We start from the raw sequence: 115,343 nt of genomic DNA on the forward strand, positions 1-115,343 counted from the left end.
GTCGCAAGGGCAACTTGCTCAATTAGTGTGCACGTAGTTCCCTTGCCGTTGGTTCCAGCTACAGTGATGACGGTGGTACTTTCCCAATTAAGGGATAGCCGCTGATAGACTTCTCGGGTGCGATCAAGCCCTAACTCAATTTCAGAAGGGTGACTTGCTTCGATATAAACAAGCCACTGCTCAAGGTTCCAATCAGCTTTCGGGTTCATTCTCTGTTGCTAGCACAGGGGCTGTAAAGCCTTGATGATGAAGTTTGGACAAAACACTGAATAACTTATCACGCATTTGAGCTCGATGAACAATCATATCAATCGCACCTTTCTCTAACAAAAACTCACTACGCTGAAAACCTTCTGGTAATGTTTCACGCACAGTTTGCTCAATAACTCGAGGCCCTGCAAAACCGATAAGCGCTTTAGGCTCAGCCACATTAACATCTCCTAGCATGGCTAATGAAGCGGATACTCCCCCCATAGTTGGATCTGTTAAAACAGATATATAAGGCAAACCACGTTGGCTCATTTTAGCCAATGCAGCACTGGTTTTCGCCATTTGCATCAAAGACAACAAGGCTTCTTGCATACGAGCGCCGCCCGACGCCGAGAAACAAATCAAAGGACAGTTATTGTCTAGACATGCGTTCACTGCAGCTACGAAACGCGCACCAACCACCGATGCCATCGAACCGCCTAGGAAAGAAAATTCAAAGCTGGCAGCAACCACTGGCATACCTTTCAAAGTGCCTTGTATGACCACTAATGCGTCTTTTTCGTTGGTGGCTTTTTGTGCAGCACTTAATCGATCTTTGTATTTTTTAGAATCTTTAAACTTTAATAAATCTTGAGGCTCTAAATCGACGCCGATTTCTTGACGACCTTCAACATCCAAAAAGTGATGTAAACGTGAACGAGCACTGATGCGCATATGGTGGTCACACTTTGGACACACTTCTTGCAATCGCTCAATTTCACTGCGGTATAACACCGCATCACAATTACTACACTTGGTCCAAATGCCCTCTGGGACGTTAGACTTTTCTGATGATTGGGTTCTTGGGAGGATTTTTTCTATCCAACTCATGGGTCAATATTCCTAAAAACTGACTAGGTAAAATTATTACCAGTAACATATTTGGTGTATTAAAACATATTCTAACGTGTTTCAGCAAAGTTACTGGTCTAAGAAGTTTTGTCTTAATACAATTATTTTTTAATTACCTATTATTCGGGTTCACGCGGTAAAAAAAGCGGGCCGATTGGACTCATTGGTATGTCAAATTCACTTGGGTAGCTCACATCAATAAAATACAGACCGTACGCTTTTGCGGTTGCTGCAGCTTGCCTCCGATCCTTTACTGCCAAAAGCTCAGCAAGCCATTCTATTGGTTGTTCTGAGGAGCCAATAAGCAACAGCGAACCGACAATATTGCGCACCATATGATGCAAAAAAGCATTTGCCTGAATATCCACTACCACATACTGCTCACAACGAAATACTTTGCAAAAATGTACGTTGCGATATGGAGTATTAGACTGACAAAGACTGGCTCGAAACGAGCTAAAATCCTGCTCACCCAATAAGCTTTGAGCGGCCTCATGCATACGTTTTTCGCACAAAGGCTTATGCCAATGAGTTATGCCGTGATGCAATATGGCCGGGCGAGTTTTGGCATTGTAGATGACATAGCGGTAGCGACGAGCAGTTGCACTGAAACGCGCATGAAACTCTTCGGGTACAGCTTTGACCCATTTAACACTGATTGCATCAGGTAAGTGGGCATTTGAGCCCATAAACCAGGCCTTATCAGGGCGAATTGCGTGAGTACGAAAGTTAACAACTTGATGCACTGCATGGACACCGGCGTCTGTACGACCTGCACAATTCACTGTGATTGGCTCGTCAGCAACCTTGCTCAGGGCTTCTTCAAGGTGTTGTTGAATTGTCGGGACGTTTTCTTGTCGTTGCCAACCATAAAAACGACTGCCATCATATTCAATTCCAAGAGCAATATTGCGGCTCATTGATTAGATCTCATTGAGTTGTTGCAGAAGCTGTTTAGCTTCAGCTGACTCAGTTTTTGTACCCAGCTTAATTACTTCATTGAGCAAAGCCTTGGCATCAGAAAACTCATCGATTTCAATATACGCTCTGGCCAGATCTAACTTCCCCATTGCATCGGATTCTTGTACTTCAACATCAGCTTGTGCTGGTAATTTGTCTGCGATGTTTTGCAAAATATCTAACTCAGGTTCATTTTGCAAAGGCTCATCATCTAACTCATCAAGCAGAGCGTTAACATCAATAAAATCGGGCGTATCTACCTTAAATTTAAGGTCATCGAATTCAGTTGTATCCTGCTCTTCTTGTTTGCCATCGGCAACTGTGTCGCGCAGAGTGGTTTCTTTTGTTTGTAATGCGTTCAGGTCGGAAGAGTCTTTGTCATTGTCAGACTCGAGGCTGGATAAAATATCATCGAAATCTGAATTCTCAAGCTCATTAAGTATCTCTGCGTCGCTATCTGCATTGAGCCAGCCATCCAAATCAGGTAATTCCATAAGATCATCGAGTTCATCTTTTGCTAATTCATCCGTTGCGACCATATCTGTTACTTCTTGCTCTGTAGGCGTATCAAATATCTCGTCTAGTTCTGAAAGAGACTCATCATCGACCTCACCTAATGTTTCAAGAGCTTCGCTTTCTTTTGGTGTATTGCGTTTAAACAACCACAAGCCCAAACCAACCAATGTTAGCAAAACTAACAAAGAAATTAAGGCAATTAATACAAATGGTTTGGCAACAAACTCGGCAACTTGCTCTAGTGCGCTCGGTCCTTGTTTTGCGTTTTCTTTTTGCAAGGTCCCGTACATTTCTGCCTGTAGAGCCCCTAACGCATCAATTTGCGCTTGCACATCACCATTTACCTGCCCAGAAAGCGCGTCTACGCGTTCAGCCACATTTTGTAATTGGTCTGCAAGTCGCTCATTTTCGTTGAGTAATACTTGAATTGTTTCAAGAGAAATAGCGTATTGTGATGTTAACTCATTCAACACCTGTAACTGTTGAGTCGTTAGTTGAGATGTGGGTACGTTTGGTAAGGTGACTATTTCGGTTGGTTTATCATCTAGTATTGAAACAGGCTCTGTACGGGTTTCACTAGGCAAGTGCTGCTCTTGAACCTCTTCATTGGAGGAACCACTTGCTATAGTGACTGCGTTTTTGAGAGCTTGCAACTCTGCCCATAAAGTTTCATCACCTTCGATCTTGGTTTCTGCTTCTAAAGGATCAATCGTAGCCAGGAAAGCCGCTGTCGGCATCTCAAGCATAGTATCGTTGAGTAAATGATTGACGTTATTATCGTTGAACGCTTGAGGATTAAGCAAATAAATCCCATACATAACAGGATAAAGTGAATCGGGGCGCTGACCTACAAAAGCAGACGAATTGCGATAATCCTTTGCGATCTTCCATAGCGTATCTTTCTGCTCGACAGGGCCAAACACGATACCGCTATGAACATCGGTTTTATCTCCCCGCAGTTGCAGATCCTGAAATTCACCAGCAACGCTCACCACCGAAGTTAGATGAATTAATATCCCAAATAATAATATTAGGCCAGAGGCTCTCATGCGTGATTATCCAAGTGATAGTGCATTGATTTTAAACGAAGATTCACTTTATTTCTTGGGTTGCAAAGATACCATAAAAAAACGGTGCTAAAAAGCACCGTTTCTATCAAGGTAAATCAAATTATAGATAATCTTTAATCAATACTTCGGCAATTTGCACACTGTTAGTTGCAGCGCCTTTACGGATGTTATCGGATACTACCCATAAGTTAATCCCGTTGGGATGTGAAATGTCGTTACGGATACGTCCAACATGCGTCAGATCATTGCCACTAGCTGAGCATACTTGGGTCGGAAACTCATCACGCTCAGTATATAGTTTGACGCCAGGCGCTTGCGCGAGTAATTGTTTTACGTCTTCCGCATCAATCGGTTGGCGAGTCTCAATATGAATGGCTTCAGCATGACCATAAAACACTGGTACACGTACGGCTGTAGGATTGACCAAAATACTGTCATCACCAAAAATCTTACGTGTTTCCCAGACCATTTTCATTTCTTCTTTGGTGTAATCATTATCCATGAATACATCAATTTGTGGGATCACGTTAAATGCGATTTGACGTGAAAAACCTTCGGTGTTCACTTCTTTTGCATTGAGTAGCGCCGCAGTTTGACCCGCGAGGCCTTCCATTGCTTCTTTACCAGCACCAGAGACAGACTGATACGTGCAAACATTGATGCGCTCAATGCCTACCGCATCATGAATGGGTTTTAGCGCGACTAACATCTGAATGGTTGAGCAATTTGGATTTGCAATGATATTGCGATTGCGGAAATTTGCTAACGCATCAGCATTAACTTCTGGCACCACCAATGGGATATCCGCTTCGTAACGGAAATGCGAAGTATTGTCGATGACCACACAACCGGCTTCCGCAGCAATGGGTGCAAATTTTTCAGAAACACTACCACCCGCAGAGAAAAAGCCCAGTTGAACTTGAGTCCAATCAAATTCATCTGCATTCAATACGGTAATCTCTTCACCTTTAAAATTAACCGTACCGCCAGCAGAACGAGCTGAAGCAAGGGGAAATAGTTGGTTAATCGGAAAATTGCGCTCGGCAAGAATATCCATCATGGTCTGGCCAACAAGGCCTGTCGCGCCTAATACTGCGACATTATAAGATTGTGACATAACGATTAAAAATCCTGTAATTTATAACACGAGTGTTGCTTGAAAACCTAAGTTGCTCAATAGGGTTTGCGTGTTGGTATGGCTACATGAAATCTTCAACGTAGCAAATTCACGTCTTGTTATGGTATTTGGATTGTATTGTGCATTGCGATATTGTTTTCGCAACTGTGCAAACCGGTTAGATTGTGCCATGTTCTGGACAAATTCGCTATGATCAATTGTTATATCATAGATGCTCTCTACCAAGGTCTTAACCGTCCCCACAGAAAGCGTTTCATCGTGACAAGATACCTGTTTGTCATCGTTAGGCAAATAATTATTCATATTCACTGAACACGTCGCACCAACTTGCTCACACAGCCATTCAAATAACATAAAGGTCCCGCGCGCCTTGCCTTCAAGACTGTGGCCAGCAATATGAGGGGTGGCAATTTCACAATATGGAATGAGTTCTGACAAGATATCTGGCTCGTTTTCCCACACATCCAATACCAACATTGGACCATCACCTTGCCGTTTTAAAGTTAATAATGCTTGGTTATTAATAATTTCACCGCGCCCAGCGTTGATTAATAGTTGTTCATTTTGTAATGCAGCTAAGACTTGTTCATTCAAAATATGAAAACTGGGAAACTCGCCATCCTTGACCAAAGGGGCGTGACAACATATCACATCGCATTGCAAAACCTGCTCAAGTTGATCCAACTTCCAATTGCCTTCAGCTTTTGCACGAGGCGGATCCGATAACACCACCTCACACCCCAAACTAGCGAATTTATGAGCGACTCTTCGTCCAACTTGCCCAACGCCAATAACGCCGACAGAGATGGTTTCGAATACATCAATGGGATCGTTTACAGCGATTTTTTGCTGTTTACACAAACCGTGCAATGCTGCTGCCAGCGCATATTCGGCGACGGACTCAGCGTTGCATCCGGCGGCACTGGTATGGTTAATATTCCGTGCGTTGAGCGCTGCAAAGTTCATGTGGTTGGTACCGGCTGTTGCCGTTGCGACAAATCGACAGTGTGGGCTAAGGTTCAAAAGCGCGTCATCTACTTTTGTCGTTGAGCGGATCATCAATGCCTCCACACTTGCAAAATCTGCAGCATGAATATTTTGATGGTTAAACGAGCGTGCCTCTCCTAAGAGCGGGAACAACTCTGCTGCATAGGGCATGTTGTCATCGTACAAAATACGCATATTTAGAACTTATAAACGCCAAATTTCTTTTAATGCTGAGTATACCGCGTTTGCGTCTTCAAGTTGAGGATAATGACCGACATTGAGCGATTTTGTGTCAGCTTCTGGGCAACACGCTGCGAATGCTTCAAGCATGTGTTTCCCAGAAATGGGGTCGTGCACTCCGTTGATGAACGCCAGTTTTTGTTGCTGTAATAGCATCGTTTCACGCCATTTTGTCGCATACAGCGCTCTTTCATCAAGGTATTGCAAAAGTGCGGGGATCACTTTAGTACCACCATTCACCTTTAATAATTACCATAGGACGTCGATGAGCTGTGCTGAGGGTGGTGTATGGGGACCAAAAATTTTGGTGAAACTCTGATGCAAAGAACGCTTTGACAGCAATGGGACAATCATAGGTCCCAGTATTGATTTCAACAAACGCTGCATGAGTAACGGGCGATGTTGATCGGCAAATAAACCACCATTCAAAAACGCACATTGCTGTATATTAAAATCATACTGATCATGACGGCACAACAATTCTTGCGCAACAGAGACACCATAATCATGTGCCAAAAGCCAGCATTGTGTAATACCTTCTAAACGAAGATACTCTTGGGCAATATCGGCTTGTTCAACTAGGGTGTAGCGATGACCATAGGGCTTTTGCGACAATCCAAAACCCAAAAAATCAAATGCATGACAACGAAAATGTTGCGCTAAATCTGGCCATAACAAATGCCAATCATAGCTAGCACTAGGAAAACCGTGTAACAGCAGCAGATGTGTTTTTTTTTTTGCCTTTTCACTGGGCTCATCCCGCCAGTAGGCAATCTTTAGCCCCTTGATAGTCCGATAATGAGCCGTGTCTCGATACTGCGTGAGTGTGCTAAACACTTAGCTGCGAAACCCTGGATAGTTACGGTCGAGTTTTCGCAAAATCCCCGGCCATGCTAAGGCGCCCCCCATTGCATTTGTGACTTGCTCAACTTGCGCTTTGATCCCTGCTAAAATCGGTTCAGGAATACTGACTAAGGGCTTGCCAGTCGCTTGCGCCATGAGTTGTACTTCACACGCTCGTTGCATCGCGTACATGCCCAAAAATGCATTGGGTATAGTATTGCCTACCGTGAGTAAACCGTGATTGCGCAATATCATAAAATTGGTGTTTCCCAAATCCTCCACTAAACGCACTTTTTCATCAGGATTCAGCGCAATCCCTTCATAGTCGTGATAGCTTAAATTACTCAACGGAAACAAAGCGGTTTGCGAGTATGGTTGTAACCCTTCTTCAAGCACCGATACCGCCACTCCAGCATTGGTATGCAAATGCAATACACATTGTGCATCCTCGCGTGCCTCATGAACTGCTGAGTGAATGGTAAATCCCGCTGGATTTACATCAAACTCACTGTCCATCACTTTTTTGCCATGCAAGTCTACTTTGACTAAAGAGGAAGCGGTGATCTCTTCAAACATCATGCCGTAAGGATTCACTAAAAAATGATGTTCAGGTCCAGGCACACGTGCTGAGATATGTGTAAAAATCAAATCGTCCCACCCATAATGAGCAACAATACGATAACATGCGGCCAAATCGACTCGGGTTTGCCATTCGGCTTCTGATACGCGTTGTTGAACTGTCTGTGTCATAGGGGTAATCCTTTTTTGTACTTTTTAAAACAAATTAGCACATGTAATCAAAATGTAAATACACTTTTTTTTAAATGAATCTCTCTGACACAAAAAAGCCCGCAATCTTGGCGGGCTCTTGACTGAATGGTAGCGATATTACGCTTCGTAACGCTTAAACACCAAGGTGGCATTAGTGCCACCGAAACCGAAACTATTCGACATCACGGTGTTGAGGCGTTGCTCACGCGTTTGCAACACAATATCCAAACCCTTTGCTGCTTCATCAAGATTTTCTACATTGATAGAAGGAGCGATAAATTCGTGCTCTAACATCAACAAACTGTATATCGCTTCGTGCACACCGGCTGCTCCTAAACTGTGTCCTGTCATCGCTTTCGTTGCACTGATCGCAGGAGAGTTATCGCCAAAGACTTCTTGAATGGCTTTGAGCTCTTGCACGTCACCCACAGGCGTAGACGTACCATGGGTATTCAAATATTCAACTGGGCTATCTAAATTTTGCATCGCCATTTGCATACAACGAATGGCGCCTTCACCCGATGGCGCTACCATGTCATAGCCATCCGATGTCGCACCGTAGCCAACGATCTCAGCGTAAATATGTGCTCCTCGAGCCAATGCGTGCTCTAATTCTTCGACGACGACCATACCGCCGCCACCAGAGCTAACAAAACCATCGCGGTCAGCATCGTATGTACGAGAGGCCTTCTCTGGCGAATCGTTGTAAGAAGAGGATAACGCCCCCATTGCATCAAACTGACCGGATAGCGCCCAATGCAATTCTTCACCACCACCCGCAAAGACCACGTCTTGCTTATTCAACTGGATCATTTCTAAGGCATTGCCTATACAGTGAGCCGAGGTCGCACACGCTGAAGAAATGGAATAGTTTACGCCTTTGATCTTGAACGGCGTTGCTAAGCACGCTGAAACCGTAGATCCCATACAACGGGTTACCATGTAAGGACCAACACGACGGACACCGCGTTCACGTAACACGTCTGCTGAATCTACTTGGTTTTGTGAAGAAGCGCCACCTGAGCCCGCAATGATACCTGTGCGCAAGTTGGATACTTGCTCTTCACTCAGACCTGAATCTTTGACCGCTTGCTCCATTGCAAGATAAGCATAAGCGGCAGCATCACCCATAAAGCGCATTTGTTTGCGATCAATGTGATCTTTTAATTCGAGGTCAACTTTGCCCCAGACCTGACTGCGCAAACCTTTCTCTGCGAATTGTTCAGAAAAAGAAATACCTGACTTGCCAGCTTTCAACGATGCAAGAACTTCGTCTGCATTATTACCAATACTGGAGACGATCCCCAATCCAGTGATAACTGCTCTTCTCATGACTTACCTTATCAATTATAAATATAAATTACCGTGCACAGTGTACGTGAAAAAAATGTAAAACTGGTCTGCTTTTTTGGTTCACAAAAAAAGCAAAGCCACTGACATCATAGCAAATTCATCTTACAATGCCATATATCAGCAAATCCAACTCCTCTAATCAACTATGCCCATTGAACATGCCAAAGTCAGTTTTAAACCAAACGGTACGCCTGTTGCAGATGCTTTTGATGATGTCTACTTCAACGACGGTGACGGCTTAAGGGAAACAGATTATGTGTTCATTGAGCACAATCAACTCCCGCAAAGATGGCAAGAACACACGCAATTTCTTTTTGTGATTGCTGAAACAGGTTTTGGTTCTGGTTTAAATTGCTTAAGGGCTATGCAACATTTTGCTGAGTTTAGAAACAATCATCCAGATTCGCCATGCCGTCATCTGCATCTGATCAGTACTGAAAAATACCCTCTTCAACTCGCTGATTTGCAAACAGCATTAACTCAGTATCCAAGTTTAGAGAGTGTGGCTCAGCAATTGATCGCACAATATCCAGCAGCGATTGAAGGATGTCATCGCTTAGAATTTATTCTGGATGCTGCACGCATTAGTTTGGATCTGTGGTTCGGTGATATTTTGACCACCCTACCTTCTATGCCTATGGAAACCGATGGCCTTGTGGATGCATGGTTTTTGGATGGGTTTGCCCCCAGTAAAAATCCCGACATGTGGCAACCAACGCTGTTTCAAGCTATGGCTCGATTGTCTAGATGCAATGCGACGGTGGCGACATTTACCGCGTCAGGCATTGTCAAACGCGGCTTGATGGATGCCGGATTTACTATCAAAAAAGTCAAAGGCTTCGGCCGCAAACGCGACATGCTGACCGCGACATTAGATAAGAAACCGGAGCAAACAACCACCAACCGAGCCCCCTATTATGCGCGTCAACCGGTTCCAACTAAGCCACACATAATTCGCATCATTGGTGGCGGAATCGCCTCTGGCACTTTAGCGTTACAAGCCGTTAGAATGGGCTTATCTGTCGAAGTATATTGTCGTGATGATGAGCTCGCACAAGGTGCCTCGGGGAATCATAGTGGAGGACTGTACCCTCAGTTGACCAGTGATATTTCCATCGCCAGCCTGATTCAGGCGCATTGTTTTGGCTATGCCATGCGCTTTTACAATACTTTACATACAACACAAGATTTTGGTTATGAGCAGTGTGGGGTACTTTTATTGGCTCATTCTGACGCGGTGAAACAGAGACAATTACAACTTCAACAAAAAGGGCTTTGGCCATCTGAACTGGTCAAGGGGGTTGATGCAACGTTGGCATCAGAACTCGCTGGAGTGACCATTAACCATGATGGCTTGTTTATCCCACAAGGCGGTTGGGTAGACCCGCCAAGCCTAGTCCATGCGCTTATTGAGCAAGCCAAACGAGAAGGTGAGTGCGCGGTTCAAACGCAAACCCATATCGATAATGACACACTTAAGGCTTGGCAAGCAGAAGAAATACCTCTGGTTCTTGCAATGGGACATCACAGTCCTCAACTACAGGAATTAGCCCCCCTTCCCTATCGTTTGGTAAAAGGCCAAATCGAACATGTACCGGCCAACGATTCCTCTCAGGCGCTAGGCACTGTTATCTGTCATAAAGGGTATTTTACCCCAGCTTATAAAGGGTACCATGCGCTGGGTTCGACCTATGACAAAACCAATATTGATTTAGAATACCATAAAGAAGATTCCCAAAAAAATTGGCAGACGCATGATAAAGCCATGGCTGGACACACTTGGTATGATACGTTGAGCCGAGACTCACATGGTCGAGCTGCAGTTCGCTGTAGTACCCCCGACCATCAGCCATTACTCGGGGCATTGCCTGACATACATAAGCAAAAAGATTTATATCAAGATTTGTATAAAGCGTTGCCCTTACCGCATTACGGGATTGCAGCGAACTATAATAATCTTTACCTGTTTACTGGGTTGGGCTCGAGGGGACTGACGACTGCGCCTCTATTAAGTGCAGTGTTACTGGCACACATTATTGGTGGGCCATTACCTATGTCGCAAACGCTGCTCGATGCCTTGCAACCGAATCGTTTCTTGATGCGCTCGCTGATCAGACAAGCGCAATACGATATTTAAAACATTCAATCTTCGAATTTTTCAATCTCGTGTTATGTTTTTATCAAATTTTGCCACAGTGCTAACACACTTTCCTGTTCTTCCTGTTCGAGCTCACCATTGGCAAATGCTTTTGCCAAGCTTTGCTGCATGATCCGATCCATCATAGAGACACTGGGTTCGGGTTGTGCCAAAGTGTGCACGATGACCAAATCAAAATGCCCGTGCAAATAACTAGCAAAAAACAACTCTTCATCGCTCACTAAATTCACTGCATCAAGCAATTGGGCTTCAATATTTTCTATTTTTTGTTCAACCGTATCAATTGCGTTAACTGGCATAATCAACTCCTAAGCGATAAAACACCTTGTCACGGTAACCTGTAGTGATTTCAATCACACCGGATAACGCCTCATCCAAGGTAGGGTCACTCGTATCACAAACCAAAGGACGTTGTTTGAGAGCGTGAAGTTTTTGTTTGGTGGCAACAATGATGATGTTCTCACGACCGATTGTACGAATAACTTGTGGACTTAACTGTTGGTTCCCGCGCCCAAAAACATGTCCTTGACCACCTATCAAAGTAATCACAAGCTTGGCTGGTGAGTCTTTCACTAACTCAAATAACTCTAATGCCGTCACATCTTGAGCGATGGTGTTGAAGTCTTTGACCACATCAACACCTAGTAACGTATTGACAAAACCCAATTCATTCGCAATAAAGTCAACCGTAGAACCCGATCCCATCACAAACAAGTGGTCAGGATAATCCTGCATGACCTCGTCTACTTGTGCTGCTAAATCAGCAAGTACCAACTCGTCGGATTCTTTGCCGCCCATTTTGACCGCTTGCACATATTGAAGCGCTTCAGGGATCAGCATTTCACCATAGAGTTTGGCAATGACACGACCTGAGCGAAACTGTTGCTCATCAATGTCTTTCACCTCGCCATATATGGCAGACACTACCTCACCATTGAGCATTAACTGAATGACTTGCCCCGCTGCTTTTGCCGAGATAGCAAAGACGCCGCTGTGAATTTTGCAACCGGTTGGAATACCGAGTACTGGACAACGATTATCAAATACACTGCATACATTCCGGGCAGTACCGTCACCGCCTGCAAACACTAATAAATCCACACCGGCTTCCAGTATCGCCTGTACTGCTTGAATCGTATCTTCAGCTTCAGTTTGCGGTTGTTGCCCTTGGTATACGACCGTCACATCGTCAAGCAAAGTGCGAGCGACATTCTCCCCCAAATCCCCTGCAGCGGTTACAATGGATAAGGCATCCAAGTTGTCCGTTATCTGGTCTAAGGCGGTTTGAGTTTTGGGCATAGCCAGTTGGGGGGCTCCAGCGGCAAGCGCTTTCTCACGGATCTCAGCACCATCGCTTCCCTTGAAGGCGAGAGCGCCACCGATACCAGAATAAGGATTGACAATTAAGCCTAGACGAAACTTGCGCTGTAACATTAAGAACGTTCCAACGGCAAGGAGTAACGCTGGGTCATTTCATTGATTTGACGCTGTGCGCGAGTTAAGGGGCGCACAATGGCGTCAGGGAAATAATTGGCGCGTAATACATCTATAAATTGTTGAGCTCGCTTAGGAAAACCATAGTTCAGCATTTGTGAAAGCTCGTTTGCCACGGCAGATTGAAACCCCAAAATATCCGCAGGCGCGCCATTTAAGTTATCTAATGAGAAGTTAAACTTAAAATCACACGCAATTGAAAAAGCCCACTCAATGGCCTGAGGCTTAACTTCCACTTGCTCAAACGCTTTTTGTTGTTCTTCATCTCGGCCATCTGGAGTGTACCAATAGCCGTAATCCACTTGGTTCCTGCGAGTTTCTCCTGCAATACACCAATGTGCGATTTCGTGTAACGCACTTGCAAAAAAACCATGGGCATAAACCACCCGATGATATGGACAACTTTGATCAGCAGGCAAATACACTGGCTCATCATCGCCTCGTACGAGTCGCGTATTGTATTCGCTGTAAAAAGTATCATCAAATAAGCGTATCAGGACTTCAGAATGGTGACGATTAGCGTAATTCACAAGAGTTCACTCACTGACTATATGCTGATATGCTACGTCATAATGTCGTTGTTTACCATATATACCTTACGAGATGCCAGTCAAAATACATTTACATTACCCTTATACGTGTCTGTGGCAGCCTGCAGAAAACGACATCGATCACTACGGTCATGTCAATAATACTTCGTATGTAAAACAACTAGAAGTCACCGCTTGGGCACATTCTAATCACTTGGGGTTAGACATCGCTCAATACCGTGAACTCGATGCTGGTATGGTGATCGCTCACCACAACATTGATTATCTTCTTCCTGTGCATTATGGCGAGACAATAGAATGTCGGACGGCTATTATTGCTTGCGACAACAAATTGCGTTTATCCCGAGGCTTTGAATTTTATAATCAGTCCCAGCAACGCGTATTAACTGCAAGAACTGATTTTGTGTGCATTACACTGAGCACCGGAAAACCAAGGCGGATGCCAGCGCGATTTGCGGAGTGTTACGGCCGTGCCTATGCGTTAGAGGTGGGTGCGTAATGATACGAGTGTTGCTTGTTCTATCTCTGTTGGCCAATGCCTATTTATGGTATCGATTGCATACGATTGAGCACGCTGCCTCCCTCTCCACTTCAAGTTACAATCCGATCGCAACACAAGAATTGGAGTCATCGCATCACACCGACACATCTAGGTTAAGCCAAAGACTATCCCTACCCACTAAGCAAAACAGTTTAAAAGAACAGATCCTCACCTTATATGAGCAACAACAATGGCTGTCTCTTGGCCCACTCATAACAGAGTATCTGGCTAAGCACCCCCGAGACTGGCAGGTATTATTTATTGAAGGGCAATATTTGATCCATACTCAAACCAGCGCGGTTGGCATAGCCTATCTGTATCAACTTTTAAACCAAGTCGATGATCCTGCCATTTCGACCAACATCTCTGACTATATTGATGATCACGTGCAGAATTTGATTCGAGCATTAATGTTTAATCAAGACTGGTATGCTTTGTCTTTACTGCTGGAGCCGTTGATTCAAGTTGATCCACTGCATCGCGGTTTTATCGAAACCCTAGCGACTAGCTATGCCGAACAAAACTTACCCAATGCGATGTTCAATACTTTGGGAGCCGTGACACCGGAAGATGTGATATACCGGCGTGTGGTGGAACGATGGCGCCAACGATATGGCGATACGACTAATAACTCCAACAGTTCAGACGCATTGTCTAGCCAAAATAAGCAATACGCTTCAAGCATTGCACTCATGCCATACGGCAACCAATGGCTGACCGAGATCAGGTTAGGCGGGCAAACAATGACGCTATTACTCGATACAGGAGCTTCCACAACCGCGATCAGTCAAAATGCGTTTGCAACTATTCCTGCCTCTAACAAACAATTTCTTGGACGCATCGTGGTGAATACGGCCAATGGACAAAGTCAAGGCGAGTTATACCGGTTAAATGGCGCTCGATTTGGCCAATGGACCTTTGCAGAGATGGATATCGTCGTGCTCAATCAAGCCGAATTAGCGAATGATTTTGATGGGTTATTAGGCATGAATGTATTGCATCGTTTTGCATGGCAATTCGATGCAACAAACGGCAAGCTATTACTTACCTCACGAAATTAAGTTCAATCAATCAAAGAATGAGGCCAATGTCATGTTTGCTTACAATTCGGCACACAACTCGGTACCTTGTTTGATTGCACGCTTAGCGTCTAATTCTGTTGCGATATCAGCGCCACCAATCAAATGATAAGACTTTTCAAGTCCCTCAACCAAGGCTCGATGCGGCTCTTGCCCTGCACAAATGATGACATTATCAACCTCTAATACTTGTACTTCGCCATTGACCAAAATGTGTAAGCCTTCATCATCGATTTTTTGATAACTCACTCCGGCAAGCATTTTGACACCTTTCATCAGAAGATTTGCCCGATGCGCCCACCCTGTTGTTTTGCCAAGACCGGCCCCAACTTTACTGGATTTACGTTGCAACAAATAAATCTGACGCGGGGACGGTTCCGGTAAGGGTTGCACATCTTCAATCCCACCTCGTGCTTGCAAGGACATATCAATTCCCCATTCGCGCATAAAGGCCGGAATATCGGTACTTGGAGAGCTTTTACCGTGAGACAAATACTCGGCGGTATCAAAACCAATTCCACCCGCACCGATTATCGCAACGCGACGCCCCACTTCAACTTTGTGTTGCAACACGTCGATGTAACTCAATACACTAGGATGGTCTACCCCTTCAATGTCTGGTGTGCGCGGCGTGATACCTGTCGCAAGGATAACCTCATCACAATTCATTTCATTCAGTTCATGTGCGGTAACCCGAGTATTGAGTCGCACATCTACGCCGTATTTATCGAGAAGTACCCCAAAATACCGCAAGGTTTCGTAAAACTCTTCTTTACCTGGAATCTGCTTAGCGATGTTGAACTGCCCACCAATTTCATCCGCTGCATCGATGAGCGTAACTGTATGACCTCGCTCAGCTGCAGTGGTTGCCGCAGCGAGACCTGCAGGACCAGCACCCACCACTACGATGTGTTTGGGTTGTGTAGTGGGTCGAATATGTAGCTCTGTCTCACGACACGCTCGAGGATTCACCAAACAAGACGCATGTTGCATAGCAAACACATGGTCTAAGCAGGCTTGGTTACAGCCAATACAGGTATTGATTTCATTAGCACGGTTTTCAAAGGCTTTTTGCACAAAATACGCATCAGCCAAAAATGGACGTGCCATGGACACCATATCCGCATCGCCACGCGCTAATATTTGTTCAGCAACCTCAGGCGTGTTAATGCGATTTGAAGTAATAACCGGCACCGATAAAGCCGCTCTAAACTTAGCCGTTACCCAGGTAAATGCCGCTCTGGGTACCCGCGTAGCGATGGTTGGAATACGCGCTTCATGCCAGCCGATCCCAGTATTGATGATGGTCGCGCCAGCTTGTTCAATTGCTTGACCAAGGGTAACAATTTCATCGGCACTTGAGCCCCCCTCGACCAAATCAAGCATGGATAAACGGTAAATAATGATGAACTCTCTACCTACTGCCTCGCGAACTCGGCGCACGACTTCTACTGGTAAACGCATGCGATTAGCATATTCTCCACCCCATTCATCTTCGCGATGGTTAGTGCGCTTGGCAATAAATTGGTTTAAAAAATACCCTTCTGAACCCATGATTTCAACGCCATCATACCCGGCTTTTTTAGCCAGTTGCGCAGTTTTTACAAAGTCTTGAATTTGTATTTCTATTTCCTCACTGCTCAACTCTCTGGGCTGATACATATTAATTGGCGCTTGAATAGGAGACGGTGCTACAAGATTGTTGTTAAATGCATAACGCCCTGTGTGCAATATTTGCATACATATCTTACCATCGTTTTCATGCACTGCTTGGGTCACATATTGATGCTCGGCAAATACATCCGGATCATCCAAACGCCTTGATACTGCGTGCGTCGCGCCTTCTGCGTTAGGGCCAATGCCCCCAGTAACCATTAAACCGACCCCACCTCGTGCTCGTTCAGAAAAATATTCAGCCAATTTATGATGCGCGCCGGGCTCTTCTTCAAGACCGGTATGCATCGAGCCCATCAGTACTCTATTTTTGAGTGTAGTGAAGCCCAAATCCAATGGCTGGAATAAATGCGGATAAGGATGCGCATTGGCATTAGCGACTTGAGGTGAGTTCATGTTGGGTATCCTTGAGATGTGTTGTTATTATCATTTGTGCAGCGTGTTCAGCAATCATCATCGTGGGAGCGTTGGTATTACCGCCAATGATCGTTGGCATAATAGAGGCATCCACTACACGTAAGTTGCCAAGACCAATCACTTGAAGCTGAGGGTTGACCACCGCATCAGGATCATTGATTCGTCCCATTTTGCAGGTGCCCACAGGATGATAGATAGTCTCAGCATGATTCTTTATAAAATCGATTTGAGCTGATCCGTCTAATTCACTGATTGGCTCCATTAAAGCTGGTTGCCAAGGAGCTAGAGCAGGTTGTAGGAGTGTTTTTTGTGCGACGCGCAGGGCATCTTGCATAATTTCGATATCTCGAATATCGCTGAGGTAATTCGCTTTAATGATGGGCGATTCGTGTGAGGGTTGTTCACTCAGCTGAATCTCACCACGTGAAAAAGGATATAAGTTACATGCATGCACGCCAAAGCCATACTGCAAACTCGTTTGCCGACCATGATCGAGCAGCACAGCAGGAATAAAGTGCAGCTGAATGTCAGGGCGCTGTACACTGCCATAGCGACTGGCCACAAATCCACCCGCCTCAGCAATATTGGAAGTAAACAGCCCTTGTTTTTTGCTGGCGTAATCAAAGAAACCTTTAATGTACTGCCCCCATTGCATCGGTCTTATCGCATAGCCACATGAGCGAGTAGCTTTTGCTTGCACAATGACATCAAGATGATCTTGTAAATTTTTGCCCACGCCAAAGCAATCATGAACCACATCAATGCCATGACGGGATAGCTGTTCTCCATCCCCTACTCCAGATTGCATCAAGATATGCGGAGAGTGAACCGCGCCAGCACTCAATAAGATTTCTTTACTCGCCTCAACACGCAATGATTTGCCCTGGTGTTTCATTGCTACAGCTACCGCTTGTTTGTCATCAAACAAAATCTTAGAGACCGTAGCTTCAGTAAAAAGTGTAAACCTTGGATTATTGAGAATGGGAGTCAAAAACGCGCGTGCACTGGAAGAACGCTTACCTTGTCCTGTGGTCGTTTGGTATAAGCCAGCACCATAACGTAACGCAGCATTAAAATCTGGATTGTGCGCAATACCTGCTTCTTCACAAGCAGTGATCCAAGCATGGGACAAGTCATCTACATGGTTAGGATCAGAAACTGACAATTCACCGCCAATACCGTGATAGGCGTCGGGGCCTCGAGCGTTATTTTCTAGTTGTTTGAAGATTGGAAGAAGGTTTTCAAAGCGCCATTGTGGGGCATCACATTTCTCTGCCCAAGCATCATAGTCCACTTTATCGCCTCGGATATAAACCATGGCATTGACCGAAGATGAGCCCCCCAGTGTTTTACCTCGTGGCCAAAACATCTTACGCTTAGCACAATGAGGCTCCGGAGACGTTGTTAAGCCCCAATTGAATCCTTTGAATCTCGAAAGTACCGAGAGTCCAAATGGAATTTGAATTGCAGGATGGTTATCAGAAGGACCAGCTTCGATTAACGCCACATTGAAAGGAGTATTCTTTACCAAACGATTGGCTAAGACACAACCTGCAGAGCCAGCACCAATAATGACAAAATCAAATCGTTTAGCTTGAGACACAATTTCCCCTTTCTTACTCATCGTACCAGTGTAACAAAGAAAAAGGAAAACTGTGAAGTGAAAAGTTAAATTATTTTAAGTAATGTAAGCGAAGTGTTACTGGTAAAACTTAATCAACTAAATCAGAAGGCATATCTTCGCGAATTTCCGCCCAGATCTTACCTGATTCAATACCATATTGACGAATTCTTGCCGGTACTGAGCGACTATCGTTGTTTTGCGCAAGAACAATTAAATCAGTATAGAGCGCTCGGGCTAACTCTCGCGCCTTAGGATCTGAAAAATAATATGAGCCTATACGACTGTACATAGCTTTAAACCCATTCATCAACAACACATAGACATTGTTGTTCGAAGCAAACGCCAAATCGTGATTCATTTGGTAATCAAAAACCGCAAAGGCCGCGCCGTCTTCCGGAACATTGGCATGGCGTGAAATGATTTCAATGGTTTTTTCTGGGTTTTGCTTAATGGCACCGCGAATGAATACAGCGGACACATTCGTTCGAGCCGCTAGCAAGTTATCAATCAAATCTTGCGTGTTGGCTGGATCCAAACGCGCCAAGGCTTCAAGGATATTAAGCGAACAAGTTTCCCAGTAATTATTCACCTTGGTCGGCTTGCCGTGTTGAATGGTTAACCAACCATCACGAGCTAAACGCTGTAAGACCTCGCGCAAAGTCGTTCGAGTCACGCCAATCAGTTCTGAGAGTTCACGCTCTGCAGGCAAAATCGTCCCTGGTGGAAAGCGGCCACTCCAAATTGACTCGACAATGTACTCTTCAGCAAAACTAGCTGGACTTTGTGCTTTGTAGATCATATTGCTTAATTCAAACTTAACGATAACTCATTGTACCAGATAAAATGCAAATCAGAAATTTTGTTTTGCATCATCCTTTAGTAAGATATATAAAACGTCAAAAACAAGAATTTATTTGTATGCAATGGCTCAGCCAATGGTCCACCCACAAATCCTCATGGGCTTTATTAAGTTTTAGCGCATTCGGTTTACTCATCACGGCTCTCGTGATGCAACATGTGTACGATTTACAACCTTGTGTCATGTGTATTTATCAGCGCACAGCGGTGTTGGGGATTGGCATTGCTGCTTTACTCCCTATTATGTATAACCACGCTTTATTGCGACTCATCGGCTATATTGGCTGGATAGTTGGTGCCGTTTGGGGCTTTATGCTGGCACAAGAACATGTCGAAATCATCGCCAATAGCAATCCGTTTTTTGGCTTTTGTGAAATTGTGCCCAATTTTGCTCTGCCATTACATGAATGGATCCCTGGCTTTTTTGCCGCGACGGGCATGTGTGATGATGATTCTTGGCAGTTTTTATCGATGGGCTTTGCCGAGTGGATGCGAGTTGTTTTTGGGATTTACGCTGTATTGTGGCTCATGGTCATTGGCAACCGACTAGTCGCGCAAAGAGCATTTTAACTGGCACTTTGTAACGGATGATCGTTTAATCAGCGATCTCCAACGGCCAAATCACGATGTGTTCGGGTAAATCTTCTTCAAACACATCGTTTTCACTGATGGTCTTGCCACGTACTGACATATCGAGTTGGTGCATTTTGCTCTTTTTGCCTTTGTTCAGCAAAGGATGCCACGAAGGTAATGGTTTATTCTCGTGCAGTCGTCGATACGCACAACTGGGCGGCATATAAAATACCGCATCCAAATTATCTTGAGTGAGTTTAACGCAGTGCGGGACTTTTTGGGTGCGCGTTGCATAAACCGTACAGCCGCATTGTTTGTCATGCAAATACTGACATGCCACTTGCGTAAAATACACCGTTTCTCCGGATTCACCTTCGCTCGTATAATGAGGCGTTTCAACCGTCTCATCGTCCATCACCTTATGCAAGCAACACTTAGCACAGCCATCGCAAAGGGCTTCCCATTGCTCGGTATTCATATCTTGTAAAGCGGTGTCTTCCCAGTACTTGGAGTCCAACAAAGCTTGGTAATTGGGTGTAAGCGTTTTGGCCATGGCGTCTACATTACAAAGGTTAAATAGCGTTATTTGATATCATGTGGCTTTGGATCAAGCCCCAAACTCTTGCGATGCGCTTCGAGCAAACTTTCTTGTGCCGGCGGTAACTGCAAATAAAAGCCTTGCTCGTCCAATGCCGCCATGAGTTTGGTTTCTTCCACGCCTTTTAGGGGCTTGGGACAAGGCAGAGGTAATGGCATCACGAACTTCGGTGTACCAAAATGTTTCATCAACGCTTCTGGTACCTCAGAGAAATCGTCTTTTTTGCAAATATATAAATACGTATCTGCTTTACGGGATGACTTATAGACAGCCGCAAGCAGTTTCATATTTGGAAATTGGTCAGTAATCGCGTTCATATATCAAGACTTTGGTAATAATGGTAATAGTTTATCAGCAAGCGCTTCGCCCCGCCAATAGGTCAGTAATTCTGGTTGTAGCCCTTGTGCTCGCGTTTCGTCCATCGCTGTCCAGTGATAACTGATCAACTGCGAGATTTGACGTTTTGATGCGACAAACGCGATGTCTAAGCCAAGTTGTTCCGCCAAAGGGAGGCACTGGGCTTTGATCTCTGCACTGAGCTTTTTAAATCCATTGCGATCCGTCAGACGTGGTAAGGCGTCAGGTAACGCATCCTCGCTCAATGTCAGTGCTTTGTGTACGATATCCAAAAATACCGCATGATGCTTACGTGCTTCTTGCGGAGCAAGCAAGTCCATTTGAAATAATGCGCCTTTGTGCTTGGGTAAATCCCGCGCAATTTCAAACAAGCCCAATTCACGCGTCACAAAGTTAACGGTCACATCATGCTCTCTGGCATAGCGCAAACGCCATGCAGCCAGTTCTTTTAGGACATATAAGTTTCTAGGCGCTAACTTCCACGTATTTTTGAAACTAAGATATGCGAATTCTGGTGGCATGACGGCAGATTTGCGATCCACTAATAGAGCCATTTCATCACGAACTATTTGTGCTTGATGAGGAGTAAGTCGCTCAGTGATCTGCTCGTAACACGGCAATAAATAGATTACGTCATCGGCAGCATAGCTCAGCTGCTCAGGTGACAGTGGGCGTCGCAGCCAATCGGTGCGTGATTCACCTTTTTCTAGTGATACCTCCAAGAGCGCCTCCACCATTCGTCCATAGCCCATGGTATTGCCAATACCGAGTAATTGTGCCGCGGTTTGTGTATCAAACATTGGATTGGGATATATACCAAACGCGTGGTGAAAGGCTTCGAGATCTTCAGACGGTGCGTGCAGGACTTTGACCACATTGGGGTTAGTTAACAATGCTACGAGACTGGAACAGTCGTCTATCGCAATCACGTCGACCAAAGCCGCTTGTTCACCATTAAATAATTGTACTAAACCAAGCTGGGGATAAAATGTACGCGTGCGAACGAATTCGGTATCCACTGCGACCGCGCGCTTAGTTGCGGCATGTTCACAGTATTCGCGCAGAGCGCTCGGCGTATCTATGTATAGGTATTGCACGTGAACCAATAAAATCGTTAAGAATGGACACTAGTATACGCTATTTCTGAACGGAGCGCTTAGATAATGACGTATAGATCGAACCCGCAATGACCATCACCGCACCGACGTAAGCGACTTCATCTAACGGGGTAAGGACAAAGACATCCGGCATCCATACTTCGGCAAAGCCCATACTGACATACGTGAATATCGGGGCCGTAGCAATCACGGCACTGACTTTTCCGGCACTCCAGACGTGCATGGCTTCAGTAAACGCACCGTAAGCGATGATGGTGTTGACGCAACAGAACGCCAATGCCCAAAATTGCAAAGAGTTAAGTTGCCATATCGCGCCAAAGTCTGTCAGAGGGATTAATATAATAAATCCCCCCGCATACATGAATAACGTTAATTGCTGAGCCGAGAAGGTGTTGAGCAATGGCTTTTGCGCTAGTGCATAAATTGCCCATGCGGTCGCAGCAAACATGATGATCAACATGCCAATCGGCGATTCTGTGGTTGAGACCGATAAACTTTGCCAACGCTGATGAAAAAACAGCGCCATACCAAGCACTAGGCAGAGTGCACCAAGTTGTTGTTTGCGCGTAAATGACTCTTTTAAGATGACCACCCCGCCAAGCATCAACAAAAATGGTGCAAGTTGCATGATGACCTGCACAGTCTCTGGGTTAAGGTACTCCAGACCGATGACATTGGTGACGTAATTCAACACCAACATGACACAAGCAAATATAACCCAAGCAAGAGTATTGCCTTGAAATTGTGCTTTGCGTGGGAGTTTGCGACGAAGCAGAAGCACACCAAACACAAACAACGCCGCCACCAAAAAGCGCAACGAAGTAATGGTGCTGGCATCCATTGCTTGCAAACAAATTTTTAAAAACAGCGGCAACACACCCCATAACACGGCAGTGGTGACCGCTAAGCCTAAACCGTATAGCGGCCGCGTCGCGATTGTCATCTAACTTTATTAACCCTGTTGCAAATCTTCAAGTAGTTCCATGTATTCGTCAATTTCATCGACTAATTGATTGATTTGCCTTGCTTCAAGGGTCGGCACCATAGCGGAAAACAGGTCTAGATACAACTGCCGATTGTGCTCTCTTGCCGCGTTGTATTCGTCACTGCGCAGCACTTCTGGTTGCATTAACAGTTGATACAATTGCTCTTGCGCATCAGGCACAAAATCTTTGCTGATCAGGATTCGTCGAGCTTCTTGTTGCGTTAACGCTTGATAGTCTTGCCACAGCTGATAGGTAGGTTTGAGCTCAGGTGCCATGGCTCTGATCAAATTAGCTTGAACATCGGTGACATAGCCCATTGTCTCAGCAAATGATTCAATCATACGCTCTGCTCTATCTGGTTGTTCACGCTGACGCTTAGCAAAATCGGCTTGCTCTTCCTCGCGCTCGTTTGTCAGATTAACAAACAAAGTCGACATTTGTTCGATGTCCAAACTCATCGCAATAGCGCTGATGTCAGGCGCAAGATATTCTCTTACTCTGACCCAGTGTTGAAAGGCTCGGTCTTGATGCGCAGTCATTTGGGCTTGAGTCAAGGAGCGTTCACTTATTTGTGTTCTGAGTTCACGCAACTGTGCAAGGTAACGCGGGAGCTCATTCGCTCGATGCCATTGTAATGCTTTATCTAGCAATGCCTTGACTTGTGGTGCTTGCTCATCGTTCAGCTCAATATATTGACTAATATACCAACGCAACAAAACGTCTGCGTTGTTGTAGGCGATTTTGCCCGAACACCCTGAAATCGTTATCAATAGTAATAATGAGATACTCAGCTTGCGCCAATTCATTAGCTCATTCCTATGGCTTAATATTTAAACGTTTAAAAAAGTGATTCCACCACCACGCCGGCCCTACAAGTAAAAACCGAAGGTCTTCAAAAAACGACGGTTTTTTGCCTTCGATTTTGTGTCCGACAAATTGCAACACCCACATGACAACAAATAATACTAGCGAAAACTGCCACACCGAAATCTCGAGATACTCCAATAGCCGAATCCCACCAAATACCGCAATTGTGACCAGTGTCATGGCTGCGCCAATGGGACCGGATAGCTTAAAATAGTACATCAACATTGGAATGGCGAGGATATGAGCAAACGTCACTTGATACTGTGCAATCATCTCTGGAACGGGGATGGCGTAAATCAAACCAATCGTAACAAAAAAGATACTGGGTACAGCAATGCCGTGGATCAGGATATTAGTCTGGTTCTGATGAGATTCACCATACTGATTTAATAATTTTTCTATCTGTCGCATGAGTTGTCCTGCTTGTTATTATTCTGTAATACGCACTTGAGCTTGTGACGGATTTGTCACTATACTTATGACCTTTTGATTGGATAAGGGTTCCCATGCAATTTACGGTCGATTTTAGTGTTATCGCGCAGCAACGTATTCGAGTTTCTTTGGTTATACCAGCATCCAATCAGAAACAATTTCTCCGTCTGCCAAACTGGATCCCTGGCAGCTATATGTTGCGCCATTTCGCCCAGCATGTCCATTCACTCAAAGCAACAAATGCAGAGATATCGCCACTGAGTCAGCATGAGTGGGAATTAGAGGCGCACGAAGGCACGACGATTGAGTACGAAGTTTTTGCCAATGATTTGTCGGTGCGCAGTAGTTTTGCCAACGACGCATTTTGCTTTTTTAATGGCACCTCTGTGTTTGTGCAAGTCTGTGACTCACTTGAAGAAGGGATTCAGGATAATCGACAATATCACGTGAACTTAACGAATGTTCCTGAAGGATGGCACATTGATACCAGCATGCCGCAAGATAATGACGGGTATGTTTGTTATTCCTATGCCGATTTGATTGAACATCCAATGTTAATTGGGCAATTAGATATCACCGAGTTTACTGTACGAAACACATTGTTTACTCTGGCGTTTAGCGAGGCTCCTTTGTGCGATAAAGACAAGTTAGTGACTGATCTTACCGCCATCATCGAGCACCATTTTGCGCTGTATGAAGGGCCTATTCCGTTTACCCATTACCATTTTCAAACCATGCTCAGTCAGTCTGGCTATGGCGGACTAGAACACACAGAATCAACCGCCCTGCTCTACCCTCGCAATGATCTGTGCCCGTCCAATCGCGAAGGATATGAAACCTTTTTGAGCTTGTGCGCGCATGAGCTTTTGCATGCCTGGCATGTTAAACGGATCCAGCCTAAAGTCTTAAAAAATCCAAGTTTGGGCAGTATCGTGAACACCGAGCAACTCTGGATTTATGAGGGCTTTACGAGTCTTTACGATGATTTATCCATTGCGCGAGCAAAAACCATAACGGGTGAAAGCTACGCCAAGATTTTAGCAAAAAACATCACCCGTCTTTTGCGTAATCCAGGCGTCGACAAACAATCGATTGCCCAAAGCAGTTGGTTTGCATGGACTAAGTTTTATTTGCAAACTCCCACCTCAACGAATTTCATCACCTCCTACTACAACAAAGGCGGCTTGGTGGCGTTGTGTCTAGATATTTTGTTGCGCAAAGAATCCAAAGATACAGTGAGTTTAGATAACGTCATGCAGATTTTATGGCGTGATTATGGGCAAACTAACCTGGGTACTCCTGATACGGTTATTGCTGATATCTGTCGAGATAAGCTCAATATCAACGTCGATAACTTTATCCAACAATACGTCTATGGTACGGCACCACTGCCGCTTTTACAGTTACTCCCCTTTATTGGCTTGGCTCTCAAAATTCGTCCAAGTTCTGGGCCAAATGACAAAGGTGGTAACTCTGCCACAACGATGCTCAAATACGATTGGGGTGGACTGTGCGAGCAACACGCGATGGGAATCAAGGTTCTCAGTACGCTAGAAGGAGGCGCTCTAGCTAAAGCGTGTGTTCTGCCTAATGATGTCATCGTTGCCATCAATAACCAACAGTGCACCTTTACACAGCTCACTGGTCAACTCAATCGACTCAGTGGTCAGCAGTGTGAATTAGCGCTATTTCGCGATGGCCGATTACTTCAATTGAAGATGTCACTGTTGCCCGCAGTACCTGATACTGCGGTGGTAGATATTATTGATAAAGCGCGGTTTGAAGCTTGGCTAGGTATTGATGAAAGTTAAGGTTATGAGTGGCAGTTGCTCGTGCGAAACGATCACTGATCAGCCATTAAATAGTCCCAATGACTATGATTCAATAAGCTTTTCCAAAATCTTAACCAGTGCTTCAGGCTGTTGCATATGCACATAGTGATTGCCTGGCAATGACACCGAGTCAAAATGCGATAACCAAGACTTTCGCGAGGTGGCTTGAGTCGCAACGCGTTCAAAACCGTCTTGTCCCATAATTAACGTGACGGGACAGCTGATACTTTGCATGATTTTGCGCGCTTGCTCATGCGTAAAACGCAAGGTCGATTGAGTGCGCAACCTAGGGTCGGTTTTCCAAGTGATCCCCGTGTGCGACAAATTGACATTTCGCTCCATAATAATGGCAGCATGGGATTCATTTAACCCACCTGCGTGTTGCTTGGCTTTTATTAACGCTTCCCAATCACTGGGTTGCTTTATCGTTTTTTGATACACGCTCATTCTGGAACTAAAAGCGTTTTGCATTTGTTCGACCGTGGTTTTTTCTGTGCCTGATAATGGCCCCATGGCCTCTATGCAAATTAACTGTTGAATATTTTGAGATAAAACTGACGCTAAAGACGATGAAACGATGCCCCCCATGGAATGCCCCAAGAGGATAACAGATTGCCATTGCTGAGATTGAATCAAAGCATACAAATCGAACACATAATCGGTATGATGATAATGCGCATCAGCTGAGCGATGAGTACTGTCGCCGTGACCTGCAAAATCAATTGCTAACCAGTTATAGTTTGATGTCCATGCACATTGTTCGAGTTCCAAAAACAAAGGCAGCCAAGTATTGGCATTATCTAACCAGCCATGTGTACACAACACGACTGGCTTGTTGTCTTGCCATGGAGCTAGACTGAACCCAGCGAGTGTCAGTCCAGTGGGTAGTTCATACTGTTGCGCAATCACCTACCGCGCTCTCGCGGATTATTGTTACTGGTGGGTTGGCGCTGTGGCTTTGGTGGTGGCACTGTTGGCTCGATGACCTGACCGCGATTATCAGTTGGTGCGGTGGGCTGATTGCGAGGCACATCATGGCTCGATTGAGTGTTATTAGAGCGAATGCGCACAGTAGAATGGTTGACCTTGACCATTGGCGTCAGATGCCGAATTCTACGATATGGCACACCGATGTAATGAAAACCATAGCCATGCCCAAAACGATAGAAGTGATCATGATGAATGGTTGTGATATCCACATCTTGCACATCTTCCCACAAATGATAACCACTCACTTGTAGGCTAGGATAAGTGTATGCCTGCTCTCCAACCATGCCTTGCATTGGCTCAGCAAGAGAACCGAGTACACTGACGACGCGGTCTTTTTTGAAGACCATTGGGTCGATAAAGCCATCCACTACCGCCTTAAAACGTCCGATACTCGCTTGGCGTAAGTTGGGTCGACCATTGGCTTTGAGTGGGTAATGCACGATTTCCATGATCGATTGTTCAGGCGTATTCTCTACATTTGCAATTACACCTCCCCACCTTGCTACAGTGCCTGTTGGGGCATTATCCATAACGGCGTTTTCATAACTCACCATATTGGTCGCAGGCGATTGCAAAGACTCTGGTATTGAAACACACGCCGTTACCCCTAATGCGAGTAACAACACCGATAATGGTTTGAGTGTTTTATTGAGCATAATAGATGACTCCTACTTTCACTCTTATAGTGTATGAAAGTACGGATTAATCGCAACTGAATTCTGTCGGCTGGGGGAATTTGGGTGCTAACTTGCGTCAATATTTCGTACAAGTGTGCACAAAATAGTGCTAAAGCAAAATTAATACACTTTAAATGTAGTTAAGACCTAGGCACTCAAAAAAGCAAGTTTTATTCTAATAAGGATACTGTTATCTTCCAGGAAGCTTTTTCCAAGTCACGGTATCGCGCACATATTGAGGCGCTATGTCTTCCACAGCTTGACCTTGTCCATCAGCAAAGGCTTTCACCGCAAGAGCAAGCATATTACGAGCGTCAGGTAGAGCATATGTCACTTGAATACCATCGCCTAACTCAGGATAAGCCTGCCAGCCTGTACCTACTGCAACAAAATCGTCTTGTGGCAGTTGTGCCCGAGCATCTAACGGCGCCAATACACTCTCGGCACCGTTTAACACAACCAACCCGTCCACCACGTGATACTGTGCAAAATACACCTCGCCCATGCGGGCATCTATCGCACTGATAACGGTTTTGGGAAGGTCTGTGCCGTTGGGTTGTTCCACGGCATTTTGCGCTAAGGTGGCTAACGTGGATATCCCCACAACCGGAATATCTAACCCTAAAGCCAAACCTTGACAATGAGCGGTCGCGATCCGTACACCAGTAAAACTGCCAGGGCCTTGCCCAAAAGCGATGCCATCGATTGCAGACTTGTCTAATTCGGCGTCTTTAAGAACCTCATCAATCATGCCTAAGAGTTTTTGGGCGTGTTGTTGTGGACACTCTTCCCAACGCGAAAAAACGCCTTGCTTTGTTTGTAGCGCAACGGAACATGCTTCTGTCGCAGTATCGATAGCCAGTATATTCTTCATTATGTGTATTTAATCTAATTCTTGTAAAAACCGACACGCTGTCGCCAAATCTCGCGTGCGACGCATATCGGGCAAACTTGATAAGAAGATCTTACCATAGTTTTTTGTGACCAAGCGAGTATCACAAATCACCAATACCCCTGAATCATTGACATCTCGAATCAATCGCCCTGCCCCTTGTTTGAGTGTGATGACCGCTTGCGGGACTTGAATGTCCATAAAGGCATTGCCTCCGCGTTTTTTGCAGTTTTCAATTTTGGCTTGCAACAAAGGATCATCAGGCGCCGCAAAAGGCAGTTTGTCGATCAAGACACAAATCAAATCATCGCCGCGCACATCCACGCCTTCCCAAAACGCGCCAGTGGCTAATAACACCGCGCCGGGCTCTGACACATAAGTATCGAGCAAAGCTTGTTTTGAAGTGCTGCCTTGTACCAGTAAAGGATTTGCGATGCGTTCCGCTAACGCATCCGCGACGCGATTGAGCATATAATGCGACGTAAACAACAAAAAACATCGTCCACCCGCGGCTTCGATCAACTCTTGTGCCACCTCTACCACACGGTCTAACATGCGCGGATCCGAGGGTTCAGGTAAATCTCTCGGCACACACAACATGGACTGAGTTTGATAGGCGAACGGCGAATCCAGCACTAATGTCTTGGCTGTGCCTAAGCCCAACATATCCTGATAATGCGAAAAATGTCCGTTGACCATCAAGGTCGCTGACGTAAAAATCCAACTGCGCAATGGCGCCTGCGTCAATTCAGCAAATTTGTCTGCTATATTGAGTGGGGTTTGATGCATAACGACCTGCTTAGGAGTCGTTTCATACCAGAGACTGACATCCGGCGCACTCAAATCTGACACCGCCGCAAAATCCGTTTTGCCTTGCACCAAACGCTCATAAATATTATCCAGTGCTTTGTCGCGACCGATGTGGTGTTTGAGCATGGCAACGGTTTCGTGCAATGCCTCTTGCAAGCGCGAGTGTTGCTCGGCAATAGCTTGATTGCGCAATGCTTCTTCCCATTTGCCTTTGCTGTTCTGCTCACCGAACAAAATTCGCAATTCACTTGCATGCAGAGCCATCTTTGCCGCCATGCGCTCTACTTGCTCGATGTCTTTTAGGCTACTGCGATAGACTTGTGTGATATCACGCGCCGCATCATGTAATAAGCGCGTGGAGAAATTCACCCCAAAATATTCACTCGCAATATCCGGAATTTGGTGCGCCTCATCAAAGATGATGGTTTGAGCCTCTGGAATAAGTTCACCAAAACCCGTATCTTTGAGCGCTAAATCGGCAAAAAATAAATGATGGTTAACCACGACAATATCAGCATCCATCGCTTCGGTGCGCGCTTTTACTACATAGCATCCTTCGTAATCAGGACAATCTCGACCTAAGCAGTTCTCTGCGTTAGAGGTAATTAATGGAATGATCGCCGCATCTTCAGCCAGAGCTTGCAACTCGCCAATATCGCCTGAACTGGTCGCTTCAGCCCAATCGCGAACGGGTTTCAGTTCGGATAACGTATTTTTGTCACTGAATAACGCCGATGAACCGGTGTTTTTTTTCATTCGGTACGTACACAAGTAGTTGGAACGACCTTTGAGCAAGGCAACTTGTAAAGGCGATGCAAGCGCTTCTTTGACCACAGGTAAATCTCGATGGAACAGCTGCTCTTGAAGATTCTTAGTACCAGTAGAAATAATTGTTTTTTGCCCTGACAAAAACGCCGGTGCTAAATACGCGAATGTCTTTCCGGTGCCCGTGCCCGCTTCGATAATGCTTTTTTGTTTAAGTTTAATGGCTTCTTCTACGGCACATGCCATGTCAATTTGCGCCTGTCGAGGCTGATAGCCGGGAATGGCTTGACTGAGCAAACCATCTTCGGTGAACACCTTTTTAGATTGAAAGCGCATGGACAATAGTGATTCCGTGATGTGACCTAAAACGAGATTGAAATTATGCCTGTAGATCCACTAGTATGCTACTGTACGAAAGATAAAAAGGACGTCAAAACATGCGCAAACTCATCTCAATAGTGGTTTTTACTGCAGTCACTCTTTTAAGTGGATGTTCCTCACAAGCGATCTACAATGATTTGCAGCGCAATTTTCAAGCACAGTGTTATGAAAAGTACATCGGCAGTGCACTACAAGAATGCATAGAGCGATATAACACCAGCTATCATACGTTTAAACAACGCAGTGAAGAAGTATTGGGTAAGGATAGTGATCCGAGCTTGACTGAGTTTGAAAAACGCAGAGCTGAAGAAGCAAAAGATGAGGCGGCAGGTCAAAAACAAGGTACAATTTGAAGTTAAATTAACTGCCCCCAAGGCAAACTTGCTAATCCCATAAACATGACCCAACAAGCAAAAAACAGTTTGACTTGAATTGGATTAAACAGCAGCACTAGATGCTTGGCAATGGTGCCACCAATGATAGCGCCAAGCCCAGCAAAGGCTGCGATTGGATACACAATGGTCGCAAATCCCTCTGGCGTCACTGCATTATTTAATACAAAATAACCAATGCCTGCCCACACCGAGAATGCGGTTAAAATTACCGCACAAGCAATCGAAAGCGTCACTGATGCATTACGCAAAATCAAATACACCGCAACGAGTTCACCTACACCAACCGATAACCAAGCAGTAACCATTCCACCAGCGTACGCCACTATGGGTAGTGCGATGTTGTCAAACAGATTAGGTGTAAAAATCTGATCGCTTTGTTTCATTTTTGGGATAGTGACAAATAAGGCCAACGCCAGCAAAATGGAAAAGCTGCCAAAAACCCAATGTAATACGTCATCTGATTGGGTGATCAAGACCATTAAACCTGAATACTGAACGGTCCAAATCCCCAAAAAGGAAAAGGGAATAGTCAGCAAGAGTAGCTGTGGTAATACTCGCCAAATCGAGCGCAAAAAACTATCTCGCTTCGATAAAACATATTGATCCCGCCAACTGATCGCGCCAGCGACCATGCCACAACATTGGATCGCAAAACTGGTCGCCACGATATTCATCGCCGTTAACTCAAATTGATTGAACAGCGGCACAAACACAACACCACCACCCGCGCCTGTAGCATTCGCAAAAATCGCCCCAATGACGCCTACCAAACTGAACCCAGCATAATTTTGCACAACAGACACAGGATCGGATTGCATAAAGAGCAAACCAAATAAAGAAAATAGCAGTAACAAGAAAAGGTAAAATCGTTTTTTGCGCAGCGGCGAAGTTTTCATTATTATTTTTGCAACGAGCAGCGAAATTTGACGTCCACTGTACACAAACCATTTAAATAAAGATAGTTACAGCAGAAAAAGCATGGTTGAAATCCAAAAACTCCCAGATACGACAATCATCAAACTGACCCCCAATCGCTCAGCAACTTGGCGTGAAACCAAGATTGCTATTGGTATTATGGTGGTTTTGGTCATGACTATTGCTTTTGGCTGGGCGGCGGTAGGCGCTTGGGTGATTTTGCCTTTTGCTGGATTAGAGGTAGGGTTATTTGCGTATTTTATGTACCGGATTTGTAGGCAGGGGTTTAATCAACAAATCGTCACCATTACCAAAGAGTTTGTATTGATTGAATCAGGTATTATGCGCCGTGAAGTCGCGCGTACTTATGACCGCAATCAGCTGAGTTTTGAAGTGGCGGAAACCGAACGCGATTGGCACTTACCGGACATCGTTATGTGTTTGGGCATGTATCGCTTGAGCATTGGCGAGTTCCTCAACAAAGACGATCGCATAAAACTCAAAGATGCCCTCAAAAACAATGGTCTTCCGCTATCACGCACACATTGGTGGAAAGATTAAAACTGACACCAGAGTATTTTTTGGGGGTTCACTTCCCCAGCTAAGAAACGCTGATACTCAATCGTAAAATCATCTCGTTCGTTCACAACTTGAAGTTCCAAAATCGAGTTAAGCTGTGTCGCCACCCCCTGCCAAGCGTCATAGTATTTGGCCAAAAACAATTCTCGCCCCCAAATATGTGTCATTTGCTTAACGTGTTCTGGGGCAAAAAACACACTCCCTTTGAGTTTGCCATGAGGTTTATTGGTTTGCGCTTTAACATCTGTGACACCAATAAACGCGGTATGCTGGTGATGGGAGTCCAAAATTTCTTGTAGGTTTTGTAACAGCGTTTTATTCCCTGCAAAATCCAAGATCCAAACTGGGTGTGTGTAGCGCAGATTATGAATGGCGTCGTACTCAACAATTTCGTCATAACACCCGAGTGCTTGCACAAAATCAACGTTCGCCGGGCTCGTTAAACCAACGACTTCTACATTCGGTAGTTTTTGCAATAAATAGGCACAACCATAGGCAGTTTTACATGATGCGCTGGTTAGCAAAATCGTCGTCTTTTGATGTTTCGTTTGCGCGGCAACAAATTCCGATAAGACAAAGGAGGTCAAAAACAGCGGACGAAAATTGGCTTGCCAGGCTTCTCTGTTGCCATCGTACACAGCATCTGCATCGCAGAACAAATAACTATCATAGACAGGTGCGTTACTTTTGCGCATCGGATGAATATCAATATACCCGTGTCGAGTGACTTTATCTGGCGTCATGACCCAATGCGTACTGGAAGGAAAATACCCAAATACGCGTTTTCCTACCTCAACATCTGCATGTGTGGATGCGATGACATCAGCAAAACCCCACATCGGCATGATGCCTCTGTTTTCATCGTCTACATTAGGAAAGAATCCCCAGTAGCCAAAATTATCCCCTGTTACTGCGTACGTAACGTTATTGCTCGACAAGCCAACTTTGTCAACACGCAATAGGATTTGCTCTGATTCGAGTGTCGGAATGTCGTGCTCTATCCAACGTGCATCGGACAAATTCTCTTTGGCGATGGTAAACGTGGCAGCGTGTTCTGACGTATGCATAATTATTACTTCTATTTATTGGTCAAAGTATTAATACTTGTGCTCTAATCTTAGGTAAGTATCCAATAAATCACAACAATAAGCATACACGGAACTGAGGTTTTTCATACTATGTCCAATTCATTCGATATCGTTTTATATGGTGCGACAAGCTTTGTCGGACAAATCACTGCCAAATATTTAGCTCAACATACCTCAGAAACTTTTTCTTGGGCGATTGCGGGGCGTAATCAGACTAAGCTTGAATCGTTAAAATCCGAACTCGGCCTCGTGGATTTACCCATTTTAGTAGCGGATAGCCATGATGAGGAAGCACTTCGAGGTATTGCCGAACAAACCAACGTCATTATTACAACTGTGGGTCCGTATGCTTTGTATGGCGAAACGCTTGTCAAAATCTGCGCCGAAACGGGCACCGATTACTGTGATTTGACGGGAGAGCCACAGTGGATCAAGCAAATGCTTGCTCAATATGAAGCCCAAGCCAAAGAAAGCGGCGCTCGGATCATTCACTGTGCCGGTTTTGATTCTATTCCATCAGATTTAGGGGTATGGGCGCTGCAAGAACACGCCATTGCGACAACCGGTCAGCCTATCTCGCACATCAAAATGCGCGTTAACAAGATACGCGGTGCAGCATCCGGCGGTACCGTCGCCAGTATGCTGAACGTCATGGCCGATGTGGGAAAAGACAAATCTTTGCGCAAAGTATTGGTGAATCCCTATGTACTGTGTCCAGATCAACATGGTTTTCATGTTCGTCAAACCAACCACCAAAAAGCACAATTTGAAGACGATACCCAAATGTGGGTAATGCCTTTTGTCATGGCCGCAATAAACGAGCGCATAGTGCATCGCACTAATGCCTTATTAGACAGCCGTTATGGTACTGATTTTCGTTATGACGAGGCGATGCGCGCCAAATCAGCCGGACAAGCATGGGGGATGACGCTAGGGCTAGGGGCTTTTATGCTCGGGGCGGCGACTGGATTGGGGCGTAAGGTTATGGCTAAGACCTTTTTGCCCAAGCCTGGTGAAGGACCAAGCGAGCAAGCGCAGCTCAAAGGGATGTTTGATATGCGTTTTTATGGCACGGCTTCGGATGGTACAAAACTGGAGTACAAAGTCGAGGGGGACCGCGACCCAGGCTATGGCTCAACTGCCAAAATGCTTGCCCAAGTGGGTTTATGCCTCGCCAAAGATGTGAAAGAGCTTGAAGGCGGTTGTTGGACGCCGGCATCAGGCTTAGGTCAAAAACTCATTGATCGCCTATCTCAACACGCAGGTGTAAGGGTCGAGCAAGTGGTGCGCTAATTACTTTTTGGATTTTTTAGCCAAAATCACCTCAGCTTGGGTGCGCAATTTGGTTTTATTGCGAATATTCGCAAAGGGATCAGATGCATCACGATTGGCGTTGTGACTCTGATTTTCCGCTTCGACTTGCGCTTTTGCTGAGGCGACTGCCTCTTTATCCGTTTTGGCTTGAGAAAACGTTGCCTTGGTTGTGCTGGTGACTTTTTCTTTTGCTTTGAGGATCTTATCCAAAACCGCGTTGCCCTTGCCTTTTTGCGCGGCTTCTTCAGCTTCTAAGCGTTTATTGGCGTAGTGGTTAATGATAAAAAAGCCAACCAACAAGGCAACATACGCACAGTATTTGTAAATAAAACTCATGCCCGTTGCCACAACCGGCTCTTGCATCTGCGCCCACTTCAAATAATCGGAATGCGCCATATTGATAATGACGATGGTAAAAATCAGCAACAACGTCGTCACAATGAGCACTTTGTAATTGCGCCAAAGCAAAAACGTTAAGGCGTATTTGATTAAACGACTCATCACCCAAAGAATCCTATGCCTAACGCTGCCAGTACGGCGAGAAAGCCTTTCTCTTTGAATGAGTTGTAGATTTTTTGTTCTTCTTCGGCAACGATGATTTCGAGCTCTTCTTCAGAAAAATCCTCCAAAGCACGTTCACACAAAATGATCCGTACCTTGGCTCGCTCAATCGCTTTATCGCGGATGGCTTGTGTGATCTTGTCTTTTTGATCGATGAAAAACTGCACTGAATATCCTCATGTTAACGCTTACAGTCTACACGAAAATATCAAAATGCTCCTGTCCTTCATCGTCAATATATGTATTTTTTTGTTGCTAGTTGTGTTTTTGTTGCATGACATCATGGGTTGGATGGTGGTTTTCTTCGGTGAGATCCTTTTCATCTTCTGCGGTTTTGCGAATTTATAAATGGCGTTCGACCTTTTGTCCTTTGCGCTCGAACGGCGTGAACTGGGGTATCTTTAATTTAAGACCATCCGCGCATAACTTATTACAAGATTCGACAAGCTTAGCATTGAATCAATCCTCACAATTGGGTATCATTCTCACCATCAAAGATACGAGATTTTTATGATTTTTAACAACGCAAACAACCACCATCATCATTTAGCATAACCTTTCTGGTTTGTGCTGGAAGGGTTATTGTCCTTCCAGTGGCGTTGAAATCGATTCAAGACCCCCGGAAGGCACTTCTGGGGGTTTTTTGTTAGCGTTTGCACTAACATTTTTTAAGGAATACACATGAGTGACAGCAACCGATTACGCATCGCCATCCAAAAATCTGGGCGATTATCAGACGACTCCATCGCATTGTTAAAAGCGATCGGTGTCAAACTACAGATCCGAGACCGGTTACTAATCGCTCACTCGACCAATATGCCGATTGATTTGTTGCGCGTTCGTGATGATGATATCCCAGGATTGGTCATGGACGGTGTCGTCGATTTAGGTTTTATTGGTGAGAACGAACTGGAAGAAAAAATGCTTGAACGTCAAGCTGCTGGAAAACCCAGCGAGTTCAAAACGCTCCGTCGTCTTGACTACGGCGGTTGTCGCTTGTCTATCGCCGTCCCCAATGAATTAGCTTACGAAGGTGTACAGTCTTTAGAAGGCAAAAAAGTTGCGACAACCTATCCTTATCTACTCGAGCGCTTCTTCGCCGAAAAAGGCGTAAACGCCCAAGCGGTTATGCTGACAGGTTCCGTTGAAGTAGCGCCACGTGCCGGTGTGGCCGATGCCATTTGTGACTTGGTGTCAACTGGGGCTACTTTGGAAGCCAACGGTTTGCATGAAGAAGACGTCATTTTCAAATCTAAGGCGGTCTTAATTCAGCGCACTGGTGAGTTAGAAAATACTAAGCAAGATATGATCAATCGTTTCTTACCTCGTATCGACGGTGTGATTCAGGCCAAAGAATCAAAATACATCATGCTCCACGCGCCGAAAGCGTATTTAGAGCAAGTGAAGTCGTTATTACCAGGGGCAGAAAACCCTACGGTGTTACCGCTTGCGCAATCAGATGATACCGTCGCCATTCACGTCGTATCTTCTGAAGATTTGTTCTGGACGACGATGGAAAAACTCAAAGCGTTAGGCTGCAGTTCCATCTTGGTTATGCCAATTGAAAAAATGATGGGTTAACTCGTATATGCTGATCCAATGGTCACAACTATCAGATGAAGCTCGTGTTGACGCACTAGCTCGACCTGCACAAAGTGTCAACCCGCAGTTGACTGAGCAAGTACAAGCAATCATTGAAACGATTCGTACCGATGGTGATACGGGCTTGTTAAATTACACTGCAAGATTTGATGAAGTAGAGCTTGACTCCTTGGCGCTCACTGATGAGCGCAAAGCTGCCGCGTTGGCCTCAATCGACCCAGCGGTAAAAGCGTCAATTGATGTTGCCTATCGCAATATCAAAGCGTTCCACCAAGCGCAAATGCCACAAGATGTTGAGCTAGAAACTCAGCCTGGCGTAGTGTGCGAACTCAAACACGTCGCCTTAGATGCAGTCGGCTTATATGTTCCTGGTGGTTCAGCCCCATTGCCGTCGACGGTATTAATGCTCGGTACGACTGCGCAAGTTGCTGGGTGTCCACGCAAAGTATTAGTCAGTCCGCCAAGTCCGGAACAGTCTTTATCCCCTGAAATCATTTATGCCGCACAGCTATGTGAAATTGATGAGATTTATTTGGTGGGCGGAGCACATGCCATTGCTGCGCTAGCGCTGGGCACTGAGAGCATTGCCAAGGTGGATAAAATCTTTGGCCCGGGTAATAGTTATGTCACCGAAGCCAAGCAACAAGTCACTATGCTTGCCGGCGGTCCAGCCATTGATATGCCAGCGGGTCCATCCGAAGTTTTAGTACTGGCTGATGCTCAAGCGGATGCCGATTTTGTGGCTTCAGATCTGTTGTCACAGGCCGAGCACGGCAAAGATTCACAAGCGATTTTGGTGACGGAATCACTCGATTTTGCCAACGCCGTAAAAGCAGCAGTTGCCGAACAACTCGCTCAACTCAGTCGTTGTGACATCGCAACCCATGCCATGCAATACGCGCGCTATATCGTCTGCGCGGATATTGATGAAGCTATTGCGGTATCGAATCAATATGCACCAGAGCATTTGATTGTGCAAATACAAGATACCGATGCTGCTTTAGCCAAATTGAAATATGCTGGGTCGATTTTTGTTGGGCCATATTCTCCTGAATCTGCTGGCGATTATGCCTCTGGTACGAACCATGTGTTGCCAACCTACGGTTACTCACGCAACTACTCTAGCCTTGGTTTGATGGATTTTATGCGTCGCTATACCGTGCAAACCTTATCCGCTAAAGGGATACAAGATCTGGGCCCCGATATAATGCGCATTGCTGATGCCGAAGGGCTGGATGCGCATCGCAATGCGGTGGCGATTCGTTTGGCTAAACTTGGAGACAAAGCATGAGTATTCTCTCTCTTGTCGCCAAACATGTCGTAAATTTAGTCCCTTATGCATCGGCTCGTCGTCTATTCAAAGCGTCGGAACAAGGTGCTGCAAAACCAGTTTGGCTCAACGCCAACGAAGCGCCAACGGGCAAACAATATAGCTTAGATACGACTTTGTATAATCGCTATCCAGATTGTCAGCCCGATGCCGTGATTGCTGGGTACGCAAACTACACCGGATTAAACAAAGAGCAAGTATTGGTATCGCGTGGCGCCGATGAAGGCATTGAACTATTGATCCGAGGGTTTTGTGATGCTGGTAAAGACAGCATTATGATCTGCCCACCGACATATGGCATGTACGCCATCAGCGCCCGTACTTGTGATATCGGTGTGGTGGAAGTGCCGCTTATCCATGATTTTCAATTGGATGTAAAAAACATCATCGCGCAGCTAGACCACGTCAAAATTGTCTTTATTTGCGCCCCAAATAACCCAACCGGTACCCTCCCCGCTCGTGCTGACATCGAAGCTATCATTGACGCTGCACAAGGTAAGGCATTGGTGGTCATTGATGAAGCGTACGTGGAATTTGCACAAGAAACGGCGTTGGGATGGCTTGTGTATGAGCATGTTGTGGTGTTACGCACATTATCCAAAGCGTTTGGTCTAGCCGGCTTGCGCTGTGGCTTTACGCTCGCACACCCATCAGTCATTGAGACCTTGCTCAAAGTGATTGCACCGTATCCATTGTCTGCGCCGGTAGCCGATATTGCGGCACAAGCGCTCAGTCATGACGGATTAGGTACCATGCGAGCGCAGGTCAATCAGATTTTGGCTAATCAAAAATCGATATTGACGCAATTATCCACGCTTGGCGATATTGAATTAGTGGGCGCTCAGCACGGAAACTTTATTCTATTTCGCACAGCATACAAAGACGCCCTTATGGCGCACTTGGTCAAGCACAAAGTCTTTATTCGCGACCAATCCAAACAACCTCAGCTTGAAAATTGTCTACGGATCAGTACCGGTACTCAGGAAGAAAACACCCAATTATTGAGCTTAATTGAACAATTTTACACTACACAGGGATCCACCCGCGCATGAGTCAGGCAATTTTATTCATCGACCGCGACGGCACACTTGTTGAAGAGCCGCCCATTGACAAACAACTCGACCGTTTAGATAAGCTGGTGTTTGAACCCAACGTCATTCCTGTGTTGTTGCGATTGCAAGCCGCGGGATATCGTTTGGTTATGGTCTCTAACCAAGATGGTTTGGGAACGGATTCGTTTCCACAAGCGGATTTTGATGCCCCACATGACATGATGATGAGCATATTGAGCTCGCAAGGGATCAAGTTTGATGATGTATTGATTTGCCCGCACTTCCCGGAAGATAACTGTGCGTGTCGCAAACCCCATTTAGGCTTAGTCAAAGAGTATTTGGCGTCTGGCAAGGTCGATTTTGCGCGTTCCAAAGTCATTGGCGATCGCATAACCGATGTACAGCTCGCCGAAAATATGGGCATTGAAGGCATTCAATATCACCCTGAAACGTGTAATTGGGATCACATCGAAACGCAGTTGTTGCACAATGAGCGCGTTGCAACCGTTGCGCGCAATACCAATGAAACGCAGATCTTGGTAGAAACCAACCTTGACCAACAACGCCCAAGTGAGATCAGTACCGGCATTGGCTTTTTTGACCATATGCTGGATCAAATCGCGACCCACGGCGGGATCTTTTTGAAAGTCCAAGTCACTGGCGACCTACACATTGATGACCATCACACCGTCGAAGATACTGCATTAGCGTTAGGCGAATGTTTGAAAAAAGCGTTAGGCAACAAGCGTGGCATTGGCCGGTATGGCTTTGCTTTGCCGATGGACGAATGCCGTGCTGAGTGTTTGATGGATATCTCCAATCGTCCGTTACTCAAATTTGAGGCAGATTTTACCGAGAGCCATGTGGGTGAGTTGTCGACACAAATGGTCGAGCACTTTTTCTACTCATTGGCTCAATCGATGGGCTTGTCTTTGCATTTATCCATCACCAAAGGCAATGCACATCATCAAGTGGAAGGCTTGTTCAAAGCGTTTTCTCGCGCTTTACGCATTGCCATCAGCAAGCAAGGCAACAGTGATGCCCTGCCAAGCTCAAAAGGAGCTCTGTAATGGCCGCGCAAAAAATCGTTATCATTGATACTGGGTGTGCCAATATCAGCTCGGTAAAGTTCGCGGTGGAACGCCTTGGCGTCACAGTGAATGTGTCTGATGATGCATCCGTTATCCAAGGCGCAAACAAGGTCTTTTTACCCGGCGTAGGCTCAGCACAAAACGCGATGCAGTCGATTGCGAATAAAGGCTTAATTCCAGTGGTTCAGTCATTACAGCAACCGGTTTTAGGCATTTGTTTGGGCATGCAGTTAATGACCACTGATAGCGCTGAAAGCGGCCTGCATTCGACCGTGCATGTGGCAGGATTAAACGTTATTCCAGGTAAAGTACGACGGATGCAAGTAGGCGAGTTACGCCTTCCACACATGGGCTGGAATGCGATCACCACACAAGATGAAACCTTGTTCAAAGGGATTGGTAACGGAACATATTTTTATTTTGTGCATTCTTATGCGGTTGCACAATACGAAAACACACTGGCTTCTTGTGAATATGGGATGGCGTTCAGCGCAGCGATCCATAAAGATAATTTTTATGGTGTGCAGTTTCACCCCGAGCGCAGTGGTGACGCTGGGGCTACTTTATTGGAAAACTTTATTGGTTTGTAAGCTTACCCGTTTTGCTTAATCGTGTTCACCACACCACTGACCGAAGCTGACACTTGCGATATCACATTGCGGGTACGAACGAAGAGTTCATCGGCTTCGCCAGTACTACCTTTGGCACTTTCGATGCTGCCGGCTACAGTTTGACTGAGCTTTAAGATTTTCTATGATTTTGGCAATAAACGGATGCTCTTGAAATTCGGCGTTAGTTAAAGTGACTGAATCATTTGGTGTTGTATTCTTTTACTGATCAACGACGCTTTTTTGAACTAAAACGATTCAGGGCGCCATTGATAGTGTTTCATTGCTATGCGCATATGAGTTATGACAACTCCTTCCTGTACTAAACGAGCTTGTTGCAATTGCCCATGCTCAGTATCAGCACCAAAGGCAATGCGTCCATCGGCACGAATAATTCGCCACCACGGGACTTCTTGACGATTAAACGATGCACCAAGGGCTTTGCCTACCATTCTTGCACGGCCAGGTAGACCGACCATATCCGCAATCTGGCTATATGACGCAACACAACCTTTGGGTACACGACACACCATGCCATGAATGGCTTGATATTTTTGCAATGGTGTAGCATTTTCAATGTGGTACATGTGGTTTACTCCATAGATATTTGTTATCCATGCATCGCCAGTAAAATATTGGCATGCTCATCGTCTTCTAACAAACATTTGCAATGTGTAAAACCAGCTTGCGCCGCCATCGATTCAAGCAAGCTTCTCGTGGCAGGAAAATCACTGCTGCGCACATGCTGATTGAGCAGTTCTGTTTGAGCATGATCTAATGCGTGCCAATGTGACCAAGTGGGAGTCAAATATCGATCAAGATAATCGTCTCTCGACTCGCCTTCGCGTCGGCATACATCAATGTAAAGCAAGACGCCATTGGGGCTTAGTAGTTGACGCAGGTTGTTGAACATTAAGGCCTTGTCATCATCTTGTAAGTGATGCAAAGCAAAGCCTGTGAAGATCACATTAAACTGCCTACCCGCTGAAATGAAATCCGCCACACCTTGCACAAAATCGCACTGCAATAGTTCCAACTCACATTCTAATGTTGCTAAGTTTTGTGCGGCAAAAACTAATGCATCAGCGGACAAATCGATGGCTGTGTAAGCCTTAATGTGAATACTCTGAACATGTTGAGAAATGACCTGAGCGTCACCCGAACCAATATCCAAAAAGGTTAATGACGATTCAGAAGCAGCCCCGACATACTCAGTTAAATAGTTTTGTAAGACACCGTAAATAGATTGATGCCCCATGTAATCCTCTCGTAAGATAGTTTGATACAACTGCCAATGGGCATCAAAAATATGATTGTAAGGACGTTCCGACATGTTGAATTCTGTTATGTTAGATAAAGTTATTTTCCAGCAGTGTCACATGTTTAATGAAAAAACGCCAGAATGGACGTAACGAAACATAGCGATATCCGGCTAAAGTATTTTGTCGTGAGTGCCTCATATGTAATATAATCTGACCATTCGCAATACACATACATAACTTCTATGATCATACCTGCTATTGACCTAATTGACGGTCACGTCGTACGCCTATATCAAGGCGACTACAACCAAAAAACCCAATACCAACTCGATCCTATTGATGTTGTTCATCAATATGCAGATGCAGGAGCACAATGGCTGCACATCGTCGACCTTACAGGGGCAAAAGACGTAGAAAAGCGTCAGCTTACTCTTATCAAATCCATGGTGGACACAGGTCGCATGTCTTTTCAATCCGGTGGCGGTATTCGTTCTGAGGCAGATGTCTCTGGCTTATTAGATATTGGCGTCAAACGCGTAGTCATTGGTTCACTCGCGGTTAAACAACCCGAATTGGTCAAATCTTGGATCACAACTTATGGTCCTGAAGCCATTGTGTTAGCGCTGGATGTGAACATTAATGCCCAAGGGCAAAAGTGCATCGCCACGCATGGTTGGCAAGAAGATTCTGGTGTTGAGATTGAAGGGCTGCTCGAAGATATGCTCTCAGTCGGCGCAAAACATGTATTATGTACTGATATCAGTCGTGATGGCACCTTGCAAGGTGCGAATGCAGAGCTCTATGCTGAAATGAAAGCACAATTCCCAACAGTAGTCTGGCAAGCCTCCGGTGGCATTGGTTCATTAGACGACATCGGACGGTTAAAGCCAACTTCAGTCGACGGTGTCATTTTGGGCAGAGCCTTACTCGAAGGTAAGTTCACCCTTGAGCAAGCTATCCAAATCTGGAAGTAAGTTACTTATCGGTTCAGGGAAGACGGCTGTCTTCCTCTATATCCACGGAAGCATTGGGCGGAAGTTGCTTACGTGCAAGCTTTACTAACTCAGCGTTACGTGTTTTTGGCATCATCTTGACTTGATGGTGCATCGCCACCTTCGCCAAAATATGCGCAACAACCGGCGCAGTGATCACCAAAAATAATGTGATCAGTAATTCATTAACACTGATATATCCTTCAGTGGCGTAGGTATAAATCATTGACGCAAGTAACACACTGCCAAGACCTACGGTTGTTGCTTTTGTTGGCGCATGTAACCTCGCATAGAAGTCTTTTAGTCGAGCTAAACCGAGAGAACCAATAAAGATAAAAACCCCGCCAATAATCAGCAAAAGCCCAATGAGGATTTCAAATTCGTCATTCATAGTCAGCTCCTTATTCTATGATGTCGCCACGCAGTAAGTATTTGGCGAACGCCACACTGCTTACAAAGCCTAGCATTGCAATCAATAAGGCCGCCTCGAAATACAAGGTAGTTGAGGAGTGCATACCATAGACTAAAATCAAGGCGATACTATTAATGTACATAGTATCTAATGCTAGAAGCCTATCTGAAGCATTTGGTCCTACAAAGAGTCGATACAAATTCAGCACAAGTGAAATCGCTAAAACAATCCCGACAAAAATCACTGCGATATCTAACATTCGAAGATCTCCTTTATCTTGGCTTCATAACGCGACTTAATAAAATTGACGACTTCTTCTTCATCTTCTGGCATGTTTAATACATGCACATACATAAAGCGTCTATCACTAGACAGCTCTGCGCTGACGGTACCTGGTGTCATGGTAACCGTACTGGCAAGCATTGTAATGGGTAAGGCTTCGGATAAATCTAAAGGTACCGCAACAAACCCTGGCTTAATTCGACTCGAGGGTCCTAATACCAATAATGCCACTTCGATATTTGCCGTCACGACGTCTTTCAACACCATTAAGGTGTAAGAAAACAGCTTATATGGTTTTTTGAACTTGGGTTGTGGGATCCGCAAAGGTTGGCATAACCAAGGGATCGCGATACCTAAGACAGTGCCTAATAATATATGCCCTGGACTAATACTGTTGTTAAGCATTAACCACACCGCCAACAAAAAAACGGTATGAAACGGCATGGGTAAAATTTTACTCATGGTTCACCTCGCTCAAGACCCATAATATCGATAATACTTTGCACATCGTGTAACGATGATGCAGCCTGCTCTGTCAAGTTCAATACCGATGCACCTGCTACTGATAATAAAGGTATTGCTGCAAGTAAAAACATCGTACCCGCTATTTGCCATTGTGATACTGCTGGCGTATCCGACACATCTTTGGTCGGAGCATGACGCATAAATATGGTTGTACCCGCTCGTGAAAAAGCCACAATCGTCACTAAACTTGAAATCAATAGACTTAAATAAACTATGGCTTTTTCGTCGTTTGTAACCGCCGCTTGAAGCACTACGAGTTTTCCCAAGAACCCAGAAAACGGAGGCAATCCAGCTACCGCCATTGCCGTGATAAAGAAACAAACACCCAAAAACACCTGATTGCGTAATTTACGTGTGACGACAAAACGGTCTACCGCTTTACCTCGTTGCAAACCAATCATATCTGCAACAAGAAATAAGACTGCGGTTGCTAGCGTACTGTGTAATAAGTAATAAAATGCCGCCGCCGTCGCTTCTGGCGTACGCAATGCAAAGGCTAATAGCAGGGTTCCAATGGATACGATCACTAGATTACCTGCCATACCTCGAAGACTTGGGTTGGATAACGCGCCTATGGTACCAATAACCATTGTTGCTATCGCAATAGGCCAGATATAAGGCACAATAATATGACTCAACTCACCCGCCTGTTCGCCATAGATCACCGTATACACTCGGAAAATACAATAGATACCAACCTTAGTCATAATGGCAAACAAGGCTGCTACGGGTGCAGGTGCTGCTGCATAGGTTTTGGGCAGCCAAAACTGCAAAGGCAACATCGCAGATTTGAGACCAAAAACGACTAAGAGCATTGCTCCACCGACATGCGCAAGAAGGCGCTCAGATTCGTTTAAAGAACCGATCTTGTACGCCATGTCTGCAATGTTTAATGTGCCCAGTGCACCATACATTGTGCCTAACGCAAATAAAAAGATACTCGAACCAATGAGATTTAAAATCACGTAATGTACGGCGGATTCAATTCTTTGCTTGCTACCTGCATGAATTAATAGACTGTATGAGGCAATTAATAACACCTCAAAAAAGACAAATAAGTTAAACAGGTCATTGGTGAGAAACGCGCCATTTATGCCCAGAATTTGAAATTGTAACAGCGGATGGAAATAACGACCTGCGCGGTCTTCTCCGGCAAAAGCATATAAAATCACGCCCAGCCCCAAAAAGCTATTTAACGTCACTAACATGGCTGAAAGCGGATCGGCATAAAGAATGATCCCGAACGGAGGTTGCCAGTTGCCCACTGCATACATCATAACGCTACCTTGGGTGACCGTTTGTAACATCCACAATGCGATAAGCAACTGAGCAACAGCCAAAACGAACGCAAACACGCGGCGGTTGTTATAACGTTCCACTCCCGCAAAAGGTGGTAGAAGCATTAACAAACCACCAATCATCGGCACGATAATCGGTAAAATAGGTAAATGTGCTATCACGCCTGACCTCGCTTTTTGTCTACGAGTTTGCTGGTATCTGGCGGTTCACGTCCATCGACAAAATCACTGCCTAAATCAGCCCGCGCACGCATCGATAAAATCACCACGAAAGCAATCATCGCAAAGCCGATCACAATCGCTGTTAACACCAGAGCTTGTGGCAAAGGATCTGCGTACTGCTCGGCTTTACCTAAGACAGCAGCGCCACTTAGGTGCAATCGACCACTGGAAAATAAAAACATATTCACTGCATACCCTAACATGGTTAAACCAACCACGACTGGAAACGTACGTCCTCTGAGACATAAAAATATGCCGCTGAAGGTCAATACTCCAACACAAATTACATATACCAGTTCCATTATGTTTCTACCTTTGGTCTTTCAGGCGTTGAGAGCTTACCCAAATGCGCCAAGATTAATAAGGTTGCCCCAACCACTGTTAAATACACACCTAAATCGAATATCAGGGCACTCGCTAATTCAATTTCGCCAATCACTGGAATGTCAAAATAATCGAACCAAGTCGTCATAAATGGGTAGCCGAAGCCCCAGCTTGCGACCCCAGTAAAGGCAGCGATTAATACCCCCAAGGCAATGAGATTTTGATAATCGACTTTCACTCGTGGTTTGACCCATTCGACGCCATGGGCAATATACTGCTGAATAATGGCGATAGAGGTTATTAGGCCAGCAATAAAACCACCGCCTGGTAAGTTGTGACCTCGTAAGAAGATATAGAATGAGACAAGTAACGCCAGCGGTAACAATGCCTGCGATATCATCGACAAAATAACAGGGTGACGGTCAGTTGACCAAGGACGACCCTTGACATCTGTCGTCGGCATGGCGAGTTTAATCCGCGCCATTAATTTGAAAATACCTAAGGCAGCAATCCCTAGCACGAGAATCTCGCCCAAGGTGTCTAAGCCACGAAAGTCCACCAATATAACATTGACGGCATTGGTGCCACCACCACCGGTTTTACTGTTGGCAAGATAGAAATCAGAGATACTGTCTAACGGTTGAGTGATAAAAATATAATTAATCGTCGCAACCAAACCACCTAAGGCAGCCGCAATGCCCAAATCTCTCACCACGCGACTGGGTGAACTTTCTGATGGTGTTTTTTTAGGTAAGAAAAATAATGCCAGCATCAACAAGATAACTGTGGCCACCTCAACAGACAATTGGGTAAGCGCCAAATCCGGAGCGGAAAGACGAGCGAATGATACAGAAACTATCAAACCGACAACTGATATCGCAATCAGTGCCATCAACCTTTGGCGATGAAATACCACTGTGGCAATGGCTGCAAGACACATAATGACCGCAGCCGAAATTTCAATTCCAGAAATCGGTTGCATTCGCTCAATCACAAAATCATTTTGAAAATCAAACAAAGGTCGAGCAATCAAAACAATTGTGAATATCAACAATGCCGCCACATAGCGTTGCAAAGAACCGCTATCAAACATTGCATAAAAGTGTTCTGCTGTATTGACAATACGCTGAACAGCACCTTCGAATATGTGTTTTGCATCCGTTTCCATAAATTGTGATTGGAATCGATACAGATGACTGCGATAGGCATAAACGATCAAACCACCACTTATCGCAATGGCACTCATAAGCAAGGGTAAATTAAACCCGTGCCAGATGGCTAGACTGTAATAAGGTAGCTCTTCGACACGTAATACCGATGTTGCTGCAACAGCTAGAAAATCTCCGACCATAAACGCAGGGAAAATACCGACTGCGATACACAAGATGACCAATATCTCGATTGGCACCTTCATAACGCGCGGCGGTTCATGGGGGGTCTTAGGCAGATCGATTGGCTCGCCATTAAAAAACACGTCATGAATAAAGCGCATCGAATACGCAACAGAAAATATGCCTGCTAAAGTAGCTAAAACAGGGATCATCCAAGATAAAAAGCCAAATGCGTGCTGGTGCAGCGTTTCAGCTAAGAACATTTCTTTGGACAGAAAACCGTTAAATAAGGGTACCCCCGCCATTGAAGCCGCTGCGACCATTGCCAGTGTTGCAGTGTATGGCATAAACCGCCACAATCCATTGAGTTTGCGCATATCACGCGTGCCAGACTCGTGATCAATAATACCAGCGGCCATAAACAACGAGGCCTTGAATACGGCATGGTTCATAATATGAAACAGGGCTGCAACGGCTGCGAGTCGGGTATCTAAACCAAGCAACAGAGTAATTAAACCCAAATGAGAAATTGTAGAGTAAGCCAATAACCCTTTTAGATCATGCTTAAATAGCGCAACATAAGCGCCTAATAGTAAGGTTATTAAGCCTGCTGATGTCACTATTAAGAACCACATATCCGTGCCTGCAAGGACAGGATAGAGGCGTGCCATCAAGAAGATTCCTGCTTTTACCATGGTCGCAGAATGCAAATAGGCACTTACTGGTGTAGGAGCTGCCATGGCATGAGGCAACCAAAAATGAAATGGGAATTGTGCTGACTTAGTGAACGCACCTAGTAATACTAAGATTAAAATAACTGGATACAGAGCATGGCTGGTCAACAAATCTCCGCTCGCCAAAATAACCGATAATTCGTAACTTCCGACCACTTGCCCTATCAGCAGTAATCCTGCAAGCAAAGCAAGCCCGCCTGCGCCGGTAATGGTCAGCGCCATACGAGCACCTTTGCGCGACTCAGATTTATGACCCCAGTAACTGATCAGCAAGAACGAGCTGATGCTTGTCACTTCCCATGCCATCCACATTTGCAAAACATTGTTGGACAATACGATGGAAAGCATTGCGGTCATGAATAAGATTAAATAGCCATAAAATCGTCCAGTGGCCTCTTTATCTGAAAGGTAATAACTTGCGTACAATATAATCAGTAAACCAATACCTAAGATCAGCAGCGCAAACATTAACGCGAGTCCATCAAGGTGCATTGATAAGGTAAGGCCAGCAGCAGGGATCCACTCTAAATACTCGACAATGCGCTCACCTGCGATGACGTTATCAATTAGCGAGCACACATACACAAATCCTATTGCAGGAGGAAGCATAGTACTTAAGGTATTGATAGCGCGACCAAAACGTTCGGTCATAAGAGGAACTAAGGCGCCGAACAGCAGCAATGCCACTACGGTGAACAAACTCATCTTGTATCCTTACTCCTTGTTGAAGGCTTTTTTATAGTTATCAATAGTTAATTATACGATGGTCTTATGTAATAAAGATTACCGATAATTGACGAAAAAGTGAAATCCTTTTTGCTTGAAAAGGTACTTGCATTAAGGCATTGAACTTATTGATTAATATCGGGGAGAGGATGAAACCTGAGTAAAAAATAATTTTCCTCAGGTTTCAAACCAGTTAATGTAAAATTATTTTTAGTTTTGTAAGCTGGCGGCGAAATCTAGCATTCGGTTTAGAGAACGCAAAGCCCCCTGGCGAACCGTTTCTTCTACTTGTATTTCGTGACCATTATTATCAGTTAGAGACTGATATATTGCCTCTAGTCCGTTCATCGCCATCCAAGGACAATGCGCACAGCTTTTACACGTCGCACCATTACCGGCGGTGGGCGCTTCAATTAGTATTTTACCCGGAGCTTGTTGTTGCATTTTATAAAAAATACCGCGGTCAGTTGCTACAATAAATTCAGAATTATCCATCGCTTGAGCCGCTTTGATTAGCTGCGATGTAGATCCTACCGCATCCGCCATTGCCACAACACTCGCTGGAGATTCTGGGTGGACCAACAGAGCAGCATTGGGATAAACATTTTGTAAATCGCGAATGCCTTGCGCTGAGAACTCATCATGAACAATGCATTCACCTTGCCACATAAGCATTTCAGCACCCGTTTGCTTTTGAATATAACTGCCTAGGTGTCGGTCTGGCCCCCAGATAATCTGATGCCCTTCACTGTCAAGATGCTCAACAATCTCAAGCGCAATTGATGATGTAACAATCCAATCCGCGCGTGCTTTGACTGCAGCAGAAGTATTGGCATAAACAACCACGGTATGATCCGGGTGGGCATCACAAAACTCAGTAAATTCTTTTTCTGGGCAGCCCAAATCCAATGAACAAGTTGCTTCAAGTGTTGGCATTAAAACCGTTTTTTCTGGGCTTAAGATCTTTGCTGTCTCGCCCATAAAGCGAACACCTGCGACAATTAACGTCTGCTCTTGTGCATCACGGCCAAAGCGAGCCATCTCAAGTGAATCTGCCACATAGCCACCGGTTTCTTCGGCCAAGGCTTGAATTTCAGGATCAGTGTAATAGTGCGCGACAATGACGGCATTGCGTTCATTTAAAAGACGTTTGATTGCGTCTTTTAAAAATATTGCACGCTCTGTTGAAAGCGCTGTTGGCTTTTCTGGAAACGGATATTCAATTGGGGCAACTCTTAAGGCTTCAGTCATGGCATCTATTAATGAATTTGTATGCAAGTATTATAAATGTCTAGTAGAACAAAAACCAGAGTCAATAGTTTGGGTTATACTAATAGGCCGTGCTGGATTACCTCGGGCTCCTGCCCTCGCCGCTTCGCGGTGCCTACGGCAGTGCCAAAACGTTCCTGACGTTTTGGTCGAAAACAGCTTCGCTGGTTCAGTAATCCAGCTTCTGGATCTAAGCATTGTAACGATTGATTGGAAATTTGAACAAGGTTCTTCGAAAGAATGGTGGGTCGTGCTGGATTACCTCGGGCTCCTGCCCTCGCCGCTTCGCGGTGCCTACGGCAGTGCCAAAACGTTCCTGACGTTTTGGTCGAAAACAGCTTCGCTGGTTCAGTAATCCAGCTTCTGGATCTAAGCATTGTAACGATTGATTGGAAATTTGAACAAGGTTCTTCGAAAGAATGGTGGGTCGTGCTGGATTCGAACCAGCGACCAATTGATTAAAAGTCAACTGCTCTACCAGCTGAGCTAACGACCCACAATAGGAATGCTATGAGAAGATTGGTGGGTCGTGCTGGATTCGAACCAGCGACCAATTGATTAAAAGTCAACTGCTCTACCAGCTGAGCTAACGACCCAATCTTCGTCGGTTGCTTAAGTCTCTAAGCAACGGGCGCATATAATACTGAATCTGGGGAATTGTGCAATAAAAAATTGCAGTTTAATGACAAAAATAAAGAGTATGAGCGGTTTTCACACAAAACCACTCATAACTGCCTAATTTTACAACAAGTTCAATTGCTCCTGAGACATCTTAGCGAAGGTCGTATCAGGATAAGATTGAATAACTTGGTTAAGATATGCACGAGCCTGAGAGACATTGCCCTGGTTTTTCTCTATTATGCCCAATTTCATTGTAACATCCGGCACTTTATTCGATTCTGGATATTTCTCAATGAGGGTAGCAAAGTGCAACTTCGCTTTCTCCCAGCTTTTTTCGTTATAGAATATTTGTCCAAGCCAATAATGTGCATTTGGTTTAAAACGTGAGTTTGGATATTCTACAGCAAAAGCTTCAAGCGCAGGTACCGCAGCTGCAGTGTTGCGCTGTTGTAGGATCAAGTTTACCGCAGCCTTATATGCAGCTTCCTCACCTTCTACCCCAACTGGGCTAACTGTTGATGCAGCAGCAGGAGTATCTTGAACAACTGGTGTTGATGTTGCCGCTATAGGACGTTGAACAGTTAACTCATCCGCTTGCTCTTGTAATGTTTGCGACTGCACGTCAAACGCTAATAACAATTCTCGCTGACGTTGCAAAATCTTTTCAATTTGAAAGTTCTGTTCTTCAATCTTCCCGCGAATTTGACTCAATTCATCTTGGAGCTCAGTGATTTGCTCTTGAACACGTTGCTGACTTCGCGTACGGGAATTGACAACACGCTCTAGATTAGCCACTTTTTCGGCTAACCCTTGATCGTTGAGATTCACAACAGGCGCTTGTGCAAACACAGGCGCACTGTTTATGAGTATTATGGCGCCTACCATGGCACCTAGACTACGATATTTTTCCATTATCCATTACCTCATAAATGGAGGTTGTTTAATACACCACGACCGCACGGCGGTTCTGCGCAAAAGCGTACTCAGATGCGCCGCTTACCGCTGGTTTTTCTTCACCAAAAGACACCACTGAAATCTGTGATGCACTGACGCCAGCGTTCAACAAATAAGTTTCAACTGCTTGTGCGCGACGCTCGCCTAAGGCAATGTTGTATTCAGGTGTACCACGACTGTCAGTATGACCTTGAATGACGACCGATTGGTCAGAATGTTTAACCAAAAACGCAGCATGCTTATCTAACGTCGCATAAAATTCTGCACGTATAGTTGAGCGATCGAAGTCAAAATACACAGTTTGTTCAGCTTGTAATGCTTCACGTTCTTGCTTAACAACTTCTTCTGCGCGTTGTAAACGTGCCGCAGCTTCAGCTTGAACGCGTTGTGCATTCGCTTCCTCAGCGGCTTTTTGCGCAGCAGCTTGCTCAGCGGCGATGCGATTGCGTTCTGCTGCGAGCTCTTCCTCGGATGGACCAGATGTACAAGCCATTAAGGTCATAACTGGAACAGCAATTAAAACTGAACGAAGTGTGTTTGAAAGTTTCATAAAGTTTCCTTGTTTAAGTATTTTATTCTCTATTACATTAAAAATGGCGACCAGCTGGGTGCTTTAATTTGCCCCTCAACGGCAGGTAGTCTTGCCTTAAAACGACCATCTAGTGATACTAAAGACAAAACTTGTTGTCCTTCGTGCAAGGCACTATAAATAATCATACTACCATTGGGCGCCAAACTTGGGGATTCATCAAGGTATGTGGTTGTTAACACCTGCAATGCACCGTCCTGCAAATTCTGTCTAGCGATATGGTAATTCCCCTGAGTGCGATTCACTAATACAAGTTCTCGACCATCGGGAGAAATAGTACCACCTAAATTCATCTCCCCTTCAAAGGTTAAGCGTTTAACGCGCTTGTTTGATAAATCTACTCTATAAATCTGAGGTTTACCACCCCTTTCGGAACTAAATATTAACGATTGACCATCTGGTGACCAGGCTGGCTCGGTATCTATCGCGCGATGCTTTGTCACTCGAGTAAGCTTTCTAGTCGCAATATCCATAACGTATATTTCCGGATTACCATCTTTCGATAGCACCATCGCTAATTGTTTACCATCTGGTGAGAAGCGTGGTGCCCCATTGATCCCTGGAAAGTCCGTCAACTTTACACGTTGAGTGGTGTATATATCTTGGATAAATATCTGAGGACGTCCATTTTCAAAGCTGACGTATGCAAGCTTTTCCCCATCAGGCGACCAAGAGGGCGACATCAAAGGTTCATCCGATGACAACAAACGAAACGCATTTTCACCATCATAATCAGAGACAACCAGCTGATAAGGACGAGGCTCGGTATTGCGGTCTTTGACGACCACATAGGCAATACGCGTTAAAAATGCGCCCTTTTGACCAGTGAGTTTTTCATAAATGACATCTGCGATACGGTGCGCAAATTGACGAAATTCAGAACCCGAAACCGTCAATGAGCGAGCGGCAATGACATGAGTTCGACTTTGCACTAACTGACCATCACGTAATGACTGACCTTCTAAAGCAGCTTGTGAACCGCGTAACGTATCAATCACTTCGTAATCGATGCGATAGCGCTGATTACCCGTTTCAGTCACTGAGCCGACTACAATCGTATTAATGCCTTTATCGACCCAAGTATCGTAATCGACTTCGCTGTCCGTATTGGGAAACTGTGGCATTTGTGCCATGCTGACAGGGTTGAACTTGCCCGAGCGACGCAAATCAGCAATGACTACATCAGTGATTTCACCGGGGAAAAATCCTTCCCCTTCAAACTTAAAAGGGACGACTGCTATTGGTGTCGCATTATCAACACCCTCAGTAATAATAATATTGAGCTGTGCTTGAGAATAGGCAGATAATACTGCGTTTACCAGACAAAAAAGGGATAGCCAAAATCGTTTCATTACTGCTCTACCGTTAAGTTGATATTTTTTAATTCCGCAAATACCGCAGGGTCCCGTGAAACTGGTAAGTTGCTCGGTTTATACACTGCCGTTATTGCCGCTCGACACAGTGCATCATCCCCAGATAATACATCGACTTTTAACACAACACCACCGATGCCTAAACGAATATTTAAGCGACAACTCTTGCCCCGAAATGCATCATTGGTAATAAGATTACGCTGAATAGTCGCTTTTATTAAGGCCGCATAGCGTTGTTTTTCACTTAATACTTTTTGTTGTTCAGCTTTCTTAATTTTAGCCTGCTCGGCAGCCAAAGCCTCTCGTAAAGCCTCATCCGCTTTGGCTTGTTCAGCCTTGCGTTTGGCTTCTGCCTCAGCCTTTGTACGTGCTTCTTTTTCCTTTTGCAAACGCTCTTGCTCTCTACGCTCTGCTTCCTCACGCTTGCGTTTCGCTGCCTCTGCCGCTTTACGCTCTAACTCACGTTGTTCCGTTTTGCGCTTTGCTTCCTGTGCCTTTTTGTCCTTCTCAGCTTTGCGACGTGCCTCTTGCGCACGTTGTTTGCGCGCTTGCTCAAGGAGTTGTTGCCTTTGCTGCTCATCATATCGGGCTTGCGTTACCTCAGGAGAAACAAAGCTAGCGTTGATTACGCTAGGTTGTGCCTCAACGGGTATTTCTAGCGGTTTACTATCGATACTAAAACCGACGCTCGCTACGAGTAACACCAGTAACAAAAGATGAAAGAGTACAGAGAATCCCCAATCTGAATATAACCAGGTTTGCCACTTATTCGCTTGCATCAGTTGGTTTTAGGCTCCGTCATTAACCCGACAGACGGTACGCCTGCATTTTGCAAAACCACCATGAGTTCAACGATTTTTTCATATTGCACTTGACCGTCAGCTTTTATATATACCGGTCTTGCTGGGTTACTCTCCAGCTCAAATTGCACTATGGTTTGCATATCCGGTCGTGTTATTGGGCTTTTGGGATCGTCACCAACATTGAGATAATATAAACCTTGTGCATCCATGGTCGCGATCAAAGGGTCGACCTCCGCATCTTCCACAATCTTGGCATCCGCATCAGGTAAATCGACATCAACGCCTTGCGTAACCAAAGGAGCGGTCACCATAAAAATGATTAATAGCACCAACATCACGTCGATATAAGGTACAACGTTCATTTCTGCAACGGGCTTACGCCGTTTGCGTACGTACATGGTCATTTATTGATCGCCTGACGTTGCAAAATCGATGCAAACTCTTCCATGAAGTTGATATAACTATTTTCGAGTTTTTCGACCTGATTACTGAATCGGTTAAAGGCAATCACGGCTGGAATCGCTGCAAACAAGCCTATAGCAGTTGCAATCAAAGCTTCTGCAATACCGGGAGCGACCATTGCCAGTGTAGCTTGTTTGACCTGACCCAGTGCAATAAACGAATTCATAATGCCCCACACTGTGCCAAACAAACCAATATATGGACTGGTTGAGCCGACGGTTGCCAAAAAAGACAAGCGCGCTTCTAAATGATTGACCTCACGCGATAAAGCTATACGCATGGCACGACTTGCGCCATCTAGAACGAGCTCCGCATCGTCGGTGGATTTGCGCAAACGAACAAATTCTCTGAACCCAGCAACAAATATGGAATTTGGTCCGGCGACAGAATCTTGTTCGGACAGCTCGCGATATAAACCGTTGAGATCGGTACCTGACCAAAATTTGTCTTCAAAATATTCAAGCTCTAGCTGCGCACGAGACAAAATACGCGAACGCTGAAAAATATATGCCCATGATGTAATCGAAATCACAATTAATAAAATCATCACTAACTTAACGACAAGACTTGCTTGCATAAATAAGCCAATGAACGACATGTCATGTACCACTGATAAGTTCCTTACTAAGTTCTGCTGGGATCGCCCGAGGTCTCATGGTGGTTAAGTCTACACAGGCGACTTTAACCAAGGCTGAAACCAGCGTTGTATTGTTATAGGTTATTGTTTGAGTAAAGACCATAGATGCCCGTTTGAGTTCAGTCAAGCTCGTTTGAACGGTGATTATTTGCTCAAATCGCGCTGGTGCTAGGTTATCCATCTCAACTCGACGCACCACAAACGCTATGTTTTGATCGAGCAAATCGGACTGAGATACTCCAATGCCACGTACCCATTCACTGCGGCCTCGCTCAAAAAATTTAAGGTAATTGGCATAGTATACAACACCTCCAGCATCAGTATCTTCATAATAAACACGAACATCGAGCTTATTAACATTCTGTTTACTCATTAGTTTTTCTAATCCAAATGTAGAATTTATCTCAATTGTGAAAAAGCAATTCTCGACTATAATGCTTGCCATCAATTGAGAGTTTGTTCACATTGATAGCTGACTATCGTCAGGTTGTTTTTTCCTTTAACACTTGTTGTTTTTGCCCACCTTTACGGTGGGTTTTTTTTATCTATCCGGCGTGAACCCCAGATGTTGATAGGCTCTATCTGAAGCCACTCGACCGCGCGGTGTGCGTTGCAAGAAGCCTTGTTGAATCAAATACGGTTCAATGACATCTTCAATGGTTTCTTTTTCTTCACCAATCGCTGCGGCTAAGTTATCTAACCCAACTGGACCACCATTAAATTTATCAATGATCGCTTCTAATAATTTGCGATCCATATAATCAAAGCCAACCTTATCCACATCCAGCATGTCCAATGCCGCCCCGGCAACTTCTGAGTTCACATCACCCGGAGCTTTGATCTCGGCATAGTCTCGAACCCGGCGTAAAAGCCGATTGGCGATACGTGGAGTACCACGTGAACGACGCGCAATTTCTAGTGCGCCTTCTTTTAATAAGGGCACGTTCAAAAAGGTCGCCGAACGCAGAACGATGTCTGTCAGATCTTGTTCGTTATAAAACTCTAGACGCTGCACTATGCCAAAGCGATCGCGCAGTGGAGAAGTCAAAGAACCCGCTCGAGTCGTCGCGCCAATCAAAGTAAATGGCGGTAGATCAAGTTTAATTGAACGCGCTGCAGGGCCCTCACCGATCATGATATCTAACTGATAGTCTTCCATTGCAGGGTATAAAACTTCTTCAACCACGGGGCTTAAGCGATGGATTTCATCGACAAACAGTACGTCATTGGCTTCTAAGTTGGTCAATAGCGCGGCCAAGTCCCCTGCTTTTTCTAATACTGGTCCAGAGGTCGTTTTGATATTCACGCCCATTTCATTGGCGACAATATTAGCCAACGTCGTTTTACCCAATCCTGGAGGACCAAAAATCAATAAATGGTCCAGTGCATCCTCGCGCTTACGAGCGGCTTCAATGAAGATGTCCATTTGTGCTTTGACGTGAGGCTGACCAGTGTAATCTTTAAGCAGCTTGGGGCGAATAGCACGATCAACGGATTCATCTTCATTACTAGCACTCGCTTGGATGAGACGATCTTCTTCTATCATAATGGACTTCCTTTATACGCTGGCTTTGAGCGCTTCGCGGATGAGTTCTTCGCTGCTGCGACCTTCTTGATATACGGCTTTGACCATAGTCGAAGCTTGATTGGGTTTATACCCGAGTGCTAACAGCGCACTAACAGCTTCTTCTCTAGCATCATCGACGACGACAGTAGGATTACCACCGCCATTGCCAAGTGCAAAATCAGCGACTGAATCAGACACATCAAGAGATAACTTAGCCAATCGATCTTTGAGCTCAACCACAAGTCGCTCTGCGGTTTTTTTGCCGACGCCAGGTAATTTGACTAGCGCAGAAATATCTTCAAAACTGACTGCTTGCATTAATTGCCCAGCCGACATCCCGGACAAAATCGTCAACGCGAGCTTTGGCCCAACACCGTTGGCTTTGATGAGTTCACGAAAAATAGTACGTTCTTTCAGCTCGGCGAACCCAAACAGTAATTGCGCGTCTTCTCGCACCACAAAGTGAGTGTAGACAGTAGTGGTTTCGCCGACGGCCGGTAACTGATAAAAGCTCGTCATCGGCATGCTAATTTCGTATCCCACGCCTCCGGCATCAATAACAATCTCAGGGGGCTGTTTGGCTAAAATTTTGCCACTAATTAATCCGATCATATTCTTGTTCTCTATCGTAAACGGCCCCGCGCCATTCTTGACGCTTGCCCTGACATATTGATTAAACTTTGGTGAGTATGCCCATGACACAAGGCAACTGCAAGTGCATCGGCGGCATCGGCCTGTGGCGTACCGGGTAATTTTAGAATATGGCGCACCATGTGTTGCACTTGCGTTTTATCCGCGTTGCCTTTGCCTACAACGGATTGTTTGATCTGTCTGGCGGCATATTCAGCGACTGGTAACCCAAACTGGGTCGCTGCAACGATGGCCGCGCCTCGCGCTTGCCCTAACTTCAGAGCGGAGTCTGGGTTTTTGGCCATAAAAACCGATTCTATAGCAAACTCTTTAGGCTGATATTGCGCAATCAGCTCACTCACGCCTTTAAAGATAATGTCTAACCGACCCGCTATTTCGTCACCCGTGGTTTTGATACAGCCACTCGAAAGATACTCAAACTTACCGAATTGATAGCGCACGATGCCATATCCCGTTAATCGAGAGCCCGGATCAATCCCTAAAATAATCATTGAGCCACTCCAACAAAATCCAAAATGGCATTGCGATTAGTTTCACTCCAAACAATTTGCGACGCTTCTTCCACCGACACCCAGCGATACGCTAAATGCTCAGTTAAGGTAATTGAAATATTCTCTGGAATTTGTACCGCAAACACATATTCAGTATTGCGCAAGGTATTGGGTGGGTAACGATGTCGCCATTGCGGACGAATGATATATTCATTTTGTGCGAGTTGCTCACTCAATGTAAGCCCCAAAGCCTTTATGTCAATGCCCGTCTCTTCTGCTACCTCTCGATAGGCTGTTTGACGAGGAAGCTCATCCGGCTCTAGTGTACCTGTGACTGACTGCCAAAAGTCTGGGTCGTCTTCCCGTTGCATGATCAGCACACGCTGGTGCTGATCATATAACACGACAAGAACAGACTCCGGACGTTTGTAGTGCATTACTATACGCCAGCCTGTTTGGCCGGTGCAATGGAGGCAATAGATAGCTCTTTAAGCTGTTCAGGATTCGCTTCACCTGGAGCTTGTGTCAATGGACATGCTGCCGTGGTGGTTTTTGGGAATGCCATGACATCGCGAATTGAGCTCGCGCCGGTCATCAACATCACCAAACGATCCAAGCCAAAGGCTAAACCTGCGTGTGGTGGCGCACCATAGCGCAATGCTTCCAGTAAGAATCCAAACTTTTCTTCGGCTTCTTCTTTGCTAATGCCTAGAATATCAAACACAACACTTTGCATCGCTTGGTCGTGAATACGAACCGAACCACCGCCGAGTTCAACACCGTTTAGCACCATATCGTAAGCATTGGACAGTGCTGTCGCCGGTTGAGCCGCAAGCTCCTCTGGCGTTAAGCCTCGTGGAGCGGTAAAGGGATGATGCAGAGCATGGAACTGACCGTCAAATTCTTCAAACATTGGGAAATCAACGACCCATAATGGTTTCCAATCGCCTTCAAGCAAGTCAAAATCTTCACCGACTTTTAAGCGCAGCGCACCTAATGCTTCCGTCACGACACGGTCACTGTCAGCACCAAATAACAAAATATCGCCAGACTGAGCTTGACTGCGCTCAAGTAAAGCGTTTGCAGCGGTTTCATCAAGGAACTTGGCAATGGGTGACTGCAATCCTTCTAATCCAGCACTGGCGTCGTTGACTTTAACCCAAGCTAGGCCTTTGGCACCGTATACGCCAACAAAATCGGTGTAAGCATCAATTTGCTTACGCGATAGCGCAGCGCCACCAGGCACACATAACATCGCGACACGGCCATTAGGATCATTGGCTGGAGCGCTAAATACTTTAAAATCGACGTTTTTTACAATATCAGCTACATCAATCAACGTTAAAGGATTGCGTAAATCAGGCTTATCCGAGCCGTACAAACGCATGGCATCGGCATAGGTCATTTGTGGAAATTCGCCTAAATCGACATTCAGCATGGACTGGAATAAGTCACGAATCATAGTTTCAGTAATATGCATGACACCCGCGGCATCCAAAAACGTGGTTTCGATGTCAATTTGAGTAAATTCAGGCTGGCGATCCGCTCGCAAATCTTCATCACGGAAGCATTTAACGATTTGATAATAGCGGTCCATACCAGACATCATCAAGAGCTGCTTAAACAACTGCGGAGATTGTGGTAATGCAAAAAACTGACCTTTATGTGTGCGTGACGGGACCAAATAATCACGTGCACCTTCTGGGGTAGCTTTGGTCAAAATGGGTGTTTCAATGTCCAAAAATGCATTGTCTTCTAAGAAGCGTCGGACAAATCCAGTGACTTTTGAGCGAAATACCAAGCGCTCTGTCATCTCAGGACGACGCAGATCAAGGTAGCGATACTTTAAACGCTGTTCTTCTGAGTTTTCCTGATTCCAATCTAATGGCAATGCAGGAGATGCATTAAGAATACTGATCTCTTTGCCAAGAATTTCAATTGCGCCAGTACGCATATCATTATTGATTTGAGAATCTGGTCGAGCGCGCACAAGACCGGTTAGAGTTAAGCAAAATTCGTTACGAACTTTATTTGCGGTAGCAAAGGTTTCGGCCGTATCAGGATCGATGACAACTTGCACAATACCCGCGCGGTCACGCATATCCAAAAAAATCACGCCACCTAAATCTCGACGTTTATTGACCCAGCCTTGTATCGTCACCGTTTGGCCGATGTAATCAGCTGAAATATTGCCACAGTAATCCGTTCGCATAACACCTTTCTCTGTTGAGGGATTTAATCTATCCGTATTATAAACGAATGACGCTGAAAACCTAGTAAAGATCAATATTTACACAAGGTCTATTCTCGAAAATCAATTTTCCCTAATTCATGCTTCGAACAACTTATGTGAGTGAAATAATTGAGCAACATTGAAATATCACTGGAGCAGTCTTTTAATCTTGGCCGATGTGATGACACAAAATATAACGGCTTATATAACGAATTATTTGGGAAAATAAACTGTGTGTTCAATATCGATATCAAAGCAAAATTCACTGCCAACGGCAAAGTCGTTATGTGATGGCGTCAAACACAGTAAGCGCTCTTCCACCCCATTCATAGCAAGCTCATACATGATATGCGAGCCGCGGAATTTTTTGCTCTGAATAATACTCGAAAAAGCGCCATCACTAGCGAAAACCAAATCGTCTGGACGCAGCAGTAATTCAACTCCTATCGAAGTTGTTTGAGACACCTCATAAGTTTCATTGTGTTTTGCAAATATGCCCAATTCAGTTCGGATATTGTTTCCATCATCAGTACCGCTAATGAACCTCCCTTCCCCAATAAAGTTTGCAACAAATCGGGTCTTGGGACAGTGGTATAAAGCAAACGCACTGTCCCATTGATCGATTGTCCCCTGATTCATTACCGCCACTTTATCAGCAAAAGCAAACGCTTCACTTTGGTCATGCGTGACCATTAAAGAAGTCACTTTGGACGCTTTCAATATCGCTTTAATCTCAGTCACTAAAGTTTCTCTTAATGCAGGATCCAAAGCCGAAAATGGCTCATCTAATAATAATAATGAAGGCGCTGGAGCCAATGCTCTGGCAATGGCTACACGCTGCTGTTGTCCACCTGACAGCTCATTGGGATAAGCATCGCCAAACTGGGTAAGTTGAACCAGCTCTAACATTTCGTTGACTCGCAAACGCAAAGCGTTGTGCTCATATTGATGCAAGCCAAATGCAATATTTTGAGCAACCGTTAGATGCGGAAACAAAGCGAAATCCTGCATCACATACCCTATATTACGCTTCTGTACAGGCACGTGTTGAGCAGTAGAGCTCACTATTTGATCATTGATGCTAATATTGCCATGTGTAATTTGGCAAAACCCCGCTAATGCGCGAAGTAAGGTCGTTTTACCACAGCCAGATGGACCTAACAAACACCCTAACTCCCCAGCCGATAAATCAAAAGTACAAGAATGAACAATCTTGTCTCGTCCAAGAAACACTTCAAGATTTTCAACTGCAAGCATTACTTATCCTCTGAATAGATGTTTTTTAATATAAAATACAAAGGGATGAGTCCTGCCAACACAATACTCACAGCAGGCAGTGCGGCGGCCATTAAACGCTCATCAGACGCATATTCAAAGGCTTTTACCGCAAACGTATTAAAATTAAAAGGACGCAAAATCAACGTTGCTGGAAGTTCTTTAAGTACATCAACAAACACGAGTACAAATGCACTCAACAAGGCTGGGCGCAAAATCGGAAGATGTACTTTCAAAAACAACACCCAACGCGACTGTCCGAGTACCATCACCGCATCATCATAACTCGGCGTTGTCGCTATCAGTGCATTGCCTATGTTCTGTTTTGCAATATTCATAAAGCGTACACAATACGCTAATACCAATGCAAAAATTGTCCCAGAAAAAATCAAACCTATGTATTCATTGAACCAACTATACCACAGCGCATTAATTTGTATGTCCAGCCAGCCCAAAGGTATCATCACCCCAACTGCAATTACCACACCGGGAATGGCATAACCAAGTGCTGTAATCTGAGAAACATAGCGAAAGATGCTGCGCGGATAAAATCGTTCAGTATACGCAAATAACAATGCCACAATAATAATAACTGCTCCAGAGATAGCCCCTAAACTCAAGGTTTGCCATAGCAAGGTTCGGTATTCGTTCCAATCGGTTTGCGGAATGAAAGCGCTCGCCCAAATCAGTAGTTGAGCAACGGGAATTAAGAAGCCCAAAGCGATTACGCTTGTCAAATAAAAAGTAACACCTGATTTTTGTATCTTTGACACTGAACTCAGTGGTTGTCTTTGCGTTTGCTTGTTTTGATAATATTGTGACTTACGCCGTTGGAACTGTTCGAGCATTAATACCAACAATACTAACGTCGCTAAAATAGAGGCGAGTTGACTCGCAAAGCTAGCCTCGCCCATCCCAAACCAAATCCGAAAAATACCTGTAGTCAATGTGCTGACGCCAAAATACGCTACGGTTCCATAATCAGCTAATGCTTCCATCATTGCCAGTGCAACGCCGGCGAAAATTGCTGGCCGAGATAATGGCAAAGCGATCTTTACCATATATTGCCAAGAAGTTAATCCCAAGCTTTGACTGGTTTCTGTATAAGTGCTGGCATGTCGACGAAACGCGTTGTAGGTTAGGATATAAACATATGGAAACAGCACTAATGAAAGCATCAATATCGCACCAACTAAGGAGCGAATATCACCAATCTGGCCAATCCAATAAGCAATAGGGTTTGCCTCCGCAGGGTCGAGCATACCAGTGTATGTATAAGCAATGATATATGCAGGCATGGCTAGAGGTAAAAGCAAGCCAATTTGGATCCAGCGTCTGGCGTAGCAATGACTATGTACCATGCACCAAGCGCATGACACACCTAAACAAAAAGTTCCAATGCCAACCCCTAACACCAATATCATAGTGTTGAATAGGTACTCATTCAGGTTGGTAGCAAACAGATGTTGCCAATGTTCTAAATGAGAATCGGTCCATGACAGATACACAAAAACAATTGGGAAAATAAGTAAAAGGCCAAGTGCGAAACTTAGCCTTTTTAGAAAATGGGTGAACACCGAGTAACCCTAAATAATTATAACCAGCCAGCTTTGTCCATTATTTTAAGGGCTTTGGGGTTCAAATGTCCAACTTGCTCTAAATCAACTGATTCAGCCTTGAACTCTCCCATTTCCTTAAGTGTTTTAGACCATTCAATACCAGGGACAACCGGATATTCTTGATTGACTTCACTATACCACTTTTGACTTGAAGGGCGCAGCATAAATGCAATCAAACGCTGCGCTTCAGTGATATTTTTAGCGTACTTTGCTATTGCGACACCACTGATATTGATATGAGTACCGCGATCATCTTGATTTGGCCAAACCACCTGTACTTTTTGTGCTGCTTTGGCTGAGTCTCCTTCAGAGTTGAGCATCGCTGCAAGATAATAAGTATTGATGATGGCAATGTCACAAATACCTGCAGCAACTGCTTGTATTTGATCGCGGTCACCGCCTTTAGGAGTGCGAGCAAAATTTGCGACTAATCCTTTGGCCCACTCTAACGTCTTTTCTTCACCTTGCTGTATGAGCATCGCTGCGACTAATGACTGATTGTATACATTATTAGACGAACGAACACAAATTCGCCCCTTGTACTCTGCTTTCGTGAGATCTTCATAGGTAAGAATAGCGTCTGCAGCAACCTTTTCAGGATTCACAATGATTGGACGAGTACGCTTCGTGAGTGCAACCCAATGACCATTCGGATCGTGAATGTATAAATTGGATAAATTGGAAAGCTCTATTGGTTGCGTTAAACCAAATGATTTGGCTCTGACTAATCGTCCTACATCCGTGGTCAATAGTAGGTCAGCAGGAGACAGCATTTTTTCACTGCGCATCCTAGTGATTAAACCGTCGGCTTTCCCTGTGATCAGGTTTACCTTAATTCCTGTCTCTTGACTAAATTCATTCAAAAGAGGTTTGATTAACGCTTCTTTGCGGGCAGAATAAATGTTGAGTTCAGCAGCCATTAGAGGCATAGACAGAGAGCTAACTAATACTGTAATGGTAGTAAAAAGACGAACAAAAGACATTACACAATCCTGATGAAATGAAAGTTGTACGAGTCTATCCTAGTTGCGAATGATTATCAATAACAATTTAAGCGACTACATACCTTAGCAGAACTGTCGTGATGGCGCACCTGGAGACAGTCAACCCAAACCGTTACTTTTGTTTCATCCAATTGAATATCCATAGCCCAAAACTACACTCTTTGTTTGCCAAACAAATATCGACAGTGATACACAAATTGTGAGGTCTAGTTTACAATAACACGACAAAAATTAATGGAACACTTTATGAGCGATAACCTTGTATACAGTACTGCAACCGGCAAAATAACGCCCCAAAAAGTTACACCAGAATTTACCGGTGATGGCATTATTCGCATTACTAGAGAAACTAAAGGCCGCAAAGGCAAAGGTATGACGGTAGTGACTGGCATTAACCCTCTCACTCATGATTTAAAAACCCACTGTAAAAAATTAAAACAATTGTGTGGTTGCGGCGGTGCGGTAAAAAAGCAGAACATTGAAATTCAAGGTGATGTCCGCAGCCAAGCCAAACAATACTTTGAAGCACTTGGTCTGACTGTGAAACTTGCAGGAGGGTAAGTACAAGCTCGCCACTATATCGCTGCAGATATCATATCTCGCATGCTAGTTGCTTTACTGTCCGAATAACGCCCCCTGCGCTCAGACTAATTTGTGGTAGACCAAATCCGCATTGACTTTTGGCATTAGGTTTCATACAGTGCTGTGCATTGTTGAAAGACCACTTATAAGCACATGTCACAAAACACGCCATTAGCCGATTTACGCGATGCTATCAGTGCATTAGATAACGAACTTCTTGCTCTACTAGCCAAACGCCAGGGTTTTACTAACCAGGTTGCACAAACTAAAATTGCACATAACATCCCTGTGCGCGACCCTGTGCGCGAGGAGCAGTTGTTGATCAAGTTAATTCAAGCTGGACAACAACACGGTCTTGACCCGCACTATATAACTAAACTTTTTCATGTCATTATTGAAGACAGTGTATTGAATCAACAAGCGCTGCTATCTGCCAAAGCCAACCCTGAACTGTCTGCACCTTTACAGCGTGTAGCATTTTTGGGAGACAAGGGAAGTTACAGCTATCTCGCTACGCAAAAGTACTTTTCTCGTCGAGCGGGTGAATTACTCGAAATAGGCTGTGATAGCTTTGCAGAAATCATCCAAAAAGTCGAAACCAATCAAGCTGACTATGCTGTTTTGCCAATTGAGAATACCTCATCGGGTAGTATCAATGAAGTATATGACCAACTCCAACACACTCGGTTGCATATAGTGGGTGAATTGACTCACCCTATCCGACACTGCCTATTGATCCCTTGCGCCACCAAACTAAGTGATATCAAAACACTTTATGCTCATCCGCAGGTGTTTGCACAATGTTCACACTTTTTAGCTAATTTGAATGATATTGAGGTGATCCCGGCAGATTCAACTTCCGCGGCGATGCTCAAAGTTGCTGAATTAAACGATCCGCATATTGCCGCAATAGGCAGTGAAGCTGGCGGTAAACTCTACGGGCTAAGTACTTTAGAATCAAATTTAGCCAACCAAAAAGAAAACCACTCTCGCTTCATAGTAGTCGCGCAAAACCCAGTTTCTGTGCCTTTGCAAATTCCTGCTAAAACTACGTTAGTCATGGCAACCACCCAAACGCCTGGCGCTTTGGTTGATGCTTTGATGGTTTTGAAAGAAAACTCCGTCAATATGACTAAATTGGAATCTCGTCCAATCAATGGTAATCCGTGGGAAGAAATGTTTTATTTAGACATCGAGGGGAATTTAGAAGATGGCAAGATGCAACAAGCGATTGAGCAGTTAAGAGCCTGCACTCGTTATTGCAAGGTTTTAGGCTGTTACCCTTCAGAAGAAATACGCCCCACAGCAGTGTCCGCTGTAGAGGCGCTCTCGATTTAAGTTTTGCTGAATGGCAGGTCGTTTTAAATTCTTAAACGGCCTACCAATGCTGGACCACGATTCGCAATGCGCCCAAGCTCTGACACCGCTGTAACTTGCTCGATCCGCTTCAATCGCAGCATAGGAAAGTTATTTGCGCAACATCCTGTCGTCATCCGCCTTGAGTAGCAATTGTTTACTATCCACTAGGCAGGTCTGGGCATATTCACCAAACCATGTACTAATTTCAGAAAATTGCTTGATAAATCCAGCTTTATCATTGGCTTCAAACAACTGAATCGCTGCACCAAATCGCTCATGAAAGCGCTGCAATAAGGATAAGTTATCAGTTTTATCAAAGATGATATCGGCGTATAAATTTGGATCTTGAGCGAATAATCTTCCGACCATAGCAAGCTCAAGGCGGTAAATTGGCGAGCTTAATGCGATCAATTCTTGCAAATTTGGATCTTCTGCACGCAGATGAGCACCATAGACAAATGTACTAAAATGACGCATAACTTGAATGTAGGCCATGGCTTCATCATGTGAATGACTTGAGGTATAGTGCAGTTGTGCTCCCCAAGTGACCATCTGGTCAATCAACCATTGATATTGCTCAGCAAATCGACCTTCACAAACAATCACAACTTGTTTGACCATACCGGGCGCATCTGGACCAAACATGGGATGTAAACCCACTACTGGACCAGAGTGAACATCCAACATAGCTTGCAATGGCTGAGCTTTGGTACTTGTGACATCCGCCAAAATACAGTTTTTGGGCAGATAGTTGAGGCTTTGGATCACTTGTTGCGTTTGATTAATAGGAACAGAGACCACACACAAAGAGACGTCAGCTAATAAGGATTGTGCTTGTGGCCATTCTTTTTTATCAATGACAATCACTTCATAGTGACTGCGCTCAAATAAACTCACAAATAACCGTCCCAAAGCTCCTCGCCCACCAAGCACCGCGATTTTAGTGCCTGGAGTGGTTGCACAGCGATACTGAGCGTTTTGGGTAAGATAAGATTCACGCATCATTCGCCTGAGAAGGTCTTCAACTAGGTCAGGTGATACCCCTTTGTTGTTAGCTTGTTCACGCCGAGAAGCAATTAACTCAGCCTCACGTTCCGGAACATACGTTGGCATCCCAGTTTTGGCCTTGATTTGTCCAACTTGCGTGGTAACAGCTGCCCGTTTAGCAAGCAATTCAACGAGCTGGCTATCCAACTCGTCAATTTGATTACGTAAATCCAATAACGCCTGAGCGTGATCCGTCATATTGATTTAGCTCGCTTGTTGACGTTTATTTTGACGTAACGGCAAGACAGTAATCAATTTTTCTCGTGCTTGTTGGATAAGTTTTGATGTCTCATCCCAATTAATACAACCATCGGTGATCGACACGCCATATTCTAATTCATCACGTGATTTGCCATTTGAACTCTGATTTCCAGCATTCAAATGAGATTCGAGCATGATGCCTATGATGGAGTGATTACCTTCTAAAATTTGATTGAATACGTTCTGTGCAACCAGTGGTTGACGTCTATAATCTTTTGCCGAATTTGCGTGAGAACAATCAACCACTAAGCTTGATGAAAGCCCAGCTTTGCTAAGTTGTTCTTCACAATCTGCGACACAAACTGAATCGTAATTTGGTGTTTTACCACCACGCAAAATCACGTGACCATCAGGATTACCGGCGGTCTTAATAATGCTTACTTGACCTTTTTTGTTGATCCCCATGAAATTATGGCTAGATGCAGATGATTTCATCGCATTGATGGCAATATCTAATGAGCCGTCTGTGCCATTTTTAAAACCAACTGGCATCGAAAGGCCTGAGGCCATCTCACGGTGAGTTTGTGATTCAGAGGTACGAGCTCCAATTGCTGCCCATGAAAATAACTCACCCAAATATTGTGGCGAAATTGGATCCAAAGCTTCAGTTGCGACGGGTAATTCTAACTCAGCTAACCAAATCAATAATTCACGAGCTTTGGTCAATCCAGTTTCAATATCAAAACTGTCATCGATATTGGGATCATTAATCAACCCTTTCCAGCCGGTGGTCGTTCTTGGTTTTTCAAAGTAAACTCGCATGACAATATAAAGCGTATCTTTACAAGATTCATGGAGCTCTTTCAAACGCAGCGCGTATTCTTTAGCCGCTTCGATATCGTGAATCGAACAAGGTCCGCAGACTACCAATAAGCGGTGGTCTTCGCCGTGAATAATATCTGAAATAATTTTACGCGAAGCTTTGATTTCAGCAAGAGCCTTATCGCTTACAGGTAACTTTTGAGCTAACTGGTCAGGTGTGATTAAAACGTGTTCGGACGCGATATGTAAGTTATCGGTAACTTGGTTTGGCATGTGTGTGTTTTCTCTAAACTTGTGTGATTAAAAATACAAAGCCTGTGCTCTGTAATGACATACGAGGGCTAGTCTTAATTATTATTGTGTTGCTTGACGCTGTAAGGCACCCAACTGCACCAATAAATTTACAGTCTTGAGCTTGTACACCGCATAACTATTGACTTTTTACCAATTTTTGAATTGACATGCAATACGCAAAGGGTGGAAATTATCGAGAAATATTGTATTTGCGCATCTTTTCAACCAATGTTGTTCGACGCATGCCCAACTGAACGGCAGCCCGTGCAATAACCCAACCTTGTTGTTCAAGGGCTTGTTTGATCAAATTGATCTCTAATTCAGATAGGTATTCTTTTAGATTAACGCCTTCAAGAGGCAAGGCTGCTTCTGTGATTTCTGACTGAGTCGTTGGGATTTCACCGCATTGATATTTTACTGGTAAATCGAATACATCAATAACCTTATTTGGATACAAAATCGTCAAACGTTCAACTAAATTAGAAAGTTCTCTGACATTACCTGGCCATTGATACTCGCATAAGGACTGCAAGGCGGCTTGAGTAAATTTGACGCTTTCATTCCCACTCTCTCGCAAACGAGAAGTAAACTCTTGTAATAAAAGAGGGATATCTTTTTGTCGATGACGCAATGCAGGGCTATCGATAGGGAAAACATTCAAACGATAATACAAATCTTCGCGAAAGCGTTCCTCATCAATCATCTTATCTAAGTTACGGTGAGTCGCTGTAACGATACGTACATCACACTTGATGGTTTTATTACCGCCAACTCGCTCAAAGCTTCGCTCTTGTAATACACGCAATAACTTGACTTGCATCTGCAATGGCATATCACCAATTTCATCCAGAAACAATGTACCACCTTCAGCGAGCTCAAAGCGCCCTTTACGAGCCACAATAGCACCTGTGAAAGCGCCTTTTTCATGACCGAATAACTCACTTTCTAATAATTCATCAGGAATCGCACCACAGTTGACTGGTACAAAAGGCATATCACGACGGGAGGACATATAATGTACATTGCGCGCAATGATCTCTTTGCCGGTACCTGACTCTCCTAGAATCAATACATTGGCCTCGGTCGGGGCCACTTGCTCAATCAACTTGCGAACACCTTGAATCTGCGGGCTTTCGCCAATAAGGGAACGAAATAAAGTCGTTTTGTTAGTGCGCCGACATTTTTGGGATTTGCTCCGTAAAAAACCTCGGCTTTTTTCAATCATCTTAGTCAGCGCTGGATAGGTGACGGGCTCAACGAGCTCCCCAATAATATTGGGGACGACACATTCGTCATTTTGGGCAGCGTTCACCAAAATAAAAGGGATAAGTGGGAATTTCTTTGAAACGTCAAACGCGAGTGCACTGTCGGTGGCGTCAGTGACAACCCCCTCAATATCACGACTGCTTTGGAGTGCTTCAAGCGCTTTTCCATAGTCTACGGCTTGGTAGTTTTCACCAGTGAAACCAAAGATAGTGAGTAAATTTTGGCGACGACTGATGTCATCACTGATGATGATGAACTCTTTCATAGCTTCCTTGCTCTTATGTTCTGTCGGGTCAGCGCGATCAGATATTCTGCTGTTATGTTTGTTCGAATCTAAATACATAATGAAACCGCTGTTTGTGTGATGCAGATTGCAACGCCAAATTCAACAGCATGACTTTTCCGTGTCTTAGTATTTGGAACGACGTACTAGTGACACTATAGCAAAATTTTGACGCTGCTCAATACAATTTACCTAAATATCAAAATTAAACTTATGTAGGAAATTTGCTATATCGTTGAACTCAAATTTGTGTTTTCGATTGTAAATTTGACAACCAAATACCCAACTCGTGCGTAAACAATAAGCAAAGCTTGAAACTAGCGTTAAGACAGCTAATATTAGCGTTTATCGTTGCGCTACAAAAATGAGGAGGATACATGGATAAACAAGATGACTTTAACTTGTTTTTGGCCGAGGTTGGTGATGTTAAACCTCTAAAGCAAGATGATCTCGTTCAAACAAAATCGGATGCTACTGACACGCTCGCCAAATCACTTAAACGTGAGGCCCTTCTCAAAGAGACACAAGCCGACAAATACCATCTCTCACTGGAGTGCCATCATTGGCTTGACCCATATGATCCTGTTAGTTACCGGCAAGATGGGATCCAAGATGGTGTATTCAAAAACTTAAGAATGGGTAAATACGCTATTGAGAACAAATTAAATCTGACTCAGTTACGCGTTGAAGAAGCACGAACATATCTCGTTGAACACATTGAAAAGTCTTTTAAACGTGGGATGAGAGTGATTTTACTGCAGCATGGGATGGGGCTTAAAAGCACACCAAAACCTGGTAAACTAAAAAGTTTCATAAATATGTGGTTACCATGTATGCCACAAGTGATCGCTTTTCATTCTGCACACCAAAGTCATGGTGGATTATCAGCTTGTTATGTTTTGCTCAAAAAGAACCCGGAACAAAAACTCATTAACCGTGAAAGGCATCAAAAAAGATATTAATTGGTTGCTAAACGGCACCACTCGCATTGACTATTGCCGCGACAGACATAATTAATACGACAACAAATAACCCTGTAAAGCTGATTTTTCTTTTTCGATTTAACATACTACACACTCGTTTATGGTTCTTTTTATGAGAGTACGACCAAACTTAATTATTTAAGTTCCACAATTGTAAAATAAATCACAATTGTGGAAAAAACTTACCTAATCTAGTCTAACCAACAAAGCGTCGTGCGTTTCTGAACATACGCATCCATGGGCCATCTTCATTCCAGCTAGCATCTCTCCATGAGTTGGTAACTGCTCTGAATACTCGCTCTGGATGTGGCATCATGATAGTCACACGACCATCAACCGAGGTTAAGCCAGTGATGCCATTGACTGAGCCATTTGGATTAGCAGGATACGTTTGCGTAACCTGACCGTGATTGTCTACAAAACGCAAAGCAACTTGTTGTTGTGACTCAACAGCTTGCAAGGCTTCTCTAGAGGCGAATTCAGCATGACCTTCACCATGTGATACGGCAATTGGCATACGTGAACCAGCCATGCCAGCAAGCAAAATAGATGCACTTTCTTGCACTTCGACCATCGCGACACGAGCTTCAAAACGCGCAGATAGGTTTTGCACAAAATGAGGCCAATGTTCCGTACCCGGAATAATACTATGCAGGTTAGAAAGCATCTGACATCCGTTACATACCCCTAAGGTAAAGGTATTTTCTCGCGCAAAAAATTGACTAAATTGCGCCTTTGCCACTTCATTGTACAATGCTGATTTAGCCCAGCCTTCACCAGCACCCAATACATCGCCATATGAGAAACCACCACAAACAGCCATGCCAGCAAAACCGTCTAGCGTTTTGCGTCCAGATAAAATATCTGACATATGAACATCAATTGCAGTGAAACCTGCACGGTCAAATGCCGCAGCCATTTCATGATGGGAATTGACACCTTGTTCACGTAAAATGGCGACTTTAGGACGAGCCCCTGTAGCAATAAATGGCGCACTGATATCTTCGTCAATATCATAAGTTAAGACGGCGTTTAGACCAGGATCATCTTGCTGTTGTTTACTGTTATGCTCTTCATCTGCACATACTGGATTATCGCGTAAACGCTGCATTTGGTGGGTTGTTTCAGCCCATATCATACGGAGGCGCATTCGCGAATCGACAAATACTGCATTGTTTTCTAAAGTAATATTGATCTCGTCGCCAGATATTGCTTGTCCGATTTCGGTCAATGCGTCGCTCAATGCATATTGTTCAAATACCTGCTCAACTAATTTTAACTGCCCTTTTCTGACCTGAATGACCGCACCTAACTCTTCCGCGAATAAAGCATTTAAGGCATTGCTAGAATCAATTTTAGGCAACTTATCGAGCTGGATATTGATACCACAATGACCTGCAAAAGCCATTTCAAGTAAGGTGGTTATCACACCGCCATCGGACACATCGTGATAAGCTTGTAACAAATCTCCAGCATGCAAGGTTTGAATCGCATCAAAGAAATGTCTTAGATCCTGGGGATCATCTACATCCGGTACCACATCACCGAGCTCACCATAAACTTGTGCTAAACACGAACCGCCAAGACGATGTTGACCACGACTTAAATCCACATAAAGCAACACGTTATCGCTATCAGTCGATAGTTCTGGAGTCACTGTTTTGCGTACATCCATGACCGCCCCAAACGCTGTAATCACCAGTGATAATGGTGCCGTAACCGCCTTATCTTCGCCATCATCTTGCCACTGAGTTTTCATCGACATAGAGTCTTTACCCACTGGGATTGCAATTTCTAAGGCCGGGCATAATTCTTCACCCACAGCTTTGACTGCTTCGTACAAGCCGGCATCTTCACCGGGGTGACCCGCTGCGGCCATCCAGTTTGCCGAAAGTTTGACACGTTTGATATCACCGATATAAGAGGCGCTTAAATTCGTCAGTGCTTCGGCAACCGCAAGTCTCGCTGAGGCACCGTGATTGAGTAACGCTACAGGTGTACGTTCACCCATTGCCATTGCCTCGCCAAAATACGTATCAAACGCAGCAGCAGTGACCGCAACATCAGCCACTGGTACTTGCCAAGGTCCCACCATCTGGTCACGAACAACTGAGCCAGTTACCGAGCGGTCTCCTATGGTAATTAAGAAGGTCTTTTCAGCAACCGTTGGTAACCTTAGCACGCGTTCTAAGGCTTCCGTCACCACTAATTTTGACGTGTCAAATGTCACACCTGCGACTTTTTCAGATTTCACATCACGGTGCATTTTGGGCGGTTTGCCTAACAAGACATCTAATGGCATGTCGATAGGCTGATTCGCAAATGCCTCATCATTGAGCAACAAATGCTCTTCTAAGGTTGCTTCGCCCACAACTGCAAATGGCGCGCGTTCACGCTCACAAATCGCGGCAAAACGAGGTAAATCCTCAGGGGAAACCGATAGCACATAACGCTCTTGAGATTCGTTACACCAGATCTCAAGTGGCGCCATACTAGGCTCATCATTGGGTACCGCTCTGAGTTCAAAGCGCCCGCCTCGGCCACCATCACTGACTAATTCAGGCAGAGCATTGGATAGACCACCTGCACCTACATCGTGGATAAATTGAATTGGGTTGTCTTTACCTAATTGCCAGCACGCATCAATGACTTCCTGACAACGACGTTCCATTTCAGGATTCTCTCTTTGTACCGAAGCAAAATCTAGATCTTCATTGGATTCGCCAGACGCCATAGAGGATGCAGCGCCCCCTCCTAGACCAATATTCATGGCTGGACCACCTAATACAATGAGTTGCGCACCTACCGTGATTTCGCCTTTTTGCGTGTGTTCTTTGCGAATATTACCTAAACCACCAGCTAACATAATGGGCTTGTGATAGCCACGCACCTCAGTACCGTTAAAACTTGTGACAAGTTGCTCATAGGTTCTAAAATAACCAAGCAGATTTGGACGCCCAAACTCGTTGTTAAATGCTGCACCACCAAGCGGCCCCTCTAGCATAATGTCTAATGCTGAGACAATTCTCGAAGGTTTGCCATACGCAATCTCCCAAGGTTGCTCAAAACCAGGTATGCGCAAATTCGATACCGAAAAGCCAACCAAGCCGGCCTTGGGTTTCGAGCCTACCCCAGTCGCGCCTTCGTCTCGGATTTCACCGCCTGAGCCAGTCGCTGCACCCGCATATGGGGCAATTGCCGTAGGATGGTTATGCGTTTCGACTTTCATCAAAATATCAATCGCTTCACTGTGATATTCATATTGATGATTGATGGGGGATGGGAAAAAACGTCCAGCAAAGTTGCCTTCCATTACCGCAGCGTTATCTTTGTAAGCTGAATGTACGAAATCAGGGGTAACTTCGAACGTGTTCTTGATCATTTTGAACAGTGATTTGGGTTGCTCAACACCGTCAATGGTCCAATCGGCGTTAAATATCTTATGACGACAATGTTCAGAGTTCGCTTGAGCGAACATATAGAGTTCGATATCGTTTGGATTGCGGCCTAGTCGAGTAAAATTATCCACCAAATAATCGATTTCGTCTTCAGCTAAGGCTAAACCGAAGTGCTTATTTGCCTCAGCTAAAGCATCTCGCCCTCCATTGAGAATATCAACTGAGGTAAATGTGTCAGGCTGTCTTGAAACAAACAGTTGGTGTGCATCAGATGGTTCAGCTAAAACGGTTTGAGTCATACGGTCGTAGCAAAGTTGAATAATCTTTTCTTGCTGTTGCTCAGATAAAGGAGTGCTAGTGGAAAAATAGAACTGATTCCCACGTTCTATTCGGCGAATTTGAGACAGTCCACAATTATGCGCGATGTCAGTCGCTTTCGATGCCCAAGGAGAGATCGTTCCAAGGCGAGGTACTACCACAAAACTGTGCGCAAGCGTGCTTATGGACTGACGTTTCGGACCATACGTTAGGAGTTTGTGTAACACCGCATGTTGCGTATCAGAAATCTCTTGCGATAAATCGACAAAATGGACAAACTGCGCTTGTATATCAAGCAAAGGTATGCCTTGCGAGTGACATTGAGCCAGAAGTTTTTGACGAGCAAAATCAGTTAGAGAAGGGCTGCCAGGAAGGATAAGCATAAGAGTATTTCCGATGGATTAAGCGTTGATTGCAAGCATCTATTATAAAGCAAATTGAAGTGAATTCTAAATTGTTTGTGAATGTTGTTATTTATGCTTAATTTTTATGCAAAAAAACAATTCGGCAACTTTTTGTCATCTGTTATCATAACGATATGAAACGATATCTAACATTTATATTTTTGTGGTTTTGTTTGCTAAGCACGCACAGTTTCGCAAGCAATTTATACACGATCTTACAGAGCAACACTTTGCGCGTAGGGACTATGTACGGCACAGAAGGGTTCTTTCTCCTTAATGAATCTCCCGCTGGCTTTGATTATGAGCTAACCAGCGCCTTTGCAGATTTTTTGGGTGTGCAACTTGATGTACGTCCATTTGCCGATCCCAAGCGAATGCTCAACAGTCTTAAGCGAGGAGAGATAGATCTTATTGCGTCCCCTTTTCAATTTGCCTCAGAACATTTAACTCATGTTGAATTTGGTCCAGCCTATCAATACTTTGACCAAGTCATTGTAACAAGCAACAACAACCCCAAGCGCAACGCGCTTGTCGAGCGTTACAGTATGCACGCAGACGCTTTAAAAAATAAAGCGCTTGAGCAAGGCATACAATGGCAGGCAACCTTAGAATATGACAGCGAAGAACTATTACAAATGGTCTTAGCTGAAGAGATCGGTTATACGGTCACAACATCTAGCATTTTGAATCGCGCTCGGTTACTCAATCCCGAACTGCTCCCCTACGAAGTCATTAATCGGAACTTACCGAGACGCTGGTTGTTTTCGAAGAGCCATAATGACGCATTACTTGGCGTCATGCTGGAATTTTTTGGTCAGTATCGAGTAAGTGGTGCATTAAAAGCGCTGAATGAAGCGTATTTTGGCCATGTAAAGAAGATTAACTTTGTCGATACCAAAGCATTCATCGATGCAGTCAATGACACCTTACCTAATTATAAAGAATGGTTCAAAAAGTATGCTGATGATTTGGATTGGCGTTTATTAGCCGCTGTGTCATATCAAGAAAGTCACTGGGATCCCAACGCAGTTTCGGTGACTGGAGTCCGTGGTTTGATGATGCTAACGCGCCCAACTGCCCGCGAAATGGGAGTCACATCAAGAATCAATCCAGAGCAAAGCATCATGGGCGGCAGCAAATATCTCGCTAAGATGAAACAACGTTTGCCAGCGAGAATCAAAGAGCCAGACCGCACATTCATGGCATTAGCTGCTTATAATATTGGCCTAGGACATTTAGAAGACGCAAGAGTGTTAACCCAGAGAGCTGGATTAAATCCGGATTTATGGGTAGATGTGAAACAATATTTGCCATTGTTGCGTAAAAAACAATACTATACCAAAACCAAGTTCGGGTATGCGCATGGTGACGTTGCGGTGCAATACGTCGAAAACATTCGTCGTTATCACGAAAGTTTACGTTTTATTGATGAAAACATTCATCAAGCTGCAACACAATAGTCATCGCACTGTCATGTAAAAATGGACAATAACAAAAAAAAGGAAATAAGCCATGAAACGAAACCGATTATTTAAAAAGCCCTCAAGAAACTTTGTCACATCTCGCACTCGTTTACTCAAAAAGCGGATTCATCAGAAGTCAATGCATCGCCGCAAACAGTTTGCCTTACTCAATTTAGATGGCATCGAAGAGGCGTCAGCTTAATTCATTTTGAGTCGCTTTGGCTGCGAGTTTTTCTGCTTTATTTTGTTCTCTTCGCTTACGAAAAAAATTTGAAATCTTTTGACTTGCTGGTGCTTGCCTAACACCTATTGTTAATTCACATTTGTGATTTAAATCTGGATGTTGCAAGAGGTTAAGAATACTTCCGGCACAACCTGTTTTGGGATCAGTGGCCGCTACCACAACTCGCTTAATGCGCGCATGTACGATTGCTCCAGAACACATTGCACATGGTTCAAGTGTCACATATAAAGTGCAATCCACTAAGCGATAGTTACCTAGGTTTTTTGCAGCATTTTGGATCGCTTGGATCTCGGCATGACCACACGGGTCATTATTAGTGATTGAACGATTCCATCCCTCCCCTACTATATTTCCATCGTGCACAATACATGCGCCAACAGGCACCTCACCGATAGCTTCTGCATGATCCGCCAGGCTGAGAGCGTGTTGCATAAATTGTTCGTCTAATTCGTTCATTTAATTCCCATATAATAATTTGCGTTCCGCTCGCTCAATGCGTCTTGGTCGACCGGACAACACGACTATATCGTCAGGCTCAATCAGGTGAGTTATTTCTGGCTGTATCAGTTCGTTGTCACCACGCCGAATGCTATACACATCCACACTATGACGCTGACAGTCACATTGTTCTATCGTTTTACCAACCGCCCAAGCGTTAGCTCCTAACGGCACCGCATGTAAAAACTGTAACTTTTCTTCCTTTTCAAAATTAACGATTGTCGTTTCTCCGGGGAATACGCCATGTAAATGATTATAACGATGCTTGCGCTCAGCTTGAACCCGTTTGAGGATCCGAGAAATGGGCACCCCGCAATAATGATAAATTTGAGAAACCAACATCAGACTGCCTTCTTGCAGCTCCGGCACAACTTGAGACGCGCCAGCCGCGTAAAGCTTATCTAAGTCATAATCTCGCTTGGTGCGCACAATAACAGGAAGCTTGGGGAAATGCTCCCGAATTTTGCTGATACTTTGTTGCGCTTTATAGGTTTCATCGAAAGTAAGAACGACCGCAGCGGCTTGTTCAATAAAAGCTGCTTTTAATATGCTCAAATCCCCAACATCCCCGTAGATGATGTCTTCAGAGCCTTGTAAAGCTTCTTGTACTCGAATCGGGTCGATATCTATCGCAATATATTTTATCTTTTCCATGGTTAGCATTTTAGCTGCTGACTGACCGACTCGACCGAATCCCAATAAGATAACATGATGTTGAAAATCTCTATTTTGCACACTCGTCGGCAAATCTTGGACTGCAGGAAAGTCCTGAGCAGTGAGCTTTTTCGCCCATGCATAACTGTTGTTGACCATATAAGGAGTCAATGCCATGCTCACCACGCCAACACTCACTATAACGCCTGCAAAATCAGCAGAAAATACGTTATAGGTTACCGCAAGTGCAGCCAAAATAAAGCTAAACTCGCCCATTTGCGATAATTTAAACGCTGCTGACCAAGCATCGGTTGCCGGGGTTTTAAAAATGAGCGTCGACAACCTAAAGAGTAATATTTTTATTGCGAGTAGACCAATAACACCGACGACAATCCAATGTGTATTTGGCCAAATCACTGCCCATTCTAAGCGCATCCCAACGGTAATAAAAAACAATCCCATCAGAATATCGCGAAACGGTCGAATATCGGCCTCAATTTGAAATCGATACCGACTTTCACTGAGCATCATACCTGCCAAAAAAGCCCCTAATGCCAGTGAGAGCCCCATCCCATAAGTTAGCCCTGCAGCCCCTAATGCAACAATAATGGTCGTTAAGACAAAGAGTTCATCCGTTCGTGTACTGGCTACTTCACGAAAAATAATTGGTAATACTAAACGCCCAAACCACAATAACCCTGCAATAACCAGAACCCCTTTGCCAAGTGACAAAAGAATGCTAGTAAAGATCGACACATCACCATTTGCACCTAGCAAGGGGATAATGATCAAAAAAGGGACTACCGCAAGATCTTGAAATAACAACACAGCCACCGCTATTTGCGACCTAGGCGTGTTGAGAATTTTCATCTCACTGGTTTGCTTAATGACAATTGCTGTTGACGATAAGCCAACAATACCGCCCAACACAATCGATGCTGTAACGGATAACCCGAACCAATGTGCAATAACCGCAACGACTGCAGTCGTGATACTCATTTGTGTTAAACCAACGCCAAATACAAGATTGCGCATCGCAATGAGCTTAGGTAACGAAAACTCTAAACCGAGAGAAAATAACAGAAAAACGATGCCTACTTCGGCGAAGATGTGCATTTGTTCACTGTGCGGAAACAAGTTTAATAACGAAGGTCCCGCAATGAACCCAGCGACTAGATAAGCTAAAATTGGCGGGAGTTGAATGCGTTTGAAACCCCACACGCACAGTGCGGCTAACATCATGATGATTAACACAAAAATCAACTCACTTGGCATAGGCTTCCTTATTTAGCGAAAGTGACTCTCATACTATGCTTGTTTTGTTCAGATAAAACAAGAGCTAGGCCCGGACACACATAGGCAAGCTGAGTATTTTTGTACTCAATTTTATAACATGGTTGACGCTGCCAAGGTGGAATATGTTGAGCTTGTAGCCACTGCTTTAAGGGTTTTGAATGTCTTGCCTGGTAGGGTTTGATCCGCTCTGAAAGTGCCACAGCTTCGCATGTAACTTGAGCAAATTGTTGCTCATCAATATTTTCTGGTAGTGGAATTACCACCGAATTATCAGAGCAATAAAGTGTATCGTCATTTATCTGACATGGCGTTGTGAGCCATTCTATATGAATATTTAACTCAGCTGAATTTTGCTGTGAAGCATTAGACAAACCATTGATTGGCAATACATACAACACACCTTGATAACGACGCAATACAAAATCGCCTAATACCATTTTGCCTTGTGCATCTTCACGAGAATGACAGAGTTTCATCAACTCATGAAGGTGTGCTTGACTTAAATTCAGCTGATAATAACTCAAACAGTAATGTCTAATGATCTGCGCTTGCCATTCTTCAGAGAAAGCACTGAGTTTTTTAAGGTTTAGGCAAGAATCTGATTCAAGGCACTGGGCTACTCTCTCTTCACATACTTGCATCAATAGCGAATTTTCGTGGAGTAAGGTACCAACAGTACGTGCAATACGTGATTCAATATCGGACCAATACTGTTGTAATGGCTTTATGATTTGATGCCGAATGATATTTCGCTCATGTGCCAACGTTGCATTACTGGGATCTTCAACCCACCCCAATCCATGAGTTTGCGCGTAAGCGAATATCTCATTTTTTGATACATCCAAAATAGGTCTAAACGCCGTCCATGACTTATTCTCAAACCGCATCGTTCTTTTGCGACGTAAACTCGTCAAACCGTTAGAACCACTACCTCGCTTAACTTGCAATAAAAAGGTTTCGGCGACATCGCTTTGGTGATGGGCGAAACACACTACTGCATCTGCTTTGACCGCATCATTTATGGCCTCATACCTTGCTTTTCGAGCTTTAGCTTCAAGGTTGTTTTGTCCATGAATGCATACAGAACGCGCGACGATTTTGGTCCCTAAACTATGACAAAACTGTTCACAAAACGCCTGCCATTGCTCAGCGTTTGCGTGTAATTGATGGTTAATATGAATCGCTGTGAAGGGTATATTGGCTCGATGAAGCAAATGAGCTAAGACTACCGAATCTATGCCGCCGCTTAATGCGACATATACTGTGCGTGATGATAACCACGCACAGTCTGAAGATTTGAGCTGAATAACTGAATTAACAGTAGCCAAACGAAAGTAAACGCTCGTAGCGCTGGTCTTTGAGTTCTTCAAGCGAAAGAGCTTGTAACTCTGCGAGTTGAGCTTTAATTGTTGCTTTAAAATTAGCCGCCATTTGTTGATGATTGCGGTGCGCTCCGCCAAGTGGCTCACTAATTATGTTGTCAATCAAACCGAGTTCTTTGATCTGAGGTGCGCTAACGCCCATCGCTTCAGCGGCAAGTGGCGCTTTATCTGCGCTCTTCCACAGAATTGACGCACAACCTTCTGGGGAAATCACTGAATATGTTGAGTATTGCAACATGTTAACTCGATCGCCTACACCAATTGCCAATGCACCACCAGAGCCACCTTCACCAATAACAGTACAAATGACAGGGACATCTAACTCTGCCATTTCTTTGAGATTACGAGCGATGGCTTCAGATTGGCCTCGTTCTTCGGCGCCAACGCCAGGATAGGCTCCTGGTGTATCAATCATGGTAATAATCGGTAGATTAAAACGCTCAGCCATATGCATCAAGCGCAGTGCTTTGCGATATCCCTCTGGCTTGGGCATACCAAAGTTGCGTTTGATTTTTTCGTGGGTGTCACGGCCTTTTTGATGACCTATGACCATCACTGGTTGCTCATCAAGCATCGCCAAGCCACCAACAATCGCTTTGTCATCTGCGTATGCACGGTCACCGGCAAGTTCGTCAAATTCGGCAAACACATGCTTGATGTAATCTTCGGTATATGGACGCAGAGGATGGCGTGCAAGTTGAGAGACCTGCCATGCGCCAAGGTTTGAGAAGATTTTTTGCGTTAAACTTTCGCTTTTTTCTTTTAGTTTGACGATCTCATCTTCGATACCAACGTCCAACTGACCGGTTTGATTCACTAAACGTAATTCTTCAATTTTGGCTTCTAATTCAGCAATGGGTTGCTCAAAATCCAAAAAATGTAAACTCATGTTATAAAACCTTTTGTAGTGAGTTTTTTAAAACTGTAAGCGTACCGCTTGGGCACCTAATAATACTTTCAAATCGTGAATCAACTGATCGCTTGGCGTTACGTACCACTGACTGTCGGTTCGTAGCTCGACATTGAAACCAGCGTGCTCAACATGCATTTCAACAGGGCAAGTCCCGCCAACAGCCTGATTCAAAGTGTGTTTGATCTTATCTACCATAGCAGTATGCAGAGGGCATTCTAGCACTAACTGTAACGCTTTAACGTAATGCTCTCGTGCATCCACTATATCTAATATGCTTCGGATGGTCATTGTATTACCACCACTGTAATCATCAAAGCTGACCTGTCCTTGGACAAATAAGACACGGTCAGTTTGAAGCATCTCTTCATATTGCTCAAAGGTATCTGGGAAAAGTCTAGCTTCTACTCGTCCAGAGCGATCATCAAGGGTCACGATGCCCCAACGACGCCCTTTTTTGTTCGTCATTACGCGCACGCCGATGACCAGACCCGCGATGCTTGCACTGCCTTCTTTACCCGTAGGCGTTAAATCTGAGATTTTGCATGAAGTATATGAAGGTATTTCTGCGAGATATTGGTTAATTGGGTGACCGGTCAAATACAGACCGAGCGTGTCCTTCTCGCCAGCTAACCAGACTTTTTCTGACCATTGAGGAACTTGTGCAAAGCTTTGATGCGAATCTTCTTCACCCTCGTTTAGCAGGCCAAACATATCAGTCTGACCAAAACTCTCCGCTCGCGCGTGTTGATTGGCCGCTTCTAAAGCATCCCCAAGACTTGCCATAATAGCGGCTCGATGTGGTCCAAGATTATCAAAAGCACCAGCCAAAACCAGTTTTTCTAGAACGCGTTTATTGAGCTTTTTGGTATCGACTTTGCTGCAAAAATCAAACAGGTCTTTAAACTTACCTTGGTTTTCACGCGCTTCAATAATTGCTTCAATGGGACCTTCACCGACCCCTTTAATCGCGCCAATACCGTAAACAATCTGATTATCTTGATTCACGGTGAACTTATATTGTCCGGTGTTCAAATCCGGAGGCAGAATAGTGATCCCCATATTCTGACATTCGTCGACAAGAGTCACAATTTTGTCCGTATTGTCCATATCCGCAGACATGACAGCCGCCATAAAATACGCGGGATAATGCGTTTTTAGCCATAGGGTTTGATAAGAAACCAAAGCATACGCCGCTGAATGCGATTTGTTAAAGCCATAGCCAGCGAACTTTTCTACTAGGTCAAAAATTTTCATCGCCAAGTCAGGGTCGATATTGTTGTCTTTTGCACCGGCTGCAAATACTGAGCGTTGCTTTTCCATTTCTTCGGGTTTTTTCTTACCCATTGCACGACGCAACAAATCAGCACCACCCAATGAATAACCGGCCATCTCCTGGGCAATCTGCATGACCTGCTCTTGATAGAGAATGATGCCGTAAGTGGGTTCAAGGATCTCCTTGAGGCACTCATGCTGATATTCAGCATCCGGATAAGAAATGTCCTCTCGGCCATGTTTGCGGTCAATGAAGTTATCAACCATGCCCGATTGCAATGGCCCCGGACGAAACAGAGCCACCAAAGCAATGATGTCTTCAAAACAGTCTGGTTGAAGACGATTAATGAGATCCTTCATGCCGCGAGATTCGAGTTGGAACACCGCTGTGGTTTGCGCAGCCTGAAGCAAATCAAAACTGGCCTTGTCTTCGAGTGGGATTTGAGTAATATCTACTTCTTCACCCGTGCCAAGTTTGATCATGTCAATTGCCCACTGAATGATCGTCAGTGTCCGCAAACCCAAAAAGTCGAACTTAACCAGACCTGCCGTTTCGACATCGTTTTTATCAAATTGAGTGACTGGGTTGCGACCTTCATCGTCACAATACAACGCCGCAAAATCGGTTATTTGCGTCGGCGCAATCACCACGCCACCAGCGTGCTTGCCGGCGTTGCGAGTGACCCCTTCGAGGATTCTTGCCATGTGAATCAGTTCTTTGACGTCGGCATCACTGCGTTCGAGCTCCCCTAATCGCGGCTCAACATCAAATGCTTTGGCCAAGGTCATACCAGGATCGCCAGGAATTAATTTTGAAATGCGGTCAACAAAGCCGTACGGATGACCAAGTACCCGACCTACATCCCGCACCACCGCTTTCGCAGCCATAGTACCAAAGGTAATAATTTGTGAAACAGCGTCACGACCATATAGTTCGGCAACGTGATCGATCACCTCATCACGTCTATCCATACAAAAATCGATATCGAAATCTGGCATGGATACCCGTTCAGGATTCAAAAACCGCTCGAAAAGCAAGTCAAACTCTAACGGGTCAAGGTCAGTGATATCGAGCGCATAGGCCACCAAAGAGCCCGCACCAGAACCTCGCCCAGGTCCTACCGGGATCCCATTGTCTTTTGACCATTGGATAAACTCCATTACGATCAAGAAGTAGCCAGGGAAACCCATTTGGTTGATGACTTCTAGTTCAACATGCAAACGCTCATCGTACTCTGACCGCCGGGCTTTTCGTGTCGCTTCATCGGGAAATATTTTGAGCAAGCGACGCTCTAAACCTTCTTGTGACACCTTGACTAGGTAATCTTCGATGGTCAAATCTCCCGTCGGAAAATTTGGTAAGAAGTACGTACCAAGTTGCACAGTGACATTACAACGTTTAGCAATTTCTAAGGTATTGGCGATGGCTTCGGGAATATCGCTAAATAATTCGACCATCTCGCCAGCACTACGAAAGTACTGCTTTGGAGAATACTTTTTGGGGCGCCGATTATCTTCCAAAGTATAACCATCATGAATACATACCCGAATTTCATGAGCATCAAAATCTTTTTCTTCCAAAAAGACCACTTCATTGGTTGCCACCACGGGTAAGTCTTGCTCGCTTGCCCAATCGACCGCGGCTTGAATGTATTGCGCTTCGTTAGCACGTTCTGTGCGTTGTAATTCAATATAGAAGCGGTCAGCAAAATGCACTTTATAAAATTCAGTAATGTGAGCGGCTTTGTCTAATTTATTTTTTAATAATGCTCGACCTAGCTCGCCTTCCATTGCGCCAGATAGAATCAACACGCCCGCTTCAAACTCAACTAACCATTCACTGTTGATCACTGGACGGCCTTGGATATGACCTTGTTGATAAGCCTTTGACACCAAAATGGTAATATTCTTATAACCTTCGTTATTCATCGCATATAAGGTTAAACGACAAATATCTTCTGGCCACAGATAGCTTTGTACCCAGACATCGACACCGATGATGGGCTTAATCCCCATATCGTGGGCACCAGAATAAAACTTAACTAAACCACAAAAGTTCATTTGGTCTGTTACAGCGATGGCTGGCATCTTTTGTTGTAAGCATGCAGCAAGAATGGGTTTGACTTTAGCCAATCCATCCATCATCGAAAAATCACTGTGAACACGCAGGTGAACGAAACTTGGTTCCATTAGTTTTCTGAGATTAAAATTAGATGGGTTAAGTGTATCAAATTTTGCGACAGACACTTAAACATTTGTTCGATTAGCCAAAATTTGAGCAACCGGTTTAAAGGACAATCGATACTCAGTGAGTATCGGTAATTTTTGTAAAGCGCTGATATGCGCTTGGGTCGGATAACCTTTGTGCTGAGCAAAGCCATATTCAGGATGACGCTCATCCAATAACGCCATGTCTTGGTCACGAGTCACTTTGGCAATAATTGATGCGGCGCCAATACAAGCGACTTTGCTGTCGCCTTTCACCACCGCCTCTGCACGATATTGCCAAGGTGGTATGCGATTACCGTCAACTTGTACAAAATCGGGCTTAATCGAAAGCGCCTCAACCGCTCGGGTCATCGCGAGCATGGTGGCATGCAAAATATTGAATTCATCAATTTCTTCGGGGCTAGCTCGACCTATCGACCAAGCTAAGGCTTTGGCTTGAATCTCAGAAAATAATACGAGACGTTTTTTCTCACTAATCGCTTTGGAGTCCCCTAGGCCTTCGATGGGGTTATTGGGATCTAATATCACAGCTGCTGTGACCACATCACCGACTAATGGTCCACGGCCAACCTCATCCACACCTGCTATGAACATGTCTGATCCAACATTTGCAGTGCCACTTTAGCCGCTTGTTGGCTGGCGTTTTGTTGTAAATCACGATGCAATGTAAGGAACATCTCAGCTTGATGCTTTAGTGCCGCTGCAGAAACTTCTGTCATTGTGGAACCCTCAACTTGAATAGTGTGATCAATTGGTGCATCTTCCTTAGTTAATACAGCACTGATATAACTCGCCATGCGTTGTGGCTCCACATCTTCTTGTAACAGTTCTGGAAATAACGCTTGCTCAGCCAATATATTGGGTAACGAAAAATACTTAGGCTTGTAGAGTTTGCGCATCATCCAATAGGTCAAACCTGACATTTTATATGCAGACAACATGGGACGTTTGCACAGCATTGCCTCAAGCGTCGCGGTACCAGAAGTCAATAATACAAAATCAGATGCAATCATCACTGTTCGGGCATCGTCGCGAGTGACATTGATATCGTCCTGAGCGGGGTAACTCGCAACCATCTGTTGAATTTGCGCAAAACAGACATCATTCACCGCAGGTATCAAGGCTTTAAGCTCTGGATGTTGTTTTTTTAACAGTTCAAATGTTGCCAAAAAGCTTGGCAACATACTCTTGATTTCACCTGCTCTTGAACCGGGTAATAGTGCTAAGACTGGATGGTTGTTGATAATTCCTAAAGACGCTCGTGCTTGTTGTTGATTTGGTTCAAGAGGTATCTCATCCGCCATAGGATGACCAACAAAGGTATAAGGATGATGGTATTTTTGATAAACGGGGGTTTCAAATGGAAATAATCCGAGCACATGATGAGTGCTGGCGATGATTTTATGAATACGCTTTTCACGCCATGCCCAAATGGTCGGAGAAACGTAGTGTAGGGTTTGGATGTCATGTGATTTGGCAAATTTTGCCACGGGAAGGTTAAAATCTGGCGCATCCACTCCGATATACAAATCCGGAGCAAAATCCAAAATTTTCTGTTTCAACTCTTTGCGAATACCCAACAACCTGGGTAAATGTTTAATGACCTCGACCAGGCCCATGACCGATAGTTCATCCATATTAAACCAAGACTCAAGACCTTGTGCTTGACAAAGAGGACCACCGATTCCACACACTTCTAGATTAGTATCTGCCTCTCGAATCTGCTTGAGCAAGCGAGAGGCAAGCATGTCGCCGGATGGTTCGGCGCAGACCAGGACAATTTTGCGCGAATGGCTAGACATTGTCAGATAAGGGCTAGCGGATAATGCCGCGATTAGGTTGGCTCAAAAACTCCACCATAATCTCTAATTCTGGAGTGGTTCGTGCCATCTCACGAATGGCTTCAAGCGCTTCAGCAACGGTTTTGTTTTGGCGATAAATGGCTTTGTAAGCGCGTTTGATATTCAAAATCGCGTCACTAGAAAATCCGCGGCGTTTTAAACCTTCTGCATTGATACTTTGCGGGATATGTTTTAAACCATTAATCATGACGTAGGGTGGAACATCTCTTAAGATAACTGAACCACCACCAGTAAATGCATGAGAACCAATATGACAGAACTGATGAACCGCTGTCATACCACCAAGTATCACAAAGTCACCAATGTGAACGTGTCCCGCTACAGTGGCATTGTTAGCGAAAATATTATTGTCACCCACCATGCAATCATGCGCGAGGTGTGTGTTCACCATCAAAAGGTTATTCGAACCAATTTGCGTCAATCCATTATCTTGCACCGTGCCCCGATGCACCGTACAAGACTCACGAAACACATTGTTGTCACCAATAATAAGACGCGTCTTTTCTTCTGCGTATTTTTTGTCTTGGCAGTCTTCGCCAATCGAACAAAACTGAAAGAAGGTGTTGTGATTACCAATAACTGTATCGCGCTTAATTACGACATGTGATGTTAATACACAATTATCGCCAATAACAACATTTTCACCTACATAACAAAATGGTCCAATTGAAACATTGGAACCAATCTGTGCACTTTTTTCAATAATCGCAGTAGAATGGATCACTTTTTTATAATTCTCTCATTGCACACATAAAGTCTGAACTGCACACTAATTCACCATCGACAGTGGCAGAACCCATGAACTTCCATATCCCTCGACGCTCTTTTATCAATTCGACTGATAATTCTAACTTATCTCCAGGCACAACAGGGCGTTTGAAACGCGCATTGTCTATGCCTGCGAACAAGTATAGCTTACTCGTATCCGCCTCGCTTTTAAATCCTAGGATACCGGCAGCTTGTGCAAGTGCTTCCAAAATTAACACCCCTGGAAAAATAGGCTGACCAGGAAAGTGCCCAGTAAAACAAGGCTCATTAAAAGTGATGTTTTTGTAGGCTTTAATCGATTGGCCAAGGGTATAGTCAGTTACCCTATCAACTAATAAAAATGGGTATCTGTGTGGTAACAAATCCATAATTTCACGAATTTCAATCGTGTTTAACTCATTTGACAAAGTGGTACTCCATAGAGATAGGTGCAAATGTGGGCAAAGATACCTGTAAACGCGCCTAAAACAAATCAGACCAAGCAGTTTATTTCCTTTTCAGGGCTGCTTGGTCTGCCAATATTACAGTAATTGATTAGTTTGCTTTACTTACGCGATCAATCACTTTTTGTGAAATATCAAATTCAGGCTTGGCATACACAGCAGAACCAGCTTGTAATACCATATCATAACCTTCGGCAGCTGCAATCGCGTCAATTGCCTGTTTGACCAAACCCAAAAGCTTAGTTTGCTCTTGTTGCTGACGAGCTTGAATCTGTTGCTGTAAAGGGTTAGCACGTTGTTGTAATTCAGTTTGGATAGCCATGATCTTTTCTTGTGATTCGGTCTTTTGTGCATCAGACATAGTAGGACCGTCACGACGTAACTTTTCTGCTTCGAATTGACCGTCGCTGCGCAACTTATCTAACTCAGCTAATTTAGGCTGAAACTCTTCATTAATACTTTGAACAACGGCTTGAGTCTGTGGTAACGCTTGTAAAACACCTTGCACGTCAACCACAGCAATTTTTTGGGCTAATGCACTGGTGCTGATTAAAGCCGTTGCAACTAATGCAACTTTGATAAATGACTGAGTTAATAGTTTCAAAAGAGACTCCTAGTATTTTGACTATATTTATAATTAGAATGTTTGACCAATATTAAAGGTAAAAAACTTCGCATCATCACCCGGGCGTTCTTTCAAAGCTCTAGAAAAGCTGAACACCAAAGGTCCCATTGGTGAAATCCATTGTACAGATAAACCCGCTGAGCTTCTATACTCTTTCCAATCACTGTAATCAGCAATCGGATCACTGTTTGCAGCAATGCTCAAGCCTTCGTACTGACTGTAGTCGAACTCAGTATCCCAGACATTACCCACATCAAAGAATAAGCTGGTTCTAACTGAACGATCAAATTCAGTGTCAACAAATGGAGTGGGTACAATCAGTTCTAATCCTGCAAGTGCCATCGCGTTACCACCTAAGCTGCGACGAGAGATAAAGAGTATATCATTCGCTGGATCCGTTGGTATACTGTTTCCTTCCGGTGTTGTGATAAAGGCATTCGACACTCGCTGAATGCCTCGAGGACCAACTGTGTTGTTCTCAAAACCGCGCAGCGTATCCGAACCACCCGCAGTGAAGTTTTCAGTGAACGGTAAGATCTGCTCCACTCCATTGACATCACCGTAACCATTACCATAGCCTAAGCGGGCGCGGGCAAGGACTGTCCAACGCTGATTACGAGTAAGTGGGAAATAAAACTTGGTATCCAAAATCGTTTTAAAATATTTCACATCGGAGTTAGGGGTTGTGACGCTAAACGATGCACGTTGTGAAGAACCATCCGATGGGAATACACCACGATTCAACGTATTGCGGATCCAAGATACTGATGCTTGTAAGCTATCATATTTAATGGGCGCATCTGGGTCGTTTATGTCTTCGAATTGGGAATAGAAACGATCCGTTTGTTCATAACTAGAGCGATTGAATAACTCGACATTGGCATACGTTAAACCAAAGTTAATGCGATTCACTGCATTGATTGGATAACCTAGGTTTGCCCCAATCGCAAATTGTTTTGAGTTATAACTGACTACATTGAAGTCAGAACCATCGAATTCTGAATAACTTATGCTGCCACCTAATGATATCCCATCAATTGTAAAATATGGGTCTGTGTAATTCAGCGCAATGGATTGCTGATACGATACTGTGTTGATATTAATGCCAACACGTTTACCCGTACCTAAGAAATTATCTTGTTGAATACCCGCTTGTAAACTCAACTTCGTTCTATCCCCGTAACCAATACCTGCATTGAATGAGCCTGCAGGTTGTTCTTTAACAGAGAAATTCACATCTACTTGATCATCTTGGCCAGGTAAACGCACAGTATCAAATTCAACTTCTTCCATATAAGTTAAACGAGAAAGTTGATTTTTAGATACTTCTAACGATTGATTAGATAACCACGCCCCTTCCATCTGCGTAACGTTTTGGCGCAGTACTTCGTCTGCCGTAACGAGATTGCCCTCAAAATTGATTCGACGAACATAAATACGTTTACCCGGGTCAACGGATACCGTGAGTTTCACTGTATTATCTTCGTCATTAATCTCTGGGATGGTCGTCACATTTGGATAAGCATATCCGAATCGACCCAAAAACTTACTGACAAATTCTTCTGCAAACGTCACTTGAGCTTGGTTATATAAGATGTCTTGGCGCAGTGGTAAAAACGCTTTTAAATATTCCTCTTGTCCAATCAAGTCACCAATAATATCCACCTCAGATACCGTGTACTTTTCACCTTCACTGACATTGAGTGTGATATAAATACCGTCTTTCTCTGGCGTCATTGCAACTTGGGTTGAATCGATCGAAAAGCGTAAATAACCACGGTCCATGTAGTAGCTGGTGATGGTTTCCATATCCGAGGACAGCGTTTGCTTTTGATAACGCGTTTCTGCCATAAAATTCCACCATGGCGCACCAAATTTTAATTCCATCTGGTCAAAGAGTTCTTGATCAGAAAAAATCTCATTACCTACAATATTAATTTGTTTGATTTTGGCCGCATCGCCCTCTTCAAACAATATTTTTAGGTCAACTCGATTACGAGGCAGTGGAGTAATGATAGCACTGACGTCAGCAGTGTACTTACCAATGCTATAATAAAAGTCTTTAAGGCCATTTTCGATGGAAGTCAGGACCGTTTTGTCAAGTGGTTCCCCGACGATGATGTTAGAGCCTTGCAAGCTCTCTTGCAATTGCTCATCTTTGATATCGTCGTTCCCTTCAAAGATGATGTTAGAAATTGTGGGGCGTTCTTTAACAACGATCAGCAGAGTATCACCATCGCGCAGTACTTCAATATTCTCAAAGTGAGTGGATGAATACAAAGAACGGATTAATTGCGTCACTCGAAACGGAGTAATTCGGTCGCCAACTTGCACAGGTACATAGGTTAACGCAGCCCCCAACGCAACACGCTGTAAACCTTGTATACGAATATCATCAATGATGAACTCATTAGCACTATTGCTCGACTGAGCCATGGCAATCTGACTGAAAAAAACTAATGCGATTGCACTGAAAAAATGTCTACACTTCATTAACTGTTATTCTTCCTAGACGAATTATTGTTATTGTATGGAATTGCGTGTCTAAGCGCAAAATTATGTCAGTCTCATGATGTCGTTAAATATCGCGATTGACATAAATGTAAATAATATCGCTGCGCCAACGCGCAGGCATTTTTCTTGAGTGTCTTCGGATAACGGCTTACCACGTAGCCATTCAATGATGAAGAACATCAAATGCCCCCCATCTAACATGGGCAACGGAAGCAAGTTTAAAATTCCTAAATTCACACTTATCAATGCCAAAAAGCTCAAAAAGTACACAAAACCGATGCTAGCACTGGCTCCAGCACCTTGTGCAATACCGACTGGACCACTCAATGACTCTACAGCCACATCACCGGTAAATAATTTACCCAACATTGATACACTTAAGCTCATTAGACGACCAGTGCGCTCAATCCCAGCGACCACGGCATCGACAAAGCCATATTGCTTAGTCAATACATAGTCACTGCGTTCACCATCCAGTGTTGGGGTCACTCCGAGTAAACCAATCGCACCTTGCGGCATTTCCCGGCGGTCGAGAATTGCATCGAGCTCGTACAATACCGAATTTCTTGCAATGGTTATGGTTACGCCTTCACCTGGACGTGCTTTAATCATCGCAACTGTTTGTTCCCAATTGTCTAAAAGAGTTCCATCTATTTTCAGGATTTTATCCCCAGGCTTGAGTCCAGCCCTTGCCGCAGCAGAGTTAGGGGCAATTGCTCCGATAACATTTAGCACTTTGGGTTGAGCAGGATTTATACCAAATTGGGTAAGCGGCATCGTTTCAGTATCGTCTAAACGCCATTGATTTAGCCCTATTCGGTACGTGTGTTCACCTCCATCATGCGCAATCACCATAGATAAATGACTGTGACCTAAGGTAGCCAACAACTCATAATTGACCGCTTGCCAATCGAGAGTTTTATGGTTATTGATGGAAACGATTTCGCCATCGTTTGGTAGATTTGCTTGCGCTGCAATGGAGTTAGGAATGATCTCGCCTATCTTGGGCTTTAACACCGACACACCAAGCATAAACATGAATGCCAAGACGATCACCGCAAAGATAAAATTCACCACTGGCCCTGCCGACACAATAGCAAACCGCTGCCAAACGGTTTTTTGATTGAATGCTTCATGTCGTTGTTCTGGTGACACCGGATCTACCCGCTCATCCAACATTTTGACATAACCACCTAACGGAATTGCAGCGATTGCAAACTCAGTGCCGTGCTTATCGTAGCGTGACCAAATGATTTTGCCAAAGCCAATGGAAAAGCGCAGTACTTTTACCCCACACCAACGCGCGACAATGAAATGTCCCCACTCATGCACCGCAACCAAAATGCCCAAAGCAACGATAAACGAGGCAATATTCCAAATAATATCTAACATTTGGTAAGCCTTTGTACCGCCTCAGTAGCCAGTGAGCGCGCTTGTTCATCGAGTGCGATAACTTCATCCAATGAATGCGCAGACGAATGTGGGGCTTTGGCCAATACTTGTTCATTGATGCGTGTTATATCGGTAAAGCCAATCACGTGATGTAAAAATGCCGCAACAGCCACTTCATTACTTGCATTGATGAATGTACAGGCTGTTTGCCCCTGTTCTGCCGCAGCAAGGGTTAAATACAAATTCGGATAGCGTTCTTGGCAAGGCGTTGCGAACGTAAAATCATTCAGTTGCGAAAAGTCTAATGGCGCAACGCCTGAGTCAATTCTTTCGGGATAAGCTAACGCATGTGCAATGGGGGTACGCATATCAGGATTACCCATTTGCGCAATGACAGAGCCATCACAATATTGCACCATAGAATGAATGACTGACTGGGGGTGAAGCACAATTTGAATATGTTCATTACTCAGACCAAATAACCACTTTGCTTCAATGAATTCTAAGCCTTTATTCATCATGGTCGCCGAGTCTACTGATATTTTTTGCCCCATATCCCAATTTGGATGGGCACAGGCTTGTTCAGGGGTAATCGTATGGAAACTATCTAAAGAACGAGTGAGAAACGGTCCACCTGAGCCTGTAAGTAATACTTTGTGGATACCGCTTTGTATCAGGTCACCATAGGCAAATTCTTTTGGTAAGCACTGAAAAATGGCGTTGTGTTCGCTATCAATTGGTAGAATCGTCGCCCCTGATTGCGCTGCAGCATCCATCAATAAAGCACCGGACATTACCAAAGACTCTTTGTTCGCTAACAAGAGAGTTTTTCCAGCTTGAACCGCAGCCATGCTCGTTTTAAGCCCAGCACCACCAACTATGGCTGCCATGACTTTGGTAACGGATGGATGCTGTACGGCGGCTATCGCTGCTGATTCGCCAAATGCGATCTCACCTGTGAAGCCAATATGCTTAGCGTATGCACAAGCTGACTCATAAACACTCTCATCGTGTAATACGGCTATTGAGGCATGACACGCAAGTGCATCATCAAGTAATTGAGAGTATTGAGCGTTCGCTGTCAGTGCAAAAACTTGATAGCGTTTTGGATGTCGCTTTACAACATCTATGGTGCTTTGCCCAATAGAACCTGTCGCCCCAAGGATAACAAGGGTATCCATCACGCCATCCATACCACGTAACAAAAAGCAAACACTGGGAACGCGGCAGTCAGGCTATCAATTCGATCTAAGACTCCACCATGTCCAGGCAATAGCCGACCACTGTCTTTGATGCCAGCACAGCGTTTGAACATAGACTCGTTCAAATCTCCCATGGCGGATATACCCACCGTCACAACACCGATAATAATATGTAAGCTGATGCGAGCTGGCTCAACTTGATAATGCATGGCGGCAAAGGCAATAATTGCAAGTGAAGCCACAACCCCGCCGGCTAAACCTTCATAGGTTTTACCCGGGGATACATTAGGACGAAGTTTAGTGCGACCAAATTTTACCCCAACAAAAAATGCACCAATGTCCGCAGCCCACACAATCCCTAAGACATAAAAAATCAATGAGGCACCATAAAACGGGTCAATTTCAAATAAGCTGGTACGCAAAGCAACTATCGCTACCCAAGTTGGGACCAAAGTAAACACCCCAAAGATATTGCGGATTAAATTAGAGCGTTGCCAGAAATGACTGTATTTAGGATACAAAATAATCATAACAACTGAGTACAGCCACCACAACATAGCCACACCCAAAGTGCCAAAATACAATGGGTGTAGGTCGTTTTGCTGCCATATAGCTTCTGACGGCACCACAATACTAAGAATCAAACAAATGGTTGTTATGAGAAGGGTAAAAAAGAGTTTCATACGCCGCTGGATCAGCCCGGACATATTACCCCATTCGTATGCGCCCAATCCCATAACAAAGACTACTGCATACTGAAAATATTCAATCGGTAAAAATAAAATCGCTCCTAACGCACATGGCGCAAGGACCAAAGCCGTCATAATCCGCTGTTTTAGCATTGTACCTGTTCCGCGATTTTGCCGAACCGGCGCTGTCGCTGTTGATAGTTCTGTACGGCATTAGAGAAAGTTTGCTCATTAAAATCAGGCCATAGCGTCTCGGTAAAATAGAGCTCAGCATAGGCGCATTGCCACAGAAGAAAATTTGAAATGCGTTGCTCACCACCCGTGCGAATTAATAAGTCAAGTTCCGGCACATGAGCAAAAGCGGTTTGTTGGTTAAAGGTGGCCTCATTGATATCAGATGGTTGTAAAGTGCCATCATTGATTTGAGTTTGTATGCGTTTTGTGGTCTCTACTATGTCCCAACGGCCGCCGTAATTAGCTGCGATGTTTAAGCATAATGCCGTATTGTCTGCAGTCATTGCTTCTGCTTTGCGGATACGATCAACCAATCCATCATCAAACGCTGACAAGTCACCAATGACTTTTAGACGAACGTTGTTCTTGTGGAGTTTTTTGACTTCGCTGTTTAGCACTAACTTAAATAGCTCCATCAACACAGAGACTTCCTCTTCGGGGCGTTTCCAGTTTTCAGAACTGAATGCAAATAACGTCAAAGCAGGTATATTGTGCCTGCGCGCAAAACTCACTGCTGCACGAACGGCATCGACTCCCGCTTTATGCCCAAAAGTGCGCAGCTTCCCTTGTTGCTGAGCCCAGCGTCCGTTGCCATCCATAATAATGGCAACGTGTCTAGGCATCTTAGCTGTATCCATATTTATTATAGGTTCTTCCTTGGCAAACAACTTCATGTGGGGTTAGATTTCCATTAGTTCTTTTTCTTTTTCAGCCAGCATCTCATCCACTTTTTTGACAAAATCATTCGTCAACGATTGGATATTTTCTTCCGTTGCTCTGGCTTCGTCTTCACTGATTTCTTTTTCTTTCAAGAGATCTTTGACATCCGAGTTAGCATCACGACGAATATTACGAATCGCAACGCGTCCGCCTTCCGCTTCGTTTCGAGCGACTTTGATCAGGTCTTTACGACGTTCTTCCGTAAGTGGAGGTAGTGGAATGCGGATCGCACCACCCGCGCTGTTCGGATTAAGACCCAAATCAGACATCATAATCGCCTTTTCGACCGCCTGAATTGCAGATTTATCAAAAACGGAAACGGCCAGAGTGCGACTGTCTTCAGCAATGATATTCGCAAGTTGCTTGAGCGGCGTGTCCGCACCATAGTAATTAACATAAATGCTGTCTAGCAAGCTTGGGTGAGCACGTCCGGTACGGATTTTGGCTAGTTGTGATTTTAAAGCGACAAGGCTTTTTTCCATGCGGTCTTGTGCATCTAATTCAATTTCATCTAACATGAGTTAACCTTCTATGTTTTCTGCATGAGTAATGAGCGTTCCTTCATCTTCACCAAGCACAACGCGTTTTAAACAACCCGGCTTATTCATGTTGAATACACGAATAGGCAAGGAATGATCGCGAGCAAGAGTGAACGCGGATAAATCCATTACTTTTAATTCTTTATCTAATACTTCGTTATAAGTTAGCGTCTTATATAACGTTGCCTCTGGGTCTTTGGCAGGATCTGAGGTGTATACTCCATCCACTTTGGTGGCTTTTAAAACCGCATCCGCTTCAATTTCAATGCCCCGCAAACACGCAGCCGAATCCGTAGTAAAAAACGGATTACCTGTACCCGCAGAAAATATCACCACGCGATTGGATTTGAGTAAACTAATTGCTTCAGCCCAATTATACCCGTCACAGACACCGTTTAGGGGAATTGCGGACATCAAGCGAGCATTCACAAAAGCACGGTGTAACGCGTCTCGCATCGCCAAACCGTTCATGACCGTAGCCAGCATCCCCATGTGATCGCCAACTACACGATTCATGCCAGCCTGTGCTAGGCCTTCGCCACGAAATAAATTTCCACCGCCAATAACCAAACCGACTTGGATACCCATTTCGACTAATTCTTTTATTTCTTGTGCCATTCGGTCGAGTACTTTTGCATCAATACCGAATTCAGCGTCACCCATCAACGCCTCGCCGCTTAACTTCAATAAAATGCGACGATAAGCTGTTTTAGGAGCTATACTCATATTTCAATATCCTATGGTTAGAATCGCCTTACCTGATGGCAATGGGCATAAAAAAGCACCTCCGGGGGAAGTGCTTCTAGTGTATCTGATGTTACCCAGAGTAAAAAGCTTTTCGCTAAATTATTTCTTAGCCGCTTCCATCTGAGCAGCCACTTCCGCTGCAAAATCTTCTGATTTTTTCTCGATGCCTTCACCCACTTCAAAGCGGATGAAATTAACCACGTCAGCACCATTTGCTTTAAGAAGCTGGCCAACAGTTTGGCTAGGATCTTTAACAAAAGGCTGACCAGTTAAGCTGATTTCACCAGTGAATTTCTTCATGCGGCCAGAGACCATTTTCTCTGCGATATCTGCTGGTTTACCAGATTGCATAGCGATGTCGATTTGAATCTCTTTTTCCTTTTCAACCACATCAGCCGGTACATCTTCAGGCTTAACGAATTGTGGGCTGGCTGCAGCAACGTGCATGGCAACGTCTTTTGCTAGATCCGCATCGCCACCAGTTAACACAGCGATAACACCAATACGACCACCGTGGACGTAAGCGCCTAGGTTGTCACCATCAACGTTAACAACGCGACGAGGAGAGATGTTTTCACCAATCTTTGCAACTAATGTATCGCGGGTTTCTTGTACTGTTACACCGTCTAACTCTGCTGCATTTAACGCATCCATATCATTGATATTTTGGCTCGCTGCCAACTCAACCACTTTCTTACCAAATGCTAAGAAACCTTCGTCACGTGCAACGAAGTCAGTTTCACAGTTGATTTCCATCATAGTGGCGCGACCGCCATCTACTTTGGTCAAAATAACGCCTTCTGCAGCAATACGACCCGCTTTTTTAGCGGCTTTTGCTTGACCAGACTTGCGCATATTTTCAATCGCTAGCTCGATGTCGCCATCGGTTTCAACTAACGCTTTTTTACAATCTAACATACCAGCGCCAGTGCGCTCGCGAAGTTCTTTTACCAGTGCTGCTGTCACTGCCATTGTTCAATCCTCAAATATTCAAAATGAAAACGCCGAATCAGATTCGGCGTGTTTACAAGTATAAAAAGCTTATTCAGCTGCCTCAACGAACTCGTCTTCAGCTTGTACTGCGATGTTCGAATCACGACCTTCATTAACTGCGTCTGCAGCAGCGTTCAAGTAAAGCTGGATGGCACGAATAGCATCGTCGTTACCTGGAATGATGTAGTCAACACCATCTGGGTTAGAGTTGGTATCTACAACACCAACAACCGGAATACCAAGGTTGCGAGCTTCTGTTACAGCAATATGCTCATGATCCGCATCGATAACGAAAATCACGTCAGGCAAACCGCCCATGTCTTTGATACCGCCTAAGCTGTTTTCTAACTTAGCCATTTCACGTTGTAACATAAGAACTTCTTTCTTAGTTAACTTATCAAAGGTTCCGTCTTGTGCTTGAGTCTCAAGGTCTTTTAAGCGCTTGATTGACTGACGAACGGTTTTCCAGTTAGTCAACATACCACCTAACCAACGCTTGTTCACGTAGTATTGACCGCACTTTAATGCTGCTTCTTTAACTGCTTCGCCAGCTGCGCGTTTGGTACCAACGAACAAAACTTTACCTTTCTTCTGCGAGACAGAGCTGATGAAAGACAGTGCGTCATTAAATAACGGAACCGTTTTTTCAAGGTTGATGATATGAACTTTGTTACGTGCGCCAAAGATGAAAGGCTTCATTTTTGGGTTCCAGTAACGAGTTTGGTGACCGAAGTGTACGCCAGCTTGTAGCATGTCGCGCATTGATACGTTTGCCATGTTTAAAATCCTCTATTGGGGTTAGGCCTCCATACATCCCTTCACCCGATTCTTGTTTGCTTCTAGTTTCTGGGAAACTTAACAAACAAAAACACCCCGGAGTCAGTGTCGATGTATGTGTGTTTTTTTAAATATAAAGCAATGCTTTACAACGAATATCCGCAAAACCAAATTTTGCGGTGGCGTATTAGACCACTTTTTGTCATTTGAAGCAATGATAAAACGACAGTGAAGTATAATATTTTACAAATTGCACTCTCCCTTTGCAGATATGTCAAGGTGTTGTAAAATACAACCACAAATAAATCTATAATTAACTCATAAGGAACCGCAGTGGCTGCGACGATTAAGACACAAGAAGAAATCGAAAAAATGCGCATCGCAGGCAAGTTGGCTGCAGACGTGCTCAATATGATTGGTGAGCATGTGGTCAAAGGGGTAACGACAGACGAACTCAACACCCTTTGTCATAATTATATTGTAGACGTACAAGGCGGAATTCCAGCACCATTGAATTACGGCCAACCGCCATTCCCTAAGTCAATTTGCACATCCGTTAATCATGTGATTTGTCATGGCATACCGAGTGACAAAAAGCTCAAAGACGGTGATATTGTCAATATCGACGTAACAGTGATTAAAGATGGTTATCACGGTGATTCTTCTAAAATGTTCGTCGTTGGCAAACCTTCCATATTAGCTGAACGTCTCATTCGCGTTACGCAAGAATGCCTGTATAAAGGAATTGAAATAGTTAAACCTGGTACAACATTGGGCGACATAGGCCATGTTATCCAACAACATGCTGAAAGCCATCATTATTCCATTGTACGAGAGTTTTGTGGACATGGCATCGGTGCGACTTTCCATGAAGACCCTCAGGTAGTACATTACGGCAGACCAGGGACTGGGGAAGTACTCCAAGAAGGTATGTGTTTTACGATTGAGCCAATGGTCAATGCGGGCAAACGCTACTGCAAGATATTGCCAGATAATTGGACCGTGGTAACCAAAGACCGTAGTTTGAGTGCTCAGTGGGAACACACTTTGTTAGTTACCAGCACCGGCGTAGAAATTCTAACTCACCGCGAGGATGAATCCATTCCAAAGATTATCTCGCATTAAATCAATGGAATCACCATGCAATTAGTTGAACTAATTCGGCGCATCAATGACGTAAGAACACTGCAAGACGTCTCGATTTTCCGTCAATGCGTAACAGATTCTTATAAGTGGATTGATAATGAATTTTCGCACTGTGAAATTGATGAAATCATCTTAGGCAGAGCCTACTTCGTCGATGCTTTAGTGCGTCAAGCTTGGACTCTGCACGGCTTATCTGACATCCCTAACTTATCCCTCGCTGCAGTTGGAGGCTATGGCCGTGGTCAACTTCAACCACATTCTGATATCGATTTATTAATTTTGAGCCGACGTTCACTTAAACCTGAAATTGGTGAAAAAATATCTGCATTCATCACCTTACTCTGGGATTGTAAGTTAGACATAGGCCAATCTGTCCGCACTATAAAAGATTGTGTCGAACAGGCCAAAAATGACATCACGGTAGCAACCAACCTTGTTGAGGCGCGTTGTTTAATCGGCTGTCAAACGACCTTTGATGACATGCTCACTAAGGTCAACAATGACAAAGTATGGAACAGCAAAGCATTTTTTCTGGCTAAGTACGAAGAACAAAAACAACGACATTTCAAGTTCCACGGTACGGCCTACAATCTCGAACCAAATGTAAAAGAAAACCCTGGCTGTTTAAGAGACATTCAATCTATTGGCTGGGTCGCAAAAAAACATTTCCAAGAATTTGATGGTTATCAACTGGTTGGCCATGGTTATTTTACCGAGATGGAACATCAAGAGCTGATCGACTGCCGCAGGCAACTATGGCGGATCCGTTGCGCCCTACATCTAGTGGCGGGGCGTTCCGAAAATCGGTTATTGTTTGATTATCAAAATGATGTGGCACATAAACTAGGCTATCAACAAGAAGATAGTAAAGCCGTTGAACACATGATGAAAAGCTTTTTTCGCGTGACTCGTCGTGTCAGCGAGCTCAACACTATGCTATTACAGCGCTTCAAAATCGATATTTTGGGCGCAGACGTTGAGCCAGGTTTAACGATAAATAATAATTTTTATCATAACAATGGACTAATCGTTCCTCAGCATACTGACGTTTTTCAAAGCCCATTAGATATCTTGCGCTTTTTGGAAGTCATTGCCCACACCCCAGAAATTACTGGCCTAGACGGTGAGTGTATTAGACAGCTGCGCAACGCTAGACGTAAATTTGCGACGCAATACTGGGAAGAATACCCAGAATGTCGTGAGCAATTTTTAAAACTCATGCGTACGCCTAACTTTTTTGGCTTAGCATGGGATGTCATGTTTCAATATGGTATTATGCAATCCTATTTGCCACAGTGGGACGCTATTGTTGGTATGATGCAATTCGACCTGTTTCACGCCTACACTGTAGACGAGCATACGCACCGTTTGGTCAAGAATCTCTATTTATATACCACTGAAGACAATACTGAATTTCCGCGCTGCAAAAGTATCGTCACTGACTTAGAAAAACCTGAATTATTATATCTCGCTGGTATTTTTCACGATATTGCAAAAGGAAGAGGTGGTGACCATTCTAAACTCGGCGCACAAGATGTCATCGCATTTGGTGAAAAACACAAACTGACGCAAGAAGATATCGAGATGATTAGTTGGCTGGTAGACTCACATTTGTTGATGTCTGTAGTGGCTCAACGTCGAGATATTTACGATCCTGAAGTCATTCACGACTTTGCTACCGCCGTGAAAACACCTGAACATTTGAATTTATTATATGCACTTACTTTAGCTGATATTCGTGCGACCAATGATAATTTGTGGAACGATTGGAAATCGTCTTTACTAAAAGAACTATATGTTTTGACCCACAACGCTCTCGCCAATGGTTTACAGTGCAAAGTTTCGCTAAGAGAACGCGCTCAATCTAACCGCGAGGCTGCTTTACTACTGTTGTTAAATCAGTTTGATAAGACCACAATTGACACCCTCTGGGCTCGCTTTGATGACACGTATTTTACTCGTTATAAGCCCATTCAAATTGCTTGGCATACCGAACAAGTTTTACACCATGGTTCAGCAGAACAATGGCATATAAGTATGGCAAACCACACGACCAAAGCCGGTACCGAATTACTCGTCTACGGTCAAGATCGCCCGGCTGTATTTGCGCAAATCGCATCGGTTCTCGACGCTGCAAACTTATCTATTCTTGACGCTAATATTGCGATTACTGATGACGGTTATGTATTTGACAGTATCATCGTCGTTGACGAACAGAACCACAAAATCAGTTCTGAAAAACGCCGCGCAAACTTATGCATGGCAATCGAGACTCAACTTGAAAAGTCCGAAAACACTCATCGCAATCAGCGCAAACTCTCACGCCAACTCAAACAACTGAATGTACCAACAAAAGTACGGTTTTTTGCGGCCAAAGACAACGCAACATTAATCGAATTAGAAGCCTTAGATAGCCCTGGATTATTGGCAAAAGTCGGTCATTTATTTGTAGACTTTAATCTGACCTTAAGACTTGCTAAAATATCTACCATTGGCGAACGCGCGGAAGACGTGTTTATTGTCAGTGATGCCCATGGAAGAGCCCTCAGTACAGAAATTCAACTTGCTTTGAAGAAGCAAATTATCAAAACCTTAGATCAAGCGGAACACTAATCACTTATGTCACAATTACAAACCACGATTGAAGCGGCTTTCGAGGCGCGAGATAGTATTACTCCAAGTACCGTTAGCCAAGAAATCAAAGATGCTGTGAATGAAGCAATTGCCCTTTTGAATTCTGGTGAAGGCCGAGTTGCAGAAAAAGTCGACGGCGAATGGGTCGTTCATCAATGGCTCAAAAAAGCCGTACTGCTTTATTTTCGTTGTTACAACAATGATGTGATTGACGGCGCTGAAACCAAGTATTTTGACAAAGTACCTCTTAAATACAGCAACTATACCGCGGAAGATTTTGCACGTGACGGCGCACGAGTTGTTCCTCCAGCTGCGGTGCGTACTGGAACATTTGTCGGTAAAAATGCCGTACTAATGCCTTCTTACGTCAACATCGGTGCATATGTCGGTGAAGGTACAATGGTGGATACTTGGGCAACGGTTGGCTCGTGTGCACAGATTGGCAAAAACGTTCACTTGTCTGGCGGTGTAGGCATCGGTGGCGTACTTGAGCCACTTCAAGCAAACCCAACGATCATTGAAGACAACTGTTTCATCGGCGCTCGCTCTGAAATCGTAGAAGGTGTCATTGTTGAAGAAGGTGCCGTGATTTCCATGGGGGTATACATTGGTCAGAGCACACGTATTTATGACCGTGAAACAGGTGAGATTCACTATGGTAGAGTACCTGCTGGCTCGGTCGTGGTATCTGGCTCTTTACCAAGTAAATGTGGTACCTACTCACTGTATGCAGCGATCATCGTCAAAAAAGTCGATGCCAAAACTCGTGCCAAAGTGGGAATTAACGAGTTGCTTCGCGCTGCGGAATAAACACAGCAACCGAGAAACAGAAAAACCGATGCTACTTATTTGTACATCGGTTTTTTTGTAGTCTAAAACAGCTTATGCAGAGAATTGAGTGTTGTGTTGCTTAAGCCAAGCAACAACATCTTCTTCTGGGGTAAACGTTTCCATTGAATCTAACTCTAACATTGGCGTAATTTCTTCGCCTTGCAGTTGGGCAAATAGCTCAGCAAATTGTTTGCCGGCACCACAGTAAGATTCACAATAAGAGCTATCACCTAAGGCAGCGATTGCGTATTTTTTGCCTTGTAATGAAGGTAAATCGGCTTGAACATCTGCAAAGAATAACTCTAAATTCGGTGGTACATCTCCCATACCTGTGGTTGAGGTGATGACCAAAAAGGCTGCATCTTCCTTGAATAAATCAATATCTGGATCGGTATGAACATTAACCTGATGCCCTGCCGAGATTAAGAATTGTTCTGCGTGTTCTGCAACATTTTGAGCATTCCCGTATACTGAACCTACAATAATTTCAATTTGTGCCATGATGAATCATTTCTCCAACTTCATATATAGTCAATTTGTCCACAACCGCTTTTAAGTCCAATGGCTTTGGCGCAGTAATCGTCAAAGGCGAATCAGTAATTGGGTGAACAAATTGTAATTCGTGATGATGCAATGCCAAACGATGTAGCCCAAAATGGGCTCGCATAAAGGCATTTTGTTTACCGTCGCCGATCGTCGTGTCACCGACAATAGGATGATTTATATGAGCGCAATGACGACGTATTTGATGTTTACGTCCTGTCTTGGGAAAACAACGAATCAGACTAAAACGCGCCTGCTGATACCTTCCAACTGGTTGTGGCACAAGATAATGTTGTAAGCACTCCACTCGTGTAAGAGCCTCTTGCGCTGGTTTGTCGGTATGAGCCTGTCTATCTGATATCTTATCGAGTTTTTCTTTTAACGCATAGTCGATTTCACAATCACTCGCCCATCCACGGACTATTGCTGTATACGCTTTTTGCCAACTGTGTTGTTCAATTTGCGCACTCAGTAACCGCGCCATGTTAGAACTCAGAGCAAATACCAAGATCCCAGATGTTGGCTTATCGAGTCGATGCACTGGAAACACGTGTTGTCCGATTTGATCTCTTACCATCTGCATCGCAAACTCCGTCTCGTGTTTATCAATCGTACTTCGATGAACGAGTAAACCACTGGGTTTGTTTATGGCGACCAAAGCCTCATCTTGAAAAAGTATATCGAGCATGAAATTCCAACGGATCTGTTTATAATGTCCACCATCAAAACAAACAGTGTACGTTAAGGCTATGCAAGATACACCAGAATCGACTATTAATTCAATCAGTGAGTTTTTACACGCTGCTGGCACACAGTTTCGCATCGTTGATATGGGACGTGGATACCGCGAACTATCCGCTCAAACATTTGTTGATATCGAGTATCAAAAGCAGCCTGTCCCCTTTCCTAGACAACAGCATATGTGGTTTGGCTGTATTTTTTGGCAGTCTGGCCAGCATTTCATTTGGTTCATTAAGCTTCCATTAGATGAGCGAGGTTTGCTAAATCAAGCCGCTCGCAATTCGTTTTTAGAAAAAGTCATCCAAGCGCTTGGCGCACAGTTACAAAACACGGTCCAACAAAACGGGCAACTTGGTGACAATCCCTTTACCTTTACTCCTAATCAGAAGCAGCTCGCAGATTTTCATGCTTTCGCAAAAAAAATCTTAATTCAACCCGCCAGTCCTTATTTGGCTCCTTGTATAGATTACATACAATCTCCAAGCACTCAAGATTGGCAGACTCTCCCTGTACAAGGTTTGGCTGAAATCGCCAGTCGTTGTAATGAAGGCAATATTCAAGTTCATTTACTCAATAATTGGTCAGTGATGCCAAGAGCTGTCACCATATCTTTGCTCGAAAGTTTTGAACATTATGCGATAAACAAACCATTGGCAGTGCACATCAAAAAAGAAATCGAAGTACTGGTCAAATCGAATCAGATTGATTTTGGTCTTCTTGCTAGTTATTTACGTGCGTTGAGTCAAGCTGACATTGGCATTCAAACTGAGACTGTACGTTTCATCTGTAATCAAGCCGATGTGCCATCTGAATTATTACTCGTAATTGCGGCTCGGAACTTTGCAGCACTGCAAGATACGGCTGTATTACATCGTTTTATACCCCATTTGCTGTCGTATGATGATGACTTTGTGATGGGGTTGTACCAAGATCTAGTGCAGTTACCTCAGACCCGCATGCATTTGTTGTCATTGATTCACGATACCCGGGACACAACCGGTTTATCACAGCGTATCAAACAGATTACCACCGCGTCATGACACTTTTAGACATATTGGTTTCGGTATCACTCATGTGCCTTGCGATTGGCTTTTGGCGGATCCGAGCTAATGCAGAGATAGCAAGAACTGTGGCTCAGCAATATTGCAAAAAACACGAACTGATATTTGTCAGTATTCATCGCCATAACATTCATCTGCTAGGTCAGCGCAGCGGTGAAATTGATTACCTGATGAGTTTTACTACGGCACCGGATGTGGCTTATGAAGGGGTCATAACCATAAAAAAGCAACGCTTGATACGTATAGATTTACCGGTTTTTAGAGAGCCAGATTAATTTAATACAAAAGAAAAGGCGATAGCCTATTGACTATCGCCTCATTGTTTCGAGCTTCCTTCTCAGCGTTCCATTGCTACAATAATCATCCCGATTAACATCCGTATACGCCCCTTTCCTTCTAATCCAACTCATCCTAAGCTGGCCGCGAATCCATCCACGGGTCCCTTTCCATGTCTCCAGTACGAAGTTGCACATCCATACTGCAACCTGCTTCCTTCCTGAAGTTATTCCTGTTTGGTTGTTGCCAACCAATGTCCCTTTCCTTTATTCCTGATATCGCTTGATATCCTATCAAGCTTTGGCAAATGCCATGTCCCTTAACTCAACAATGTCTTCCTGACTGGGTCATTGTTTCCGTGTGACAAGGTAAATATTACGCAACTAAACCATGATTTCAGGAAAATATTTTTTAATTATGCTGTGTATAAACACGATTCTTTTGTTGTTACCTCAACTAAAGTACCGTAATAACAGGGGTTTGGGATAAACTGTGAGAAGACTGTGGATTAGAATAGCTATCAATGGCTTACATTATTGTAAGATATTTCTTACGGACAAAGTAAGCCATCACCTTGGAAAAGCTAAATCGACTTATACATTATTTGACCCGAAATGTTTTCAGTGGATAATTTTTTGATAAAGGTAAAACCTCCAGAGTTAAAAAACGATAGGCATTTGTCTAATGTAACAAACACTCCAACTCCATTTGAACCTTCTGTAGAAGATACAATTTCATTGATACCTGCCAACAAAATATGACCAAGACCTTGATCTTGATGTTGCGGATGCACCCCGATGAACGAAATCATGTGACAGTCCTGAGTGGGTAATTCAGCCCTCACCAGTTTCTCTTTGTGTAGTAACTGTTGCGTGCCAAGAAAACCCGCTGTCATCAACATGCGTAAGCGCCAATGCCAATAACGACCATGACCAAAGTCAGGATTTGGAGTAAGTAAACACGTGACAGCAACTAAAGAACCATCCCGGTATACGCCTAACATTGGTTGTTTAGCTTCCCAAAACGCATTGAGTTCTTCGCGGATAGCGCTGCGCAAGCGCATCTCATAGCCCTCCTCCTCTACTTTAAAAATCTTGGAGAACAATGGATCATCAAAGTAAGCATTGTACAGAATAGACGCAGCGACCTTTAGGTCAACTGCGCTTAGGTGTTTAATTTCAAAATCTATATCGTTTTCTGAATAGTCTACTGCTGCTGAATACTCCATAAGCGTTTCTCCATAAGCCGTTACGCGAAGCTGTTTGTAAATATTGTGTAAAGATTTATAGAGCTTTAGTGTGGTAAAGGCAAGTAAAGTTCAATTATTAAACAGAAATAATTAAGGCAGCTGCATCGATTTTAGATAGTCCTGCCCCCAGCCAATAAGAGAATTTTCTTTGAAAATCAATGGAGTGCATTCGTCTTTTGTCGTAATGCCGTCTGGCTGTTTTCGCTGAGTTCGATAGTATAAAATTTGATATTGTTCAGAGCCCTTTAATGATAGCTCATTAAAATCTGCAATCCCCATCTTCTCTGTAATGTCTGCGAATGATATCCCTAATTGGAGAGATTGAATGTGCTGCCGATTATTTTTTTCGCGAGCTTCCCACTGGCTATGTTGGGTATCCCATTCACTACGATTATCTGGATCAATAGCGATTACGCATCCAGAAAGGGTCAAGAGTAACGGGAAAGTGAGTGCGATTTTTTTGATAGTGTGCATGTTAGCTTCCTTGTATAATCAAATGAATACATGCCAATTCATTCAATTTCAATGCCAAAGATAAGCAATTGATTAGTATATGTTTTATATATAATCCTTGTTCATATTGACGATAATTTAGGGAAAATACTTAAAAATGAGTGAAATTACCAAAATATGTCAGTCCCTTACGGATAAAGGGATCACGCCAACCGTTGGTCTAATCAAAGCGAAATTAACGCAAAAAACACCACTACCTGACATCATCTCAGGGTTAAAAGCCTTCCAAGCTAACCAACCTCATGAACCTGCATCAATAAAAGAGCCAAGTCTAGCTGATAGAGTGATGGAACTAGAAAAGCGTTGTGCAAACCAGCAAGAGCATATTCAAACATTACAAGAGCAAGTCGAATCCTTGCGTTTTATGGTTAAGCAACTGTCAAATAACCAATAAACTCTTGCAAGCTATTCGCGACGATTTGATGTGGCGTTCGACCGACGTATTCAAAGACGACTTCACCAGATGACGGTATGATGGAAATCAATTCTTCGTCATCATCTGTTACCCCAATAAAAATGGTATCGGGTTGTTTGAGTCTTCTTTTCATTAAGACGTGACCAATAATATTCTCTTGTAAGCGCGCAAAGTCTTCTTCATTCCATACTTGCAGTAGAGTCATCACTCTACCATCAAAATTCACGGAGAGATGATCGGCATAATAAGCACAGTAAAAGCATTCTATGGTATCGGGAATTTGGATCTCTAAAGCGGTGCCGAGTTGCTTTAGGTTAGCAGATGCATCGCTCTGACGAGGGACTGGTTGCCACTTAACCCAAAGATCGTTTGTAATATTATCTGGGTCAACTAAACAAGGAGATGGCCACTGCGCGTCAAACTCCACCATGCATTCGTGCTGAGATTGATACTGTTTGATGAAATCTTGCCAGAAAACATTCATAATAATGTTTAAAATAAAGAATTACTTACAAAAACTATGACAGATAAATCACTTTATGCCAATTCACAAAGTATTAAGTCTTTGACTTTGGGCAATGCCGTAACGTATCAATCCCAGTATTCGCCTGAACTTTTACAGCCTGTGCCACGATTACTCAATCGTCAGCAAATCGGTATAAATGAACAAAATTTGCCCTTTACTGGCGAAGATATCTGGAACGGGTACGAATTATCATGGCTCAACCCCAAAGGACTACCACAAGTCGCTGTAATGCGTTGTTTTGTGCCGGTGACGAGTCCTAATATTATTGAATCCAAGTCATTTAAACTTTACTTAAACAGCCTCAACCAAACCGTATTTAGTGATCATAGTTCGTTGTCTGCAACGTTACAAAAGGACTTAAGCCAATGTGCTGGCGAGTGCGTAAAAGTAGACATCATTCGTCCTGAGCAATTTTATAATGAGCAATTCATCATAACGGATTGGCAATGTATAGATGAACAAGACATTCAGATTAAAGAGTACCAACCCAACCCTTCATTATTAAAAAATTCCAGTCATGAAGTTGTCACACGACAGCTCTATTCTAACTTACTGAAGTCGAACTGTTTGGTAACCAACCAACCTGATTGGGCGACGGTATTTATCAAATATACTGGTCCCAAAATATGCTCTGAATCCCTGTTGAGGTATATAGTCTCATTTCGTGAACACAGCGAGTTTCACGAACAATGCGTTGAACGTATCTTTACCGACATTTTGCAGCAAACAGGGGTTTCTCAGTTAACCGTCTATGCAAGATACACCAGACGTGGTGGCTTGGATATTAATCCGTTTCGCAGTAACTTTGAAACGTGTTACGGAGATTGGAGACTGCTCAGACAGTGAGCGTTTGGGTCTTGACCTTTTTGAAGATAGACCGATATATAAAATATACGAACAACAGCAAGGACAAGCGTTTTGACCAAAAATCCAGTACAACTTAGCCCTGTCGGTTGGATGAGCCAATTATCACAAAATGAAATGGCGCTCATTACCGACCATACCAATACCAAACATTATCAATTGTTCCGTAACTGTGTTTTAGCAGTGCTCAACAGCGGCGCCGAAACCGATGATATGACCAGTATGCTCGACAAGCATCAATCATTTGCCATTGATCTCATTCGCCGTGAACGCGGAGTCAAAATTGAATTACTCAACCCTCCGCAAGAAGTGTTTGTCGACGGTAAATTAATTTCTGGTGTGCATGAACATGTATTTGCCGTGATGCGAGATTTGTTATACGTCGAGAGTATTTACCCGAATCACAGCACGGAATCATGTAGCGGTTCGGCTGCAACCGATATGGTTTTTGATATGCTGCGCCATGCGAATGCACTTGAATATAACGATGGCATCAACACGGTAGTGTGTTGGGGTGGGCATTCAATTGGTCACACCGAGTATCGATATACCAAAGAGGTAGGCTATCAACTTGGTCTCAGAGGATTCGATATCTGCACAGGATGTGGACCCGGCGCAATGAAAGGGCCAATGAAAGGCGCCGCGATTGGACACGCCAAACAACGGATCAAAAATGGACGTTATGTGGGATTAACTGAGCCGAGTATTATTGCTGCTGAACCACCTAACGCCATTGTCAACAAACTTGTGATTCTACCAGATATTGAAAAACGCTTAGAAGCCTTTGTGCGTTTTGGTCATGCCATTGTGGTGTTCCCGGGTGGGGTCGGCACCGCAGAAGAGTTATTGTATTTATTAGGTATCTTGCTGCATTCTAAAAACCAATCGCAACAAGTGCCTTTGATCTTAACTGGGCCAAAAGAAACTTCAGATTATTTTGAAGCGATTAATGCCTTTGTAGCGGCGACATTAGGTATAGAAGCCACACAAAAATATAGAATTATCGTCGATGATGCAAAGGCGGTTGCACAACATATCAACAACCAACGTGAAGTCATTCGCAATCAACGTCTTCAGAACGGAGACGCGTTTAGTTTTAATTGGTCACTGCAAATTGAGCCTGAATTTCAAATTCCTTTCGTTCCGACACATGAAAACATGGCCAATTTACACCTACATCGAGACCAGTCTTCCGCTGATTTGGCTGCAAATTTACGCAAGGTGTTCTCAGGAATTGTCGCAGGTAACATCAAAGCTGATACCATCGCTCAAATTGCCGAAAAAGGAAAGTTCAAATTAACTGGCGACCCAGAACTTATCACCATGGTCGAGCGGCTATTAGAACAGTTTATTGCTCAAGGTAGGATGAAGCTGCCCGGCAAGACTTATGAGCCGTGTTATGAAATAGTCAAAAATTAAGTAAATTCAATACAACTATAGTCCACATTTATTTATTTTAGTAGAGATTGGCATGTGGCTAAGTTAAAATATTAAAAATTAACGACACATCCATTTCTATCAAAGGAATTTTCATGACACAACAACGAATTACCGTCATTCGTGGAGACGGTATTGGACCGGATATTATTGATTCAGCCATCCAAATTTTGGACAAGGTCGGCTGTAATTTTGCCTATGACTACGCCGATGCAGGTCTGATGGCATTAGAGAACCACGGTGAATTACTTCCTCAAGAAACCCTAGATTTGATTGCAAAGAACAAAGTTGCATTGAAAGGCCCTCTAACGACACCGGTTGGTGAAGGCTTTACTTCAATCAACGTAAGCTTGCGCAAACAGTTCCAATTGTATGCTAACGTTCGTCCTGTGTTGTCTTTCAAAGGCACCAAAGCACGTTATGATGATATCGACATCATTACGGTTCGCGAAAATACTCAAGGCATGTATTCAGGCCTAGGTCAAATCGTATCAGACGACGGCACTGAAGCGGAAGCAAAAAGTAAAATCACTCGTGATGGCGCAGAAAAAATCGTTACCTTCGCTTACGAATTAGCGCGTCGTGAAGGCCGTAAAAAAGTGACCGCCGTTCACAAAGCAAACATTTTAAAATCGACTTCAGGACTATTTTTAAAAGTCGCACGAGAAGTAGGCGAACGTTATCCAGATATCGAATCTGCTGAGATGATTGTCGATAACACTTGTATGCAACTGGTGATGAACCCTGGTCAGTTTGATGTAATTGTTACGACTAACTTGTTTGGTGATATATTGTCTGACTTATGTGCTGGCCTTGTCGGTGGTTTAGGCATGGCACCTGGTGCAAACATCGGTGAAGAATCAGCTATTTTTGAAGCAGTTCACGGCTCAGCGCCTGATATCGCTGGCATGAACCTCGCTAACCCAACGTCAGTTATCCTTGCATCAATCCAGATGCTTGAATACTTAGAAATGGGCGACAAAGCAGAAAAAATCCGTGCCGCATTAAAAGACGTCATCGAATCTGGTGATCGCACAACTCGCGACCTTGGTGGCGAACACGGCACCACAGACTTTACTCAAGCAGTACTTGAACGTCTATAATAGAACCAAAAGCTTAAACCGGATTGAGGCGACTTAATCCGGTTTTTTTATGGCTGTTCAAAAGTATGGATTTTCATTCGAAACACTAAAACTGGCCAATCTCTCGCAACGAGTTCGCTACACTTGTCATTACTTAGCAAAACGCTAAGCAACATGAATATTAATTTATTGAAATACAAGGTATCGAATCATGAAAAACATCCTACTTTTTGCTCTTTTACTGTCTCAAATTTGCCTATCAACCAATCTGTTGGCTGAGACGGTTACCGTGCAGGGAACACAATCTATTAGTCAAGACATCAACGTAGTGCAACACCTCAATATCAATACAGCAAGTGTCACCGAACTCACGGCTTTACCAGGTATAGGGGTTAAGAAAGCCCAAGCCATTGTGGCGCATCGCACAGATCACGGTGAGTTTTTGAAAAAAGAAGATTTGACTGAAGTAAAAGGTATTAGCCGAAAGCTACTTGCCAAAATCGAATCGCGTATCCGCGTGCAGTAAAAAAGCGCCAGTATCACCTCTGATATGGCGCTTAAATCGGTTAGGTTAGCGTTTTAGCCGTTTTTACTGGCTAAATATTCTTTGAATGCTGGACCTATTTCTGGATGACGTAAGGCAAAATCCACATTGGCTTTCATATAACCAATCTTAGAACCGCAATCGTGACTCTTGCCTTTCATGTAATAGGCGTCAACTTGTTCTACATTCATCAAAGACGCAATGGCATCGGTAAGCTGGACTTCACCGCCGGCACCAGGAGGAGTGAACTCCAGTAACTCCCAGATCTTTTCAGACAAAACGTAACGACCGACAACGGCTAGATTTGAAGGAGCCTCATCCATCGCTGGTTTTTCAACCGTTGCATGGATTTTCGCTGATTGACCGGCAGTAATTTGTGCGCCGTCTAAATCGACTACACCAAATTTACTCACGTCCTCTTCTGGTACTTCTTCGACCATAACTTGAGACACGCGACTAGTATTAAAGCGCGAAACCATTTCGGCAAGGTTATCTTTTTTAAGGTTACTCGCCGCATCATCCATGATCACATCAGGTAGTACCACAGCAAATGGGTTGTCGCCAACGACAGGGTGAGCACACATAATGGCATGTCCTAAACCATTTGCAACCCCTTGACGCACGTGCATGATGGTGACGTCTTTAGGCACAATGGCTTGTACATCCTCTAATAGCTGACGCTTAACCCGTTTCTCAAGCGTGGCTTCAAGCTCAAATGACGTATCAAAATGATTTTCGATAGAATTTTTAGAGGCGTGCGTGACTAAGACAATCTCGCGAATACCCGCCGCAACACATTCATTGACCACGTATTGAATAAGTGGCTTGTCCACGACTGGAAGCATTTCTTTAGGGATTGCCTTGGTGGCAGGTAGCATTCGAGTACCTAAACCGGCAACGGGAATGACGGCTTTTTTAACTTGACTCATTGATTTAATATCCTTTTACTGAAAGACCACGTCCAATACCATAGTACGCAAGATCATATTCCGACACAATACTCGGTTCATAGATATTTCGACCATCGAAGATGGCCTTGTCTGTCAGAGTGTTTGCTAAGAAATCAAAATCAGGCGCTCTGAAGGCTTGCCATTCGGTACAGACAACCAGTGCATCCGCACCGGTCACCGCCGCTTCTTTGGTGCCCATCAGCCTGAAGTCAGCACGATGTCCATATATTCTCTGGGCTTCATCCATCGCTTCCGGATCATACGCTTGCACGGTTGCACCGGCATCCCATAGTTTTTCCACTAATACACGTGCGGATGCCTCACGCATATCATCAGTATTAGGTTTAAATGCCAATCCCCAAAGAGCAATGGTTTTACCACTTAAATTCCCATTAAAATGGGTCATTAAATAATCAAACAATTTGGCTTTTTGATTTTGATTTACTTGCTCAACGGCTTCTAATACTTTGGCTTGATGACCGATGGCATTAGCAGAGCGAATAAGAGCTTGTACATCCTTAGGAAAACATGACCCTCCGTAACCGCAACCAGGATAGATGAATTGATACCCGATACGAGGATCTGAACCGATGCCTTTGCGCACATTTTCGATGTCAGCTCCGAACTTTTCGGCTAAGTTCGCCATTTCATTCATAAACGAAATCTTAGTGGCTAGCATACAGTTAGCTGCATATTTGGTTAACTCTGCACTGCGAATGTCCATTTTGATGACGCGGTCATTATTGCGATTAAAAGGGTAATACAACTCGCGAAGTTTTTTCTCAGCAAAATCAGAGTCGGTGCCAATAATGATCCGGTCCGGTCGCATACAGTCATTCACGGCAGCGCCTTCTTTGAGAAACTCTGGATTAGACACGACATCATAAGTGAGGTCTTTTTGTAGGTCGCGTAACGTGGTAGCGACTTGCTCTTTGACTTTATCGGCAGTACCGACCGGCACCGTCGATTTATTGATAATGATGGTGTGTTTATCCATATAAGTTGCGATGGTTTCAGACACTTTAAGAACATACTGTAGATCAGCTGAGCCATCTTCGTCAGGTGGCGTACCCACTGCAATAAAAATCAGGTTGCCATGCGCAACACCCGCTGCGGCGTCGGTAGTGAAATCAAGTCGCTCGGCTTCGTAATTAGCGGTAACAAGTGGGGTGAGACCGGGCTCATAAATTGGAATGATGCCTTCTTTGAGGGCCTCTACTTTGTGTTGGTTGACATCAACACACAAAACATCATGGCCGACATCTGCGAGGACT

The 115,343-nt window shown here is 44.2% G+C and carries 113 protein-coding genes, 2 tRNA genes and 1 other annotated feature (2 of these 116 running past the window's edge); of the genes, 29 read left to right on the forward strand and 86 right to left on the reverse strand.

All coding sequences use genetic code 11. The features are described from left to right. The 10 genes from folC to fabB all read right to left on the reverse strand — a co-directional run. Positions 1–209 carry the start of a bifunctional tetrahydrofolate synthase/dihydrofolate synthase gene (folC, locus tag NLG07_RS11030; protein WP_254855495.1) on the reverse strand. The gene continues 1,093 nt to the left of window position 1, outside the view, so the window shows 209 of its 1,302 coding nt (coding positions 1–209); its start codon is at positions 207–209; the stop codon falls past the left edge of the window. Next, a complete protein-coding gene (gene accD, locus NLG07_RS11035; RefSeq protein ID WP_254855496.1) occupies positions 193–1,080 on the reverse strand; it encodes an acetyl-CoA carboxylase, carboxyltransferase subunit beta in 888 nt (295 codons plus the stop codon). The genes folC and accD overlap by 17 nt, the downstream gene beginning before the upstream one ends. A gap of 140 nt (positions 1,081–1,220) precedes the next feature. Next, positions 1,221–2,021, reverse strand: a complete 801-nt coding sequence (truA, locus tag NLG07_RS11040) for a tRNA pseudouridine(38-40) synthase TruA (protein WP_254855497.1) — start codon at positions 2,019–2,021, stop codon at positions 1,221–1,223. A 3-nt stretch (positions 2,022–2,024) separates the two neighbouring features. Continuing rightward, on the reverse strand, positions 2,025–3,626 hold the full coding sequence (locus NLG07_RS11045; RefSeq protein WP_254855498.1) for a FimV/HubP family polar landmark protein: 1,602 nt from the start codon (positions 3,624–3,626) through the stop codon (positions 2,025–2,027). Between the two features lie 121 nt (positions 3,627–3,747). Further along, positions 3,748–4,764, reverse strand: coding sequence for an aspartate-semialdehyde dehydrogenase (locus tag NLG07_RS11050; RefSeq protein WP_254855499.1), 1,017 nt, complete (start codon positions 4,762–4,764; stop codon positions 3,748–3,750). 21 nt (positions 4,765–4,785) lie between these two features. Beyond that, the gene (locus tag NLG07_RS11055; RefSeq protein WP_254855500.1) at positions 4,786–5,967 is read right to left on the reverse strand and encodes a 4-phosphoerythronate dehydrogenase; all 1,182 of its coding nucleotides are present in this window, start codon (positions 5,965–5,967) and stop codon (positions 4,786–4,788) included. Between the two features lie 9 nt (positions 5,968–5,976). Continuing rightward, entirely contained in the window at positions 5,977–6,234 is a 258-nt protein-coding gene (locus NLG07_RS11060) for a hypothetical protein (RefSeq protein ID WP_254855501.1), read from the reverse strand. A 27-nt stretch (positions 6,235–6,261) separates the two neighbouring features. Then, positions 6,262–6,849 carry an alpha/beta fold hydrolase gene (locus NLG07_RS11065; protein ID WP_254855502.1) on the reverse strand — a complete coding sequence of 196 codons (588 nt, stop codon included), beginning with the start codon at positions 6,847–6,849 and terminating at the stop codon, positions 6,262–6,264. Then, on the reverse strand, positions 6,850–7,605 hold the full coding sequence (locus tag NLG07_RS11070) for a class II aldolase/adducin family protein (protein ID WP_254855503.1): 756 nt from the start codon (positions 7,603–7,605) through the stop codon (positions 6,850–6,852). Positions 7,606–7,743: 138 nt separating this feature from the next. After that, on the reverse strand, positions 7,744–8,958 hold the full coding sequence (fabB, locus tag NLG07_RS11075) for a beta-ketoacyl-ACP synthase I (protein ID WP_254855504.1): 1,215 nt from the start codon (positions 8,956–8,958) through the stop codon (positions 7,744–7,746). 166 nt (positions 8,959–9,124) lie between these two features. Between fabB and mnmC the strand changes: the two genes are divergently transcribed. Continuing rightward, on the forward strand, positions 9,125–11,116 hold the full coding sequence (gene mnmC / locus NLG07_RS11080; protein ID WP_254855505.1) for a bifunctional tRNA (5-methylaminomethyl-2-thiouridine)(34)-methyltransferase MnmD/FAD-dependent 5-carboxymethylaminomethyl-2-thiouridine(34) oxidoreductase MnmC: 1,992 nt from the start codon (positions 9,125–9,127) through the stop codon (positions 11,114–11,116). A 32-nt stretch (positions 11,117–11,148) separates the two neighbouring features. Here mnmC and NLG07_RS11085 read toward each other — a convergent pair whose 3' ends face one another. The 3 genes from NLG07_RS11085 to NLG07_RS11095 are packed head-to-tail and all read right to left on the reverse strand — an operon-like array spanning position 11,149 to position 13,128. Continuing rightward, positions 11,149–11,436, reverse strand: coding sequence for a YfcL family protein (locus NLG07_RS11085; protein ID WP_254855506.1), 288 nt, complete (start codon positions 11,434–11,436; stop codon positions 11,149–11,151). Beyond that, a complete protein-coding gene (locus NLG07_RS11090; protein WP_254855507.1) occupies positions 11,426–12,571 on the reverse strand; it encodes an ATP-NAD kinase family protein in 1,146 nt (381 codons plus the stop codon). The genes NLG07_RS11085 and NLG07_RS11090 overlap by 11 nt, the downstream gene beginning before the upstream one ends. Further along, a complete protein-coding gene (locus tag NLG07_RS11095) occupies positions 12,571–13,128 on the reverse strand; it encodes an elongation factor P hydroxylase (RefSeq protein ID WP_254856867.1) in 558 nt (185 codons plus the stop codon). Before NLG07_RS11095 ends, NLG07_RS11090 begins: the two co-directional genes overlap by 1 nt. 106 nt (positions 13,129–13,234) lie before the next feature. On the opposite strand from NLG07_RS11095, the gene NLG07_RS11100 reads away from it, so the two are divergent. Together NLG07_RS11100 and NLG07_RS11105 are read left to right on the forward strand one after the other, a co-directional pair. After that, positions 13,235–13,681 carry a thioesterase family protein gene (locus NLG07_RS11100; RefSeq protein ID WP_254855508.1) on the forward strand — a complete coding sequence of 149 codons (447 nt, stop codon included), beginning with the start codon at positions 13,235–13,237 and terminating at the stop codon, positions 13,679–13,681. Further along, positions 13,681–14,784 (forward strand): TIGR02281 family clan AA aspartic protease, encoded by a 1,104-nt coding sequence (locus tag NLG07_RS11105; RefSeq protein ID WP_254855509.1) that lies wholly within the window; start codon positions 13,681–13,683, stop codon positions 14,782–14,784. Before NLG07_RS11100 ends, NLG07_RS11105 begins: the two co-directional genes overlap by 1 nt. A gap of 39 nt (positions 14,785–14,823) precedes the next feature. Here the strand turns inward: NLG07_RS11105 and NLG07_RS11110 are convergent, their stop codons facing one another. The 3 genes from NLG07_RS11110 to fadR form a co-directional block, all read right to left on the reverse strand. Then, positions 14,824–16,872 (reverse strand): NADPH-dependent 2,4-dienoyl-CoA reductase, encoded by a 2,049-nt coding sequence (locus NLG07_RS11110; RefSeq protein WP_254855510.1) that lies wholly within the window; start codon positions 16,870–16,872, stop codon positions 14,824–14,826. Beyond that, on the reverse strand, positions 16,850–18,496 hold the full coding sequence (locus tag NLG07_RS11115) for a GMC family oxidoreductase (protein ID WP_254855511.1): 1,647 nt from the start codon (positions 18,494–18,496) through the stop codon (positions 16,850–16,852). Before NLG07_RS11115 ends, NLG07_RS11110 begins: the two co-directional genes overlap by 23 nt. Positions 18,497–18,605: 109 nt before the next feature. Then, positions 18,606–19,316 (reverse strand): fatty acid metabolism transcriptional regulator FadR, encoded by a 711-nt coding sequence (fadR, locus tag NLG07_RS11120; RefSeq protein WP_254855512.1) that lies wholly within the window; start codon positions 19,314–19,316, stop codon positions 18,606–18,608. 119 nt (positions 19,317–19,435) lie between these two features. On the opposite strand from fadR, the gene dsbB reads away from it, so the two are divergent. Next, on the forward strand, positions 19,436–19,945 hold the full coding sequence (gene dsbB / locus NLG07_RS11125; protein WP_254855513.1) for a disulfide bond formation protein DsbB: 510 nt from the start codon (positions 19,436–19,438) through the stop codon (positions 19,943–19,945). A 25-nt stretch (positions 19,946–19,970) separates the two neighbouring features. On the opposite strand, the gene NLG07_RS11130 is transcribed toward dsbB, so the two are convergent. The 6 genes from NLG07_RS11130 to NLG07_RS11155 are packed head-to-tail and all read right to left on the reverse strand — an operon-like array spanning position 19,971 to position 24,285. Continuing rightward, positions 19,971–20,501, reverse strand: a complete 531-nt coding sequence (locus NLG07_RS11130; protein ID WP_254855514.1) for a YcgN family cysteine cluster protein — start codon at positions 20,499–20,501, stop codon at positions 19,971–19,973. 29 nt (positions 20,502–20,530) lie between these two features. Then, positions 20,531–20,827 (reverse strand): YcgL domain-containing protein, encoded by a 297-nt coding sequence (locus NLG07_RS11135; protein ID WP_254856868.1) that lies wholly within the window; start codon positions 20,825–20,827, stop codon positions 20,531–20,533. A gap of 39 nt (positions 20,828–20,866) precedes the next feature. Further along, positions 20,867–22,000 (reverse strand): ribonuclease D, encoded by a 1,134-nt coding sequence (rnd, locus tag NLG07_RS11140; protein WP_254855515.1) that lies wholly within the window; start codon positions 21,998–22,000, stop codon positions 20,867–20,869. Between the two features lie 40 nt (positions 22,001–22,040). Next, entirely contained in the window at positions 22,041–22,964 is a 924-nt protein-coding gene (locus NLG07_RS11145) for a DMT family transporter (protein WP_254855516.1), read from the reverse strand. A gap of 9 nt (positions 22,965–22,973) precedes the next feature. Further along, entirely contained in the window at positions 22,974–23,813 is an 840-nt protein-coding gene (locus NLG07_RS11150) for a DUF6279 family lipoprotein (RefSeq protein WP_254855517.1), read from the reverse strand. A 10-nt stretch (positions 23,814–23,823) separates the two neighbouring features. Beyond that, on the reverse strand, positions 23,824–24,285 hold the full coding sequence (locus NLG07_RS11155) for a DUF962 domain-containing protein (RefSeq protein WP_254855518.1): 462 nt from the start codon (positions 24,283–24,285) through the stop codon (positions 23,824–23,826). Positions 24,286–24,380: 95 nt separating this feature from the next. On the opposite strand from NLG07_RS11155, the gene NLG07_RS11160 reads away from it, so the two are divergent. Next, the gene (locus NLG07_RS11160) at positions 24,381–26,117 is read left to right on the forward strand and encodes a M61 family metallopeptidase (protein WP_254855519.1); all 1,737 of its coding nucleotides are present in this window, start codon (positions 24,381–24,383) and stop codon (positions 26,115–26,117) included. Positions 26,118–26,180: 63 nt separating this feature from the next. Here the strand turns inward: NLG07_RS11160 and NLG07_RS11165 are convergent, their stop codons facing one another. From NLG07_RS11165 to NLG07_RS11180, 4 genes are all read right to left on the reverse strand, one after another. After that, entirely contained in the window at positions 26,181–27,047 is an 867-nt protein-coding gene (locus NLG07_RS11165; protein WP_254855520.1) for an alpha/beta fold hydrolase, read from the reverse strand. Then, a complete protein-coding gene (locus NLG07_RS11170; RefSeq protein WP_254855521.1) occupies positions 27,044–27,784 on the reverse strand; it encodes a Slp family lipoprotein in 741 nt (246 codons plus the stop codon). Before NLG07_RS11170 ends, NLG07_RS11165 begins: the two co-directional genes overlap by 4 nt. A gap of 211 nt (positions 27,785–27,995) precedes the next feature. Next, on the reverse strand, positions 27,996–28,679 hold the full coding sequence (gene tsaB / locus NLG07_RS11175; RefSeq protein WP_254855522.1) for a tRNA (adenosine(37)-N6)-threonylcarbamoyltransferase complex dimerization subunit type 1 TsaB: 684 nt from the start codon (positions 28,677–28,679) through the stop codon (positions 27,996–27,998). A gap of 9 nt (positions 28,680–28,688) precedes the next feature. Then, positions 28,689–30,608, reverse strand: coding sequence for an ATP-dependent DNA helicase (locus tag NLG07_RS11180; RefSeq protein ID WP_254855523.1), 1,920 nt, complete (start codon positions 30,606–30,608; stop codon positions 28,689–28,691). A gap of 101 nt (positions 30,609–30,709) precedes the next feature. On the opposite strand from NLG07_RS11180, the gene NLG07_RS11185 reads away from it, so the two are divergent. After that, positions 30,710–31,006, forward strand: a complete 297-nt coding sequence (locus NLG07_RS11185; RefSeq protein ID WP_254855524.1) for a hypothetical protein — start codon at positions 30,710–30,712, stop codon at positions 31,004–31,006. 2 nt (positions 31,007–31,008) lie between these two features. On the opposite strand, the gene NLG07_RS11190 is transcribed toward NLG07_RS11185, so the two are convergent. Continuing rightward, on the reverse strand, positions 31,009–31,944 hold the full coding sequence (locus NLG07_RS11190) for a sulfite exporter TauE/SafE family protein (RefSeq protein WP_254855525.1): 936 nt from the start codon (positions 31,942–31,944) through the stop codon (positions 31,009–31,011). 82 nt (positions 31,945–32,026) lie between these two features. Between NLG07_RS11190 and NLG07_RS11195 the strand changes: the two genes are divergently transcribed. Further along, entirely contained in the window at positions 32,027–32,524 is a 498-nt protein-coding gene (locus tag NLG07_RS11195; protein WP_254855526.1) for a DUF2244 domain-containing protein, read from the forward strand. Here the strand turns inward: NLG07_RS11195 and NLG07_RS11200 are convergent. Then, positions 32,521–33,609 carry a DUF2855 family protein gene (locus tag NLG07_RS11200; RefSeq protein ID WP_254855527.1) on the reverse strand — a complete coding sequence of 363 codons (1,089 nt, stop codon included), beginning with the start codon at positions 33,607–33,609 and terminating at the stop codon, positions 32,521–32,523. The genes NLG07_RS11195 and NLG07_RS11200 overlap by 4 nt on opposite strands. Positions 33,610–33,720: 111 nt before the next feature. Here NLG07_RS11200 and NLG07_RS11205 point away from each other — a divergent pair, with 111 nt between their 5' ends. Continuing rightward, positions 33,721–34,923: a trans-acting enoyl reductase family protein gene (locus tag NLG07_RS11205; protein ID WP_254855528.1), complete on the forward strand. Its 1,203-nt coding sequence runs from the start codon at positions 33,721–33,723 to the stop codon at positions 34,921–34,923. Here NLG07_RS11205 and NLG07_RS11210 read toward each other — a convergent pair whose 3' ends face one another. Next, a complete protein-coding gene (locus NLG07_RS11210; RefSeq protein WP_254855529.1) occupies positions 34,924–35,445 on the reverse strand; it encodes a hypothetical protein in 522 nt (173 codons plus the stop codon). Then, positions 35,445–35,672 carry a hypothetical protein gene (locus NLG07_RS11215; RefSeq protein WP_254855530.1) on the reverse strand — a complete coding sequence of 76 codons (228 nt, stop codon included), beginning with the start codon at positions 35,670–35,672 and terminating at the stop codon, positions 35,445–35,447. The genes NLG07_RS11210 and NLG07_RS11215 overlap by 1 nt, the downstream gene beginning before the upstream one ends. Positions 35,673–36,035: 363 nt before the next feature. Then, positions 36,036–36,152: a sequence feature (His leader region), on the forward strand. Positions 36,153–36,186: 34 nt separating this feature from the next. Here NLG07_RS11215 and hisG point away from each other — a divergent pair. From hisG to hisH, 5 genes are read left to right on the forward strand one after another with little or no spacing between them, the layout of a single operon-like run. Then, complete coding sequence (gene hisG, locus NLG07_RS11220) at positions 36,187–37,086, forward strand: ATP phosphoribosyltransferase (RefSeq protein WP_254855531.1); 900 nt, start codon at positions 36,187–36,189, stop codon at positions 37,084–37,086. A gap of 10 nt (positions 37,087–37,096) precedes the next feature. After that, complete coding sequence (gene hisD / locus NLG07_RS11225; protein ID WP_254856869.1) at positions 37,097–38,398, forward strand: histidinol dehydrogenase; 1,302 nt, start codon at positions 37,097–37,099, stop codon at positions 38,396–38,398. Beyond that, the gene (gene hisC / locus NLG07_RS11230; RefSeq protein WP_254855532.1) at positions 38,395–39,489 is read left to right on the forward strand and encodes a histidinol-phosphate transaminase; all 1,095 of its coding nucleotides are present in this window, start codon (positions 38,395–38,397) and stop codon (positions 39,487–39,489) included. The genes hisD and hisC overlap by 4 nt, the downstream gene beginning before the upstream one ends. After that, positions 39,486–40,559: a bifunctional histidinol-phosphatase/imidazoleglycerol-phosphate dehydratase HisB gene (hisB, locus tag NLG07_RS11235; RefSeq protein ID WP_254855533.1), complete on the forward strand. Its 1,074-nt coding sequence runs from the start codon at positions 39,486–39,488 to the stop codon at positions 40,557–40,559. Before hisC ends, hisB begins: the two co-directional genes overlap by 4 nt. Next, complete coding sequence (hisH, locus tag NLG07_RS11240; protein WP_254855534.1) at positions 40,559–41,170, forward strand: imidazole glycerol phosphate synthase subunit HisH; 612 nt, start codon at positions 40,559–40,561, stop codon at positions 41,168–41,170. The genes hisB and hisH overlap by 1 nt, the downstream gene beginning before the upstream one ends. 266 nt (positions 41,171–41,436) lie before the next feature. Here hisH and NLG07_RS11245 read toward each other — a convergent pair whose 3' ends face one another. Both NLG07_RS11245 and NLG07_RS11250 read right to left on the reverse strand, forming a co-directional pair. Next, complete coding sequence (locus tag NLG07_RS11245) at positions 41,437–41,775, reverse strand: MGMT family protein (protein ID WP_254855535.1); 339 nt, start codon at positions 41,773–41,775, stop codon at positions 41,437–41,439. Positions 41,776–41,798: 23 nt separating this feature from the next. Continuing rightward, a complete protein-coding gene (locus NLG07_RS11250) occupies positions 41,799–42,521 on the reverse strand; it encodes a class I SAM-dependent methyltransferase (RefSeq protein WP_254855536.1) in 723 nt (240 codons plus the stop codon). A gap of 171 nt (positions 42,522–42,692) precedes the next feature. Here NLG07_RS11250 and hisA point away from each other — a divergent pair, with 171 nt between their 5' ends. Next, complete coding sequence (gene hisA, locus NLG07_RS11255; protein WP_254855537.1) at positions 42,693–43,424, forward strand: 1-(5-phosphoribosyl)-5-[(5-phosphoribosylamino)methylideneamino]imidazole-4-carboxamide isomerase; 732 nt, start codon at positions 42,693–42,695, stop codon at positions 43,422–43,424. Between the two features lie 13 nt (positions 43,425–43,437). Here hisA and NLG07_RS11260 read toward each other — a convergent pair whose 3' ends face one another. The 24 genes from NLG07_RS11260 to NLG07_RS11375 all read right to left on the reverse strand — a co-directional run bounded on the left by NLG07_RS11260 (position 43,438) and on the right by NLG07_RS11375 (position 64,823). Next, the gene (locus NLG07_RS11260) at positions 43,438–43,833 is read right to left on the reverse strand and encodes a Na+/H+ antiporter subunit G (protein WP_254855538.1); all 396 of its coding nucleotides are present in this window, start codon (positions 43,831–43,833) and stop codon (positions 43,438–43,440) included. A gap of 10 nt (positions 43,834–43,843) precedes the next feature. Next, complete coding sequence (locus NLG07_RS11265) at positions 43,844–44,113, reverse strand: K+/H+ antiporter subunit F (protein ID WP_254855539.1); 270 nt, start codon at positions 44,111–44,113, stop codon at positions 43,844–43,846. Further along, complete coding sequence (locus tag NLG07_RS11270) at positions 44,107–44,598, reverse strand: Na+/H+ antiporter subunit E (protein ID WP_254855540.1); 492 nt, start codon at positions 44,596–44,598, stop codon at positions 44,107–44,109. The genes NLG07_RS11265 and NLG07_RS11270 overlap by 7 nt, the downstream gene beginning before the upstream one ends. After that, on the reverse strand, positions 44,595–46,121 hold the full coding sequence (locus tag NLG07_RS11275; RefSeq protein WP_254855541.1) for a monovalent cation/H+ antiporter subunit D: 1,527 nt from the start codon (positions 46,119–46,121) through the stop codon (positions 44,595–44,597). Before NLG07_RS11275 ends, NLG07_RS11270 begins: the two co-directional genes overlap by 4 nt. Beyond that, a complete protein-coding gene (locus NLG07_RS11280; protein ID WP_254855542.1) occupies positions 46,118–46,483 on the reverse strand; it encodes a Na+/H+ antiporter subunit C in 366 nt (121 codons plus the stop codon). The genes NLG07_RS11275 and NLG07_RS11280 overlap by 4 nt, the downstream gene beginning before the upstream one ends. Then, positions 46,483–49,275 carry a monovalent cation/H+ antiporter subunit A gene (locus tag NLG07_RS11285; protein ID WP_254855543.1) on the reverse strand — a complete coding sequence of 931 codons (2,793 nt, stop codon included), beginning with the start codon at positions 49,273–49,275 and terminating at the stop codon, positions 46,483–46,485. Before NLG07_RS11285 ends, NLG07_RS11280 begins: the two co-directional genes overlap by 1 nt. Before the next feature lie 231 nt (positions 49,276–49,506). Next, positions 49,507–50,547 carry a quinolinate synthase NadA gene (gene nadA / locus NLG07_RS11290; protein WP_254855544.1) on the reverse strand — a complete coding sequence of 347 codons (1,041 nt, stop codon included), beginning with the start codon at positions 50,545–50,547 and terminating at the stop codon, positions 49,507–49,509. Positions 50,548–50,985: 438 nt separating this feature from the next. Next, positions 50,986–51,061: transfer RNA gene (locus tag NLG07_RS11295), tRNA-Lys, on the reverse strand. Positions 51,062–51,085: 24 nt separating this feature from the next. Further along, positions 51,086–51,161, reverse strand: a tRNA-Lys gene (locus tag NLG07_RS11300). A 145-nt stretch (positions 51,162–51,306) separates the two neighbouring features. After that, complete coding sequence (gene ybgF, locus NLG07_RS11305; protein ID WP_254855545.1) at positions 51,307–52,098, reverse strand: tol-pal system protein YbgF; 792 nt, start codon at positions 52,096–52,098, stop codon at positions 51,307–51,309. A 28-nt stretch (positions 52,099–52,126) separates the two neighbouring features. Beyond that, positions 52,127–52,690 carry a peptidoglycan-associated lipoprotein Pal gene (gene pal, locus NLG07_RS11310; protein WP_254855546.1) on the reverse strand — a complete coding sequence of 188 codons (564 nt, stop codon included), beginning with the start codon at positions 52,688–52,690 and terminating at the stop codon, positions 52,127–52,129. Positions 52,691–52,722: 32 nt separating this feature from the next. Further along, positions 52,723–54,081 (reverse strand): Tol-Pal system beta propeller repeat protein TolB, encoded by a 1,359-nt coding sequence (tolB, locus tag NLG07_RS11315; RefSeq protein WP_254855547.1) that lies wholly within the window; start codon positions 54,079–54,081, stop codon positions 52,723–52,725. Continuing rightward, positions 54,081–54,881, reverse strand: a complete 801-nt coding sequence (tolA, locus tag NLG07_RS11320; protein ID WP_254855548.1) for a cell envelope integrity protein TolA — start codon at positions 54,879–54,881, stop codon at positions 54,081–54,083. The genes tolB and tolA overlap by 1 nt, the downstream gene beginning before the upstream one ends. Continuing rightward, positions 54,881–55,303, reverse strand: coding sequence for a protein TolR (gene tolR / locus NLG07_RS11325; protein ID WP_254856870.1), 423 nt, complete (start codon positions 55,301–55,303; stop codon positions 54,881–54,883). Before tolR ends, tolA begins: the two co-directional genes overlap by 1 nt. A 2-nt stretch (positions 55,304–55,305) precedes the next feature. Beyond that, complete coding sequence (tolQ, locus tag NLG07_RS11330) at positions 55,306–55,977, reverse strand: protein TolQ (RefSeq protein ID WP_254855549.1); 672 nt, start codon at positions 55,975–55,977, stop codon at positions 55,306–55,308. Further along, the gene (gene ybgC, locus NLG07_RS11335; RefSeq protein WP_254855550.1) at positions 55,967–56,377 is read right to left on the reverse strand and encodes a tol-pal system-associated acyl-CoA thioesterase; all 411 of its coding nucleotides are present in this window, start codon (positions 56,375–56,377) and stop codon (positions 55,967–55,969) included. Before ybgC ends, tolQ begins: the two co-directional genes overlap by 11 nt. A gap of 168 nt (positions 56,378–56,545) precedes the next feature. Next, complete coding sequence (gene ruvB, locus NLG07_RS11340; RefSeq protein ID WP_254855551.1) at positions 56,546–57,550, reverse strand: Holliday junction branch migration DNA helicase RuvB; 1,005 nt, start codon at positions 57,548–57,550, stop codon at positions 56,546–56,548. A gap of 12 nt (positions 57,551–57,562) precedes the next feature. Continuing rightward, positions 57,563–58,183, reverse strand: a complete 621-nt coding sequence (gene ruvA, locus NLG07_RS11345) for a Holliday junction branch migration protein RuvA (protein WP_254855552.1) — start codon at positions 58,181–58,183, stop codon at positions 57,563–57,565. An 11-nt stretch (positions 58,184–58,194) separates the two neighbouring features. After that, complete coding sequence (gene ruvC, locus NLG07_RS11350) at positions 58,195–58,713, reverse strand: crossover junction endodeoxyribonuclease RuvC (RefSeq protein ID WP_254855553.1); 519 nt, start codon at positions 58,711–58,713, stop codon at positions 58,195–58,197. Continuing rightward, on the reverse strand, positions 58,710–59,150 hold the full coding sequence (gene nudB, locus NLG07_RS11355; protein ID WP_254855554.1) for a dihydroneopterin triphosphate diphosphatase: 441 nt from the start codon (positions 59,148–59,150) through the stop codon (positions 58,710–58,712). Before nudB ends, ruvC begins: the two co-directional genes overlap by 4 nt. Positions 59,151–59,152: 2 nt before the next feature. Then, positions 59,153–60,925, reverse strand: a complete 1,773-nt coding sequence (aspS, locus tag NLG07_RS11360) for an aspartate--tRNA ligase (protein WP_254855555.1) — start codon at positions 60,923–60,925, stop codon at positions 59,153–59,155. A 234-nt stretch (positions 60,926–61,159) separates the two neighbouring features. After that, on the reverse strand, positions 61,160–62,203 hold the full coding sequence (locus NLG07_RS11365; RefSeq protein WP_254855556.1) for an ABC transporter ATP-binding protein: 1,044 nt from the start codon (positions 62,201–62,203) through the stop codon (positions 61,160–61,162). Then, positions 62,203–63,798, reverse strand: a complete 1,596-nt coding sequence (locus NLG07_RS11370; RefSeq protein WP_303049207.1) for an iron ABC transporter permease — start codon at positions 63,796–63,798, stop codon at positions 62,203–62,205. The genes NLG07_RS11365 and NLG07_RS11370 overlap by 1 nt, the downstream gene beginning before the upstream one ends. A 17-nt stretch (positions 63,799–63,815) precedes the next feature. Further along, positions 63,816–64,823, reverse strand: coding sequence for an extracellular solute-binding protein (locus NLG07_RS11375; RefSeq protein ID WP_254855558.1), 1,008 nt, complete (start codon positions 64,821–64,823; stop codon positions 63,816–63,818). 267 nt (positions 64,824–65,090) lie between these two features. On the opposite strand from NLG07_RS11375, the gene NLG07_RS11380 reads away from it, so the two are divergent. Next, on the forward strand, positions 65,091–65,405 hold the full coding sequence (locus NLG07_RS11380; RefSeq protein WP_254855559.1) for a stress response translation initiation inhibitor YciH: 315 nt from the start codon (positions 65,091–65,093) through the stop codon (positions 65,403–65,405). Positions 65,406–65,579: 174 nt separating this feature from the next. Continuing rightward, positions 65,580–66,764, forward strand: coding sequence for a prephenate dehydratase (gene pheA / locus NLG07_RS11385; protein WP_254855560.1), 1,185 nt, complete (start codon positions 65,580–65,582; stop codon positions 66,762–66,764). Positions 66,765–66,893: 129 nt separating this feature from the next. Here pheA and tyrA read toward each other — a convergent pair whose 3' ends face one another. From tyrA to NLG07_RS11400, 3 genes are all read right to left on the reverse strand, one after another. Next, complete coding sequence (tyrA, locus tag NLG07_RS11390) at positions 66,894–68,030, reverse strand: bifunctional chorismate mutase/prephenate dehydrogenase (RefSeq protein ID WP_254855561.1); 1,137 nt, start codon at positions 68,028–68,030, stop codon at positions 66,894–66,896. A gap of 6 nt (positions 68,031–68,036) precedes the next feature. Then, positions 68,037–69,128 (reverse strand): 3-deoxy-7-phosphoheptulonate synthase, encoded by a 1,092-nt coding sequence (locus NLG07_RS11395; protein WP_254855562.1) that lies wholly within the window; start codon positions 69,126–69,128, stop codon positions 68,037–68,039. 211 nt (positions 69,129–69,339) lie between these two features. After that, a complete protein-coding gene (locus tag NLG07_RS11400) occupies positions 69,340–70,680 on the reverse strand; it encodes a sigma-54 dependent transcriptional regulator (protein ID WP_254855563.1) in 1,341 nt (446 codons plus the stop codon). Between the two features lie 395 nt (positions 70,681–71,075). Between NLG07_RS11400 and smrA the strand changes: the two genes are divergently transcribed. Beyond that, the gene (gene smrA, locus NLG07_RS11405) at positions 71,076–71,660 is read left to right on the forward strand and encodes a DNA endonuclease SmrA (protein WP_254855564.1); all 585 of its coding nucleotides are present in this window, start codon (positions 71,076–71,078) and stop codon (positions 71,658–71,660) included. 217 nt (positions 71,661–71,877) lie between these two features. On the opposite strand, the gene purL is transcribed toward smrA, so the two are convergent. Then, entirely contained in the window at positions 71,878–75,780 is a 3,903-nt protein-coding gene (purL, locus tag NLG07_RS11410; protein ID WP_254855565.1) for a phosphoribosylformylglycinamidine synthase, read from the reverse strand. Positions 75,781–75,935: 155 nt separating this feature from the next. On the opposite strand from purL, the gene mltF reads away from it, so the two are divergent. Next, entirely contained in the window at positions 75,936–77,261 is a 1,326-nt protein-coding gene (mltF, locus tag NLG07_RS11415; protein WP_254855566.1) for a membrane-bound lytic murein transglycosylase MltF, read from the forward strand. A 52-nt stretch (positions 77,262–77,313) separates the two neighbouring features. After that, positions 77,314–77,466: a hypothetical protein gene (locus tag NLG07_RS11420; RefSeq protein ID WP_254855567.1), complete on the forward strand. Its 153-nt coding sequence runs from the start codon at positions 77,314–77,316 to the stop codon at positions 77,464–77,466. On the opposite strand, the gene tadA is transcribed toward NLG07_RS11420, so the two are convergent. From tadA to rpsB, 19 genes are all read right to left on the reverse strand, one after another. Beyond that, positions 77,458–77,964, reverse strand: coding sequence for a tRNA adenosine(34) deaminase TadA (tadA, locus tag NLG07_RS11425; protein ID WP_254855568.1), 507 nt, complete (start codon positions 77,962–77,964; stop codon positions 77,458–77,460). The genes NLG07_RS11420 and tadA overlap by 9 nt on opposite strands. Next, the gene (locus NLG07_RS11430) at positions 77,965–79,935 is read right to left on the reverse strand and encodes a monovalent cation:proton antiporter family protein (RefSeq protein WP_254855569.1); all 1,971 of its coding nucleotides are present in this window, start codon (positions 79,933–79,935) and stop codon (positions 77,965–77,967) included. 8 nt (positions 79,936–79,943) lie between these two features. Further along, on the reverse strand, positions 79,944–81,284 hold the full coding sequence (tilS, locus tag NLG07_RS11435) for a tRNA lysidine(34) synthetase TilS (protein ID WP_254855570.1): 1,341 nt from the start codon (positions 81,282–81,284) through the stop codon (positions 79,944–79,946). Continuing rightward, complete coding sequence (gene accA, locus NLG07_RS11440) at positions 81,271–82,227, reverse strand: acetyl-CoA carboxylase carboxyl transferase subunit alpha (protein WP_254855571.1); 957 nt, start codon at positions 82,225–82,227, stop codon at positions 81,271–81,273. The genes tilS and accA overlap by 14 nt, the downstream gene beginning before the upstream one ends. 27 nt (positions 82,228–82,254) lie before the next feature. Next, positions 82,255–85,713, reverse strand: a complete 3,459-nt coding sequence (gene dnaE / locus NLG07_RS11445; RefSeq protein WP_254855572.1) for a DNA polymerase III subunit alpha — start codon at positions 85,711–85,713, stop codon at positions 82,255–82,257. 57 nt (positions 85,714–85,770) lie between these two features. Next, a complete protein-coding gene (gene rnhB / locus NLG07_RS11450) occupies positions 85,771–86,346 on the reverse strand; it encodes a ribonuclease HII (protein WP_254855573.1) in 576 nt (191 codons plus the stop codon). Beyond that, the gene (gene lpxB / locus NLG07_RS11455; RefSeq protein ID WP_254855574.1) at positions 86,337–87,554 is read right to left on the reverse strand and encodes a lipid-A-disaccharide synthase; all 1,218 of its coding nucleotides are present in this window, start codon (positions 87,552–87,554) and stop codon (positions 86,337–86,339) included. Before lpxB ends, rnhB begins: the two co-directional genes overlap by 10 nt. A gap of 13 nt (positions 87,555–87,567) precedes the next feature. Continuing rightward, positions 87,568–88,338, reverse strand: a complete 771-nt coding sequence (gene lpxA, locus NLG07_RS11460) for an acyl-ACP--UDP-N-acetylglucosamine O-acyltransferase (RefSeq protein WP_254855575.1) — start codon at positions 88,336–88,338, stop codon at positions 87,568–87,570. Between the two features lie 4 nt (positions 88,339–88,342). Further along, positions 88,343–88,789, reverse strand: coding sequence for a 3-hydroxyacyl-ACP dehydratase FabZ (gene fabZ, locus NLG07_RS11465; protein ID WP_254855576.1), 447 nt, complete (start codon positions 88,787–88,789; stop codon positions 88,343–88,345). Positions 88,790–88,916: 127 nt separating this feature from the next. Then, positions 88,917–89,429, reverse strand: a complete 513-nt coding sequence (locus NLG07_RS11470; RefSeq protein WP_254855577.1) for an OmpH family outer membrane protein — start codon at positions 89,427–89,429, stop codon at positions 88,917–88,919. Between the two features lie 33 nt (positions 89,430–89,462). Continuing rightward, positions 89,463–91,943, reverse strand: a complete 2,481-nt coding sequence (bamA, locus tag NLG07_RS11475; protein ID WP_254855578.1) for an outer membrane protein assembly factor BamA — start codon at positions 91,941–91,943, stop codon at positions 89,463–89,465. A 63-nt stretch (positions 91,944–92,006) separates the two neighbouring features. Continuing rightward, positions 92,007–93,356 carry a sigma E protease regulator RseP gene (gene rseP / locus NLG07_RS11480; RefSeq protein ID WP_254855579.1) on the reverse strand — a complete coding sequence of 450 codons (1,350 nt, stop codon included), beginning with the start codon at positions 93,354–93,356 and terminating at the stop codon, positions 92,007–92,009. Next, positions 93,350–94,537, reverse strand: a complete 1,188-nt coding sequence (gene ispC / locus NLG07_RS11485) for a 1-deoxy-D-xylulose-5-phosphate reductoisomerase (protein ID WP_254855580.1) — start codon at positions 94,535–94,537, stop codon at positions 93,350–93,352. The genes rseP and ispC overlap by 7 nt, the downstream gene beginning before the upstream one ends. After that, a complete protein-coding gene (locus NLG07_RS11490; protein WP_254855581.1) occupies positions 94,537–95,400 on the reverse strand; it encodes a phosphatidate cytidylyltransferase in 864 nt (287 codons plus the stop codon). The genes ispC and NLG07_RS11490 overlap by 1 nt, the downstream gene beginning before the upstream one ends. Beyond that, the gene (uppS, locus tag NLG07_RS11495) at positions 95,394–96,155 is read right to left on the reverse strand and encodes a polyprenyl diphosphate synthase (RefSeq protein WP_303049208.1); all 762 of its coding nucleotides are present in this window, start codon (positions 96,153–96,155) and stop codon (positions 95,394–95,396) included. The genes NLG07_RS11490 and uppS overlap by 7 nt, the downstream gene beginning before the upstream one ends. A gap of 6 nt (positions 96,156–96,161) precedes the next feature. Further along, positions 96,162–96,719: a ribosome recycling factor gene (gene frr, locus NLG07_RS11500; RefSeq protein ID WP_254855583.1), complete on the reverse strand. Its 558-nt coding sequence runs from the start codon at positions 96,717–96,719 to the stop codon at positions 96,162–96,164. Between the two features lie 3 nt (positions 96,720–96,722). Further along, entirely contained in the window at positions 96,723–97,466 is a 744-nt protein-coding gene (pyrH, locus tag NLG07_RS11505; RefSeq protein ID WP_254855584.1) for a UMP kinase, read from the reverse strand. Between the two features lie 120 nt (positions 97,467–97,586). After that, the gene (gene tsf / locus NLG07_RS11510) at positions 97,587–98,459 is read right to left on the reverse strand and encodes a translation elongation factor Ts (protein ID WP_254855585.1); all 873 of its coding nucleotides are present in this window, start codon (positions 98,457–98,459) and stop codon (positions 97,587–97,589) included. A 69-nt stretch (positions 98,460–98,528) separates the two neighbouring features. Further along, the gene (gene rpsB / locus NLG07_RS11515; protein ID WP_254855586.1) at positions 98,529–99,257 is read right to left on the reverse strand and encodes a 30S ribosomal protein S2; all 729 of its coding nucleotides are present in this window, start codon (positions 99,255–99,257) and stop codon (positions 98,529–98,531) included. Between the two features lie 333 nt (positions 99,258–99,590). On the opposite strand from rpsB, the gene map reads away from it, so the two are divergent. The 3 genes from map to dapD are packed head-to-tail and all read left to right on the forward strand — an operon-like array spanning position 99,591 to position 103,847. Further along, complete coding sequence (map, locus tag NLG07_RS11520) at positions 99,591–100,382, forward strand: type I methionyl aminopeptidase (protein WP_254855587.1); 792 nt, start codon at positions 99,591–99,593, stop codon at positions 100,380–100,382. A 15-nt stretch (positions 100,383–100,397) separates the two neighbouring features. Continuing rightward, positions 100,398–103,016, forward strand: coding sequence for a [protein-PII] uridylyltransferase (glnD, locus tag NLG07_RS11525; RefSeq protein WP_254855588.1), 2,619 nt, complete (start codon positions 100,398–100,400; stop codon positions 103,014–103,016). 6 nt (positions 103,017–103,022) lie between these two features. After that, positions 103,023–103,847 (forward strand): 2,3,4,5-tetrahydropyridine-2,6-dicarboxylate N-succinyltransferase, encoded by an 825-nt coding sequence (gene dapD, locus NLG07_RS11530; RefSeq protein WP_254855589.1) that lies wholly within the window; start codon positions 103,023–103,025, stop codon positions 103,845–103,847. A gap of 72 nt (positions 103,848–103,919) precedes the next feature. On the opposite strand, the gene NLG07_RS11535 is transcribed toward dapD, so the two are convergent. Beyond that, complete coding sequence (locus tag NLG07_RS11535) at positions 103,920–104,369, reverse strand: flavodoxin domain-containing protein (RefSeq protein ID WP_254855590.1); 450 nt, start codon at positions 104,367–104,369, stop codon at positions 103,920–103,922. Beyond that, complete coding sequence (gene truC / locus NLG07_RS11540) at positions 104,356–105,099, reverse strand: tRNA pseudouridine(65) synthase TruC (protein ID WP_254855591.1); 744 nt, start codon at positions 105,097–105,099, stop codon at positions 104,356–104,358. The genes NLG07_RS11535 and truC overlap by 14 nt, the downstream gene beginning before the upstream one ends. 61 nt (positions 105,100–105,160) lie before the next feature. Here truC and NLG07_RS11545 point away from each other — a divergent pair, with 61 nt between their 5' ends. Together NLG07_RS11545 and NLG07_RS11550 are read left to right on the forward strand one after the other, a co-directional pair. Beyond that, a complete protein-coding gene (locus tag NLG07_RS11545; RefSeq protein ID WP_254855592.1) occupies positions 105,161–106,192 on the forward strand; it encodes a DUF3549 family protein in 1,032 nt (343 codons plus the stop codon). Beyond that, entirely contained in the window at positions 106,189–106,488 is a 300-nt protein-coding gene (locus NLG07_RS11550) for a DUF3301 domain-containing protein (protein WP_254855593.1), read from the forward strand. Before NLG07_RS11545 ends, NLG07_RS11550 begins: the two co-directional genes overlap by 4 nt. Positions 106,489–107,072: 584 nt before the next feature. On the opposite strand, the gene NLG07_RS11555 is transcribed toward NLG07_RS11550, so the two are convergent. Together NLG07_RS11555 and NLG07_RS11560 are read right to left on the reverse strand one after the other, a co-directional pair. Beyond that, positions 107,073–107,717, reverse strand: coding sequence for a GNAT family N-acetyltransferase (locus tag NLG07_RS11555; RefSeq protein ID WP_254855594.1), 645 nt, complete (start codon positions 107,715–107,717; stop codon positions 107,073–107,075). Positions 107,718–107,828: 111 nt separating this feature from the next. Continuing rightward, positions 107,829–108,212 carry a DUF3192 domain-containing protein gene (locus NLG07_RS11560; RefSeq protein ID WP_254855595.1) on the reverse strand — a complete coding sequence of 128 codons (384 nt, stop codon included), beginning with the start codon at positions 108,210–108,212 and terminating at the stop codon, positions 107,829–107,831. Between the two features lie 136 nt (positions 108,213–108,348). Here NLG07_RS11560 and NLG07_RS11565 point away from each other — a divergent pair, with 136 nt between their 5' ends. Continuing rightward, positions 108,349–108,645, forward strand: a complete 297-nt coding sequence (locus NLG07_RS11565; protein ID WP_254855596.1) for a hypothetical protein — start codon at positions 108,349–108,351, stop codon at positions 108,643–108,645. Here the strand turns inward: NLG07_RS11565 and syd are convergent. Continuing rightward, positions 108,620–109,150: a SecY-interacting protein gene (gene syd / locus NLG07_RS11570; RefSeq protein ID WP_254855597.1), complete on the reverse strand. Its 531-nt coding sequence runs from the start codon at positions 109,148–109,150 to the stop codon at positions 108,620–108,622. The genes NLG07_RS11565 and syd overlap by 26 nt on opposite strands. A gap of 36 nt (positions 109,151–109,186) precedes the next feature. Between syd and queF the strand changes: the two genes are divergently transcribed. The 4 genes from queF (at position 109,187) to NLG07_RS11590 (ending at position 113,101) form a co-directional block, all read left to right on the forward strand. Beyond that, a complete protein-coding gene (gene queF, locus NLG07_RS11575) occupies positions 109,187–110,038 on the forward strand; it encodes an NADPH-dependent 7-cyano-7-deazaguanine reductase QueF (RefSeq protein WP_254855598.1) in 852 nt (283 codons plus the stop codon). Positions 110,039–110,110: 72 nt separating this feature from the next. Beyond that, a complete protein-coding gene (ppnN, locus tag NLG07_RS11580) occupies positions 110,111–111,475 on the forward strand; it encodes a nucleotide 5'-monophosphate nucleosidase PpnN (protein ID WP_303049209.1) in 1,365 nt (454 codons plus the stop codon). Positions 111,476–111,588: 113 nt separating this feature from the next. Next, positions 111,589–112,596, forward strand: a complete 1,008-nt coding sequence (locus NLG07_RS11585; RefSeq protein ID WP_254855599.1) for an isocitrate dehydrogenase — start codon at positions 111,589–111,591, stop codon at positions 112,594–112,596. Between the two features lie 190 nt (positions 112,597–112,786). Continuing rightward, complete coding sequence (locus NLG07_RS11590) at positions 112,787–113,101, forward strand: helix-hairpin-helix domain-containing protein (protein ID WP_254855600.1); 315 nt, start codon at positions 112,787–112,789, stop codon at positions 113,099–113,101. 53 nt (positions 113,102–113,154) lie between these two features. On the opposite strand, the gene galU is transcribed toward NLG07_RS11590, so the two are convergent. Both galU and NLG07_RS11600 read right to left on the reverse strand, forming a co-directional pair. Next, entirely contained in the window at positions 113,155–114,048 is an 894-nt protein-coding gene (gene galU, locus NLG07_RS11595; RefSeq protein WP_254855601.1) for a UTP--glucose-1-phosphate uridylyltransferase GalU, read from the reverse strand. A 4-nt stretch (positions 114,049–114,052) separates the two neighbouring features. After that, a protein-coding gene (locus NLG07_RS11600; protein ID WP_254855602.1) for a UDP-glucose/GDP-mannose dehydrogenase family protein crosses the window boundary here: on the reverse strand, positions 114,053–115,343 show its 3' portion. Its footprint extends 50 nt past the window's final position; only the last 1,291 of its 1,341 coding nucleotides appear in the window; the start codon falls outside the window, past its right edge; it ends in the stop codon at positions 114,053–114,055.

The sequence above is a fragment of the Alteromonas sp. LMIT006 genome, assembly GCF_024300645.1.
Lineage (GTDB): Bacteria > Pseudomonadota > Gammaproteobacteria > Enterobacterales > Alteromonadaceae > Opacimonas > Opacimonas immobilis.

Excerpts from the sequence above, each read along its gene's own strand:
- accD (WP_254855496.1), bottom strand. The coding sequence starts at position 1,080 with ATGAGTTGGATAGAAAAAATCCTCCCAAGAACCCAATCATCAGAAAAG.
- truA (WP_254855497.1), bottom strand. The coding sequence starts at position 2,021 with ATGAGCCGCAATATTGCTCTTGGAATTGAATATGATGGCAGTCGTTTT.
- NLG07_RS11045 (WP_254855498.1), bottom strand. The coding sequence starts at position 3,626 with ATGAGAGCCTCTGGCCTAATATTATTATTTGGGATATTAATTCATCTA.
- NLG07_RS11050 (WP_254855499.1), bottom strand. The coding sequence starts at position 4,764 with ATGTCACAATCTTATAATGTCGCAGTATTAGGCGCGACAGGCCTTGTT.
- NLG07_RS11055 (WP_254855500.1), bottom strand. The coding sequence starts at position 5,967 with ATGCGTATTTTGTACGATGACAACATGCCCTATGCAGCAGAGTTGTTC.
- NLG07_RS11070 (WP_254855503.1), bottom strand. The coding sequence starts at position 7,605 with ATGACACAGACAGTTCAACAACGCGTATCAGAAGCCGAATGGCAAACC.
- fabB (WP_254855504.1), bottom strand. The coding sequence starts at position 8,958 with ATGAGAAGAGCAGTTATCACTGGATTGGGGATCGTCTCCAGTATTGGT.
- mnmC (WP_254855505.1), top strand. The coding sequence starts at position 9,125 with ATGCCCATTGAACATGCCAAAGTCAGTTTTAAACCAAACGGTACGCCT.
- NLG07_RS11085 (WP_254855506.1), bottom strand. The coding sequence starts at position 11,436 with ATGCCAGTTAACGCAATTGATACGGTTGAACAAAAAATAGAAAATATT.
- NLG07_RS11090 (WP_254855507.1), bottom strand. The coding sequence starts at position 12,571 with ATGTTACAGCGCAAGTTTCGTCTAGGCTTAATTGTCAATCCTTATTCT.
- NLG07_RS11100 (WP_254855508.1), top strand. The coding sequence starts at position 13,235 with ATGCCAGTCAAAATACATTTACATTACCCTTATACGTGTCTGTGGCAG.
- NLG07_RS11105 (WP_254855509.1), top strand. The coding sequence starts at position 13,681 with ATGATACGAGTGTTGCTTGTTCTATCTCTGTTGGCCAATGCCTATTTA.
- NLG07_RS11110 (WP_254855510.1), bottom strand. The coding sequence starts at position 16,872 with ATGAACTCACCTCAAGTCGCTAATGCCAATGCGCATCCTTATCCGCAT.
- fadR (WP_254855512.1), bottom strand. The coding sequence starts at position 19,316 with ATGATCTACAAAGCACAAAGTCCAGCTAGTTTTGCTGAAGAGTACATT.
- dsbB (WP_254855513.1), top strand. The coding sequence starts at position 19,436 with ATGCAATGGCTCAGCCAATGGTCCACCCACAAATCCTCATGGGCTTTA.
- NLG07_RS11130 (WP_254855514.1), bottom strand. The coding sequence starts at position 20,501 with ATGGCCAAAACGCTTACACCCAATTACCAAGCTTTGTTGGACTCCAAG.
- NLG07_RS11145 (WP_254855516.1), bottom strand. The coding sequence starts at position 22,964 with ATGACAATCGCGACGCGGCCGCTATACGGTTTAGGCTTAGCGGTCACC.
- NLG07_RS11150 (WP_254855517.1), bottom strand. The coding sequence starts at position 23,813 with ATGAATTGGCGCAAGCTGAGTATCTCATTATTACTATTGATAACGATT.
- NLG07_RS11155 (WP_254855518.1), bottom strand. The coding sequence starts at position 24,285 with ATGCGACAGATAGAAAAATTATTAAATCAGTATGGTGAATCTCATCAG.
- NLG07_RS11160 (WP_254855519.1), top strand. The coding sequence starts at position 24,381 with ATGCAATTTACGGTCGATTTTAGTGTTATCGCGCAGCAACGTATTCGA.
- NLG07_RS11170 (WP_254855521.1), bottom strand. The coding sequence starts at position 27,784 with ATGCTCAATAAAACACTCAAACCATTATCGGTGTTGTTACTCGCATTA.
- tsaB (WP_254855522.1), bottom strand. The coding sequence starts at position 28,679 with ATGAAGAATATACTGGCTATCGATACTGCGACAGAAGCATGTTCCGTT.
- NLG07_RS11180 (WP_254855523.1), bottom strand. The coding sequence starts at position 30,608 with ATGCGCTTTCAATCTAAAAAGGTGTTCACCGAAGATGGTTTGCTCAGT.
- NLG07_RS11185 (WP_254855524.1), top strand. The coding sequence starts at position 30,710 with ATGCGCAAACTCATCTCAATAGTGGTTTTTACTGCAGTCACTCTTTTA.
- NLG07_RS11190 (WP_254855525.1), bottom strand. The coding sequence starts at position 31,944 with ATGAAAACTTCGCCGCTGCGCAAAAAACGATTTTACCTTTTCTTGTTA.
- NLG07_RS11195 (WP_254855526.1), top strand. The coding sequence starts at position 32,027 with ATGGTTGAAATCCAAAAACTCCCAGATACGACAATCATCAAACTGACC.
- NLG07_RS11200 (WP_254855527.1), bottom strand. The coding sequence starts at position 33,609 with ATGCATACGTCAGAACACGCTGCCACGTTTACCATCGCCAAAGAGAAT.
- NLG07_RS11205 (WP_254855528.1), top strand. The coding sequence starts at position 33,721 with ATGTCCAATTCATTCGATATCGTTTTATATGGTGCGACAAGCTTTGTC.
- NLG07_RS11210 (WP_254855529.1), bottom strand. The coding sequence starts at position 35,445 with ATGAGTCGTTTAATCAAATACGCCTTAACGTTTTTGCTTTGGCGCAAT.
- hisG (WP_254855531.1), top strand. The coding sequence starts at position 36,187 with ATGAGTGACAGCAACCGATTACGCATCGCCATCCAAAAATCTGGGCGA.
- hisC (WP_254855532.1), top strand. The coding sequence starts at position 38,395 with ATGAGTATTCTCTCTCTTGTCGCCAAACATGTCGTAAATTTAGTCCCT.
- hisB (WP_254855533.1), top strand. The coding sequence starts at position 39,486 with ATGAGTCAGGCAATTTTATTCATCGACCGCGACGGCACACTTGTTGAA.
- hisH (WP_254855534.1), top strand. The coding sequence starts at position 40,559 with ATGGCCGCGCAAAAAATCGTTATCATTGATACTGGGTGTGCCAATATC.
- NLG07_RS11245 (WP_254855535.1), bottom strand. The coding sequence starts at position 41,775 with ATGTACCACATTGAAAATGCTACACCATTGCAAAAATATCAAGCCATT.
- NLG07_RS11250 (WP_254855536.1), bottom strand. The coding sequence starts at position 42,521 with ATGTCGGAACGTCCTTACAATCATATTTTTGATGCCCATTGGCAGTTG.
- hisA (WP_254855537.1), top strand. The coding sequence starts at position 42,693 with ATGATCATACCTGCTATTGACCTAATTGACGGTCACGTCGTACGCCTA.
- NLG07_RS11260 (WP_254855538.1), bottom strand. The coding sequence starts at position 43,833 with ATGAATGACGAATTTGAAATCCTCATTGGGCTTTTGCTGATTATTGGC.
- NLG07_RS11265 (WP_254855539.1), bottom strand. The coding sequence starts at position 44,113 with ATGTTAGATATCGCAGTGATTTTTGTCGGGATTGTTTTAGCGATTTCA.
- NLG07_RS11270 (WP_254855540.1), bottom strand. The coding sequence starts at position 44,598 with ATGAGTAAAATTTTACCCATGCCGTTTCATACCGTTTTTTTGTTGGCG.
- NLG07_RS11280 (WP_254855542.1), bottom strand. The coding sequence starts at position 46,483 with ATGGAACTGGTATATGTAATTTGTGTTGGAGTATTGACCTTCAGCGGC.
- NLG07_RS11285 (WP_254855543.1), bottom strand. The coding sequence starts at position 49,275 with ATGAGTTTGTTCACCGTAGTGGCATTGCTGCTGTTCGGCGCCTTAGTT.
- nadA (WP_254855544.1), bottom strand. The coding sequence starts at position 50,547 with ATGACTGAAGCCTTAAGAGTTGCCCCAATTGAATATCCGTTTCCAGAA.
- ybgF (WP_254855545.1), bottom strand. The coding sequence starts at position 52,098 with ATGGAAAAATATCGTAGTCTAGGTGCCATGGTAGGCGCCATAATACTC.
- pal (WP_254855546.1), bottom strand. The coding sequence starts at position 52,690 with ATGAAACTTTCAAACACACTTCGTTCAGTTTTAATTGCTGTTCCAGTT.
- tolB (WP_254855547.1), bottom strand. The coding sequence starts at position 54,081 with ATGAAACGATTTTGGCTATCCCTTTTTTGTCTGGTAAACGCAGTATTA.
- tolA (WP_254855548.1), bottom strand. The coding sequence starts at position 54,881 with ATGCAAGCGAATAAGTGGCAAACCTGGTTATATTCAGATTGGGGATTC.
- tolR (WP_254856870.1), bottom strand. The coding sequence starts at position 55,303 with ATGTACGTACGCAAACGGCGTAAGCCCGTTGCAGAAATGAACGTTGTA.
- ybgC (WP_254855550.1), bottom strand. The coding sequence starts at position 56,377 with ATGAGTAAACAGAATGTTAATAAGCTCGATGTTCGTGTTTATTATGAA.
- ruvB (WP_254855551.1), bottom strand. The coding sequence starts at position 57,550 with ATGATAGAAGAAGATCGTCTCATCCAAGCGAGTGCTAGTAATGAAGAT.
- ruvA (WP_254855552.1), bottom strand. The coding sequence starts at position 58,183 with ATGATCGGATTAATTAGTGGCAAAATTTTAGCCAAACAGCCCCCTGAG.
- ruvC (WP_254855553.1), bottom strand. The coding sequence starts at position 58,713 with ATGATTATTTTAGGGATTGATCCGGGCTCTCGATTAACGGGATATGGC.
- nudB (WP_254855554.1), bottom strand. The coding sequence starts at position 59,150 with ATGCACTACAAACGTCCGGAGTCTGTTCTTGTCGTGTTATATGATCAG.
- aspS (WP_254855555.1), bottom strand. The coding sequence starts at position 60,925 with ATGCGAACGGATTACTGTGGCAATATTTCAGCTGATTACATCGGCCAA.
- NLG07_RS11365 (WP_254855556.1), bottom strand. The coding sequence starts at position 62,203 with ATGCTTGCAGTTGAAAATCTTGAAGTGTTTCTTGGACGAGACAAGATT.
- NLG07_RS11375 (WP_254855558.1), bottom strand. The coding sequence starts at position 64,823 with ATGTCTTTTGTTCGTCTTTTTACTACCATTACAGTATTAGTTAGCTCT.
- NLG07_RS11380 (WP_254855559.1), top strand. The coding sequence starts at position 65,091 with ATGAGCGATAACCTTGTATACAGTACTGCAACCGGCAAAATAACGCCC.
- pheA (WP_254855560.1), top strand. The coding sequence starts at position 65,580 with ATGTCACAAAACACGCCATTAGCCGATTTACGCGATGCTATCAGTGCA.
- tyrA (WP_254855561.1), bottom strand. The coding sequence starts at position 68,030 with ATGACGGATCACGCTCAGGCGTTATTGGATTTACGTAATCAAATTGAC.
- NLG07_RS11395 (WP_254855562.1), bottom strand. The coding sequence starts at position 69,128 with ATGCCAAACCAAGTTACCGATAACTTACATATCGCGTCCGAACACGTT.
- NLG07_RS11400 (WP_254855563.1), bottom strand. The coding sequence starts at position 70,680 with ATGAAAGAGTTCATCATCATCAGTGATGACATCAGTCGTCGCCAAAAT.
- smrA (WP_254855564.1), top strand. The coding sequence starts at position 71,076 with ATGGATAAACAAGATGACTTTAACTTGTTTTTGGCCGAGGTTGGTGAT.
- purL (WP_254855565.1), bottom strand. The coding sequence starts at position 75,780 with ATGCTTATCCTTCCTGGCAGCCCTTCTCTAACTGATTTTGCTCGTCAA.
- mltF (WP_254855566.1), top strand. The coding sequence starts at position 75,936 with ATGAAACGATATCTAACATTTATATTTTTGTGGTTTTGTTTGCTAAGC.
- NLG07_RS11420 (WP_254855567.1), top strand. The coding sequence starts at position 77,314 with ATGAAACGAAACCGATTATTTAAAAAGCCCTCAAGAAACTTTGTCACA.
- tadA (WP_254855568.1), bottom strand. The coding sequence starts at position 77,964 with ATGAACGAATTAGACGAACAATTTATGCAACACGCTCTCAGCCTGGCG.
- NLG07_RS11430 (WP_254855569.1), bottom strand. The coding sequence starts at position 79,935 with ATGCCAAGTGAGTTGATTTTTGTGTTAATCATCATGATGTTAGCCGCA.
- accA (WP_254855571.1), bottom strand. The coding sequence starts at position 82,227 with ATGAGTTTACATTTTTTGGATTTTGAGCAACCCATTGCTGAATTAGAA.
- dnaE (WP_254855572.1), bottom strand. The coding sequence starts at position 85,713 with ATGGAACCAAGTTTCGTTCACCTGCGTGTTCACAGTGATTTTTCGATG.
- rnhB (WP_254855573.1), bottom strand. The coding sequence starts at position 86,346 with ATGTTCATAGCAGGTGTGGATGAGGTTGGCCGTGGACCATTAGTCGGT.
- lpxB (WP_254855574.1), bottom strand. The coding sequence starts at position 87,554 with ATGTCTAGCCATTCGCGCAAAATTGTCCTGGTCTGCGCCGAACCATCC.
- bamA (WP_254855578.1), bottom strand. The coding sequence starts at position 91,943 with ATGAAGTGTAGACATTTTTTCAGTGCAATCGCATTAGTTTTTTTCAGT.
- rseP (WP_254855579.1), bottom strand. The coding sequence starts at position 93,356 with ATGTTAGATATTATTTGGAATATTGCCTCGTTTATCGTTGCTTTGGGC.
- ispC (WP_254855580.1), bottom strand. The coding sequence starts at position 94,537 with ATGGATACCCTTGTTATCCTTGGGGCGACAGGTTCTATTGGGCAAAGC.
- NLG07_RS11490 (WP_254855581.1), bottom strand. The coding sequence starts at position 95,400 with ATGCTAAAACAGCGGATTATGACGGCTTTGGTCCTTGCGCCATGTGCG.
- uppS (WP_303049208.1), bottom strand. The coding sequence starts at position 96,155 with ATGAAGTTGTTTGCCAAGGAAGAACCTATAATAAATATGGATACAGCT.
- frr (WP_254855583.1), bottom strand. The coding sequence starts at position 96,719 with ATGTTAGATGAAATTGAATTAGATGCACAAGACCGCATGGAAAAAAGC.
- pyrH (WP_254855584.1), bottom strand. The coding sequence starts at position 97,466 with ATGAGTATAGCTCCTAAAACAGCTTATCGTCGCATTTTATTGAAGTTA.
- tsf (WP_254855585.1), bottom strand. The coding sequence starts at position 98,459 with ATGGCAGTGACAGCAGCACTGGTAAAAGAACTTCGCGAGCGCACTGGC.
- rpsB (WP_254855586.1), bottom strand. The coding sequence starts at position 99,257 with ATGGCAAACGTATCAATGCGCGACATGCTACAAGCTGGCGTACACTTC.
- glnD (WP_254855588.1), top strand. The coding sequence starts at position 100,398 with ATGCAATTAGTTGAACTAATTCGGCGCATCAATGACGTAAGAACACTG.
- dapD (WP_254855589.1), top strand. The coding sequence starts at position 103,023 with ATGTCACAATTACAAACCACGATTGAAGCGGCTTTCGAGGCGCGAGAT.
- NLG07_RS11535 (WP_254855590.1), bottom strand. The coding sequence starts at position 104,369 with ATGGCACAAATTGAAATTATTGTAGGTTCAGTATACGGGAATGCTCAA.
- truC (WP_254855591.1), bottom strand. The coding sequence starts at position 105,099 with ATGCTCGATATACTTTTTCAAGATGAGGCTTTGGTCGCCATAAACAAA.
- NLG07_RS11545 (WP_254855592.1), top strand. The coding sequence starts at position 105,161 with ATGCAAGATACACCAGAATCGACTATTAATTCAATCAGTGAGTTTTTA.
- NLG07_RS11550 (WP_254855593.1), top strand. The coding sequence starts at position 106,189 with ATGACACTTTTAGACATATTGGTTTCGGTATCACTCATGTGCCTTGCG.
- NLG07_RS11555 (WP_254855594.1), bottom strand. The coding sequence starts at position 107,717 with ATGGAGTATTCAGCAGCAGTAGACTATTCAGAAAACGATATAGATTTT.
- NLG07_RS11560 (WP_254855595.1), bottom strand. The coding sequence starts at position 108,212 with ATGCACACTATCAAAAAAATCGCACTCACTTTCCCGTTACTCTTGACC.
- NLG07_RS11565 (WP_254855596.1), top strand. The coding sequence starts at position 108,349 with ATGAGTGAAATTACCAAAATATGTCAGTCCCTTACGGATAAAGGGATC.
- syd (WP_254855597.1), bottom strand. The coding sequence starts at position 109,150 with ATGAATGTTTTCTGGCAAGATTTCATCAAACAGTATCAATCTCAGCAC.
- queF (WP_254855598.1), top strand. The coding sequence starts at position 109,187 with ATGACAGATAAATCACTTTATGCCAATTCACAAAGTATTAAGTCTTTG.
- NLG07_RS11585 (WP_254855599.1), top strand. The coding sequence starts at position 111,589 with ATGACACAACAACGAATTACCGTCATTCGTGGAGACGGTATTGGACCG.
- NLG07_RS11590 (WP_254855600.1), top strand. The coding sequence starts at position 112,787 with ATGAAAAACATCCTACTTTTTGCTCTTTTACTGTCTCAAATTTGCCTA.
- galU (WP_254855601.1), bottom strand. The coding sequence starts at position 114,048 with ATGAGTCAAGTTAAAAAAGCCGTCATTCCCGTTGCCGGTTTAGGTACT.